At 55.8% G+C, this 96,348-nt stretch carries 98 protein-coding genes and 4 tRNA genes (1 of these 102 cut by a window edge); 33 read left to right on the top strand and 69 right to left on the bottom strand.

Annotated features, from left to right (window positions below):
- Nucleotides 1-521 precede the first annotated feature (521 nt).
- From ACR0DH_RS18500 to ACR0DH_RS18485, 4 genes are all read left to right on the top strand, one after another.
- Nucleotides 522-1,271 carry a 5-oxoprolinase subunit B family protein gene (locus ACR0DH_RS18500; protein ID WP_480551369.1) on the top strand — a complete coding sequence of 250 codons (750 nt, stop codon included), beginning with the start codon at nucleotides 522-524 and terminating at the stop codon, nucleotides 1,269-1,271.
- Entirely contained in the window at nucleotides 1,268-2,266 is a 999-nt protein-coding gene (locus tag ACR0DH_RS18495; RefSeq protein ID WP_480551367.1) for a 5-oxoprolinase subunit C family protein, read from the top strand. Before ACR0DH_RS18500 ends, ACR0DH_RS18495 begins: the two co-directional genes overlap by 4 nt.
- A 12-nt stretch (nucleotides 2,267-2,278) precedes the next feature.
- A complete protein-coding gene (locus ACR0DH_RS18490; protein WP_480551365.1) occupies nucleotides 2,279-3,040 on the top strand; it encodes a LamB/YcsF family protein in 762 nt (253 codons plus the stop codon).
- 157 nt (nucleotides 3,041-3,197) lie between these two features.
- Nucleotides 3,198-4,445, top strand: a complete 1,248-nt coding sequence (locus tag ACR0DH_RS18485; protein WP_480551363.1) for a hypothetical protein — start codon at nucleotides 3,198-3,200, stop codon at nucleotides 4,443-4,445.
- A 69-nt stretch (nucleotides 4,446-4,514) separates the two neighbouring features.
- On the opposite strand, the gene ACR0DH_RS18480 is transcribed toward ACR0DH_RS18485, so the two are convergent.
- The gene (locus ACR0DH_RS18480) at nucleotides 4,515-5,906 is read right to left on the bottom strand and encodes a D-alanyl-D-alanine carboxypeptidase family protein (protein WP_480551361.1); all 1,392 of its coding nucleotides are present in this window, start codon (nucleotides 5,904-5,906) and stop codon (nucleotides 4,515-4,517) included.
- Between the two features lie 281 nt (nucleotides 5,907-6,187).
- Nucleotides 6,188-6,889, bottom strand: a complete 702-nt coding sequence (locus tag ACR0DH_RS18475) for an HAD family hydrolase (RefSeq protein ID WP_480545137.1) — start codon at nucleotides 6,887-6,889, stop codon at nucleotides 6,188-6,190.
- 93 nt (nucleotides 6,890-6,982) lie between these two features.
- On the opposite strand from ACR0DH_RS18475, the gene clpS reads away from it, so the two are divergent.
- The 4 genes from clpS to hemF are packed head-to-tail and all read left to right on the top strand — an operon-like array spanning nucleotide 6,983 to nucleotide 10,052.
- Nucleotides 6,983-7,324: an ATP-dependent Clp protease adapter ClpS gene (gene clpS, locus ACR0DH_RS18470; protein WP_170536540.1), complete on the top strand. Its 342-nt coding sequence runs from the start codon at nucleotides 6,983-6,985 to the stop codon at nucleotides 7,322-7,324.
- 30 nt (nucleotides 7,325-7,354) lie between these two features.
- A complete protein-coding gene (locus tag ACR0DH_RS18465) occupies nucleotides 7,355-8,320 on the top strand; it encodes a class I SAM-dependent methyltransferase (protein ID WP_480551359.1) in 966 nt (321 codons plus the stop codon).
- Between the two features lie 37 nt (nucleotides 8,321-8,357).
- Nucleotides 8,358-9,161: an SDR family NAD(P)-dependent oxidoreductase gene (locus ACR0DH_RS18460; RefSeq protein WP_480551358.1), complete on the top strand. Its 804-nt coding sequence runs from the start codon at nucleotides 8,358-8,360 to the stop codon at nucleotides 9,159-9,161.
- Between the two features lie 6 nt (nucleotides 9,162-9,167).
- Nucleotides 9,168-10,052 (top strand): oxygen-dependent coproporphyrinogen oxidase, encoded by an 885-nt coding sequence (gene hemF, locus ACR0DH_RS18455; protein WP_480852766.1) that lies wholly within the window; start codon nucleotides 9,168-9,170, stop codon nucleotides 10,050-10,052.
- Between the two features lie 3 nt (nucleotides 10,053-10,055).
- Here the strand turns inward: hemF and ACR0DH_RS18450 are convergent, their stop codons facing one another.
- The 4 genes from ACR0DH_RS18450 to modA all read right to left on the bottom strand — a co-directional run bounded on the left by ACR0DH_RS18450 (nucleotide 10,056) and on the right by modA (nucleotide 13,142).
- Complete coding sequence (locus ACR0DH_RS18450) at nucleotides 10,056-10,463, bottom strand: hypothetical protein (RefSeq protein ID WP_480551354.1); 408 nt, start codon at nucleotides 10,461-10,463, stop codon at nucleotides 10,056-10,058.
- A 113-nt stretch (nucleotides 10,464-10,576) separates the two neighbouring features.
- Complete coding sequence (modC, locus tag ACR0DH_RS18445) at nucleotides 10,577-11,668, bottom strand: molybdenum ABC transporter ATP-binding protein (RefSeq protein ID WP_480551352.1); 1,092 nt, start codon at nucleotides 11,666-11,668, stop codon at nucleotides 10,577-10,579.
- Complete coding sequence (gene modB / locus ACR0DH_RS18440) at nucleotides 11,665-12,357, bottom strand: molybdate ABC transporter permease subunit (protein ID WP_480545131.1); 693 nt, start codon at nucleotides 12,355-12,357, stop codon at nucleotides 11,665-11,667. The genes modC and modB overlap by 4 nt, the downstream gene beginning before the upstream one ends.
- A gap of 5 nt (nucleotides 12,358-12,362) precedes the next feature.
- Entirely contained in the window at nucleotides 12,363-13,142 is a 780-nt protein-coding gene (gene modA / locus ACR0DH_RS18435) for a molybdate ABC transporter substrate-binding protein (RefSeq protein WP_480551350.1), read from the bottom strand.
- 257 nt (nucleotides 13,143-13,399) lie between these two features.
- Between modA and ACR0DH_RS18430 the strand changes: the two genes are divergently transcribed.
- Nucleotides 13,400-13,475, top strand: a tRNA-Val gene (locus tag ACR0DH_RS18430).
- Nucleotides 13,476-13,533: 58 nt separating this feature from the next.
- Here ACR0DH_RS18430 and ACR0DH_RS18425 read toward each other — a convergent pair.
- The 3 genes from ACR0DH_RS18425 to gstA are packed head-to-tail and all read right to left on the bottom strand — an operon-like array spanning nucleotide 13,534 to nucleotide 14,748.
- Nucleotides 13,534-13,755: a tautomerase family protein gene (locus ACR0DH_RS18425; RefSeq protein WP_480499478.1), complete on the bottom strand. Its 222-nt coding sequence runs from the start codon at nucleotides 13,753-13,755 to the stop codon at nucleotides 13,534-13,536.
- A 4-nt stretch (nucleotides 13,756-13,759) separates the two neighbouring features.
- Entirely contained in the window at nucleotides 13,760-14,140 is a 381-nt protein-coding gene (locus tag ACR0DH_RS18420) for a nuclear transport factor 2 family protein (RefSeq protein ID WP_480551349.1), read from the bottom strand.
- Complete coding sequence (gene gstA / locus ACR0DH_RS18415) at nucleotides 14,140-14,748, bottom strand: glutathione transferase GstA (RefSeq protein ID WP_480551347.1); 609 nt, start codon at nucleotides 14,746-14,748, stop codon at nucleotides 14,140-14,142. Before gstA ends, ACR0DH_RS18420 begins: the two co-directional genes overlap by 1 nt.
- Nucleotides 14,749-14,858: 110 nt before the next feature.
- On the opposite strand from gstA, the gene ACR0DH_RS18410 reads away from it, so the two are divergent.
- Complete coding sequence (locus ACR0DH_RS18410; protein WP_480551345.1) at nucleotides 14,859-15,737, top strand: LysR family transcriptional regulator; 879 nt, start codon at nucleotides 14,859-14,861, stop codon at nucleotides 15,735-15,737.
- A gap of 40 nt (nucleotides 15,738-15,777) precedes the next feature.
- Here the strand turns inward: ACR0DH_RS18410 and ACR0DH_RS18405 are convergent, their stop codons facing one another.
- Genes ACR0DH_RS18405 through ACR0DH_RS18385 form a run of 5 tightly spaced genes read right to left on the bottom strand, consistent with a single transcriptional unit; the run spans nucleotide 15,778 to nucleotide 22,538 of the window.
- Nucleotides 15,778-17,475 carry an ABC transporter ATP-binding protein gene (locus tag ACR0DH_RS18405; RefSeq protein ID WP_480551343.1) on the bottom strand — a complete coding sequence of 566 codons (1,698 nt, stop codon included), beginning with the start codon at nucleotides 17,473-17,475 and terminating at the stop codon, nucleotides 15,778-15,780.
- A complete protein-coding gene (locus ACR0DH_RS18400) occupies nucleotides 17,472-18,386 on the bottom strand; it encodes an ABC transporter permease (protein WP_353010699.1) in 915 nt (304 codons plus the stop codon). The genes ACR0DH_RS18405 and ACR0DH_RS18400 overlap by 4 nt, the downstream gene beginning before the upstream one ends.
- A complete protein-coding gene (locus ACR0DH_RS18395; protein WP_480551341.1) occupies nucleotides 18,383-19,351 on the bottom strand; it encodes an ABC transporter permease in 969 nt (322 codons plus the stop codon). The genes ACR0DH_RS18400 and ACR0DH_RS18395 overlap by 4 nt, the downstream gene beginning before the upstream one ends.
- Complete coding sequence (locus ACR0DH_RS18390; RefSeq protein WP_480551339.1) at nucleotides 19,352-20,905, bottom strand: ABC transporter substrate-binding protein; 1,554 nt, start codon at nucleotides 20,903-20,905, stop codon at nucleotides 19,352-19,354.
- Between the two features lie 58 nt (nucleotides 20,906-20,963).
- Entirely contained in the window at nucleotides 20,964-22,538 is a 1,575-nt protein-coding gene (locus ACR0DH_RS18385; RefSeq protein ID WP_353010693.1) for an ABC transporter substrate-binding protein, read from the bottom strand.
- 570 nt (nucleotides 22,539-23,108) lie between these two features.
- Between ACR0DH_RS18385 and ACR0DH_RS18380 the strand changes: the two genes are divergently transcribed.
- Both ACR0DH_RS18380 and ACR0DH_RS18375 read left to right on the top strand, forming a co-directional pair.
- Nucleotides 23,109-23,786: an MBL fold metallo-hydrolase gene (locus ACR0DH_RS18380; protein ID WP_480551337.1), complete on the top strand. Its 678-nt coding sequence runs from the start codon at nucleotides 23,109-23,111 to the stop codon at nucleotides 23,784-23,786.
- Nucleotides 23,783-24,727: an MBL fold metallo-hydrolase gene (locus ACR0DH_RS18375; protein WP_480545111.1), complete on the top strand. Its 945-nt coding sequence runs from the start codon at nucleotides 23,783-23,785 to the stop codon at nucleotides 24,725-24,727. Before ACR0DH_RS18380 ends, ACR0DH_RS18375 begins: the two co-directional genes overlap by 4 nt.
- A gap of 1 nt (nucleotide 24,728) precedes the next feature.
- Here ACR0DH_RS18375 and ACR0DH_RS18370 read toward each other — a convergent pair whose 3' ends face one another.
- From ACR0DH_RS18370 to ACR0DH_RS18305, 14 genes are all read right to left on the bottom strand, one after another.
- On the bottom strand, nucleotides 24,729-25,787 hold the full coding sequence (locus tag ACR0DH_RS18370; RefSeq protein ID WP_480545110.1) for a YeeE/YedE family protein: 1,059 nt from the start codon (nucleotides 25,785-25,787) through the stop codon (nucleotides 24,729-24,731).
- Between the two features lie 52 nt (nucleotides 25,788-25,839).
- Nucleotides 25,840-27,063, bottom strand: a complete 1,224-nt coding sequence (gene hemA, locus ACR0DH_RS18365; RefSeq protein WP_480551335.1) for a 5-aminolevulinate synthase — start codon at nucleotides 27,061-27,063, stop codon at nucleotides 25,840-25,842.
- A 1-nt stretch (nucleotide 27,064) separates the two neighbouring features.
- Nucleotides 27,065-27,499 carry a DUF302 domain-containing protein gene (locus ACR0DH_RS18360; RefSeq protein WP_353010683.1) on the bottom strand — a complete coding sequence of 145 codons (435 nt, stop codon included), beginning with the start codon at nucleotides 27,497-27,499 and terminating at the stop codon, nucleotides 27,065-27,067.
- A gap of 80 nt (nucleotides 27,500-27,579) precedes the next feature.
- Nucleotides 27,580-28,842, bottom strand: a complete 1,263-nt coding sequence (locus ACR0DH_RS18355; protein WP_480551333.1) for an FCSD flavin-binding domain-containing protein — start codon at nucleotides 28,840-28,842, stop codon at nucleotides 27,580-27,582.
- A gap of 24 nt (nucleotides 28,843-28,866) precedes the next feature.
- Nucleotides 28,867-29,574 (bottom strand): c-type cytochrome, encoded by a 708-nt coding sequence (locus ACR0DH_RS18350; protein WP_480545106.1) that lies wholly within the window; start codon nucleotides 29,572-29,574, stop codon nucleotides 28,867-28,869.
- A 2-nt stretch (nucleotides 29,575-29,576) separates the two neighbouring features.
- Complete coding sequence (locus ACR0DH_RS18345; RefSeq protein ID WP_480551331.1) at nucleotides 29,577-30,902, bottom strand: c-type cytochrome; 1,326 nt, start codon at nucleotides 30,900-30,902, stop codon at nucleotides 29,577-29,579.
- Nucleotides 30,886-32,148 carry a sulfite dehydrogenase gene (soxC, locus tag ACR0DH_RS18340; protein ID WP_480551329.1) on the bottom strand — a complete coding sequence of 421 codons (1,263 nt, stop codon included), beginning with the start codon at nucleotides 32,146-32,148 and terminating at the stop codon, nucleotides 30,886-30,888. Before soxC ends, ACR0DH_RS18345 begins: the two co-directional genes overlap by 17 nt.
- A 24-nt stretch (nucleotides 32,149-32,172) precedes the next feature.
- Nucleotides 32,173-33,870: a thiosulfohydrolase SoxB gene (gene soxB / locus ACR0DH_RS18335; protein WP_480551327.1), complete on the bottom strand. Its 1,698-nt coding sequence runs from the start codon at nucleotides 33,868-33,870 to the stop codon at nucleotides 32,173-32,175.
- Nucleotides 33,871-33,957: 87 nt separating this feature from the next.
- Nucleotides 33,958-34,803 (bottom strand): sulfur oxidation c-type cytochrome SoxA, encoded by an 846-nt coding sequence (gene soxA / locus ACR0DH_RS18330; protein ID WP_480551325.1) that lies wholly within the window; start codon nucleotides 34,801-34,803, stop codon nucleotides 33,958-33,960.
- Between the two features lie 69 nt (nucleotides 34,804-34,872).
- Entirely contained in the window at nucleotides 34,873-35,202 is a 330-nt protein-coding gene (gene soxZ / locus ACR0DH_RS18325) for a thiosulfate oxidation carrier complex protein SoxZ (RefSeq protein ID WP_353010669.1), read from the bottom strand.
- 34 nt (nucleotides 35,203-35,236) lie between these two features.
- Complete coding sequence (gene soxY / locus ACR0DH_RS18320) at nucleotides 35,237-35,653, bottom strand: thiosulfate oxidation carrier protein SoxY (protein ID WP_480545101.1); 417 nt, start codon at nucleotides 35,651-35,653, stop codon at nucleotides 35,237-35,239.
- Nucleotides 35,654-35,699: 46 nt separating this feature from the next.
- A complete protein-coding gene (soxX, locus tag ACR0DH_RS18315) occupies nucleotides 35,700-36,176 on the bottom strand; it encodes a sulfur oxidation c-type cytochrome SoxX (RefSeq protein WP_480551323.1) in 477 nt (158 codons plus the stop codon).
- Nucleotides 36,177-36,307: 131 nt separating this feature from the next.
- Nucleotides 36,308-36,886, bottom strand: coding sequence for a thioredoxin family protein (locus tag ACR0DH_RS18310; protein ID WP_480551321.1), 579 nt, complete (start codon nucleotides 36,884-36,886; stop codon nucleotides 36,308-36,310).
- Between the two features lie 14 nt (nucleotides 36,887-36,900).
- Nucleotides 36,901-37,641 (bottom strand): cytochrome c biogenesis CcdA family protein, encoded by a 741-nt coding sequence (locus ACR0DH_RS18305; RefSeq protein ID WP_480551319.1) that lies wholly within the window; start codon nucleotides 37,639-37,641, stop codon nucleotides 36,901-36,903.
- A gap of 80 nt (nucleotides 37,642-37,721) precedes the next feature.
- Here ACR0DH_RS18305 and ACR0DH_RS18300 point away from each other — a divergent pair, with 80 nt between their 5' ends.
- The 10 genes from ACR0DH_RS18300 to ACR0DH_RS18255 all read left to right on the top strand — a co-directional run bounded on the left by ACR0DH_RS18300 (nucleotide 37,722) and on the right by ACR0DH_RS18255 (nucleotide 46,417).
- Nucleotides 37,722-38,096, top strand: coding sequence for a hypothetical protein (locus ACR0DH_RS18300; protein WP_480551317.1), 375 nt, complete (start codon nucleotides 37,722-37,724; stop codon nucleotides 38,094-38,096).
- A 100-nt stretch (nucleotides 38,097-38,196) separates the two neighbouring features.
- On the top strand, nucleotides 38,197-38,505 hold the full coding sequence (locus tag ACR0DH_RS18295; RefSeq protein WP_170536475.1) for a metalloregulator ArsR/SmtB family transcription factor: 309 nt from the start codon (nucleotides 38,197-38,199) through the stop codon (nucleotides 38,503-38,505).
- Between the two features lie 41 nt (nucleotides 38,506-38,546).
- Entirely contained in the window at nucleotides 38,547-39,608 is a 1,062-nt protein-coding gene (locus tag ACR0DH_RS18290) for a YeeE/YedE family protein (RefSeq protein WP_480551315.1), read from the top strand.
- Between the two features lie 266 nt (nucleotides 39,609-39,874).
- A complete protein-coding gene (locus ACR0DH_RS18285; RefSeq protein WP_480852758.1) occupies nucleotides 39,875-41,071 on the top strand; it encodes a tyrosine-type recombinase/integrase in 1,197 nt (398 codons plus the stop codon).
- Nucleotides 41,068-41,769: a hypothetical protein gene (locus ACR0DH_RS18280; protein ID WP_480852756.1), complete on the top strand. Its 702-nt coding sequence runs from the start codon at nucleotides 41,068-41,070 to the stop codon at nucleotides 41,767-41,769. The genes ACR0DH_RS18285 and ACR0DH_RS18280 overlap by 4 nt, the downstream gene beginning before the upstream one ends.
- Before the next feature lie 98 nt (nucleotides 41,770-41,867).
- On the top strand, nucleotides 41,868-42,053 hold the full coding sequence (locus ACR0DH_RS18275) for a helix-turn-helix transcriptional regulator (protein ID WP_480852753.1): 186 nt from the start codon (nucleotides 41,868-41,870) through the stop codon (nucleotides 42,051-42,053).
- 197 nt (nucleotides 42,054-42,250) lie between these two features.
- Nucleotides 42,251-42,520, top strand: coding sequence for a hypothetical protein (locus ACR0DH_RS18270; protein ID WP_480852751.1), 270 nt, complete (start codon nucleotides 42,251-42,253; stop codon nucleotides 42,518-42,520).
- 127 nt (nucleotides 42,521-42,647) lie between these two features.
- Complete coding sequence (locus ACR0DH_RS18265) at nucleotides 42,648-44,015, top strand: RNA-dependent RNA polymerase family protein (RefSeq protein ID WP_480852749.1); 1,368 nt, start codon at nucleotides 42,648-42,650, stop codon at nucleotides 44,013-44,015.
- A 567-nt stretch (nucleotides 44,016-44,582) separates the two neighbouring features.
- On the top strand, nucleotides 44,583-44,855 hold the full coding sequence (locus ACR0DH_RS18260; protein ID WP_480852747.1) for a hypothetical protein: 273 nt from the start codon (nucleotides 44,583-44,585) through the stop codon (nucleotides 44,853-44,855).
- A gap of 308 nt (nucleotides 44,856-45,163) precedes the next feature.
- Entirely contained in the window at nucleotides 45,164-46,417 is a 1,254-nt protein-coding gene (locus tag ACR0DH_RS18255; protein ID WP_480852745.1) for a DNA adenine methylase, read from the top strand.
- Here ACR0DH_RS18255 and ACR0DH_RS18250 read toward each other — a convergent pair.
- The 18 genes from ACR0DH_RS18250 to ACR0DH_RS18165 form a co-directional block, all read right to left on the bottom strand.
- Nucleotides 46,410-47,522: a hypothetical protein gene (locus ACR0DH_RS18250; RefSeq protein ID WP_480852742.1), complete on the bottom strand. Its 1,113-nt coding sequence runs from the start codon at nucleotides 47,520-47,522 to the stop codon at nucleotides 46,410-46,412. The genes ACR0DH_RS18255 and ACR0DH_RS18250 overlap by 8 nt on opposite strands.
- Before the next feature lie 8 nt (nucleotides 47,523-47,530).
- Nucleotides 47,531-48,592 (bottom strand): hypothetical protein, encoded by a 1,062-nt coding sequence (locus ACR0DH_RS18245; RefSeq protein ID WP_480852740.1) that lies wholly within the window; start codon nucleotides 48,590-48,592, stop codon nucleotides 47,531-47,533.
- A 278-nt stretch (nucleotides 48,593-48,870) separates the two neighbouring features.
- A complete protein-coding gene (locus ACR0DH_RS18240; RefSeq protein WP_480852738.1) occupies nucleotides 48,871-50,415 on the bottom strand; it encodes a DGQHR domain-containing protein in 1,545 nt (514 codons plus the stop codon).
- A 253-nt stretch (nucleotides 50,416-50,668) separates the two neighbouring features.
- A tRNA-Phe gene (locus ACR0DH_RS18235) sits at nucleotides 50,669-50,743 on the bottom strand.
- A gap of 79 nt (nucleotides 50,744-50,822) precedes the next feature.
- Entirely contained in the window at nucleotides 50,823-51,005 is a 183-nt protein-coding gene (locus ACR0DH_RS18230) for a DNA gyrase inhibitor YacG (RefSeq protein WP_480551313.1), read from the bottom strand.
- Nucleotides 51,002-52,024: a ribonuclease E/G gene (locus ACR0DH_RS18225; RefSeq protein ID WP_480551312.1), complete on the bottom strand. Its 1,023-nt coding sequence runs from the start codon at nucleotides 52,022-52,024 to the stop codon at nucleotides 51,002-51,004. The genes ACR0DH_RS18230 and ACR0DH_RS18225 overlap by 4 nt, the downstream gene beginning before the upstream one ends.
- The gene (locus ACR0DH_RS18220; RefSeq protein WP_480551310.1) at nucleotides 52,021-52,599 is read right to left on the bottom strand and encodes a Maf family protein; all 579 of its coding nucleotides are present in this window, start codon (nucleotides 52,597-52,599) and stop codon (nucleotides 52,021-52,023) included. Before ACR0DH_RS18220 ends, ACR0DH_RS18225 begins: the two co-directional genes overlap by 4 nt.
- Before the next feature lie 11 nt (nucleotides 52,600-52,610).
- Nucleotides 52,611-52,829, bottom strand: a complete 219-nt coding sequence (infA, locus tag ACR0DH_RS18215; protein WP_005978431.1) for a translation initiation factor IF-1 — start codon at nucleotides 52,827-52,829, stop codon at nucleotides 52,611-52,613.
- Between the two features lie 90 nt (nucleotides 52,830-52,919).
- On the bottom strand, nucleotides 52,920-53,795 hold the full coding sequence (locus ACR0DH_RS18210) for a carbon-nitrogen hydrolase family protein (RefSeq protein WP_480551308.1): 876 nt from the start codon (nucleotides 53,793-53,795) through the stop codon (nucleotides 52,920-52,922).
- Nucleotides 53,796-53,935: 140 nt separating this feature from the next.
- Nucleotides 53,936-54,529: a GNAT family N-acetyltransferase gene (locus ACR0DH_RS18205; RefSeq protein WP_480551306.1), complete on the bottom strand. Its 594-nt coding sequence runs from the start codon at nucleotides 54,527-54,529 to the stop codon at nucleotides 53,936-53,938.
- Nucleotides 54,522-54,920 carry a ketosteroid isomerase-related protein gene (locus ACR0DH_RS18200; RefSeq protein ID WP_170452409.1) on the bottom strand — a complete coding sequence of 133 codons (399 nt, stop codon included), beginning with the start codon at nucleotides 54,918-54,920 and terminating at the stop codon, nucleotides 54,522-54,524. Before ACR0DH_RS18200 ends, ACR0DH_RS18205 begins: the two co-directional genes overlap by 8 nt.
- Before the next feature lie 3 nt (nucleotides 54,921-54,923).
- Nucleotides 54,924-55,376: an arsenate-mycothiol transferase ArsC gene (locus tag ACR0DH_RS18195; RefSeq protein WP_480545089.1), complete on the bottom strand. Its 453-nt coding sequence runs from the start codon at nucleotides 55,374-55,376 to the stop codon at nucleotides 54,924-54,926.
- A 3-nt stretch (nucleotides 55,377-55,379) separates the two neighbouring features.
- Nucleotides 55,380-55,859 (bottom strand): UPF0262 family protein, encoded by a 480-nt coding sequence (locus ACR0DH_RS18190; RefSeq protein ID WP_480545088.1) that lies wholly within the window; start codon nucleotides 55,857-55,859, stop codon nucleotides 55,380-55,382.
- A gap of 99 nt (nucleotides 55,860-55,958) precedes the next feature.
- Entirely contained in the window at nucleotides 55,959-57,260 is a 1,302-nt protein-coding gene (hisD, locus tag ACR0DH_RS18185; RefSeq protein ID WP_480545087.1) for a histidinol dehydrogenase, read from the bottom strand.
- A gap of 53 nt (nucleotides 57,261-57,313) precedes the next feature.
- A complete protein-coding gene (locus ACR0DH_RS18180) occupies nucleotides 57,314-57,808 on the bottom strand; it encodes a GNAT family N-acetyltransferase (protein ID WP_480545086.1) in 495 nt (164 codons plus the stop codon).
- A gap of 22 nt (nucleotides 57,809-57,830) precedes the next feature.
- Nucleotides 57,831-58,307: a DUF2948 family protein gene (locus ACR0DH_RS18175; protein ID WP_480545085.1), complete on the bottom strand. Its 477-nt coding sequence runs from the start codon at nucleotides 58,305-58,307 to the stop codon at nucleotides 57,831-57,833.
- The gene (gene murA, locus ACR0DH_RS18170) at nucleotides 58,304-59,572 is read right to left on the bottom strand and encodes a UDP-N-acetylglucosamine 1-carboxyvinyltransferase (protein ID WP_480551304.1); all 1,269 of its coding nucleotides are present in this window, start codon (nucleotides 59,570-59,572) and stop codon (nucleotides 58,304-58,306) included. The genes ACR0DH_RS18175 and murA overlap by 4 nt, the downstream gene beginning before the upstream one ends.
- A gap of 6 nt (nucleotides 59,573-59,578) precedes the next feature.
- On the bottom strand, nucleotides 59,579-59,734 hold the full coding sequence (locus ACR0DH_RS18165) for a hypothetical protein (protein ID WP_353010619.1): 156 nt from the start codon (nucleotides 59,732-59,734) through the stop codon (nucleotides 59,579-59,581).
- Between the two features lie 83 nt (nucleotides 59,735-59,817).
- Between ACR0DH_RS18165 and ACR0DH_RS18160 the strand changes: the two genes are divergently transcribed.
- Nucleotides 59,818-59,892 (top strand) — tRNA-Thr (locus ACR0DH_RS18160).
- A gap of 196 nt (nucleotides 59,893-60,088) precedes the next feature.
- Here ACR0DH_RS18160 and ACR0DH_RS18155 read toward each other — a convergent pair.
- The 5 genes from ACR0DH_RS18155 to ACR0DH_RS18135 all read right to left on the bottom strand — a co-directional run bounded on the left by ACR0DH_RS18155 (nucleotide 60,089) and on the right by ACR0DH_RS18135 (nucleotide 65,557).
- Nucleotides 60,089-60,982 carry a hypothetical protein gene (locus ACR0DH_RS18155; protein ID WP_480545082.1) on the bottom strand — a complete coding sequence of 298 codons (894 nt, stop codon included), beginning with the start codon at nucleotides 60,980-60,982 and terminating at the stop codon, nucleotides 60,089-60,091.
- Between the two features lie 4 nt (nucleotides 60,983-60,986).
- Nucleotides 60,987-61,712 (bottom strand): class I SAM-dependent methyltransferase, encoded by a 726-nt coding sequence (locus tag ACR0DH_RS18150; protein ID WP_480545081.1) that lies wholly within the window; start codon nucleotides 61,710-61,712, stop codon nucleotides 60,987-60,989.
- 7 nt (nucleotides 61,713-61,719) lie between these two features.
- Nucleotides 61,720-63,255: a hypothetical protein gene (locus ACR0DH_RS18145; RefSeq protein ID WP_480551302.1), complete on the bottom strand. Its 1,536-nt coding sequence runs from the start codon at nucleotides 63,253-63,255 to the stop codon at nucleotides 61,720-61,722.
- The gene (locus tag ACR0DH_RS18140) at nucleotides 63,239-64,216 is read right to left on the bottom strand and encodes a glycosyltransferase family 2 protein (RefSeq protein WP_480551377.1); all 978 of its coding nucleotides are present in this window, start codon (nucleotides 64,214-64,216) and stop codon (nucleotides 63,239-63,241) included. Before ACR0DH_RS18140 ends, ACR0DH_RS18145 begins: the two co-directional genes overlap by 17 nt.
- 390 nt (nucleotides 64,217-64,606) lie before the next feature.
- Nucleotides 64,607-65,557 (bottom strand): GlxA family transcriptional regulator, encoded by a 951-nt coding sequence (locus ACR0DH_RS18135; protein WP_480551300.1) that lies wholly within the window; start codon nucleotides 65,555-65,557, stop codon nucleotides 64,607-64,609.
- A gap of 153 nt (nucleotides 65,558-65,710) precedes the next feature.
- Here ACR0DH_RS18135 and ACR0DH_RS18130 point away from each other — a divergent pair, with 153 nt between their 5' ends.
- The 4 genes from ACR0DH_RS18130 to ACR0DH_RS18115 are packed head-to-tail and all read left to right on the top strand — an operon-like array spanning nucleotide 65,711 to nucleotide 70,183.
- Nucleotides 65,711-66,421, top strand: coding sequence for a GntR family transcriptional regulator (locus ACR0DH_RS18130; protein ID WP_480551298.1), 711 nt, complete (start codon nucleotides 65,711-65,713; stop codon nucleotides 66,419-66,421).
- A gap of 7 nt (nucleotides 66,422-66,428) precedes the next feature.
- On the top strand, nucleotides 66,429-67,346 hold the full coding sequence (locus tag ACR0DH_RS18125) for a dihydrodipicolinate synthase family protein (protein ID WP_480551296.1): 918 nt from the start codon (nucleotides 66,429-66,431) through the stop codon (nucleotides 67,344-67,346).
- Nucleotides 67,347-67,349: 3 nt separating this feature from the next.
- Nucleotides 67,350-68,846, top strand: a complete 1,497-nt coding sequence (locus ACR0DH_RS18120) for an aldehyde dehydrogenase (RefSeq protein ID WP_480551294.1) — start codon at nucleotides 67,350-67,352, stop codon at nucleotides 68,844-68,846.
- A complete protein-coding gene (locus ACR0DH_RS18115) occupies nucleotides 68,843-70,183 on the top strand; it encodes an NAD(P)/FAD-dependent oxidoreductase (RefSeq protein WP_480551292.1) in 1,341 nt (446 codons plus the stop codon). The genes ACR0DH_RS18120 and ACR0DH_RS18115 overlap by 4 nt, the downstream gene beginning before the upstream one ends.
- Nucleotides 70,184-70,187: 4 nt before the next feature.
- Here ACR0DH_RS18115 and ACR0DH_RS18110 read toward each other — a convergent pair whose 3' ends face one another.
- The 4 genes from ACR0DH_RS18110 to ACR0DH_RS18095 form a co-directional block, all read right to left on the bottom strand.
- On the bottom strand, nucleotides 70,188-70,922 hold the full coding sequence (locus ACR0DH_RS18110) for an SDR family NAD(P)-dependent oxidoreductase (protein ID WP_480551290.1): 735 nt from the start codon (nucleotides 70,920-70,922) through the stop codon (nucleotides 70,188-70,190).
- Nucleotides 70,919-71,650 carry an SDR family NAD(P)-dependent oxidoreductase gene (locus tag ACR0DH_RS18105; protein WP_480551288.1) on the bottom strand — a complete coding sequence of 244 codons (732 nt, stop codon included), beginning with the start codon at nucleotides 71,648-71,650 and terminating at the stop codon, nucleotides 70,919-70,921. Before ACR0DH_RS18105 ends, ACR0DH_RS18110 begins: the two co-directional genes overlap by 4 nt.
- Nucleotides 71,651-71,791: 141 nt before the next feature.
- Nucleotides 71,792-73,333: a trimethylamine methyltransferase family protein gene (locus tag ACR0DH_RS18100; RefSeq protein ID WP_480551375.1), complete on the bottom strand. Its 1,542-nt coding sequence runs from the start codon at nucleotides 73,331-73,333 to the stop codon at nucleotides 71,792-71,794.
- Nucleotides 73,334-73,482: 149 nt separating this feature from the next.
- A complete protein-coding gene (locus ACR0DH_RS18095; protein ID WP_480551286.1) occupies nucleotides 73,483-75,309 on the bottom strand; it encodes a BCCT family transporter in 1,827 nt (608 codons plus the stop codon).
- A gap of 465 nt (nucleotides 75,310-75,774) precedes the next feature.
- Here ACR0DH_RS18095 and ACR0DH_RS18090 point away from each other — a divergent pair, with 465 nt between their 5' ends.
- The 6 genes from ACR0DH_RS18090 to ACR0DH_RS18065 all read left to right on the top strand — a co-directional run bounded on the left by ACR0DH_RS18090 (nucleotide 75,775) and on the right by ACR0DH_RS18065 (nucleotide 80,946).
- On the top strand, nucleotides 75,775-76,680 hold the full coding sequence (locus ACR0DH_RS18090) for a LysR substrate-binding domain-containing protein (protein ID WP_480551284.1): 906 nt from the start codon (nucleotides 75,775-75,777) through the stop codon (nucleotides 76,678-76,680).
- Between the two features lie 96 nt (nucleotides 76,681-76,776).
- Nucleotides 76,777-77,931: an aromatic ring-hydroxylating oxygenase subunit alpha gene (locus tag ACR0DH_RS18085; RefSeq protein ID WP_480551282.1), complete on the top strand. Its 1,155-nt coding sequence runs from the start codon at nucleotides 76,777-76,779 to the stop codon at nucleotides 77,929-77,931.
- Between the two features lie 14 nt (nucleotides 77,932-77,945).
- A complete protein-coding gene (locus tag ACR0DH_RS18080; protein ID WP_480551280.1) occupies nucleotides 77,946-78,200 on the top strand; it encodes a hypothetical protein in 255 nt (84 codons plus the stop codon).
- Nucleotides 78,201-78,335: 135 nt separating this feature from the next.
- Entirely contained in the window at nucleotides 78,336-79,805 is a 1,470-nt protein-coding gene (locus ACR0DH_RS18075) for a flavin-containing monooxygenase (protein WP_480551278.1), read from the top strand.
- A 4-nt stretch (nucleotides 79,806-79,809) separates the two neighbouring features.
- Entirely contained in the window at nucleotides 79,810-80,784 is a 975-nt protein-coding gene (locus ACR0DH_RS18070) for an alpha/beta fold hydrolase (protein ID WP_480551276.1), read from the top strand.
- An 85-nt stretch (nucleotides 80,785-80,869) separates the two neighbouring features.
- A tRNA-Met gene (locus ACR0DH_RS18065) sits at nucleotides 80,870-80,946 on the top strand.
- Here the strand turns inward: ACR0DH_RS18065 and ACR0DH_RS18060 are convergent.
- The 14 genes from ACR0DH_RS18060 to ACR0DH_RS17995 form a co-directional block, all read right to left on the bottom strand.
- A complete protein-coding gene (locus ACR0DH_RS18060; protein ID WP_480551373.1) occupies nucleotides 80,903-82,516 on the bottom strand; it encodes a recombinase family protein in 1,614 nt (537 codons plus the stop codon). The genes ACR0DH_RS18065 and ACR0DH_RS18060 overlap by 44 nt on opposite strands.
- 274 nt (nucleotides 82,517-82,790) lie before the next feature.
- Nucleotides 82,791-83,225 carry a hypothetical protein gene (locus ACR0DH_RS18055; RefSeq protein ID WP_480551274.1) on the bottom strand — a complete coding sequence of 145 codons (435 nt, stop codon included), beginning with the start codon at nucleotides 83,223-83,225 and terminating at the stop codon, nucleotides 82,791-82,793.
- Nucleotides 83,218-83,706 (bottom strand): hypothetical protein, encoded by a 489-nt coding sequence (locus ACR0DH_RS18050; RefSeq protein ID WP_480551273.1) that lies wholly within the window; start codon nucleotides 83,704-83,706, stop codon nucleotides 83,218-83,220. The genes ACR0DH_RS18055 and ACR0DH_RS18050 overlap by 8 nt, the downstream gene beginning before the upstream one ends.
- Nucleotides 83,703-85,370 (bottom strand): hypothetical protein, encoded by a 1,668-nt coding sequence (locus tag ACR0DH_RS18045; RefSeq protein ID WP_480551271.1) that lies wholly within the window; start codon nucleotides 85,368-85,370, stop codon nucleotides 83,703-83,705. The genes ACR0DH_RS18050 and ACR0DH_RS18045 overlap by 4 nt, the downstream gene beginning before the upstream one ends.
- A gap of 157 nt (nucleotides 85,371-85,527) precedes the next feature.
- Nucleotides 85,528-86,751, bottom strand: coding sequence for a MobA/MobL family protein (locus ACR0DH_RS18040; protein WP_480551269.1), 1,224 nt, complete (start codon nucleotides 86,749-86,751; stop codon nucleotides 85,528-85,530).
- Nucleotides 86,748-87,149, bottom strand: coding sequence for a hypothetical protein (locus ACR0DH_RS18035; protein WP_480551267.1), 402 nt, complete (start codon nucleotides 87,147-87,149; stop codon nucleotides 86,748-86,750). The genes ACR0DH_RS18040 and ACR0DH_RS18035 overlap by 4 nt, the downstream gene beginning before the upstream one ends.
- 147 nt (nucleotides 87,150-87,296) lie before the next feature.
- On the bottom strand, nucleotides 87,297-89,078 hold the full coding sequence (locus tag ACR0DH_RS18030) for a thiamine pyrophosphate-binding protein (RefSeq protein WP_480551265.1): 1,782 nt from the start codon (nucleotides 89,076-89,078) through the stop codon (nucleotides 87,297-87,299).
- Nucleotides 89,078-90,487, bottom strand: coding sequence for an aldehyde dehydrogenase family protein (locus ACR0DH_RS18025; protein ID WP_480551263.1), 1,410 nt, complete (start codon nucleotides 90,485-90,487; stop codon nucleotides 89,078-89,080). Before ACR0DH_RS18025 ends, ACR0DH_RS18030 begins: the two co-directional genes overlap by 1 nt.
- Nucleotides 90,468-91,382, bottom strand: a complete 915-nt coding sequence (locus ACR0DH_RS18020; protein ID WP_170717160.1) for a sugar phosphate isomerase/epimerase family protein — start codon at nucleotides 91,380-91,382, stop codon at nucleotides 90,468-90,470. The genes ACR0DH_RS18025 and ACR0DH_RS18020 overlap by 20 nt, the downstream gene beginning before the upstream one ends.
- Before the next feature lie 142 nt (nucleotides 91,383-91,524).
- The gene (locus ACR0DH_RS18015; protein WP_480551261.1) at nucleotides 91,525-92,715 is read right to left on the bottom strand and encodes a Gfo/Idh/MocA family protein; all 1,191 of its coding nucleotides are present in this window, start codon (nucleotides 92,713-92,715) and stop codon (nucleotides 91,525-91,527) included.
- Nucleotides 92,708-93,382 carry a hypothetical protein gene (locus ACR0DH_RS18010; protein ID WP_480551259.1) on the bottom strand — a complete coding sequence of 225 codons (675 nt, stop codon included), beginning with the start codon at nucleotides 93,380-93,382 and terminating at the stop codon, nucleotides 92,708-92,710. The genes ACR0DH_RS18015 and ACR0DH_RS18010 overlap by 8 nt, the downstream gene beginning before the upstream one ends.
- Nucleotides 93,372-94,562 carry a Gfo/Idh/MocA family protein gene (locus ACR0DH_RS18005; RefSeq protein WP_480551257.1) on the bottom strand — a complete coding sequence of 397 codons (1,191 nt, stop codon included), beginning with the start codon at nucleotides 94,560-94,562 and terminating at the stop codon, nucleotides 93,372-93,374. The genes ACR0DH_RS18010 and ACR0DH_RS18005 overlap by 11 nt, the downstream gene beginning before the upstream one ends.
- Nucleotides 94,549-95,385 (bottom strand): citryl-CoA lyase, encoded by an 837-nt coding sequence (locus ACR0DH_RS18000; protein ID WP_480551255.1) that lies wholly within the window; start codon nucleotides 95,383-95,385, stop codon nucleotides 94,549-94,551. The genes ACR0DH_RS18005 and ACR0DH_RS18000 overlap by 14 nt, the downstream gene beginning before the upstream one ends.
- A protein-coding gene (locus tag ACR0DH_RS17995) for a bifunctional sugar phosphate isomerase/epimerase/4-hydroxyphenylpyruvate dioxygenase family protein (RefSeq protein ID WP_480551253.1) crosses the window boundary here: on the bottom strand, nucleotides 95,382-96,348 show its 3' portion. 926 nt of this gene lie beyond the right edge of the window; only the last 967 of its 1,893 coding nucleotides appear in the window; its start codon lies beyond the right edge, outside the window; the stop codon is at nucleotides 95,382-95,384. The genes ACR0DH_RS18000 and ACR0DH_RS17995 overlap by 4 nt, the downstream gene beginning before the upstream one ends.

Here is a 96,348-nt window from a genome sequence, read left to right as displayed (position 1 = left end):
CGGTCTCTCCCGAGCGTCTCAACCGTCTCTCCGGCCCGTCTCCGCCATCTCTAGCATCCCAGCAACAACCTCAGCGCCGCCGGTGAAGGGGGTTCTAAGGTCTAGCGATCAGGGCCGCAAGCAGAAAATTACATCTTGGCGCATTTTTTTGCATATTCAGAAATAAATGATAAATAGCAGATAGTTAACATCAATCTACATACAGGAATACAGGCATAATCCAGGGGTATGTCGCCTCGAACCCTGAACAGTCCTTTTGTTTGCCAATGGCCTAGCACAACATATTGGGGCTCAGCGGCATCCGGGCCCAAGGCGGTGCGGCTAGAAACACCGAGTCGAAACTCTATGAACCACCGATTCATCACAAGCCCCACACAAAAAAGATCGATCTCGCTCGATGGGTACACGAAAAATACTCCGCAAAACCCCATACGACGGTCCGCATATGAACAGACCTTGCGCATTATCGCCTGATACGGTCTGCTCCTGCCTAAACAGGTGCAATTCAAGACGTGGTGCATATGACCCTCACCCTTTCTTATCCGATGGTGCGCAATGTCGGCTTTGATGGTGTACTGGTCACCTTTGCCGAAACCATGTCAGATCCCGCGAACCGTGCAGCCCTGTCGTTCCGGGCCGAGGTTGAGCGGCTGGACCTCGATGGGGTGTTGGAGACATCGGCCACGCTTGGGTCCGCTTATCTTCGGTTTGATCCGACCAGGGTGACCCACGCGGATATGGCAGGCGCCCTCAAGGAGCTGCTGAAGGCAAGAGACTGGTACACTACGCCCCTCCCCTCAGGGCGAAAGCTATGGCGGGTGCCAACCGTCTATGGCACGGATCTTGCCCCACAACTCGAGGATGCGGCACGGGCGGCCGGTCTGAGCCCTGCAGAAGCGGTGCGACGACTAAGTCATTCTAAGGTACGTGTTTTGACAATCGGGTTCGCGCCGGGCCAGCCCTATCTCGGGCCACTTGGGCCCGAGTTCAACATCCCAAGACTGCAAGACTTGACACCCATGGTCCCCGAAGGCGCCCTGGTGCTGGCCATATCTCAGTTCGTTCTGTTTTCCGGCCCCACGCCAACCGGATGGCGGCATATCGGTCAGACGGCTTTCCGATGTTTTCGACCTGATATGACAGAGACGTTCACTCTAACACCCGGAGATGAGTTGCTGTTCGAACCCATATCGCGTGATGATCTGGAGTGCATCCGCGCCAACAATGACGATGGGCTTGGGGGAGCGACCTTCCAAGAGATCACTTCATGAGCCTGATCGTCCGGCGCATCGGCCCCGCCTGCACCATTCAGGATCAAGGGCGCGTAGGGTATCTTGATCAGGGGCTTTCGCGATCCGGGGTGGCTGACATATTGGCGCTGCATGAAGGGGCGGCGTTACTGGGTCAAAGCCCAGATTTTGCGGCCTTGGAAATGGCGGGCATGGGTGGCGAATTTGAAGCCACCCAACCCGTGCAGATTGCGCTAACTGGTGCGCCAATGCAGGCCAGTATCGACGGGGCTGCGATTGTCTGGAATGCATCGCACCATCTGGAACCGGGGCAGCGTTTGACAGTTGGCGCAGCATTGCAGGGCAGCTATGGCTACCTGCATCTGGGTGGTGGGATCGACACTGAAATGTTTCTCGGTTCGCGTTCAATCCATCTGACCGCCAAGATCGGTCGCGCGGTCGAGGCAGGCGATACCCTGCCTGTTGGGCCAGATGCGGGCGAGACCGGAGTCAAGTTGCCCCCTGCAGATCGGTTTGATGGCGGTACACTACGCGTTCTTGCCAGCTTTCAGACCCCTCTCTTTGATCCGGAAACCCTGACCCGGTTCACTCGAACCGAATTCAAACGGGGACCCCGTGCCAACCGCATGGGAATGCAATTGGAATGCGCCGGCGAAGGGTTCGCTGCCAGGGATCAGCTGAACATCCTGTCCGAGGTCATAACCCCCGGCGATATACAGATGACAGGGACCGGCAACCCGTTCATCCTGCTGCCCGAATGCCAGACGACGGGCGGTTACCCTCGGATCGCTACTGTTCTTCCCTGCGACATGCCAAGAGCAGCACAAACTCCAGCGGGCGGGAAGATCCGGTTCGAGCTTGTGACACTGGATCAGGCGATAGAGCTGGATGCGGCCTTTCGGTCCGATTTGGCCCGATTGCCGGGGCGTATCGAACCGCTTATCCGCGACCCGCATGATATTTCGGACCTGCTGTCCTACCAATTGATCGGCGGAGTGATCTCTGCCAACGACTAAGGAGATGTGTTGATGCCCCGCGTGGATCTGAATGCCGATATGGGTGAAAGCTTTGGCCCATGGAACATGGGTGATGATGAAAGCCTGCTAAAGGTCATCACCTCGGCCAATATCGCCTGCGGGTTTCATGCAGGCGACTGGGATGTGATGGCCAGTACGATGACATTGGCCGCCGAAAACGGTGTGGGTATCGGCGCGCATCCGGGCTTTCCCGATCTTCAGGGCTTTGGCCGCCGCAATATGAAGTTGCCTCATGACAGCCTTCGCAATCTAGTGCGCTACCAGTTGGGTGCGGCGATGGGTTTGGCAGCTGCGATTGGCACTAAGATACGGCACCTGAAACTACACGGTGCACTTGCCAATATGTGCTCGGTCGATATCGACATGGCGCGGGCCTGCTATCAGGGGGCGCTGGACGTGGAGCCTGACATCATCATCATGGTGCTGGCGGTCACGAAACAGGAAGAGGCGGTGCGCGAACTTGGCTGCAAATGGGTGGGCGAGATCTTCGCCGACCGTGCCTATAACGACGATGGCACTCTGGTCGATCGCAGCCTGCCCGGCGCGGTGATTCATGACCCCGAGATCGCCGGGTCGCGCATCCTGAACATGGTCCGCGAAGGGGCGATTATCACCGAATCTGGAAAACACCTTGAGACCTCAATCGATACGATCTGTCTGCACGGCGACGGGCCAACGGCAGTGCAGATCGCCCGTTCAGTCCGCGAAAATCTGATCGCGGGCGGGGTCGAGGTGACAAAATTCACTCGATAGACATCTGGGCGTAATCCGGAAGACCTAAAGTCTGGATGTTGCCCGAACGGGGTTCAGCGCCTAGCATGCATCCAAGTGCATGTTCTGAATAATGTTATTCCAGCCAATTTGGCCCGGCCATTGCGCTTGCAGCCGGATACCCCGCAAGGAGGCGCGCATGTCTTTTGATCTGATGTCTTACGAACCGCGAGGCGACAAGAAGAACTCGGACTTCTTTCATGAATATCTGCCAATGATCTACGAGCGGCGAACCAGCTCGGGCATCGCAGATCAGGTCGGCCCGATGCGGGCGATTGTCATTCAGGTCGAAACCACCGCCTTGTTCGATACGATGCTCGAACTTTATGTCATGACCCCCTATCGCCATTCAGCCAGCTATCTGGGCCGGACACATAAGTTCTCGGTCCTGCATTCGCATGCCGACTATCCGGCGCTGATCCTGATGGCCCCGCTGAGCGAAAGTTTTGTAGACTTCATTCCCCGGATCAACCGCATGTACCCGCTGGCCCGCAATACCCCACAAACCCGCTATGTCGGAGAGGTTTTCGCGGCAAGCGATCTTAGCACGCTGACCAAAACGCTCGAAGATCAAAACATCCGCTTTGAGTACTCCGGCGACACCGAAAACCCGTTCTATACTCTGGATGGGTTCCGCTTCACCACACCTTCGGATTTCACCTGCAATCGCGTTGGATACTCCACGCTGGATTTCAACGACCCCGACAGCCTTGGCCTTGGGGATCGAGTACTGCTCAGCGATGCTGAAAAGGCAAAGCTTGAGGAAGCAGCCGAATTCGGCAATGACAGTAGTATCGCGCCATTGATGCTGGGCATTGACCACCTTGCCACACGGGTTCTGGCAGGTGAACGCGAAGATGCGATCCTCGAATTTCTGACGATGGTGCCCTACTATTTCTGGGGCGCGTACAACATCTTTGACATGAATTCCTCGACCAATGTGAACCGCAACGCCAATGTGGACGATGACAAGAAATCCCCAGCCAAAGTGTTCACCGCAAACAACACGCCGTCTTTCGTGAATTCTTTTGCGAAGCTGCCTATGCCGACCGAAGACTTTGTGCGCAATTTCGGCCGCCGCCTGCATCATATGGCCGTCGAGATTCAGGATGGCGACCATGGCGCGGGTGAGAAGAATGTCGATTTCGTCGTCAATACACTGAAGGACAAAGGTGTGCCGTTCCTGGCGCACGTGGTCGGGGAATGCAAAGACGATCCAAACCTGAAACAGATATTCTCGAAGCATTCGCAATACACGCTGCTGATCACCGAATATATCGAACGCTGCCACCACTATGATGGGTTCTTCACCAAGGATAACGTGGCAGCCCTGACCGCAGCGGCGGGGCAGGATGAACAATACGAGCATGGTCACGTATTCGACTAAGAGCCTGAGATGAAAAAAGGGCTGCGACACATCGCAGCCCAGATCCATCAGGAGAGAGAATGTCGGGTCTTATGACGGCCCGATCATGAAACAGGTGACATTGCGCGCCTGAAGGCGACGGCAGGCCAGATCGGCCTGTTCCCGGGTCATGCCCTGAAACGTCGCCTCGAACCCTTTCGAGCTTTGGCTGACCTTGCGCAGCGTACCTTCCAGCGTGGTCATTTCCGACAACGCCGTTTTCAGCAGGATCTTCTCGGCCTCATAACGCGTGGTGTAGCGGCCCACATTCACGCCCCATATATGCCCGCCAGATGTGGACAGACGGGTCACAACCTCTTGTTCGGGTTCCGGCTGCTCAGCGGGCTCAGCTTGTGCCACGGTCAAGTTCTCAGGCCGCAAGGCTGGGCGCGTGTCCGAGCTTTCGACCGGAGGGGCTGTTGGCGCTATATCGGCCTCAGCGATTGCTGCGGCAATACCGTCCTGGATACGATCCCGGTTCTGGTTCGCGGTTTCAACAACGGCGCTGGCGACCTGTGTGGCAACGGGACGAATAACTGGGCGCAGGCTTGCTTTGGGCGCACCGCTGACAGCCGCCACCTGGGTCGAGCCGCCAAGACCCGTGTTACCCGCATAAGCAGGTCGTCCGGGTTTGCGAATGGGCGCACGCGACGGGGCGCGACGGAAGCCCATATCCAACAGCTCGGCAACCTTCGCGTTCCGAGACGCGCCCGACTTGCCACCAAATACGGTTGCGATGATGCGCTCATCCTTACGCTTGGCCGAAGCAACGAGGTTGAAGCCTGCAGCGCGGGTGTATCCCGTCTTGATCCCGTCCGCACCCCGATACGCGGCAAGCAGGCGGCGGTTCGTGTTCGGAACAGTCTTGATCCCGGCATTGGTCGATTGGCGCGAAAACAGGTTATAGTACTGCGGATAATCATACAGCAGGTGACGCCCCAGCGTGGTCATATCGCGCGCGGTAGACAAATGCCCCGCCTCGGTCAGACCATGAGCGTTCTTGAAGGTCGTGCGGCTCATCCCCATTGCCTTTGCGGTGCGGGTCATGCGACGCGCAAACGCGGCCTCGGATCCGCTCAGCGCGATACCAATGGCAGTGGCTGCGTCATTGGCCGATTTCACAGCCGCCGCACGGATCAGATACCGAAACGCGATCGTCTGGCCCGAGCGCAACCCAAGCTTCGACGGCGGCTCGGCTGCCGCTGCCTTGGTGATACGAACCGGCGTGTCCAGCGTGATCTCGCCATTCCGGACCGCTTCAAACGCTATATACAGCGTCATCATTTTGGTCAGTGACGCCGGATGCAGCCGAGTATCGGCGTTGCGCGAATGAAGGACCTCTCCGGTCCGGGCATCAATCACCATGGCCGCATACGGCGCGGCGAAAGATTTAAACGGCGCAAAAGAAAGCACCATCATCAATACAATGAGAAATAAGCCCATTCGGGCCGGAACTGTCCGCCGAACCTGCACGATCTTTGCCTCTGTCTGCCTCGCGCCGCCGGGTTTTCCCGGTCAGCTAGATTTTATTCTGCTTAGCGGCAAGGCTAACACAGAGGCCTTTTGAAATAAACCGAAAGCTGTGGTTTTTGCGGTTTCGTTGCGGTGTAAAAAGAGCGCTATATCTAGCTGTGCGATGCGTCCTGAACACTAGATCAGGGGCATCTCAGGGAACGCCGCAATCCACTCGCGGATTTTTCTTTGACTGAGGCGTAACAGCAACATCAAGAGATCGCGCTAAGCAAATCACTCAGACCGCCTAAATCACGCAGTTCTCGGAATCTCTTGGCGTCGACGGGGGCATCCGCATGCTCGACCTCCCAAACCAGACCATGCGGCACGTAAACGCCCCAGCAACCAGCCTGTATCGGAGCCACCACATCGGACCGCATCGAGTTCCCGATCATCATCGCCGCAGCCGGGCCATCACCATGGGCCTCAAAGATCGCACGGTAGGTGTCCGAGGTCTTTTCCGACACGATCTCAACCGCATCGAACAGTTCACCCAGACCTGACTGGGCCAGTTTGCGCTCCTGGTCGATCAGATCGCCCTTGGTGATCAATACCACGCGATGGGCTTTTGCAGCTTCTTCGATCGCCTGCTGCGCATGCGGCAAAAGCTCGATGGGATAAGCCAGCATCTCCTGCCCGGCTTCTATCAGTTGGCGGATTACCAAGGCAGGAACGCGATCTTCGGTCACTTCAATAGCGGTTTCGATCATCGACAGAACAAAGCCTTTGATACCATAGCCATAGTGCCGGATATTGCGCTTTTCCGCCTCCAGAAGACGCTCCATTAGATGGTCATGTTCGGCATGATCGGACAAAAGCGATGTAAAATGCGCCTGCGTTAGCTGAAAGAACCGTTCGTTATGCCACAAGGTGTCGTCAGCATCGAAGCCTATGGTGGTGAGTTTTTGCGTCATCCCGAATACGCCTGCTGCCTCTTTCCTCTGACGGGAACGACGTTATATAAGCGCAGAAGTAAACCCAATCCCTGAATCGGACAGTTGCGCGCGATGCTGGAAAACCAATGGATGATGTCTGACAAGTCGGACGACGACGGTGATGCGTCCGTTCTGGTCCAGACGCGCCCAAAAACCAAGCGCCCGCCTTTGTACAAGGTGCTGCTGCTGAACGACGATTACACGCCGATGGAATTCGTCGTTCACGTGCTGGAGCGGTTCTTTGGCATGACCCATGCGCAAGCGTTCGAGATCATGTTGACCGTGCACAAGAAAGGCGTGGCTGTCGTGGGTGTGTTCAGCCATGAGATCGCCGAAACCAAGGTGGGCCAGGTCATGGATTTTGCCCGCAGGCACCAGCACCCTTTGCAATGCACTATGGAACGAGAAGAGTAAGCCCCGCGCTGCTGTTCAACATATTCGGCCATGTCACCTCGCCTAAACCTTGCCCTGCAAAGCGGTTTGACGCTGTCACAGCCGCTGACCGTATTTGGCCCGACGCCAGATGATGATTTGTCGGATTTGTCTCGTGAAACGCAAATCGTCCAACCATTCAAACCGTTCCACGATTGTTTTGCGGCGCTTGGGTTCACCGCCGTGCCCGAGGCCATCGGGCCCTGTGAGGATGCAATTGTCCACCTGCCTCGCGCCAAGGCGCTGGCCCGTGCCTTGATCCATCGCGCCTGCAGTCAAGCCACTGGCGTTATTGTTGTCGATGGCGCAAAGACCTACGGTATTGACGGTGTGCTGAAGGAAATACGCAAGCGCGTCGCCGTTGAAGGCCCCCTTTCTAAAGCGCATGGCAAGATATTCTGGTTTCAGTCTGATCCCGCAGCGTTTGCGGATTGGGCCGCGCCGGACACTCAGAGTGTCGATGGATATCAAACCGCGCCCGGCGTGTTCTCGGCAGATGGTATTGACCCCGCCTCGACACTGTTGATGCAGAGCCTGCCTGCCAAACTGGGGCCGCGCGTCGCGGACCTTGGCGCCGGATGGGGGTATCTTTCCGCCGAACTTCTGAAACGCGACGAGATCAAGACACTGGATCTTGTCGAAGCAGATCACGCGGCGCTCAACTGCGCACGGTCAAATGTGAAAGACGGCCGGGCCATGTTTCACTGGGCCGATGCAATCACATGGGCGGCCGCCGATCCCAGGGATACAATCATCATGAACCCGCCGTTTCATACCTCGCGCAGAGCCGACCCAACCCTTGGTCAGGGCTTTATCGCCTCTGCCGCCCGCAACCTGACCCGCAATGGCGATCTTTGGATGGTCGCCAACCGCCACCTGCCTTATGAGGCTGCGTTGTCCGAGCATTTCATCAAGGTTGATGAAGTCGCCGGTGATAATCGGTTCAAGGTGTTTCATGCCTCTCGCCCTCGACGTTGAGGCCCGTTAACCTGCCCACCTAATCAGGAGGATTCGGATGTCCTTTTCCATAGCTGGCAAGACAGCAATCGTGACAGGCGGGGCCAATGGGATCGGGTTGGCGATCGGTCGCCATTTTGCAGATGCCGGGGCCAATGTTGTCTTTGCAGACATGGACGAAAAGCGCCTGGTCGAGGAACTGGGCGAACAAGCCGACGACAGCAATATTCGATATTTCGCGGGCGATCTGCGCGAAAAGCTGACCATTGCCAACCTGTTGTCAGCCACTTTGGACGCGTTCGATCAGGTCGATATTCTGATCAACGGCGCAAGGCAGGTCATCCCATCTGATCCGCTGGACCCTGATGATGATTCCGTTCGCACGTTGCTGAATCAGAACCTGATGCCTGCACTGCGGCTGAGCCAGCTGGTGGCGAAGCGTATGATCAAGCAATCAGACAATGATGATGACGAAAATCCGGCAGGCTCGATCATCAACCTGTCGTCCATCGCCGCCCGACGAACCCATCCCGACTTGATGGCCTATTCGGTTTCCACGGCGGCGTTGGACCAGATGACACGATCACTGGCCGTGGCGCTGGCCCCCAATCGGATTCGCGTGAATTCAATCGCGTTAGGATCGGTGATGAGCGCCTCATTGCAATCAACGCTTAAAGAAAACCGGGATTTTCGCGACGATATCGAAAAACACACACCACTGGCCCGCATCGCTGCCCCAACCGAATTGACCGAGACCGCCCAGTTCCTGGCATCCGACGCTTCGGGCTTTATCACAGGCCAAATCCTGACAATTGATGGCGGGCGGACCCTACTGGACCCGGTCGCGGCCCCGGCTCATTAACACGCCATGTTCGAAACAGAAAAATCCACCGCATCCGCATGGTTCCGTCAATTGCGTGACGACATTGTCGCCGCGTTCGAAACCCTGGAAAACAGTCACAACATCGGACCGCTCTCAGATGCCACGCCAGGCCAGTTCGAGGTCAAGGAAACCGAGCGACAGTCCGAAGATGGCTCGGACGCGGGTGGTGGGCTGATGTCCGTGATGCGCGGCGGGCGTGTATTTGAGAAGGTAGGCGTAAACGTCTCAACTGTTTACGGCACTTTGGGCGATAGGGCGCAGCAAGCGATGGCTGCCCGCAAAGGCATCCCTAGCATGAAGGACGATCCGCGTTTTTGGGCCTCGGGCGTCAGTCTGGTTGCGCATATGCAGAACCCGCATGTTCCGGCGGTCCATATGAACACACGCATGTTCTGGACCCCTCATGCCTGGTGGTTTGGTGGTGGGTCTGACCTGAACCCGTGCATCGAATACGATGATGACACCGCTCATTTCCACGCGACACAAAAGGCGCATCTGGACCCACATGGTGCAGACTACTACCCACGCCTGAAAGACTGGGCGGATGAATATTTCTATATCCCCCACCGCAAACGCGCCCGGGGCGTCGGGGGTATCTTCATGGATGATCACTGCACCGGGGATTGGAACACCGATTTCGCACTGACACAGGATATTGGCCGCGCATTTCTACCCGCCTTTGTCCCGCTTGTTGAAAAGCGTCGGGTTCAGGCCTTTGGGGATAATGAAAAGAACACCCAGCTGGTGCATCGCGGCCTCTACGCCGAATACAATCTGGTCTACGATCGCGGCACGAAATTTGGCCTTGAAACAGGCCACGATCCGGATGCGGTGTTGATGAGTTTACCGCCGTTGGCGAAATGGGTTTGACCTTCAAAAGCCAAAGTCGATGAAGTTATCGTAGCAGTAGTTCTGCGCCGAAGAGGCCGACATATTCTCGCCCACGCGCTTAACCGTAATCGAGTATCCTGGGTTCGTATCCGCACCGGGCGGTGGCGTCAGTGAAAACTGAACTGTTCGTACGCCGGGCTCATAAGCCTTGGAGATGTATATTCTCTGGTTATTTGGCACGCCAAGTGTTCGCACCGCATAATCCCCGATCCCGCACCAATAGTTGACCGGGGCTGAGGAGCCGATTGCTTTGACCTCATATGTTCCGTCTTTCAGAGGTGTAATCTCCGTCCGAAACTGCGGGGTGACATTCAGTCCAAATCCAACGGCCCCTGCCAAACTTGGGGCCAAAAGGGTCGCGCCAAGCGCACATATTCTGAACAATGACATAGCAGACGCTCCAAACCAGAACCCGTGTCTGTTTCTAAAAATAGATAATCGAAGCTCCGAGTAAAGCCGACCAACAGCAACGTGACCCTTCGTGTGATGTCGCTTGGGCTGCGTCACAAGATGCGTCCCCCGACATCTTGCGGCGCCAAGGCCACGGTTTTGATCACCGCGTAACACGTCGCTCCAGTCTGCAATCCCAATGCGTTGACCGAGCGTCGTGTCACCCGCGCCAGAACAACTCCGGCAGGTGTTTTAACCGAGACAATCGCGCCCGGGCCATCGCCTGACCGGATCGTTTCAACCTGTCCACTGAGCACATTCAAAGCCGACAGCCCCTGTGGTGGCTGGCTTGACAGAATGACCTCCTGCGCCGGGATACGGATGCGCAAGCTCTCACCCACCTGATGTGCGACGCGGGGCAGAAACAGGCGCTCCCCGCCGGCATCCAGCTCGGTCAACCCATCCGAGTGATGTTCTTTGACCCGCACCTGCAAGACCGCACCTATTGCGCGCACGCCAGCAGGTGCAACTGACGGATCAGACAGGACATCGGAGGCCGGACCCTGGCCAGCAACTTTACCATCCTGCAAAGCCACAACGGATGTCGCAAGCCGCGCCACTTCGGCGGCCGAATGGGTGACATACAAGATTGGAACCGAAACCTCATCCCTAAGCCGCTCGAAATAGGGCAGTATCTCGGCTTTTCGGGCCTCATCCAGTGCCGCCAAGGGTTCATCTGCAAGGATCAGACGGGGGCTGGCCAGCAAAGCGCGCCCGATCGCCACACGCTGCTTTTCCCCACCCGATAACAGGGCCGGTCGGCGGCTCAGCAAATGGCCGATGCCCAGCATCTCGATGATCCGATCAGGGTTTTCTTGCTGCGCACCACGCGGCGCAAACCAGCGACCGTAGGACAGATTCTGGCGAACGGTCAGGTGTGGGAAAAGCCTCCCCTCCTGAAAGATGTAACCCAGGCGACGCTTATGGGGCGGCAGCCAGTGCTGTGCTTCGGTATCAAACAGAACCCAGTCATCCACGACCACCCGACCCACTTCGGGCCGCAACAGGCCTGCCACTGCGTTCACAACCGTAGTTTTGCCTGATCCCGAACGGCCAAACAGCACAGTTACCCCCTGCGGCGCGTCAAAGGTCAGATCAAGATCGATCCCCGGCAGATGGTGTTGCAGGCGCACGGACAGGCTCATGACCCGGCCACCCGAGCGGCAGCGCGCCGCCCCACATATTCAGATAGAAGCAAAGCCCCCATGGCGATGATGATCGAGATCACAACCAATCGGGTGGCAGCAGCTTCGCCCCCTGGCACTTGTAGGAAAGCATAAACGGCCGATGGCAACGTCTGGGTTTGTCCGGGAATATTTGACACGAACGTAATCGTCGCCCCGAACTCTCCCATCGCTTTGGCAAAGGCCAGGATCGATCCGGCGATGATCCCCGGCAGGATCATCGGCAGGGTCACAGTCGCAAACACCATCAGCCGCGATGCCCCAAGGGTCGAACCCGCCTGTTCCAGCTTTGGATCCACGGCCTCAATCGACAATCGTATGGCGCGTACCATCAGGGGAAACGCCATGATCCCAGCAGCCAGCGCGGCGCCGGTCCAACGAAAGGCAACGACAATCCCAAACTCGGCCAGAAACCGTCCTATGGGCCCCTGAATGCCAAATGTCAGCAGCAGCAAGTACCCCGTAACAACAGGCGGCAAAATAAGTGGCAGATGGACCAAACCGTTCAACACCTGACGTCCCGGAAAGCGCCATCGTGCCAACGCATAAGCCACAAATATCCCGAATGGCAAAGTAGCCAGAGTGGCCGACAATGACACGCGCAGCGACAGCCGAAGCGCTTCCAGTTCAGCCGGACCCAACCATTCCATCCCGATCACCTGTCCGGCAGGGAAAACCCCTGCCTCAGGAAAACAGTCATAGCGTCATTGGTTTGAAGAAACTCCAGAAATGAAGAAGCTTCAGGCCTTGGAACCCGCATCAAGGCTGCAGGGTAGACTATGGGTGGATGCATCTCGGCTGGTATTCTACTAACAACACTCACCCGTGGGTCCGCCATCGCGTCCGAACGATAAACAACGCCCAAAGGTGCCGCCCCGGTTGCCACAAGCGCAAGCGCAGCGCGCACATTATCCGTCTGCGCCACCTGCCCTTGAACCGCGCCCCAAAGCCCTAGATTTTCCAGCGCTGACTTGCCATAGATCCCGGCAGGCACCGCGTCGACCAGCGCCATGGCCAGGTAACCGCCTGCCAGCTCAGTCACGATGTCATAGTCTGAACCAATGTGTTCGACTGGTGCCCGATCTGAAGCACCAATCAGAACCAACCCGTTACTTAGCAAATCCACACGCGAAGCCGGATCAATCAGCGCTTGATCCTGCAGCAAATCCATCCAATTGGAATTTGCCGAAATGAAAATATCCGCAGGTGCACCCGCCTGAATCTGGCGGGCCAGTACGGATGAAGCTGCATAGGAGACCGTAATGCTCACACCAGTTTGTGCGTTGTAGCCAGTCGCAAGCTCATCCAGCGCCGTTTTCAGGCTGGCAGCGGCAAACACCAAAACACCATCGGCCCCGGCCCGGATCGGAGCCAGAATGAGCGTAGCCAGTACCAAAACCGCCACAACCGCACGGCGGGTCATTAAGAAAGCCATCCAAACTCCGGGCCGGGAAACGACCGTCTGGTTCTGGAATATCGGAGGCAATGGGTCACCCGCAAGCATGTTTCCCACGATCAAGTGGTGTTTGTGATATCTGCCATACCTCGCTTGAGAATGCGGGCGCCTGTCTGCGCTCCGGCCTCTGACCCGTTGACAGTACAGACGGTTTCACAGATCAGAGTAAAACAATCCGATAAAATCCACTGAACCCTCTTGCACCCGCCCACAGGCTTGGCTAAATGCAGCGCTACGGGTGATTAGCTCAGTTGGTAGAGCGCTTCGTTTACACCGAAGATGTCGGGAGTTCGAGTCTCTCATCACCCACCATCGCAACACTTTAGTGCTAAGTGCGCCTCTTTGAATGAGGGCGTTTCGTCCGAGAGTCTCAGTCGCCCTCCGCGCGGATATCACTGACCCTCCGACCCGCGATTCCCCAATTTTCCAGTGGCACCTCGTCAATCACAACGAATGTCGTTGCGGGGTTTTTGTTGAGCACTTTGTGCAACAGGTCGGTCACACCAGAAATCAACTGCGCCTTTTCTTCGGGTGACGGACCTGTACCTTCAGGTCCGCCCTCTTGTGTTACCTTGATGTTTACGTAAGGCATCGTCCTAGTCCTTTCTCTCAACAAATGAGAAGACCTTGGTCAGCACGCGCCAACCGTCCTTTGAATTGATCACTGTCAGTAAATCCTGATAGCTGCGCCCCATCATGGTCATGCGCGCCTCGACGATGCCGATCCGGTCGCCTTTGAGAGTGATCCGTTCGATAACTTCCCTACGCGGATCGCCACGCGAGGCGGGCGGCGTGCGGACGTCGATCCGGTCCATATAGGCCTCTAACCCCATCACTTCGTAGGTGCCGAGGGTGCCGTTCACGTAGACCAGATCCTGATGGAACACCGTGCGCAGCGTATCGCTGTTCGAATAATAGAGCCCGTCAAAGTAACGCTCCATCACGTTCTGGATTTCATGGTAATTGTGAAGCTGCATCACGCTAGTCCTTCTGCGGCAAAGGCCGCTTTGACCGACGCACGACCGGCAATTCGATCTACATAAGCAGCGACATTGGGCCAGGCCAACAGGTCAATGGCCTTGAAGTTGGCCCAATACATCAAAACGAACGTATAGGCATCCGCAACCGAGAATGTCCCGGCGACCAGATAAGACCGCCCGTCAGACAAGACTTTCTCCAGATAGTCGAGTTTCGAGCGAACCTTCGCCTTTGCCGCCTCCTTTGTCGCATCTGTTGAGCTATCGGAAAAGAGCGGCCCCCAGGCCTTATGCAACTCGGCCGCAGCGTAGTTCAGGAATTGTTGCAACCGCGCACGTTCGACGCTTCCAAGCGGCGGAGAATAGGCTTGATCGGGATGGGTGTCAGCAATGTGCTGAAGAATTGCAACGCCTTCGCTCAAATATACGCCATCCTCAACTTCAAGCGTCGGCACATAGCCGTTCTCATTGATTTCCTTATAATTTCTTCCGCTTTCCGTTTGCCCCTTGGCGGTGTCAACAGCCTCGATCTCAAATGTCTCACCAACCTCATTCAGCATGATATGGCTGGCCAAAGAACAGGCTCCGGCTTTGTAGTACAGTTTCATCTCAACCTCCTTTTCATGAGTGCAGGCCAGAGATAGCAATCAAGTAAAGCGATTGATAATATCGTGTTTTCATCATAATGATCTCATATTCAGATGATTTGTGATGCGATATGACCTTAGACCAACTCATCGCTTTGGACGCAATTGTTGCCACTGGAACCTTTCGGGCGGCCTCTGAGCGTTTGAACAAAGCGCAATCTGCCGTCAGCCATCAAATCCGAAAGCTGGAGGCTGAACTGAAGTTTGATCTGTTCACACGCGAGACCTACCGGCCTAGTCTGACACCCGAGGGTCAGGTTTACTTTCGCGAAGCGACGCGTGTGCTGGAACAAGTGCACAGGCTGCAAGCCGTCGCGGCTGGGTTGCGCAGTGAACAAGAGCCCTCGATATCGATTGCGGTAACGGCCACAACCTCGCTGGACCCGGTCCTGAGCCTGCTGGGCACTATCCGAGAGAGACATCCGGGGACCAACATCCATGTGGCGTCGGAAATGATGGGCGGACCTTTGGCGCGTCTGATGGATGGCAGCGCAGATATGATCATCGCGGGTCTTGAGGGCGTTCCAATTGACGATGTCGAAACGCTCCCCTTCGGAACCATCACGATACGACCCGTCGCAAGCCCAGACTTCCCGGCCGCACAACGCCGCGGCATCCGATCGAGGCGGGAGATGCAGGCTTATACGCAAGTTATCGTTTCAGGCACCGGCGGGCAGGATTTCGATCAAAGTCGCGATGTTCTATCAGGTGGACATCGTTGGACGGTCTCTGATTTCGAAGCGAAGAAAACCATTCTCAAAGCCGGGCTGGGCTGGGGTGGCCTGCCCGAACACATGATGAAGGATGAGCTGAGGACCGGAGCCCTGATTCCGCTGCGCGTTGATGGTTACCCCACACGCCACACCGAGATTTTCGCGATCCGGCGCAGGGACAATCCGATGGGAAAAGTCATGTCCGACATCTGGGCAGAGCTTGAGACGGCCCATTGATAGATGGACCTTCCTTAAGAACACCAAAACCGCGTTTTGGTTAACCTGCGGCTTCCAATTGCTTCAACCGGGGCATTAAATCCAATAGCTCTTTGGTGTAGGGATGCTTGGGCGCCGAAAACAGCGCGTCTGTGTTCTGCACCTCGACCAGTTTCCCCTGACGCATCACGCCCACCCGATCACACATCTGGCGCACAACCGGCAGGTCGTGACTGATGAACAGCATGGTCAGCCCCAGATGATCCTGAAGGTCTTTGAGGATGTTCAGGATTTGCGCCTGGATCGACACATCCAGAGCGCTGGTCGGTTCATCGCAAATCAGGAATCGGGGCTGCGTGGCCAGTGCACGGGCAATACAGATGCGTTGACGCTGCCCGCCTGAGAATTCGTGCGGGTATTTGCGCCAGGCGTCTTTGGCCAACCCGACCCAGTCCAGAAGTTCCCTGACACGCGGTTCAACCTGGGATTTGGGAAGGATGCGATGGTGCAGGATCGGTTCTGCAACAAGGTCGCCAACCTTCATCCTCGGGTTCAGGCTTGAGAACGGGTCCTGAAAGATCATCTGGATTTGCCGGCGATAGGCTTGCAAGGCCTCGCCCCCCATTGCCGTTACGTCCTCACCGTCAAAGATCACACGACCACTATCAACCGGATAGAGCGTGCCGATCATCCGCGCGACGGTGGACTTGCCTGATCCACTTTCACCAACAAGGCCGAAAACTTCACCGTCGCGAATGTCGAAGCTGACCTGATCGACGGCGGTAAAGTACTTGCGTTGCGATGGCAGTAGACCGCCCTTTTGAAGGAAGGTCTTGGTGATGTTCTCTACCTCTAGCAGCTTGCCGGATTTTGACAAATCGGTCTTGTCCCAGTGGGCTGCCAGATCATCGATTTTGAAGGTTCTTTCCCGTTCGCCATAGCTGACCACCGGGAACCGTTCGACCTTGGTATGCGGGCGGGGCACGGCGGCGATCAGGGATTTGGTATAGTCATGCGTGGGTGCGCCGAGGATCTGATCGGTGGTGCCACTTTCGACCACATGGCCGGAATACATCACCGTCACTGTGTCTGTGGTATCGGCAATGACACCCATGTCATGCGTCACAAGAATCACGCCGACCTGACGTTCCTTGGCCAGTTCCTTGATCAGATCCAGTACCTGCGCTTGGACGGATACGTCCAAGGCTGTGGTGGGTTCATCCGCGATCAACACGCTGGGTTCCGTGCACAGCGCCAAGGCGATCACCACGCGCTGACGCATCCCGCCGGAAAATTGATGCGGGTACTGGTTGAACCGGTCCGCGGGGTCCGGGATGGACACGCGATCCAGCAAAGCAATCGCACGTTTCTTGGCCTCAGATGCGGACAAGCCAAGATGAAGCTGGATCGTCTCGACCAATTGCTCACCCACTGTGAACAGCGGGTTCAGCGAGGTCAGCGGATCCTGAAAGATCATCCCGATCTCTTTGCCCCGGATCCCGCGTTTGTCCTCGGCGTCCAGTTCGTCGATACGCCGACCGTTCAGCCAGACCTCACCCTCGGACACATGGGCCGGTGGGTCCAACAGACCGATCACGGCGTTTCCGGTCATCGATTTGCCCGCTCCACTTTCGCCCACGACCCCCCGGATTTCACCAGGATGCAGGTCGTAGGTCACATGCTCCACCGGTTTGAAAATGCCGTGGCGGGTTGGGATTTCCACCGTCAGATTACGGATCGAGAGAACGGGTTCGGTCATTTCAGCCTCGGGTTCAAAGCATCGCGCAGCCAGTCGCCCAGCAGGTTTACACTCAGGGCCAGCGCCAGAAGGGTGCATGCTGGGAAGAACAGAATCCACCACTCACCCGAGAACAGGAACCCCTGCCCGATGCGGATCAGCGTGCCCAGTGACGGCTGTGTGGGCGGTGCACCGACACCCAGAAAGCTAAGCGTCGCCTCGGCAATGATCGCCAGTGCAAGTGAAATCGTTGCAATAACCAGCACGGGTGACAGCACATTCGGCAGGATATGGCGCAACATGATCGTCAACGGATTTTGCCCAATGATCCGCGCAGCCGCCACGTAGTCTTTGTTCTTCTCGACCAGCGTAGCACCGCGAACGACCCTTGCGAACTGCACCCAATCAGACAGGCCAATCGCCAGGATCAACACCCAGATCGCCATCTGATCACGATACTCAACAGGCGTAACTCCCTTTGCGATACCGAAGATCAGCATGGCCAGAAGGATCGAAGGGAAGGTCAGTTGCACATCTGCTGTACGCATGATGATGGTTTCGGTCCAACCGCCGAAATACCCCGACAGCAGACCAAGAATGATCCCCAGAACCATGGCAAACAAAACAGCTGCGACACCGACAAACAAGGAAATGCGCATCCCGTAGAGGATGGTCGAAAACACATCCCGACCCTGATCGTCGGTGCCCATCACAAAGCTTTCGCCGGTAAAGGCATTTGGCTCCATTGGTGGGGTGAAGCCGTTCATCAGGTTCAGGCTGGATGGATCGAACGGGTTCGTCGGCGCAATCAGCGGTGCGAAGATCGTTACAAGGATCAACAACGAGGCAACAGCAGCCGAGACCATGGCCACCGGAGATCGACGAAAAGCGTAGAACTGATCGCTGTCCAGAATACGTTGCAGGCGGCTCATGCGCTGACCCTCAGGCGTGGGTCGATGAACGCATAAAGGATGTCGACCGCAAGGTTAATCGTGACGAAGATGACCGAAATCATCATCAGATAGGCTGCCATAACGGGGATATCCACAAACTGGATTGCGTTGATAAACAGCAGGCCAAGGCCCGGCCACTGGAACACCGTCTCAGTGATGATGGCAAAGGCGATAATGGCCCCTAATTGCAGGCCGATGATGGTTATCACGGGCACCATGGTGTTTTTTAGGGCGTGGCGAAAGTTGATGGTCTGATCACTCAGGCCGCGCGCACGAGCGAAGCGGATATAGTCCTGCCGCAGTACCTCCAGCATTTCAGACCGGACCAACCGCATGATCAAAGTCATCTGATACAGGCCCAGAGTGATCGCTGGAAGGATCAGGGCCTTTAGCCCACTACTGGTCAAAAGACCGGTGTTCCACCAACCAAGATCCACAACCTCACCGCGCCCAAAGCTGGGCAGCCAGCCCAGTTCAACCGAGAAGACATAGATCAGTAGAATGCCGATCAGGAAAGTGGGCAGCGAAACCCCGATCAGCGAAGCGGACATGATGAAGTTTGCTGCGAACCCATCTCGTCGGATCGCAGTGAAGACGCCCAATGCGATGCCCAGGGCAATCGCAAGCATAGCTGAGACCAGAGCCAGTTCCAGTGTCGCCGGCGCGCGTTCGGCCAGAATCTCTGCGACGGGCCGACCCTGACGGAAACTAACGCCGAAATTGCCCTGCACCGCCTCGCGCAGGAACTTCACATATTGCACCGGGAAGGGTTGATCGAGGCCCAACTGGCTGCGCAACCGTTCCACGTCTTCCATGGTCCGCTCCTGCCCCAGCATGTTGTCGATCGGGTCGCCGACAAAACGGAACATGGAAAAGGCAACGAGGCCCACGACGAAAAGAACCAGCGCCGACTGGGCTACGCGCCTGATAATGTATGACAGCATTTAGTTGACCGTGACCCAACGCAGAAGGAAGAAATTGTCGGGCCGTTGCGTCAACTCGATATTGCTACGAGCACCCCAGACCAGAGGCTGGACATAGAGGGGGACATAAGCGACCTCGTCCTGAAGGATGGCTGTGACCTCATCCAACATGGCTTGGCGCGTTGGCTCGTCAATCTCGGACTGGATCATCGGCAGCAACTCATCCACACGCGCGTTGGAATATCCGCCGAAGTTCCACGATCCTAGCTTCTTTTCCTCATTGGGGGTTGAGGCCAGAAAACGCACGGGGTGTTCAGCATCAAACGTGCCCGGCGACCAGCCCAGCAGATACATGTCAAAGTTGTCGGCCCGTAGTTCTGGCCAGTAGTTCTGAACAGGCATCGCATCCAGTGTCACACTCAACCCTGCCTGCGTCAGCATGCCTGTGATCGCCTGACATACAGACTCGTCATTGAGGTAGCGATTGTTGGAGCATTTGAAGCTGACTTCCGCTCCCTCGACCCCAGCTTCGGCCAGCAGCGCCTTTGCGCCTTCGAGATCATAGCCATAAGGGTCCGCGTTCGCTGCCGAATACCCGCGCATTGCCGGGCTGACCAGCTGACTTGCGACTTCGGCATTGCCGCGCATGATGGTTTGGAGGATGGCCGGGACGTTGACCGCCTTTGCAACCGCCTCGCGGACACGCGGATCGAGGAACAGATCAGAGCCGCCCTGCCCGGTCTCGCTCGCGCCCTGTTTCTGGTCGAAGCCCAGCATGATAACGCGCGCTTCGATGCCTTGGATAACCTTTACTTCCGGGTTGTCCTGCAAGCGCGCAACATCCTGAATCGGCACCGGATTAATGAAATCAACATCGCCCGACAACAACGCCGCCAACGCGGTCGCAGGGTTTTGGATCGGCACCAATTCAGCCCGGGTCAGGTTGTGCTCTGCATCGCCCCACCAGCCATCATACGGCTCCAACACAGTACGCAGGCCGGGCTCACGCGCAGTGATTTGAAAGGCGCCCGTCCCGTTTGCGTTCAGTGTCGCATAATTACCGGCCTCTTTGTCGGGCAGGGCCGTGTCATTCGCTTCGGCCCAGCCGCTATCCACGATCATCCAGTTGGCGATGCTATCGGGGAAGATCGGGTTTGGCGCATTGGTCATCACGTCGACGGTGTAGTCATCGACTTTCACAACCTCGGCGACGGGGGCGAACCAGCTGCGCGTGTCTGAACTTTCGTCGGACGCGCGCTGATACGAAAAGATCACGTCATCAGCGTTGAATTCGGACCCATCATGAAACGTCACACCTTCGCGCAGCTTGAACCGCCAGCCTGCGCCACCCTCAATCGGCTCCCAACTGGTTGCAAGCGCCGGTTCGATGGTCATGTCCTTGCCGCGCCGCACCAGCCCTTCATAGACGTTGTTCAGAAATCCGAGAACCGGGGCGGAGTTGACCGCATGCGGGTCCATGGTTTGCGGATCGGTGGTCACGGCAAAGGTAAACTCTTCAGCCGCAACCGGCATGGCAAGCGCGCCCAGCAGCGCGGCAGTGGTCAGACGTTTCATGATAGCTCCCACTTCAAAAGTGGCCGGGTCCTGCAGAACAGAACCCGGCAACAAGGCTTTAGTTCAGGCCAAAATGTTTGACCATGGGTTGATCTTCCGGATCAACCTCGATGCCGAGATTTTCGGCCATACCCCAGTTGAGTACCTGATGGTGGATCGGGATATACAGCTGTTCGTCCTGCACCACCCGCCAAATATCGGCGATATCCTGATTGCGTGCATCCAGGTCGGTGTTCGAGGCCAGTGACTTGATCTTGGCGTCCAGATCATCACTGTCGAAACCAGTGCCATTCCAGGTGCCGATATCGCTTTCACGACCGTGGACCAGGAAGTTGAAGATGTATTCCGAATCGTAGGTCGGAACACCCCATCCCAGCATGTAGAAATCGGTCTTGCCGTCGGTGATCAGCGGGAAATGCTGCGCCTTGGGCTTGGCGTCCAAGTTCACTGTAATGCCAATCTGACCCAACATCCCAACTGCGGCCTGACAAATGCCTTCGTCGTTGATGTAGCGGTCGTTGGGGCAATCGAGGCGGATCGAGAAGCCGTCGGGATACCCCGCTTCGGCGAGCAGAGCCTTTGCGCCTTCAACATCCGTGCTGCTTTCGGCATCCATCTCTGCGGTCCAACCGTTCACGAAGGGCGGAGCGATCATGCCCGCAGGCTGCGACTGCCCGCGCATGACCACCTGCTTGATGGCATCCCGGTTGATCGCCTTTGACATCGCCTGTCGCACACGCACATCGGCCAAGGGGTTCTTGCCGTCCACATTGTCGGCTTCGATATCGTCCGCGCCTTGGTTCATCCCGAAGAAGATAACCCGGTTCTGCGGCGCCTGTTTGACAACCAGACCGTCTGCAGAATTGACCCGATCAAGGTCCTGTACTGGCATATCCTGAAGGAAGTTCACCTCACCCGACAGCATCGCTGCGACTCGGGTCGCGTCGTTCTGGATTGGTGTGTAGATGATTTCGCTGATCGCCATCGGGAACTGATCGCGGCCCCAATAGTCTTCGTTGCGCTCCATCACGGTTTTCACGTCTGGTTCACGGCTCACCAACTTGTAAGGCCCCGTGCCATTCACATTGGTGGTGGCAAAGGTGATCTCACCCCCTTCGAAATCCTGAACCGCAACCGCATTGTTTGCCTCGGTCCAACCTTTGTCCATGATGAACAGGTCAGTGAGGTTTGCGGGCAGGATCGGGTTCGGGCCATCGGTCACGATCTCAACCGTGTGATCGTCCACGGCACGCACTTCGACGATCGAGTTGATCAACTCTTTCATGTCCGAGTTCGGCTGCTTCGCCCGGTTGATGCTGAACACCACATCCTCGGCAGTAAAATCAGCGCCATCGTGGAACTTCACACCCTGACGCAGATTGAATACCCAGACGTTCGGATCATCTGTGCTTGGCGCCCAATCCGTGGCCAGCGCGGCTTCGAACGCACCCGTAGTATCGCGAATGATCAGCGGTTCATACATCTGATGGCGGACGGTATGCGTAGGCCCCTCGTTTTGCGAATGAGGGTCAAGCGTCAAAGCATCTCCCGAGCGCGCCCAGCGCAATGTCTCAGCTTGGGCCAGTGTTGTTGAGGCCATCAACATCGCCAGCGCGAACATTGGTTTCTTCATTATTTTCTCCCTTATCTGCAGCGGGTTAGCTGCATTGAATTCGCGATACTAAGTCGCAAATTTCTGTTAACGCTAAAATCGAGGATAGCATACCAACTGCGTCGGCATGTCAATCGGTCAACGGCACAGAAAATCGGAGAATGAAGAATTTAGAACGTCGCCAAGCAGAGTTACAAACAAAACCAATGTCGACATCCAAACGCTGGGCAACTCCTGAGACTGCTCTCAAAGACACAAGTATCACCTTGGTCGCGCTAAAACACAGTCGATCTAAAGTCTTTCGATATTTACAAATTAATATATTCATTTTAATGATTGTATATGAGAGAAATCCAACTTTCCCGGCGTATTTTTTTACGTAATGCTACCTGCCTTGCAGCACTCGGAGCTCAATCCAAGGTGGTACTGGCGGAATTGCAAATCGGCTCATCTGGCAGGTTGCAAACGTTATCTGATGGATATCTGACCATACCGCCAGAAATGGTCTTTGGATCGATGCCACAGGATGAGCTGACGCCGTTTCTGAAGCAAAAACAGATAGACGCGACAAGGTACGAACCAGAGTGTAACGTGACGCTCTACCTAGATGGCACGAACACCGTACTCTTCGATGTCGGTGCAGGACCAGATTTTATGCCAACATCCGGCAAGCTGCTGGATGCTCTTTCCGCCGTGAATCTCACCCCCGAAGACGTTACCCATGTGGTCTTCACCCATGCGCATCCTGACCATATCTGGGGCGTTCTGGACGACTTTGACGACATGCTGTTCGCCAACGCCACGCATTACTTCGGTCGCACCGAATGGGACTATTGGTGGAACCCCGCAACGGTTGAAACGATTGGCGAAGATCGCGCCGCGTTTGCAGTCGGCGCGAAGCGGCGCATGGAAGCGATCGAGGATCAGGTCATGTTCTTCGATGACGGGCAAGAAATCCTGCCGGGTATCGCCGCGCGCGCCAGCCTTGGGCACACACCCGGACATATGGCGTTTGAAATTCGCGAAGGCAGTGACTCGGCAATGGTTGTGGGCGACGCGCTTGGCAATCCGCATGTCGCCTTTGAACGCCCGGACTGGTACAGCGGCGCGGATCAGGACCCTCAGACCGCTGCCGCCACACGCAGCCTTCTGCTGGATCAGCTTGCTGCAGAACAGATGAAAGTTATTGGGTTTCATCTGCCAGATGGTGGGATTGGCCGGGTCGAAAAGACAGGCTCGGCATATCGATTCATAGGAGAGCCGTCATGATACGATCACTTTTGACTATCTTCGCCATAGCCGCACCCGCCTGGGCCAGCGAAGACATCGCTGATAAATATCCGCAAAGCGCACTCTACTCCAAGCCAGTCGAATACATCCCCGGCGTCTATTCTGCCATTGGCGCAACCGCGCCACCGACCTACGAAAACGCAGGCCACAACAACAACCTCAGCTTCATCGTCACCACAGAAGGCGTGGTTGTTGTAAACGGCGGAGCCGCCTATGTGTTGGCGCAAGCGCTACATCAGGAAATTCAGGCGATCACGGATCAGCCGGTCAAGCTTGTCTTCAACGAGAATGGTCAGGGGCACGCGATGCTCGGCAACGCCTACTGGTCGGAACTTGGCATTCCAATCGTGGCGCATTCGGATGCGGCCGCGGAATTTGAGGAATATGGCCCCCAGATTCTGGAGGGCATGCAGCGATACAATCGCGACAAGGCAGAAGGAACCTTTTTGGCTGGTCCGACCGAGACATTCGATGACGAATATGTGGTTGAGATGGGCGATTTTCGGATTGAGGCCAAATACCTCGGACCTGCCCACAGCCCCGGCGATATCTCAATCTGGTTGCCAAATCAAAGCCTTGTCATCGCCGGAGATATGGCATTTCACGAACGTATGCTGCCGATCTTTCAGGAGACCTATACAGCGGATTGGCTGGAAACCTGGGACAACGCGTTCGAGCCTTTGGGCGCTACGTATGTGATACCCGGTCACGGCCATCCGACAAACATGGATCAGGTGCGTCGCTACACGCGCGACTATCTGATATACCTGCGTGGCAAAGTGCGGGAGCATATGGATGCAGGCGGCGATCTGGCCGAAGCCTACTATGTCGATCAATCCCCTTATGCCCATCTGGACACGTTCGAAGAACTGGCGACCAAAAATGCCGGGCGCGTTTTTGAACAGATGGAGTTTGAATAGTTCAGGATCGCTGCAGAGCGGGCAGTCGCGTTGCGAAGCGATGTGTCACAATCGCGCCGACCCACATAAAGAACACCGCAAGCCAAGCAGTCAGGGACAGGGCGGACCCTCCGGACAGCCCTGCCCCCACGGCGCAACCGCCTGCCAGCATGGCTCCAAATCCCATAAGGGCAGCGCCAAAAAGGTACCGTTCCATCGGGGTGTCGTTGCCGAACCGTTCGATCTTCCATTCTCCGGCATAAATAGCTGAAGCCGCAGCCCCGATGGCAACACCCGGAACAAGGCCGATACCAAAGGACAATGCAACGTTTCGTTTGGCGACCAAAGCCATCAAAGTATCTGTGGCCGGGCCGGTAAAGGTAATCGAAGACACGGGTACGACCTCGAAAGAGGTCTGCGCAATTGCGAAGGTCATCAACCAGCCGAGCGCGACTGCCATCCCGACGCCTGCGGCAGACACGATCCGTATAGGCGCGACACGCCGGTAGACCGCGAATGCTGTTGCCAGAGCCAAACCCAGCGTTGCGATCGCTGTGTAAGCCTTTGGCGACAATCCAAGCAACTCTGACAGATCGCGCGATGCGCCACCTGAAATCGTCCAGATGCCAAAAAACGTTTCACGAACGGGACTAAGAACACCTGTATACGCCGCCTGAGCCACCAATGTCAGGACCAGCCCGGACACCAGCGCGCGCAGATTTCCGCAGGATGCCAAAACCAACAAGCGCGATGCACAACCGCGTGCCAGTATCATACCCGCACCAAACATCGCGCCACCGAGGATGGCGCCGCTCAGGCTACCGGTCGAGGCGATTGCACGTGTCTCAGACAGGTCCAACTGGTCAAATACGACGAGCCCCTGCACCATAGTCAGAGCCGCAGTGAAGGCGATCAGCCAAACCGCCAAACGCGGACCAAACGCGCCCTCGGCGACTTCGACAGTCGAGGCGCGCAGACAGAAATGAGACTTTTGGGCCGTCGCACCAAACAGGATGCCAACAAGCACACCTGCGCATGCCAAAGCGCCTTGGTCACCCAGGAAATCAATGAGCTTTTCCATCAGCGGAAACTCTCACACCGTTGCGGTTGCGTCTTTGTCTTCGGTCAAGTTGTCATTGCGCGGCCATCGGCCTGCGCGCCAATTGGCATTGCGTCCACAACTCAGCCAATGCAGAAACCAGACGATCCACGTCCTCACTAGAATGCACGGGCGACGGCGTTATCCGTAGACGTTCCGTTCCTTTCGGGACGGTCGGGTAGTTGATGGGTTGGATGTAGATCCCGTAGTCGCGCATCAGAACATCCGAGATGAAGCGGCACTTGACCGGATCGCCGACCATGACCGGGATGATGTGACTTGGGTTCGGCGTATGCGGAATGCCCAGATCGTCCAGCCTGTCCCGAACCTCGCGCACGCACTGCTGGTGCAGATGTCGTTCCGCATTGCTTTGCTTTAGGTGCCGGACTGAAGCCGCGGCCCCTGCGGCTACGGCCGGAGGTAGTGCTGTGGTAAAGATAAACCCGCTGGCAAAAGACCGGACAAAATCGACAAGTTCGTGCGATGCCGCGATGTATCCGCCGACGACACCGAAGGCTTTGCCCAATGTCCCCTCGATGACGGTGAGCCGATCCATCAGGCCTTCGCGTTCGGCAATTCCCCCTCCGCGCGGCCCGTAAAGCCCAACAGCATGAACCTCATCCAAATAGGTCATCGCGCCATAACGATCCGCCAAATCACAAATCTCGGCAATCGGCGCGATGTCACCGTCCATAGAATAGACGCTTTCAAACGCAATCAGCTTGGGCGCATTGGCGGGCAGATCAGCAAGATGCCGTTCAAGGTCCGCAACATCGTTATGTTTCCAAATCCGCTTCTGACAACGGCTGTGGCGGATGCCTTCGATCATCGAGGCGTGGTTTAGCTCATCCGACAAAACCGTGATGCCGGGGATGCGCGATGCCAAAGTGCCCAGCGCGGCCCAGTTCGACACATATCCGGATGTAAACAGCAAAGCCGCATCTTTATCGTGCAGATCCGCAAGTTCTTGTTCGAGCAAAACGTGCTGGTGAGTTGTCCCAGAGATGTTTCTTGTGCCCCCCGCGCCAGCACCGCTTTGGTCGATTGCGGCGTGCATGGCGGCAAGTACCTTTGGATGCTGCCCCATACCGAGATAGTCATTTGAGCACCACACCGTGACGTTTTTGGGTCCATTCCCGGTGTAGCTGCGCGCCTTTGGAAACGCGCCGCACTGACGTTCGAGGTCTGCAAAAATCCGGTAGTTTCCGTCTTCTTGCAGTTGGTCCAATTGATCACGAAAGTACTGCTGATAGTTCATCTCAATCCCCGACGGCCTCTTTCACGATCTCGGACAACAGGGTCTGGACCTTTTGCATCGGTCCCTCGGGATAGCTTCGGTATCCCACCGTCACGCCATTGTCGTCTTCGGCCACGAAAATCCCATAGGGACAAAAGCCGATGTTCATCGGATCAGCTTCCATCACCTCGCGCGAGAGTTTTGCTGAGCAGAAAATGAAGATATCAGCAGCCGCGAATATCTGTTTGTCGCTTCCAACATCCGCACCTGTCCGATTCAGCATCTCGCCGACATGGCTTACATAATCGATGACCAGCCCCTGCCCGACTATCGCGGATTCAACGGCGAATGTGGCATCGTCGAAACTGCCGTCAAAAGGGGTGGTGATGACCTCTTGGGCCAGAGCCTGACCTGTGAGAACGGTGGAAAATACGGCCGCAGCAATAATGTGTTTCATGGTCTTTGCACTCCTCCTGAACCGCATTTTCGCAGATTGTCTGTCGGGGGCTTTGACACCGGTCAAATCCCCCGCAGCCCTTAGCTGAACATGTCCGAGGTGATACCCGCATACCAACCCAGCGATTCCTCGTAGGTTGCTTTCCTCAGATCGGCATCTTCACCGGTTTGGCTGATAAAGCCGTCCACCTTGGCAATCTTCTCTGGCGTCGCCTCATAGGTCGCGCCAACCTTCACACCATCATTGGTGTCGATCAGCGACCAGCATGTGTTCGAGAACTTGGCCGGGAACACTTTGGACCCGGTCAATGCACCGCGCACGGCATTCGCACAGACCTTCGCCTGACTGTTGGCCGAAAAACCGGATTTCGGCATGTCGCCCTGCTGGCTCGCATCGCCAAGAACATAGATATCCGGATCCGCCTTCGATGACATGTCAGCCGCATTCACCGGCGCCCAATTGCCATCGGTCACACCGGCCATTTCCGCAATACGTCCGGCCTTCATCGCCGGGATGACGTTGCAGACATCAACCTTGGTTTCTTCACCGTCGATCGTCACGGTCATTGCGTCCGGGTTCACGGAAACATTGCCACCGCCAAAGTCCTCTCCGATCCAATCGACCATACCTTCGTAGTGGTTTGCCCAGCCTTCCTGAAACAAAGCCATTTTCGAGAATTTCGGCTTGGGGTCGGCGACGATGATTTTTGCAGTTGGATTATTCTCTTTTAGAACATGGGCCACCATGGAAATACGCTCATAAGGCCCTGGTGGGCACCGGTATGGGTTTGGCGGCGCAACCATTGCATACGTCCCGCCTTCAGGCATTGCCATAACCTGTGCTTTCAAAAGCTCGGTCTGCGATCCGGCCTTGTAGGCGTGCGGCATCTTATTCTGCGCTGAAACATCCCAGCCTTCGACCGCACCATCGACAAAGTCGATACCCGGGCTCAGGATCAGCTTGTCGTAGGGAACGGACCCGCCCCCAGCCAAGGACACCGTCTTGGCATCACGATCAACACCAACGGCCCAATCATGGACCACGTTGATCCCGTAGTTCGCCGCCAGAGCACCATAGCTGTGCGCGATATCCGAAAGCTCTTGAAACCCTGCTAGATACAGATTTGAGAAAAAGCAGGTGTAGTAGGTCCGCGATGGCTCGATCAGAGTTACATCAATCTCACCTTTGCTGTCTTTGGCGATGTAGCGCGCGGCGGTTGCGCCACCCGCGCCACCACCAACAACAACGACACGGGGTTTGCCTTGCGCCAGCACCATCGGCGCCGATAGCCCAGCTGCCACAACACCTGCGGCCCCCAAGAATGTTCGTCTGTTGAATGTCATCGCGTTTCCTCCCGTATTGCGCTGTTATTCTGGATTATTGAAATAGGCCGCCAATGCCGCGATCTCGTCATTGCTCAGCCGTCCGGCAATCATCTGCATGACCGGATGAGGGCGCTGTTTGTCTTTGTAAGCATGCATCGCGACCACGAAATCTTCGTCTGGCCAGTAGACGATTGACGGGATGCCAGCGTCGCCCCCTTCGATCTGATGGCAGGTTGTACATTCGCTGCTGAGATAGGCGCCATATTCCGGGTCGCCCTGAATAGCCAGTATCGCCGGATCAACAGAATGATCCGTGCCCCTGGCCGTTGGATCCGCTTCGGGGATGTCCTGCGGATTATCAGAGAATCCGCGCAAAAAGGCGATGATGTTGGCGCGGTCCTCGGGGTCTTTCAGGCCCCGAAAACTCATCCGTGTTCCAGATGCAAATGCACGTGGATTTTCAATATAGGCCGATAGTGTATCAGCGTGCCATTCCAGGCCCGAATTTCCAGCACGCTCAAGACTCTTGGAGTAATTGAACCCGTCAAGGCCTGCCGCTTTGCGTCCAAAAACGCCATTCAGATGCGGGCCGATTTTGTTTTTGGCACCCTCACCGACCTGATGACATCCTTTGCATTTGGCAAACACCACTTTTCCGGCTTCGGCGTCGCCCAGGTCTTCGGTTGCGCTGACCGACGAGGTGGTCGCTATAGCGACCGCCGCATGGGTCAGTATAGCCGACCAGCGCATGATCAGTTTCCGAACGACTTGAGATAGACGATCACAGCCTCGATATCGTCAGGTTTTCTAAGCCCCGCAAAAGACATCCGCGTGCCTTTCATGTACTCTTTGGGTTTCGTCAGGAAGGCCGCCATTTCCTGGTCGGTCCAGACAAGCCCCTCCTCAGCAGCAGCGTTCAAGGCCTTGGAGTATTTGAACCCTTCGACTGAGGCTGCATTGGCACCGATGATCCCGTTCAATACGGGCCCTGTACTGTTTTTTGCACTTTCGCCGACCTGATGACAGGCTTTGCATTTCTTGAAGACTTTCTCGCCAGCGGCAAACACTTCTGTCGTTCCGTCCGTATCGCTGGATTCCTGAATGGTTGGCGTTGCAGCAGCTTCGTCCTCAGGCTTTGACGCCGCAGTCGGAATGAACGAAGGACCTTCTGCCGTAAACTTTGGCAATTCGTCCGCGCTGGCGTCGTTCATGACCGAGTTTGAACCACCTTCGGGCGGCGTCTCCACCAAAAAGACAGAGCGCATCGTGACGGCGGCTTCTGACTTGCAATTCTCCATGCATGGCTCTTGCCGCCACTCGGCGTACTCAGTTTCAGGACGTACATCGACGACAAAGCCGTTCATGTTATACATTTCAAAGTCGGCGAAGTTGTCGTGGTTGAGCTCGAAGTCGTCATCCACAAGATCGTTCGAATACAAGATGTAGGCGACGATCGCATAGGTTTCATCCGCGGTCAGCGTACCTGCTTCGCCAAAGGGCATAGAGCGGGAAATATAGTCCCAAGCAGTCGACAGATGCGGCCAATAAGAGCCAACAGTTTTTACTGGATCTTCGTCAGCGAGCGTATCGAAGCCACCGGCCAGAACAGGCCAATTGTCGGCACCTTCGGCAAATTCCCCATGGCACGAGGCGCAGCGGTCGACAAATACCTCTTCTCCAGTCCAGACATCGCCTGATCCAACGGGCAAGCCACGCCCGTCGGGCAAGACGTCAACGTCCCAGGCGGCGATCTCTTGTTCCAGCGCGGGGCGTCCAAGCCCATAGGTGCCCTCGCCGCGAGGCGCGGGCGCGGTCAGGTTCATCCCATTTGCGACCCGCTCGGCTGCTGCGACCTGAATCTCTTCGACCTTGGCCGCCAGTTCGGCTGCCCGGCTGGCTTCCGTTTGCGCGTTTTCCTGGGCTGCGGCTGCATGCGCCTCAACCTGACCGATCCGGGTTTCCAGGGTTTCTATCTGCGACTGGCCATAGTTCCGGTTCGCGACAACAACCGCGACCGCAAGCACCAACGCCGTGCCGCCGAATACGGGCAGGAAAACCTGACTAAGAGACTTCGACATTCTCGGCGATCCCTTCTGCGCTCACGTACCAAGTCTGGATACAGTTGTTGTGGTAGACAGAGTTTTCTCCGCGCTTTTCGCGCAGTTGGTCTTTGGTTGGCTGCACATAACCGGTCTCATCTATCGCCCGGGCCTGCAAAAGCATTGGTGCTCCGTCCCAGTTCGTGTCGAGATAGAAGCGCGTCAAAGCCTTGCTGTCGCCCTGCTTGCCAAGACGCGCCGTCTCCCAGGTGATCCCACCATCCTTGGACACATCGACCCGCGTAATTTGCCCGTGGCCTGACCAGGCAAGTCCGGAAATGACCAAGGGTCCCGGTCCGTGTTTGATCGGCATTTGCGGACTGGGTGAGGTGATGACGGACTTGGCGTCCATCACCCAGGTCCACTTCTGGGCTGTACCGTCCTCGTAAACATCGGTGTATTTCGAGGTTTCTTCGCGGCTTTCGACCGCCATATCGACAACCTCGATCCGGCGCAGCCATTTGACCCACATGTTGCCTTCCCAACCCGGCACGACCAGACGCACGGGGTATCCATGTTCCATGCGCAGTGCTTCACCATTTGCCTTGAAAGCCACCAACACGTCATCCAGCGCTTTTTCCATCGGTATGGAGCGGCCATTGGATGACGCGTCTGCGCCCTCAACATAGACCCATTTGTCGGGTGAGATATCGGCGCCCGCTTCCTGCAACAGCGTACGCAGCGGAACACCCGTGTATTCCATGTTGTGAATCATGCCGTGGGTAAATTGAACGCCGTTGAGTTGAGCACCAGCCCACTCCATACCGGTATTCGCCGCACACTCGCAGAAATACACATGGTTTTCGCGCGGGAACCGCTCAATGTCGTCGTAGGTAAAGACCAGCGGGCGATCGACCAGCCCGTTGATCATCAGGCGATAGTCCTCTTTGCGCAGCTCAATCGCACCCGAATGGTGACGCTCAAAGGCGCAGCCCTGCGGCGTGATCGTGCCGTCAAGCGCATGGATCGGCGTGAAGTTGATCGACGAAATCGGAGAGGCGGTCAGCCATTCCACGTTGCGCCGAACGACATGGGATTCGAAGCTGATCGGCATGCCATAAGGGGACTCATCGACACCGGCGCCTGTGTAAGACGCCCAATCCTGAAGCTCGGTTATCAGAGGATCGGGTGTGTCTGCCGCAGCCGCACCTGCGACTGACCCAGCCGCAACCGCAGCACTGCCTTTCAGGAAGGCCCGGCGGGACGGTTTGAACGCGTCATCCATATCTCTTAGGTCTCCATCTGTTTCTTAAGCGCCGACAACATCGACACTGGTATTCTCTTGCACCGTGACGGTGCCAAGGTTGCGAATGTGGTTTTCGACGACATCCCAGATCGGCGGACCCTCGGTGCCTTCGTTGACACTGGCCCAACCGGCTACGACGTAGGTTTTCGATGGATCAATCGCTTCACCTGTCTTGAGCAGGGTCATTTCACTGATCCGCTGCCCTTGTGGTTTAGTCACATCAATGCGGTAGCCCAGCCCACCGACACGGACCATATCGCCGCCCTGCTGGTAGTAAGGGTCGGGGTTAAACAGGTTGTCACCAACATCCTCAAGGATCACATGGATGAATTCGCCTGTCATTTCAGTGCGATATGCGTTCGGGTAGGACATCGAGGTGACGTTCCAGATGTCTTCGCGCGTAATCTCCTGCCCCGGTAGGATCGACGGCCCCCAACGCACGCCGGGCGACATTGCGATATCAGCCTCGCGCTGCTTGATCAGGGCATCGCAGATCAGGTCATCCCAAGTGCCGTTAAAGTTGCCGCGGCGATAGAGCAACGAGTCCGTTTGGCCGATCACTTCGCGCAGCGTGTCCTCATAGGGTGCGCGCTGTTCATCGATCAGGGCAGAGATCGCAGGATCAGGAGCGATGACGTCAGAGAAGATCGGGATCAGCTTGTGCTTCAGCCCCATCATCTGCCCGTCCCTCACGTCGAGATCGACGCGGCTGACGAATTTTCCGTTCGAGCCAGACGCGATGATATGCGTTTTTCCCACGAGAACAGGTTCCGGCAGTGCATCATGAGTGTGGCCGCTGAGGATCACGTCGATCCCCTGCACCCGGCCCGCCATCTTCTTGTCGACGTCAAAGCCGTTATGGCTGAGGACAACGACAACATCGGCACCGGCGGCACGCACCTCATCGACCATGGCCTGCATGTTCTCATCCCTGATACCGAACGAGTATTCGGGGAACATCCAGCCCGGGTTCGCAATGGGCATGTAGGGAAAGGCCTGGCCGATCACGGCGACCTTTGCGCCGCCTCGGTCAAAGAACTTGTAGGGCTGGAACAGCTCAGCAGGTTCATCCCATTCGGCGTCAAAGATGTTCTGACCCAAGGCCGCAAAGGGCAAACCTTCGACAATTTCATTCACGCGGTCGCTGCCCAGCGTGAACTCCCAATGGAACGTCATCGCATCGGGTTTCAGCGCGTTCATGACATTGACCATGTCCTGACCCGCCGTCTGATAGCAGGTGTAAGACCCGTGCCAGGTGTCGCCTCCATCCAATAGAAGCGCATCGGGACGGTCAGCACGAATGGCGTTGATGACAGTTGAGACGCGGTCCAATCCACCGACCCGACCGTAGGCCTTCGCTAGCGCAGAGAAATCGTTGTAGGTCAGCGCATAGGCTGACGGGCTTCCATCTTCGATCCCGTAGGCCTTGCGGAAAGCCGCCCCGGTGACATGTGGCATCTGCCCTCGCGCATCGCCAATACCAAGGTTGATCTCGGGCTCACGGAAGTAGATCGGTTTGAGTTGCGCGTGAATGTCGGTGACATGGATCAGGCTGATGTTGCCAAAAGTCTCGAACTCCAACAGTCGATCCTGTGTCAGGCTTTGCTGTGCGGCAAGTCTGGCCCAATTGCCGAAACCGGACGCCCCATAGAGCGCCGAGGCCGCCATTGAAGCCTGCAAGAAGTCACGTCGCGAAATCATCAATCAGCTTTCCTGTGTCACATATAAATATGTGAATGTTATTTCTGCTAAAAACCCGCGCAAAGCATTGCTTGCGCGGGGCCGTTGTTACTGGCGCACAGCCGGGGTTTCGACTGAAAGCCCGTTGCCTCGGGATGCTACATACAGCTCCAAGGCGCGGAATTCGTCTGACCCTTCGGCAAAGGTTTCTGCCCGCGTGTCGCGAATGCAGCCGCGGAACCGATTATGGCGCGAAATCAGTTTGGCCTGTTTCAGGCGATAGGTCGGGAACCCGTTGATCATACCCTGGCTCAGGTGGTCGGCACGGATCATGTTGCCCCAGTTGTCTTCGTGACAATTGGCGCAGCTAAGCTCTAGCTGGCCGTAGCGGGTGTAGTACATGTCTTTGCCCTGCTCCCAATACGGGGCGGCATCGCCATCGATCGCCACATTCATTGGCATTCCGCGCGACTGCAAACCGATCAGAGCGACCATCCCCTGCATGTCTCCTCCGGACCATTTCCAAGCATCCGCTTCCATACGATCCGTGCGGCATTTGTTGATCAGGTCTTCCATGACAACCAGCTTGCCGCTTTCAGCATCAACCTTGGGCATAGACGCGTGAAGCCCTTCAAAGCTCTCTACCCCATCGTGGCAGGACGCACAGCTTTCACCAGCGGCGCCATCAACCGTCTCGAACAGGTCGATAGCCTGATCGACAAAGATCATCGCCGGATTGTCAAAGTCATCAACTTGTAGCGCTTGCGTCTCATCTGTGCGGAAGTGCCAACCCGAATAGATCGTATCCAGATTTTCCAGATGTGCTGGCGCCTCGGTCACCGAGGTCATATCCAGCTCATCATTGATCACAAGACTGTCTTCATCCGGTCCGGCCATTGCTGCCACTGGGAAAGCCAGAATTGCCGCGATCGCCGTCAATGCCTTGGTATTCATTACGTTCCTCCCTTGGTGGATCAGCGCCAGCTTCTTGGACCAGCGCTGATCTGCCTTAGTGTCGAGCCGTCAGGCGATCTCGATTGATTTTTTCTCGTCGTAAACAGAACCGTCATCATCGTACCAGGTGAAGACGAACTCACCGGCTTCGGGCACGACGGCTTCAAACTGGAAATACGGGTTGGTCGAAATCGCCGGCTCCATCGTCACATCAACCACCATTTCGCCATTAAACTCGCAGGTGAAACGGTTGATGATCGAACGCGGGATGACATTGCCTTCTTTGTCCTTGCGTTGGCCGCTTTCCATCTTGTGGCTGATCAGGGTTTTGATCGTGATGGTTTCACCAGCCGCGGCTGTCTTTGGAACCTTGACGCGGGGTTTTACACCGGATGCCATTGGGTACTCTCCTGTTCTTCAGGGCGCGTGGCGATCAGCCGCCGCAGCCGCCAATTGTCACTTTTACGGTCGCGGATGCCTTGGCGAAGCTGCCATCGGCCATCTTGGCCACGGCGATGACATCCTGTGTTCCGGCCAGACGGATGCGAGTTGATGCGGCTTGTTCAGCAGCCAACGGGCCGAAATTGAAGGTTGCAACACCCGGTTCGGGGTTCCCGGCCGCGACAATCAGAATAGACGTTGCGCCCGGTGCGCTGACTTCGATTGGCACGGTGTTTCCGTTTTCGGCGATTTCCGGTGCAGTCAAAGTGACACCGCCATCAACCATATCCGCACCACCCGTAAACGCGGCAATCGCATCTTCAGCGGCCGCATTTGCGCGGAGCGGAATCATTGTCAGGAACGCGGCGCCCAGGCCAAGGGCCAGAGTCTCGCGGCGAGAGAGTTCCATTTTCAATCTCCTTTGAATCTTCGGAAAGTCACGCAAGAAAGCGCGGTTATTGTTCTTTCAGGGTCGCGAGAAACGCGACCACATCTTCAATTTCCTGTGCCGTTAGGATCGACGTCAAAGGCGCTGTCGGCGCTTTGCCTGTATAAGCATCACCAGGACGGATATAGCCGTCATCCTTGTAGAATGCGGGCATGACTGTTCCATCGAACGTCATCTTTGCATTTGCGATCAGCCCGCGCAGCTCGGCCTCGGACCAGCGGTCACCCGCCCCATCCAGCATTGGCCCAACTTCGCCATGAAATGGTATGTCCGCCAAAGCCGTGACAGCGTGACAGGCCACACAGTTGCCTTTTGACTTGTCCCCAACGATGAGCGCGCCGTTTGCGACATCGCCCGCGACCCCGGTCAGAGAGGCCTCTACCGCACCATAGTCATCATAGGTTACGTCTTTCGGGCCTGTATCCGCTGCAAATGCGGCAACACCCGACATCGTGCAGACCAATGTTAAGAGTCTCAGCCTCATGATCCCTCCCGTTTGCTACCGCGCCCATGGCGCTTTGCGATCCAAAGCTTTTGTGTACCGTAGTCGACGGGCATTGCTCTTCGCAACATTAAATTCATCTTATTGAATTTTTTTATTTGTAACCGCAATGCTTAATCCTGCGAAACATTGTTACGCTCCTGAATGCGGCGCGCATGATACCGTTGAAAATCTTCACCATTCTCAAGGTCGTAGCGTTTCTCATCAACCCAGGTGAAAAGATCCAAGGTTGTTGATTTTGAGAACGCCCCCGGCATTACAGCAACCGCAGCCTGAACAGCTGTGGCGTCTTCGGGCACCTCTTCCGGTAGGAACACAAGCGTTGGGGTGAATAGAATCCCCCATTTGCGCATCAGTGCCCTTTGCTCATCTTCTTGCCCGTCAAAGTCGGTTGCCGTGGTGCTTCCATGCAAATCCATCTGTACGACAAAGAAGTTTTCTTCGATGTACGCCGCCAAGTCGGGCTGTGGAAACACCTCTTCGTGCATCTTCTTGCAATAGATACAGCCTTGCTGTTCTATGAACAAAACCAAACGCTTACCTTCGCCCGCAGCCTCTTCAAGATCTTCTCGGAGGTCCTTGAACGTGTCACGCATCCACGGCGTTTTGTGCAGTCCATCATCCCCCAGTTCAGCGGCAGAAACCGCGGCACCCATTAAAAGTACGACCAGAATTGAAAAGGCTCGTTTCATGTTATCCTCCGCTATTAGCCGATGGTTGCAAGCCACGGCATGTGGTCCAGCATCCATTGCGCGATGTGATTGATGGAGTTGGTGGCGATCAGCACGCCGAACAGGATCAGCAGGCAACCCATCGCCTTTTCGATCAAAGGCAAGTGTTTCCTGAACTGTGCCATCCATTGCATGAAAGGGCGCACCAGAAAAGCCGCCAGAACAAACGGGGCTGTCATTCCCACCCCATAGGCGAACAACAACAGCGCGCCCCGCCACGCAGTCTCGGTTCCTGCAGCAGTGAACAGGATCGCGGCAAGCACGGGCCCCACGCAGGGCGTCCAGCCAAACGCGAAGGCCAGGCCAAGCACATAGGCCCCGATCAGGCTAACATTCGAGGTTTCGCCAACATCCGCTCGATATTGGCGATAGAGAAACCCGATGCGCACGAGCCCCAGAAAATGCAGGCCCATCGCGATGATGATTGCCGCAGCAATCCAGCGCAGGATATCAAAATACTCTCGAACCAGTTGTCCGAAAATCGACGCGGTAGCGCCAAGCGCCATGAAGATCGTGATGATGCCTGCCGCGAATGCGACTGCCGAAAGCGTCGCCCGGCGACGTGTATTGACGGGAATCTCAGCGCCTGCCGAGATCCGCTCCATCCCGACCCCCGCCAGATAACTGAGGTAAAACGGGACAATTGGCAGAATGCACGGGGAAAGAAAGGACAACAGACCGGCGACCACAGCTCCTGCAAATGTGATGTCGAACATGCTCAAAACAGTCCTGTCAGGCTATCATTCACACATTCAAAATAGTAAAGATATATCGTCGCGGTCAATCGGAGCTTGAGATGCGCACCCTGTTTCTGCTGCCTTTAGCAATGACTTTGCTTGTTTTTCCTGTGTGTTCGCAGGCCGAGATGACGCTTTTGATGGCCGAAGAAGATGGGTGCATGTGGTGTGCCCGCTGGGATGATGAAATCTCTGATATCTATCCCAAGACACCCGAAGGAAAAGCAGCACCGCTGCAACGGCTTGATATTCACCAAGCGACCCCGGACGATGTCACTTTGGAAAAACCTCTCTACTACACGCCGACTTTTGTTCTACTGGACAGCGGTCAGGAGGTGGGCCGGATTGAAGGCTACCCGGGCGAAGACTTTTTCTGGGGGTTCCTGGGCGTATTGCTACGTGACGCCGGGGTAGTTATTGAGACGTCTGGCTAAAATAAGACAAATCACATAAACTGTTTTGAATGCGTGAAGCCGAGAAAGCGAGGCGACCTTGTTGGACAAACCTTCGAAACTGCCAGTGTTCACAAAGGACATGTGCGCAGACGATCTGGACAGAATGATGGAGAATGCGCAGACGGCATCAAACTTCCTAAAGGCGATCAGCCACGAAGGACGTCTGATGATCTTGTGCTACCTGTCCTCGGGCGAGAAATCCGTGACGCAGATGGAAGAGATGCTTTCGGCCCGGCAAGCGGCCGTGTCACAGCAACTATCGCGCTTGCGGTTCGAAGGTCTGGTCAAAACGCGACGCGAAGGCAAAACGATCTACTACAGCCTGGCTGATGATCGTTCGACGCAAATCCTGGAAGTCGTCTACGATCTATTCTGTAGGGAGAAGTAGAGGCCATCCGGAACACCGCCAGCTTTGGGAGGAGACTGGCCATGCTCGAAACAATAGGAGACGCAAATACCGTTGCCCTGATCGGCTTGATTGGCGGCGTCGTCTTGGGCCTTGCTGCGCGTATCGGTCGGTTTTGCACATTGGGTGCGATCGAAGACTATCTGTATGCAGATGATGACCGACGGATGCGCATGTGGGCCATCGCCATCGGTGTTGCGATCCTAGGCAGCCACGTGGCCATAGGGCTTCAGTGGCTTGATCCTGTTGAGACACGATACCTTGCACAGACATGGAACCCGGTCGGTTCAATCGTGGGTGGCCTGATGTTCGGCTATGGAATGGCCATCAGCGGGAATTGCGGTTATGGCGCATTGGCGCGGCTTGGAGGCGGCGATCTTCGATCATTCGTCATCGTTCTGATCATGGGCCTTTCAGCCTATATCGCAATGTCAGGCCCCCTGGCCTATCTGCGGGTTTGGGTTTTTCCGGTGGAGATGAATCTCAGCGCGCCCCAAAGCCTCAGCTATCTGGCAGAACGACTAACTTCGATTCCCGCGTGGGTCTTCGGATCGGTTGTTGGCACGATCATGATCGTGTTTGCACTGGCAAATGATCGCTTCCGTCGAACCCCTATGCAAGTGTTTTGGGGCGCCGCGGTCGGGTTGGCGATTGTCTCTGGATGGCTTGGGACAAACTGGGTCGCGACATACGGATTCGATGCTGAGAGAGCCCAAACCCACACCTTCGCCGCACCTTTGGGTGATACGATACTCTACCTCATGACCGCGTCCGGGAACACAATGTCCTTTGCCGTCGGATCGGTTTCCGGTGTTCTGATCGGCGCGTTTCTGGGGTCCTCGTCTAAAGGTCATTTCCGCTGGGAGGCATGCGAGGACCCGCGTGAGTTAAAGCGACAAATTCTGGGTGCAGCGATTATGGGCCCCGGCGCAATCATCGCGGTGGGATGCAGCGTCGGACAAGGCATATCGGCCTTCTCGTTATTGGCCTACAGTGCGCCAGTAACCTTTGCCGCAATCTTTGCAGGTGCCACGCTGGGCCTGAAACAGCTTGTTTCGGGGCTGTCCTTCATAGCCGAACGATAAGTTGGAAGCCTTCGTCGGCGCACGCTGCTTCACGCGGAATTGCAAGACATCAAACCCGGTCGTACAGAGGGTATCAGAAAGCAGAATGCAACTACATTTGTATGCAAATATGGTGCCCGGGGGCGGCCTTTAACCAGATACCCATGAATTATCGTGCACACCTAAGAAACAGAAAGTTAACGAAAAAATACTGCCGGCATGGTGTCACCTTTGCCCACCGTGTGCCATGCTATGTCAAGTGATATGGTGGATAGAATGGTGGATTGATGGGAGCGATAAATCGCCTGACAGCAGCCCAACTTAAAGGGCTGCCGCCCGGCAAGCACTGTGATGGTGGCGGCCTGTATTTTATCCAACGCGAAGACGGTGGTGCACAGTGGGTGTACCGCTATTCAATTTATCAACGCAGGAAAGAAATGGGCCTCGGCTCACTGCAAGATGTAAGTCTAAAACAGGCAAGAGAAGCTGCCCAGCGCTGGCGCTCCGTTAGAAACAGCGGCAAAGACCCCATCAAAGAGCGTGAACGCGAGAAGCGCATGGCTTCAAAAGCGGATCATTCTTTGGAGACAATTGCGCTCGCAGCATTTGAAGCGAAAAAGGCGGAACTCAAAGGCGACGGTGAAGCCGGACGGTGGTTCTCACCACTCAGACTGCACATTCTGCCTAAGCTAGGGAAAACGCCCGTTGAGGAGATCGACCAACAAGACGTGAAGAACGTCCTGTCCAAAATCTGGCACGAGAAAGCACCAACTGCGACGAAAGCAATCAACCGTCTCGGAATTGTTATGAAGCACGCCTTGGCGATGGGTTTGGATGTGGACCCGGCGGTGACGGACAAAGCAAAAATCCTACTTGGTAAACAGAGGCACACAGAGCAACATATCAAGTCGGTTGCTTGGCAGGATGTGCCGGACTTCTATAGCAGCTTGGATGATGGGTCAGTCACCCACCTAGCCCTTCGGTTTTTGATTTTAACTGCGGTGCGTTCCGGGCCGATCAGAATTGCTCGTTGGGAACAGATTGCGAATGGTATTTGGACTATTCCGGCAGACGTTATGAAGGGTCGCCTGGGGCAAACTGAAGAACTCAACGTACCCCTATCCTCGGAGGCTCTGGCTATTCTTGAGCAGATCCGCCCATTTGAACGCGACGGATGGATTTTCCCGGGCGAGCGCAAGGGCACTATCTCAGATGGAACCATGTCAAAGCTGATGAGGACCAGGGGCATGTCTGAGCGGCCACATGGCTTCCGATCGAGTTTCGACACTTGGTGCGCGGAAACACAAGACATTTCATTTCAGGTGACGAAGGCTGCCCTCGGACACAAATTCGACGGCAAGGTCGGTCGCGCCTATCGCCGCACCGATTTCTTGGAAAAGAGGCGAGTTCTGATGGAAACGTGGGCTGATCATGTGACTGGTGGCTCCGGGCAGGTACTGGAATTGGCGGCAAAACAATCATGAGAACACTGCCAATTCTTAACAAGGAAACCCGCAAACTGACCGAAAACGCTGGCTTAGTAATTTTTGCTCATATGCTTTTTCCAAACCAACCTGTTGATAGGGGAATGTACATCGACCTCCCAGAACTAGAGTGCTCGTTCGCCTTTCATGGCTTGAGTGAGGAAGATGAGTACGCCCCTTCTATCGCACTAAATGCTGTAATCAATTCCCGGCGATCCCGCGTTAAAGGCGGCAGCTTGGCCGGGGCAATCCTCCAAAAGAAAATCCAACTGTTCAGTGATTTCGGCGACGCCAGCACAAGGAAGGCTGTATGGTTGATCGGGAAAAAATCGATCAAGTCAAAAATAAAGCACGGCACTGAGGAAAGCACGCGCCGCAGTTTGAAAAGAGAATACTCGAATTATGCAGACGTAGCGCACCTTTGGGCTGCATGGAACTACATGCCACCCGAAAACCGGAACAGAATTCACGGGGCTGGAATGGCATGGGACAAACCCATTCTTTTTGAATTTCTAGGGCTGGCTAGTTGGTTCCAAAATCGAAAAGTAACAATAGAAGAAAGCCAAAGCGTTCCCGCGAAGCAAAGAAATTGGAAAGTGCCAGACGTATTTTCAGTTCCGCAGAGCACAATTTGTGTTCCACCACTGTCCACATCTGACCGATTGGAACTCAAAGCCTATAGCAGCGAGGCCTTCTGAAGGTTTTCAGGGGTGGGGGCAAAAAAATTGCCCCCACCACAACAAGAACGCCCATCGGTAACCATGCCTTCAGATGAATAAGTCTAAAGGAGCATGAGATGGACGAAAAATACATCACCTACCGAGAGGTTATGGACCTTCTCCGGTCGTCCCGTAGCACGATCAAACGTCGTATTGCTGATGGAACACTGCCCGCCCCCGTTTTCCTTGGAAAAACTCCTCGCTTTAAGAAAAGCGAAGTGAACGAGGCTCTTGCCCGCCTCGACGAAACCCGCGCTAAATAGAAAGCCCGCCCCGGCGAACCGGGAACGGGCTATCTCAATCTAACCAATTGCAGAATAGCGCTTTCCGGCTCTGGTGGCAAACCGAGAGACCCAAAATGCTTTGCAAAAAAAACCGACATTCCAACCTCGTTCGGTCTCGCCCGGATCAGTGCAACCAGTTGCACCAAAAAAAGAAAACCAATGACACGCCGTCGTGTATGTCGCGCCGCGAAACGCAAGACAACTATGCCTATGAAATCGTCCGTGTAGACCGTTTCCGCATCATCAGTTGCAAGGACAACATCCAGTGGATCATCCAGAAGCAGAATTCTGGAGCGCGATCTATGGCCCGCGTCACTTGGAAAGCCATTAGTTCCCACCGTGACCGCACTTCTCTGATCTACGTTTGGCGTAAGAAAACCAAACAGGATGCACCTAGCGAGGTCTTGGTGCTGCCGGAGCGCTATTCCCAATTCAAGCGGGTTTAACGGGGCGAACCAAAGCCCCCACCCATTCCCGTGCAACCAGTTGCAACTATCTACCCTGCTTACCGCGAGCGCCGCGCGTTCAATCGCGTTGCCCTCGCAGCAAATCTAAACAACCGAAGAACAAGCGATGCAGCACAACGACAACCAAAACCCTAACACCTCCGGCAACATCCCTTGGAAAGTGGAGAAGCAGGCCCTGTACCGGATTTATTCGCAGCAGGCCCAAAGGCTGATGGCTGGACTGAAAGCGGGTAAGCGTTGCCATGCCCTGCAACGTGAATTTTTACGGCACCCGAAGGTAAAGCAGGCGGCTATTCTCAAAGCGACCAAAGGAAAGATTGGTCGAGAACAAACCTATGCTTTGGCCCGGCAGGTTTACCCTTACGCCCAGCGGGAATATGTCGTGGCAACGTACCCGATAGCAAAAGCCAGCGGTGGCAAGCGAAATATCTGCATCATGCCGCCGGTGCTATCTGCAACGCACAAGATCATCAAAAGCGCCCTGGACGCCGAGTTTGTTCGGCACCCGTCACTATTTGGCGTCAAGCACCATGGCCGAGACCACGCAGCAGTTCACATCCAACAACTACAACGCGAAGGATATGCCAATCTTTGGCAAACCGACATTGAAGACTGCTTTGACAGCTTCAACTTGGACGCGCTGTACGAATTGCCACTCCCCAATCAGGTAATCGCCAATGCTCTAGATACGCGAGGCCACAACTTTTCGTTCCAAGCACATTCCTCGAAACATGAAGCCAAGAAAGGGGCTTCGCCGGAACCGCCAGATGCGGCAACGCCGGAGAACTACATGGTACGGGATCATACCCAAATTAGTTCCCCTACCGATGATACTGTTTGCAACACCAGAGGGCCTTCGGGACTTATGCAAGGCTCTCCGGCTTCCAGTGCCATTTTGGCGTGGCACCTGAACGCCTTTCTCAATGACTTACCTCATAGTGACGACGTTCGGGTGATCGTGTGCTTTGACAACCTTCTGGTTGCCAGCCGCACGGAGGAAGATAACCGGACGATTAGGGATACCTTGGCCGATAGCTTGGGTCGGTGCTCTTTCGGCCCTCTGACGTTGCACCCCCCAAATTCCGCAGGCCTGGACAACGAGACAGAGTTTCTTGGCTATAAACACCCTCGGGACGGCGCGACCATTGGCATTGGTGACAAGGCCCGAGAGCGCCTGATGCGTCATCTCAATGCCCTTGAGCAAAAGTTGGAGGACGGCGAGTTTGCCGACCCTGAGTTAGAGACTTTCGAGATGTGGTGCACGCTTCTCGACTTTGCGTCCGGCTATTCCAGCGCGACTGACATAGCGGCCGAAATGGCCGATTTCGTTGCCACATCGTCGTGGATACCCGCAGCGTCAAACAATCCCATGTTGATGCACATGCACTGGCGTCTGTTTAGCCAATGGAGCCCGCTCGAAGCAACCGTCTTCAAGACGGCAAGAAGTATAAGAAGACGGCAAAAAATGTATTGATCACAGGCAGTTACTGTTTCCCGAACCGACTAAGTTGGTATGGTTCCTCATGAAGAGAGATGACCTTTTGAAGACGATTGAAACCCTTGCCGAAGACCAACCCATGACCGCTATGCTGGAGCATTTCCTCCAGATTGGCGTTGGCTTCGGAAACGCTTGGTATAGCAGCCAAAAAGAGCATTGGATGCGCTGGTTGAAGGAATACTACACCCCAGGCGTCTATGGGCGTAAGCCAAACTCTGGCCGATCCTGCCAGTTCATCTACAACCAGCTTCAGTGCCCTCCAATGGTGTTTTGGCTGGGTGAGGCCCTTGAAGTGTCCAATCCTGCCCTCAAGGCGGCCTACGTTGCTGCTACGGGAGCCCAGCCACACCATGCTCGGCAGACAGCCGCTATCCGTCGGGAAATACCATGGTGGATGATAGAGGCCCAAATTCATCGGTTGTCAGAGGGAGGTGCAACCCGTTGCAACGGTCATACCGCTATGACCGCGCCCAGCGCGAGTATTGCAACGGGTTGCAGCCACCAATACGCCCAGATGCCCAAGAAATTTGGAAGGAACAGGACATGACACATTGGACTTTTGTCGCGGCCGTTGGTTACCTGATTGCGGGGGCGTTCTTTTGGAAGTTGATTTTTCACAGAGACGTTTCAACGCTAGAGAAATCGAATTGCCGGACAAACGAAGAGTTTCAGTTGCTGACCGAAGATCGACAATTACTGCAATCTGGTGAGAAATCCGGAGACCTTGCAATCCTCGTCTGCAAGGCAGTCTTCGTGGCAGCTTGGCCGGTCTTCATCGTCTTCGGCTTCATTAATGCACGAGTGTTCGACAACTGAGGTAGTTGAACGTGGCGCAATCTGTCATGCACAGCGGCGAACGTCCTTTGCAACCCGTTGCAACACTTAGCGGTCAATATCGCGCATCCAATTGGGCTTTCGTGAGTTTCTCACTTGTCTGAGTTGATAGAAAAGTACTGCTTACATAGGACGTCGGCTCGGTGTACTGTAAAGAACCTAAGTGTGGCTCTTGAACGTCGAAGCATGAAAACATGCACGGCAGTTTCTGTGTTCCGGTAGAGGCACAAAAGCTAAGCTTGGAAACTACAGATAGGACCCTGAATGTCCAATGAGGGAAGCGAGCAAAAATGAATGTGCTGCAGACAGCTGAAAAGATCGATCACGCACCAGTTCTTGTTCGGCAATACCCCCAAATAATTAAGTACATGGGCTCTAAGGCCAAAATTATTGAATTCGTGATTGGCGGCGTTCAGTCAGTCCATGGAGGTGGCGCAATCTGCGATCTGTTTTCTGGCGCAGCATCTTTGGCTGGAGCGCTTCCAAACTCATCGTTGTTCGTATCGAATGATATTCAGAAATATTCGGGTACAATAAGCCGTTGTTATCTTGGGCGAGTTTCAAGTGCCTTTTTGACAATGGATACCGATCTCATCATTGATCGTGCCAAGGTGTATTTTGAAGAGGTTTGGAAAGGCCTGCCTGATGGGTTGAAATATCTGCCCACCGGAAATCTGGATGATTTCAACAAGATAGAACGTCGCAACCAACAACTCCTGAACTCACTTTCTAAAAAACCGTACAACCTTTTCACTCGGTACTACTCGGGAACTTGGTGGTCTGCCGAGCAGTGTGTTTGGATCGATGCACTTCGCCGCACAGCTGACGAAATGAAGGCAGAAGGCGAGCTAAATGAAAATGATTTTGCGCTATTCCTTAGTGCGCTTATGCACGCGATGGCCTATTGCAGCCAAGGTACTGGGCATTTTGCGCAATACCGAGACGCCAAAACTCAGTCATCTATGAAAGACATTGCGCTTTACAGAGCGAAAAAACTGGACGTTCTGTTCTTGAGAAAGTTGGTTTCATTGCGCGAATGGAACTACGGAAACGTCGATGAGGGAACCAAGTTTCGGATAACCTCAGAAAACTTCTTGTCATGCTTGGACAAATTCGAAGGTGGTACCATCTACGCTGATCCGCCTTATGCATTTGTGCACTACAGCAGGTTCTACCATGCCCTGGAAACGTTGGTACTTTATGACTACCCAGAATTGCAGATCAAAGGCGGGAAGACAGTTAAGGGACGATATCGCGAGAACCGTCATCAATCGCCATTCAGTATTCGGTCCCAAGTTCCGGGGGCATTCAAAGATCTTTTTGATGGAGTGAACGCAACCGCATCGAATTTGGTATTAAGTTACAGTGATACCGGCCTTTTCCAACTTTCCGAATTATGCGAACTGGCAAGGAGCACTTTGGGTGCCAAGTACCGAGTGGACACGAAATTCCTTGAACATCGCCACATGACAATGGGCAGACTAAATGATCGCCACCGAAATGTGCAGGAAGCTCTAATTATTGCTCAACGCACAACTAAGTAAGATCACCTAAGCGACCATTGAGACGATCTATTTTACTGTAGTAGACTGGAATACCGAAATCATTCCGAAGCTTTCGAAGGTACGCCGAAGCATCTTCGGTAGGTTCTGCCTCCGCAACCACCACAAGCTTCGTGCTACGATTTTCAGACGGCCAGTATGCGTATTCAAGTAGTTGAGGTAAGGCCTGACGAATACATAATCGCACTGATGCGTCTGTCTTTATTTCGAAGAAAACCACTTCGCTGCGGTCTTTTAGCACCAAATCGACAGAATTTCCCCCTGTGCCAGAAGGGACTTCGGTACCAACACTTTGGGCGCCATGCTTGGCAGAAAGGTACTCATATAGTTTGTTTTGAAGTAGATTATGGTCCAAATTGGCTTCTTTTGCTCTCGCAGGACTGCGCCGCTTGGACTTCCCTTCCTTAGATGGTTTGTGACCTGGTGAAAAAACAAACTGTCGAACGGTTTCGCGATCCGGGTCAGCTACATCTAAGCCCTCTGCTTCACCGCCCAACCATGCTCGAAAGCTATTTTCGTCTTTTGCGAGAACAGTGTGAAAACCGTTCCCGATCGCCTCGTCGGCAAGCGAACCTCTTCCGTTCCAGCCAGCCTTTTTTAGCTTCAGCCGAAAAAGATCTGCTGCCAATTCACCAAGGACAGCATTCTGAAAAAGCGGTCGCGTGTCGTATTCTAGAACGTCGGCCTGTTTATCTGCCAAACCCAGATTTACTGTTTCGCCGCGGATGTTCGTGAAAACCTTTTCATTAGACAAGTCGCTTCTGTAAATTGCCCCCTGCCCATGGCCGATCGAACCTGCCTTGAACGCGGAAATTAGCTGGTGGTGGCTAAATATAATGGCCAAAAACACTAAGTATCTTAGAGTATCTTCCGTATGTTCTTTTGCCTTATTCCAAATCTCAGGCAGATTTCCGTCAGCAGAAGCACAAAGTATATTTCTCGTTTGAGCAGCATCGATATTGATCCCTTCAATCACGTTTCTCGTGCTATCCAGAACATCTGAAACGTTTAGGTCTCTCAGCAAAAAAAATGATTTGTGCGCCCCCTCCTTTGTCAAAGACACTTTCAAAAGAGATAGATTAGTCATCTTGAGCTTCACATGTTTAATACGGCGATGCGTTCGAACTTTCCAAGTTCGCAAACAGAAAGGCCGAAAATCCGAGTTAGATTGTAGAAATTTTTTTCCGCAGGAGGGCTATTTTCGAATTCCAAAAAGTCATTGAGATTGTCGTCAACATCTGCCCAGATGTCTGATATTGGACTTGGTGCGTTTGCTCCATTCCACAATCCCTTTTGCTGGCCCAGCTGGTTCCTCCAGAAGTCTAGTTGAACCTCGTCGACACCCGCTTTCCGAAAAAGATTTCGCGTCGCTCCGGTTGCCAAGCGTAGTAGCAAAACGGAACGTGAGATAACTGAGAAATGCCACTCTGGCCCGGGCTTTGGTTTCCTTCGCGCATGTTGAAACAGCAGTGGTTCTTCCACCAGCCTCCTGCGTATCAAAAAGTCCTGGTACCTTTCTGAAATATCTCTTCCTAGAGATTGGTAATTGAGCACTTTGTTAACAATGGCAAGATGATTAGGGCCACCTAAATCGGCTGCACTGTGTCTACTTACGACCAACTGCTCTAAAAGAGAGCGCAGCAAGTACTGATCCAACATGCCAAACCCACTCGAACCTGAGTGTTCTAGAATTGACCAAAGTGAACGAACAAACGCCGTAGACTTATCAGCTTCACAATTGTCTAAACTACCTATTCCATAGGGTCGATAGCTCGCAGTGTTTCTTGCGGTCCGGTCATCTTTGATCTTTCCAAGGTCCATGCCCCATTGCTTGAGCCACCTTTGGGCAGAAGGCCTGATTATGGAAGCCGGTCCAAAAGGAGATACCCAATCTGTAAGGGTAACCCCATAAGGAGCTATCAAGTCTCCAATGAGGTCCGCTGCTGAGCTAGTACCGGCCCAAGCTTCGAGGCAATCCCAAACAAATTCGTGGGTTCCTACATTTCCCTGAAATGGTTCAACGGAATTTGTACTGTTGATCAAGTAGTGACGGTTTTTAAAAACGCCAACTCCCTGAGTTCCAAGTAGGGACATGGCAGCCCTAAGCTCTGCATAATACGCTAAGTGAAGTGACGCACCTTCATCACCGTTCAGCATTGCATTTATCGATCGGCCTAGGAACGACCATCCGTCAGAGCAATGCAACACAGTGCTCGTAGCGATGTACTGTGAAAGATGTCTGCCGTTCTGAGGGGCTCCACTACCATTATTTCTGGCTATTTCACCCGCGACATCGCGAGCATAAGCATTCTTCAGAGCTAGCCATCGTGACGAGGAGAAGAAGCTCTTTGCCGAAGCCAAAGTGTCTTCAACATTTGCTTGCCTTGCGCGAAATAGCACTGCGGAATTCTGCGGAGAAAGCGGCATTATATTGACTATTCTGAAATAATTTTCAGGGTGTCAGCTGATGCTGCTGCAATTTCCAGATCGACGCATTTCGCCATGTGTTCATGCAGCTGAATTCTTAGTTCCTTGTATCCACCGCTTCCTTTGAAAGCCAACTTGGTTCGGCGCTCTTCTTTGCTCAAAGTCGGAGTGCTACTGGCGCGCCAGTCAAAAGTAGCTATGCACTGTACAAACGCTGTGACATGAGCCGAAATGTGGCTCTGCTCAAAATCCGTCAAAGCGCTACTCACAGCGGCTTCGTCACCGGCTCCTGCGTTTTCAGAGACACGCCATTTGCGAAGGTTCCACTTGATTGCCGAGACAAAAAAGATGTCGTTTAGAAGATACAGAAATCCGCGAACACCTTGATCAGAACTGATTAGTGAATGCTTTCCATAAAACGGAAGATCACTGGCGTCTCCCACGATGTCAGCCAGGACGTCTTGAAGAGGGTCGTTTTCGTTTCTAAGGTCTGCAGCCCATTCAGCGTTTGAATTTTTCACAGCTTGTTCGAAACTCCGCCAAGAGTAAATCAAAAATGCCGCCTGCTGAGCCCGGCTCCAACCTAGCACATCTTCACTTTCGGGGAGTTGTGAACCAAAAAGCCCGCCTGTATTTGATCCTCTTGCTTTCCATGGTCGGACAAAGGTGGCCATCAAAGACTTGATCCAAGCCGATTGGGAAACTCCTGAAACACCTCTTTCTCCAAGCATGTTGATACGGTCATGCCAAGGGCTCTGAGGATGCGACCAAAGGCTTTCCGTCAGTTCTTGAGAGCGGGTTTCGCGATACACAGCGTGGCCCTCGGCCTTATCCAGCCAATCCTCGGTGCGGAGCAATGGATAAAGGTCGAACGCTAGGCTTGGGTTTATCTTCTTCGGCTTAATGTTGATTGTATAGAATAAGTAAGCCTGCCAGCTAATATCCAACCCCACGAATGCAACCACTGGCAACTCAAAATTAGTCTCGTCATCGTCATCAAAAGCGAAGAGCCGGTGTTGTCCATCAATTACTTCGAATGGCGGCAAACCTTTGGGTCTCCAATCGCCTTCGTTCTCCGAATAAGGCAACACAACTTTGTTAAAGCCGCCTTCTTCACGGACAGAGACAACATCTTCGTCATCAACCGCCAGCCCAAATCTTTCTTCGCCCTTGGGAATGATGTTGATCACAACTGACGTTGGTAGCCAGCCTGGCTTTCTCAAATCGTCGTAGTCAGGTGAGGAGCGTTTCGCTTGACTGATCGTGGACCATGGATACCCATACTCGACGAAACGGGAAATTTCTTCTGATCTTTCTTCGTCGTGCTGGCGCTGAATGCCAAGGTCTTCATTTCGATCAACTTCAAGGTTGGCAGATCGACGGTGAATACCGCAAAGGCTACGCAACTCTTTCGCAGGGATGGAAAAAATGAAAAAGTGCGGATCTGGCTTTCTTCGTCTGGTTTCTTCGGAAAATTGGATTTCATCCCAAGCGTTGAGCCACTGTCGAACCTTTATGGCCGAAAGCTCACGACGTCGGTTTGAAGCTTGCATTGTAGATGTCCTACCCCTTTGCAACAATGGACCCAACTATTCGGTGCCATGCAGTTGAGGCAACGTAACCCACAGAAAACTCGCCAACAACTCTAAATTGAGTACAACCCATTTAGGATACCTTCTCCCCAAGATTTGCAGAAAAGCGATACAAGCAAGGGTACACCGAACACGGAATGGTGGATTAGCTGGCGGATTGACGGCAAGTGTATCAACTTAACCATTTGATAGTAATGTAAAAATTGAGAAATAATGGTGCCCGGGGGCGGAATCGAACCACCGACACGAGGATTTTCAATCCACTGCTCTACCCCTGAGCTACCCGGGCACGGGAACGGCGCTTGCCGTTGGGTGGAGGCGTTCTATGACTTGCGCCAGGGACTGTCCAGAGGCTTTTTTACATTTTTTCAGTGCGGTCGCTGCCTGATCTCGCCTTGGTCCGTATCGTCCGCCTCAACGTCCTCTTCCCGCTGTGATGGCACCGCATAAGATCCGTTCAGCCATTTGGCTAAATCGATATCTGCACAGCGTTTGGAACAGAATGGGCGGAACCTTACGACCGTTTCTTCCCCGCAGATTGGACAGCTCATTTCAGCACCTCTTTCAAGGGGATACGCGCTCTTTTCCGCTGCAACTCGAAATGGCCCAAAGGAGTCCAGCCAGCCAGTGTTGTTTCCACCGAGTCATGGCGGAAAGCAGTGCGCAGGGCTTGTTCAAAACCCCGACGGTCTTTCTTGGGCATTGGGGCAAGGTCCAGCGTGATCTGCCCACCCAGACCCCGTACCCGCAACGCGCGGGCCAACTGTTTGGCGCATGCAAAGTTCGCCTTCGTGCCAGCTGCCAGCGAAGTGTCGGCGCCCGTATTGACGTCTATCGCGACCAAAGCCCGCGTCGGCTCGATGAACAGATACCCTCCGCCCGCCAGCGGTTCCTGAATGCCGCGCGCGATGTCAAGCGCATCCAGAACGCCGTGGGTCTCAAACCCTCCAGGCTCAGTGAAAACGTCCGCCGGGTCGGTCCAATCACGCCAGGCCAGCACATGGGGGCTGTCGCCTTCGCTCAGAGTTTCGGGTTCAGTGCTCGGATCATCCAAAATCTGCTCGGCCTGCGCCAGCATCGCACTGATGTCTTCGGCAATCTCTTCGGCATCCGCACCGGCACAGCAGGAGCGTAGGATCAGGCCATAGGGGCTGTCGCCCATCATGTCATGGGCGATTTCCAGTAGCCGGTCCCGCGCGTCTTCATCCCGGATACTGCGCGAAATGTTCAGACCCGGCGCATCCGGCGTAACAATTGCATATCGGCTTTTGAATAAGACCCGATCAGTAACCGGAAGCGCCTTGCCTTCTTCGGCATATCCGGTGACCTGAACCAGCAGCAAAGCGCCCGGAGCCAGCCCTTTTGCCTGTCGTAGAAAAGCAGGTCCATCGGGGGTTGTCAGGAACATACCACCCTGCCCTTTGACAGGGCGATCTGCCTTGGCGCGGTAGATCGTTCCGGGTGGCGGGGCATCCCCTGCGATCAGAAAGTCATCCAGCTTACCATCCACCATCAGGGCTGCAGCTTCGCGGCCTTCGATATGATCCAGAACAATCGTGCGACCCTTCATGGCGTTCCTCGATGTAATGGGTAACCGATCGCTTGCAGCAGCCCCGATGTTTCGGCCAAAGGCAGACCAACGATGCCGGTGAATGAACCGGAAATCCAGGGGATGAAAGCACCTGCCGGACCTTGGATGGCATAGGCTCCGGCCTTGCCTTTCCAGTCCCCTGTTTCAAGGTAGGCGTTCACTTCAATATCCGACAGGCGCTTGAGCCGAACCTGCGAGACCACCTCGCGTTGCAGAACGCGATCCCCGCGCCTTACAGCAACCGACGTGATCACACGGTGGCGTCGACCGGACAAGGCATGTAAAAACGCTGCCGCCTCGCCGGCGTCCTCTGGCTTGCCTAGAATGCGACGACCCAGCGCGACAGTTGTATCAGCGCACAGCACGACATCATCATCACCCGCCGCGACCGCGTTGACCTTTTCCTGGGCGATGCGGTGGCAATAGGGAACAGGTAGTTCCCCCTTAAGCGGCGTTTCATCGATATCCGGAGGTCTGACCGCATCGGGCTGCACGCCAAGCTGCGCCAGCAGGTCCAGCCGCCTAGGGCTGCCCGATCCAAGGATAAACGCCATTGGTTAGAGCGTTACTTGAAGCGATAATTGATCCGACCCTTGGTCAGATCATAGGGGGTCATCTCGACCTGAACCTTGTCGCCAGCCAGAACACGGATGCGGTTCTTGCGCATCTTTCCTGCCGTATGTGCGATGATCTCATGGCCGTTTTCCAGCTCGACCCGAAACGTCGCATTAGGCAGGAGTTCCTTCACGACACCGGGAAATTCGAGCGTATCTTCCTTGGCCATGTTGTCTCCATCGTTAGGTTGCACTCGCAGAATCTGCGAGGATGTGCGCCTAGATGAGCCTATTTCGGCCTTATTTCAAGGCCAGAATCATTAAAGCGTTGAGATTGTGACCGTTTCGACTCGGGGGTTTTGCTCGTCCCAATGCGCGCGATTTAGGACATGCCCATCGTCGCGGACGTTGGCAACAGCGGTTAGATCAATGTCGGCATAGGTCCAGCCGGGCCGATTCAGAATGCCCTCGGCCAGTACGCCGGTCTGCGGAAACCCTTTGTCGGGCGGGCCGAAGATGCCGCCTGTGCCGGTGTTCATATCCACTGCTTCGGACCAGTCATTGTTACCAACCAACGAGGCCATCACCGTCACGCATTGGTTTTCCAATGCACGCGACATCGCCCCGATGCGAACCCGCCAATAGCCTGAAAGTGCCTCGGTGCAGGACGGGACCAGTATGATATCCGCTTCATTCAGGGCGCGGCCCAGCAAAGGAAACTCACTGTCATAGCAGATCAGAATGCCGATCTTGCCCAACGAGGTATCGAACAGTTTGAGCGGTCCACCGGGGGCGATGTCCCACTCTTCGCGCTCGAACCGGGTCATGATCTGCTTGTCCTGATGATCATGCCGACCGTTTGGCGTATAAAGCACCGCGCGGTTCACGGGGCGGCCTGCGTTACTCGCAACCGGGGCTGACGCGCCCAGTATATGAGTATTGTACGCCTGAGAGAGACGCTGATGCAGGGCCTGCACCTCTTGCATCCGGTCCGAGACCGCGCGAATTGATCGTTCGAGGTCACCGGCGACGTCCGCGCCATCCAACGTAGACAGCTCCATCGCGCCGTATTCCGGGAACACCAGCAACTCAGCACCCTGCTCAGCGGCATCCGAAACCCAACGATCCAGCTTATCCTCGTATTGCGCCCAGCTATCGAGCCATTCAAGGTTATATGCAGCAGTGGCGACTTTCATTACGAACCTCTCGCGCAAAGACACGACAAAGAACCTGAGACAGACCCATTATGGGCTTTGTTACTCATATCCTAAAGGAAACCAGATACCGGACGGTAGCGTATCATCATCCAAGGACATAAACGTGATCCAAAATCGTCTCAAAGACTTCTGATCCAAAACTGCAACGGCTTGAGCGTTTCGCCCTCTTCCCCCATATCCTTCCACGAAAACTGCGCGATTACACCCTGCAAAGGCTCATATCCTCGCGCGCGCCAGAACCCATCTAGCGGTCGGTAGTTTTCGGGTCTGAGCGGATGATCCGCTGGGCGTTGCACACCACAAAAAGCGCATTTGGCGAAGCCCAGCTCCCGGGCATGAGCTTCACGCAAATCAAAGAACTTATGCCCGACGCCCTGCCCGCGATAGTCAGACAACAGGACAGATTCCGCACAATAGAAGATCTGCGACAAGTCCAGACCCGTGCCATCGAAGGCCGCTGCGAAATCATCGGCGTGATCCATCAGCGGTGCGCCAGTCGAAGCACCAACCAGACGATCCTCATCAAACGCGCCAACAACAATGGCTTTGTCACTGTCGCGGTAGGATTGCAGATACGTCCGCTCGTACTCCAGATCGCCGTCGTACAAATACGGCCAGGCCCGAAACACCTCGATCCGCAGGCGCGCCACGTCGTCCAGAGCAGCCTCAAGCGCCGCTCCGGTCAGGGCGCGGACCGCGGTGACCTCAGCCATTCGAGACCTGCTTGGTCCAATCCGCAAGGTTGTAGAAAGTGGTGACGCGAGTGATTTTGCCGTCTTTCAGATCGAAGAACGACCCGGCCGGCAAGCGATAGGTCTGACCATGGGCATCCGGCAACCCTTCGTCGGTTTCCAGGTAGGTGCCGTTGACGATGAACTCGGCTGCCGCACGGGTGCCGCCTTCGGCCTCGAACACTACGATGTCGGTCAGGTTCTCGCTATAGCAGCGGTTCATATGGGCGCAGAAAGCCGCGAATTTCTCTTTGCCGACGCGAATCTGGCCTTCGTTCACGTGATGGGCCACATCATCGGACAAACAGGCCAGCATGCCGTCTAGATCCCCGGCGTTGAAGGCATCGAAATAGGTTTGAACGGTCTGTTTCATGGGTCACTCCGTTGGTTCGCCCCAGCGGTCTTTCAGATGCTTGATGATCTGATCGCGGGTCTGTCGGTAGTGGTGTAGCTTTGTTTCGCGCGTCTCACCCATCCCGGTAGGGTCCATTATTGGCCAATAATCGACATCCAGGTGAAAAACCCGCGTCAGATCCAGCGCTTTGCGTTGGCTTGCAGGTGATAGCGCGACGATCAGATCAAACGAGCTTAGGTCGTCGCCCCACTCCTGCATCTCGTCAAAAGACCGCGAGCGATGGCGCGACAGTTCAACACCAATCTCGTGGCAGACTGAGATACAGAAACCGTCGATCTCCAGATCGTTATAGACACCGGCGGATTGCACGTATGTGCCGGTGCCGTAAAACTTCTTCATGATGCCTTCGGCCATCGGGGACCGAACCGAGTTGTGGTCGCAACAAAACAGGACCGACTGCGGCAGAGGCTTCACGCGTTACCCCCCGAAATGCAGCACGCAGATCAGCGTGAACAGGCGGCGGGCAGTGTCTGTGTCCACATCGGCCTTGCCCTCAAGTCGTTCCTGCAAAACACGGCTGCCTTCGTTATGGATGCCCCGGCGCGCCATGTCGATGGTTTCGATCTGGCTTGGTGGCAAGGTTTTCACCGCGTTGAAATAGCTTTCGCAGATCTGGAAGTAGTCTTTGACCACCTGTCGAAAGGGTCCAAGCGATAGGTGGAACTCGGCCGCTTTCTCGCTGCCTTCGGTGGCGATGTCGAAAACCAGACGTTTGTCACGGATCGATAAGTGCAGATGGTATGGTCCGTCTGGAACAGCACGATCGTCACGTGCGGGCAGGGCAAAGCTGTTGTCTTCCAGCAGATCAAAGATGGCAACCTTACGCTCCTGCTCGATCTCTGGGGTCGGCGGGGGCAGGTTACGGTCATCCAGTTCGATATGCGAAATACGGGTCATCTTTACGGTCACATTCCTTGTCGTCCGCCCAGACCTATAACAAGCGATATCGTTCGGCAATGTATCCACGCTGCGCTTTCGATACGCCTTTGCGTCACCTCATCCATTCAACCGATTCAAACGCGCGCTGACAGACAGCCCATGCGCCTCAAGGCTTTCAGACTGTGCCAGTTGCTCAGCCGCCGGGCCGATGGCACGCAGGGCTGCGGGTGTCATCTGGCTGAGCGTCGTTCGCTTGAGAAAGTCCATGACGCTCAGACCCGATGAAAACCGTGCCGAGCGTGCCGTGGGCAAAACGTGGTTCGGCCCACCGACATAGTCGCCAATGGCTTCGGGCGTGTATTGCCCCAGGAAAATCGCTCCGGCGTGGATGGTCTTTTCGCTCAGCGCCACCGGGTCTGCCACGCAAAGCTCAAGGTGTTCGGGTGCGATGCGGTTTGACAAGGTCGCAGCCTCACTCAAATCGCGCACGGTAATGACAGCCCCAAAATCCCGCCAACTGGCCCCCGCAATCTCACGCCGCTGCAAGGTTTCCAGACGTTTTTCAACCTCCTGCGCAACGGCTCGACCAAGGGCGGCATCATCTGTGATCAGGATCGACTGGGCGCTTTCGTCGTGTTCCGCTTGGCTGAGCAGGTCCAAGGCGATCCAATCCGGATCATTGTCTTTGTCAGCGATCACCAGAATCTCGGACGGCCCGGCGATCATATCGATGCCCACCTTGCCAAAGACGCGCCGTTTGGCCGCCGCAACAAATGCGTTTCCAGGCCCCGTGATCTTGTCCACAGCAGCAATAGTCTGCGTCCCATAGGCCAGCGCGGCGATGGCCTGGGCACCACCGATCCGGTAGATTTCATCCACACCGGACAATTGCGCAGCCAGCAGAACAAGTGGATTGACCTGACCGTCCGGTGTCGGCACCGCGATCGCCAACCGCCCAACACCCGCCACCTTGGCCGGAATCGCGTTCATCAGCACGGATGACGGGTAGGATGCCAGCCCACCCGGCACATAGAGGCCCGCCGCAGAGACCGCGGACCAACGCCAACCCAGCGTCGCACCGCTTTCATCCGTCCAACTTTGATCAGACGGCATCTGCCGCTCGTGATAGGCCCGGATACGAGCCGCAGCCAATTCCAGCGCGGCTCGATCTTCGGCAGAGACCTGTTCTACAGCGTCCGCGATCTTAGCCGCGCTGAACGCCAGCGTATCTGGTGTCAGGTCCAACCGGTCGAACTTGGCGGTCAGTTCAATGATCGCTGCATCACCGCGCGCTCGTACATCTTCGATGATTTCGGCCACAACCGCGTCCACGTCCGGGCTGTCTTCGCGCTTGGCAGACAGCAGAGTTTGAAAGGCGGCTTCAAACTCGGGCGATGTGGTCTCAAGGAAAACGGGCATGATCTGGCACTCCGAAACGTTCCAAGCGGACATATCGCTGGGGCCAGCAGGTCTCAACCCTTCTTGGCAAGGTGCAACGATTTGCGCATGGGGAATTGGGTCATCCCGTGCCACTCTTCCGGGTCGCCGGTCTGCGCCCAACCATCGCGCAGATAAAACGCGCGCGCGGTATGCGTCGCCTCCAAGGAAGCCTGCACGCATCCCTGATCTGCAAGCTCCTGCTCTAACCGTGCCAGCAAAGCACGCCCAATGCCGTGTCGGATGTACCATGGATCAACATAGAGCAGCGAAATTTTGCTCCCTCGCCGAACACCGCCAACAGCGGCAATCTGACCGCTCAACTCAGCCACCCAAAGCTCGGAACCGGATTGTACCCAGCCCCGAATGCTCTGCGGGTCTTTGTTGGCCGTCCAGAGCGATATAAGGCGCGGATCGTTTCCATGATCCGCCGCACACAGATGGGTAATGGACCGGATCAACAACCGGCTCATCTGAAACACGTCGAACACGGTGGCACGGCGCAGAACCGGCTTTTGGGCGGTATTCACGAACGCCTGCGATATGCCGCGCTTATTCTGGATGATGCGGAGCCTGCCCTGAGGGCGCCAGATAAGGGCGTGTCACATCCTTCAGCGTTGCATCGATCGCTTCGACCTTCAGCCGGATTGCACCATCCCCCGCCAAGGTCAGCAAGATCAGTCCGGACCCATCTTCACCGGGCTCAAAATCGACGGACAGCAGCGACAGAATCATATCTTTGTCGCTGCGATCTATGCCCTGGCTGGAGACTGACAAGACTGAATCAAAAACCAGCACAGACTGCACACGCTCAAACGGGCGGTCGCGACGGGCAGCCGCGTCCTTATCCTCCCACCGGAACCGGTTCAAAAGCAACCCAAAACGCCGTTGCGAGGGCTGCCATGTCATCTCGGTCACCGGGAACACAGCGTCTTGCGACAGGGTCGAGATGACCTGCAGATCATCTGCATCCTCGGCCCCCAGGTTCAATGGGGCCTCGCGCCCGTCTTCGAAACTTGCGTCTGTCATTCGCCCTTGATCCGTTCGATTTTGGCACCCACACCTTCCAGCTTGCGCACCACATGTTCATAGCCACGATCCAAATGGTACACCCGGCTTACCGTGGTCTCACCCTCGGCGGCAAGCCCTGCCAGGATCAGCGAAACAGAAGCGCGCAGGTCTGTCGCCATGACGGGCGCGCCCTTCAAACGCTCAACACCTGTCACAGTCGCTGTTCCGCCATGCACCTCGATCTGCGCTCCCATGCGGACCAGTTCGGGCGCATGCATAAAGCGGTTCTCGAATATACGCTCCTCCAAGACCGAGGTGCCCTCGGCCGTGCACATCAGCGCCATCATCTGGGCTTGAAGGTCGGTTGGGAAGCCCGGGAAGGGTTCGGTGACCACATCTACGGCTGTCACACGCCCGTTCTTACGCGCCACTTTCAGGCCCTTTTGGGTTTCTTCAACGCTTACACCCGCCGCGTCCAGTTTGGCCGCGAACGATTCGACCAGCGACATGCGCCCGCCCAGCAATTCAACCTCGCCACCGCAGATGGACGGGGCCAGCATATATGTGCCCAGCTCGATCCGGTCGGTCACTACCTGATGGGTCGCCCCGTGCAGCCGATCCACGCCTTGAATTTCGATGGTCGAGGTGCCCTCACCCGCGATCTGCGCGCCCATTTTGCGCAGGCAATCGACCAGATCGACAATCTCAGGCTCACGCGCGGCGTTTTTCAGAACGGTGGTGCCTTTGGCAAGTGTTGCTGCCATGACGATGTTCTCGGTCGCTCCGACCGAGGCAAAGCGCATCTCATGCACCGCGCCTTTCAAACCGCCCGGAGCCTTGGCATGCAGATACCCGTCTTTCAGTTCGATCTCGGCGCCCAGAGCCTCGAGCCCTTCGACATGCAGGTCCATCGGACGCGCGCCAATCGCACAGCCACCCGGCAGCGACACGACCGCCTGCCCAAATCGCGCCAGCAACGGCCCCAGCACCAGATTTGAGGCCCGCATCTTGCGCACGATGTCATAGTCCGCCGTCTGGCTGGTCAGATCATGGCTCGACATCGCGATCACCTGTCCGTCCTGCAGCGCGGACACCTCGGCCCCAAGCGATTGCAGCAGCGCTGTCATGGTCTTGATATCGCTGAGGCGTGGCGCGTTGGTCAAAGTCAGCGGTTCTTCGCTGAGAAGCGTCGCAGGCATCAGCGTCAGGCACGCATTCTTGGCCCCCGCAATCGGAATTTGTCCGTTCAGCGGGCCGTTGCCCGTCACCAGAATCGAATCCATCTGCTCTTATCCCTCGTCTTTGTCGGCTTTGTTTCCGGAAGCGGCCCGCGCCTTAGCCTGCGCCTTACGCCGCGCCATGTTCGCCTTTAACGCAGCCTTCAGGCGTTCTTCGCGCGCATTCCCGGATTTGCCGTGATTTTTTTGTGCATTTTTCTCTGCCATGGTCTTTCTCTACAGGAGGCGAAAAAAACCGTCCAGATACCCTTGCGCCGCGTTTCGTTTGCGTCTAATCACCCGCCCACGATGCTGCTGTAGCTCAGAGGTAGAGCACTCCCTTGGTAAGGGAGAGGTCGAGAGTTCAATTCTCTCCAGCAGCACCATCAGAATCCACGATAGTTCAGAAGACTCGAAATCGGTGCATTTGACCGGTTTTGCCCTCGTTTGCTTGATAACTTACATGCGATAGTTCTCTACTCCACGTGTCTTGGTACCTGCCAAATAGCCCAATCTCACCTCTTCATGCCTTCGATAGGCAAAACGGAGGATAATTCGACACGGGTTATCCGCATACCCGCGCTAACGCCTAAAAAAGGCAACCCCTATCGCAAAGCACACAACGTCCCCAGCGACGGTAATCAGCCGGAAAACAGCCGCAGCGATCAGGGCTGAACCGGGTGTCGTAGCGCCACTTAAAATTGCGATGAACGCGGCTTCGCGAGGGCCTAAACCGCCTGGCGCACCAGGCGTCGCGTACCCAATCAGCCAAGAGACAACAGCGGCAAGCGCCGCGACACCTATTGGGACATCGTCGATTGCGCTCAGGACCCAGGCGGCGACGGAGCTCATACCCAGAAGAAATGCGATCGCAAGAAACGAAATCAAGAGCAAAGCAGAGAGTGTGAGGCTCTGCTTGACGGCAAAAAAAACCAGTACCAGGGATAGCAGAACAGCGATTGAAATCGTAAGCATAGGCCAGACAGGGCCAATGGCTTCGAACGGTAGAATGTCAAAAGGCACGAACCAAACACCAGTTACCAAGATCACCAAAGCGGCAACGGGTAAGCAAATCAGTTCCACCAAGGTTGCCATGGCCAACTGCTTGTCGCTCAGCGTCCCGCCGCGCAGCAAAACAGCGCGTCCCAAAAGGTGGACAACATTGCCGGGTACGTATCGCGCGATTTGAGAGAGAGTGAATGACCGATACGTCCGGCGGCGCGGCTCGGGTCCGAATAGTTGCACGATGCGGTGCCACATCTCGGCCAGCACAAACAGCAACGCTGAATATAGAGCAACCATCACTGCGCAGCGTATTAAGAACCCCTCGGGTGGATCGAAGCTGATCAGCGCGTCCCAATTGCGTGCAATCTCGCGTCCGATGAAAATGACGGACAGCGCCAGAACCAGCAGGCCAAGCCCGCGCACCAGTCTTCGACGTAGCACCTTATCCTTGAGCAGATGCGCCACCGGCATCGGCCTATCCCGCCGGTTCGGCGCGCAGGATCGAGGTCTGATCTGGATAAGGCAAGGTCGGAACCAGCCCGCGCAACCTGGTTTCGGACAACCCGCAATCTTTGATCGATTGGCGGTAGCGCGCGCGATGAGAATTGTCGAACACGATGATCCCATCCGGTGCCAGCTTGGGGATTGCATGTTTCAAGCAGGCTGGACGCGCGCGACCATCCACGACGATCAGATCAAAAAGCCCATCTTCGTCATCTATTGCAATGGCATAGGCTGTAAAATTTGCCCGAGAACCATTGGCTTTTTCTGAAAGATACAGAGCGTCAGCGGGCGCATCACTACTTGCCTCAACCAGTTTGACCTCGGTGGTGCACAAGCCCTCGATCATAGGCAGTTTGGCAGTGACGGCCTTGTACCAAGGCGCGTCATGTTCAACGCTGATCACGGATGCCGCGCGACGGGCCAGCCAAACTGTACTGGCGCCCGATCCATATTCTAAAACGCGAACCGGACGGGAAGCCAGGAATGCGTCCACCTGCTCGATAGCGTCGTAGGTCCACCATGGCACGTCGAGGTTGACCATCGCATCAATATCGTAGATTGCGAACAGGCTGGACATCCAATGCCAGCCGCGCCCTTTGTCACGCCGCCGCTCCAGAAATCCTGCAAGCCCGGTTACCTGGGCCAGCGCCGCCAAGATGCGCAACAGGCTAACATAGATAGACTTTAGCAAACGCATCCTGATCTTAACCCTCCAAATCGGTCGGTGCCCGGCAGATCACGGGCATCTGGTCGGACGGCAGCCCTACGCCTTCGGCCAAACCAATACAGTAGCCGTTGCTCCATGGCGCGAAGAAACTGCCTTCGATCTCGCGGAACATAGCGGTGTACTGAAACGTGGCCATCGCAGTGACTGTCGTTCCAATCAGCGCCGCGGCAAAAACCAGTCGTTTGAAGATGCCTGGCTGATGACCGTTCGAAACACCCGCCAAAACGCGGGATATCCCCAGAAAGCTCAGGAACGCGATGAGCGGCCACAGATCAAAACGGTATCTCAGCGTGATCGTCCCATAAGATAGTGTGACCAGAACGCCAACCAACAAACCGGCGGCCAGCACCAGATGGTCTACACGCCTGACCTGCGTCAAACCGATGGCTGCGAATCCGAACCAAATCAACCAAAGCCACAAAAGCCCGTAACGTGGCCCTTCGACCCTGATATACCCTAGACGATCTTCGGTCGCCCGTTGGAATAGGTTGTACATCGCCATCGAAGGGCGATGCGTCAGTTCCAGAGCAGGCAGGTCAAACGCATACAATCCTGCATTCGGTGGAATACGCCCAACATTAAATCGGCCATGTTCGGTAAATGCCTGCGCACGTGGGGAGTCCTGAGGCTCTATCCCCCAGAAAACCGTACCATATTGGGTTTCGCTTACCTCGAACGATCCATGGACTTCGGCAGCGCCGCCAAATCTGAGGGTGTTCAAACCCAGATAGAGCAGCCCCCCGACCCCCAGAATTGCTCCGGCAACCAACGCGGGCAGCAGCATTCGCACACCGTGTTTAATCACGCGCCAGCCGCACAGGGCGGTCAGAGCCACATACAGCCCAATCGCCAGGTTCGGGCGGGCATGCACCGTGATAGCTGCACACAAAGCCAATACCGAAAACGCCAGCAGAGGATGCAGCTTGTCCTGACTAAAGCGCACCCAAACCGCCACAAAGGCACCCGCCGCGCCATATGCCAGCGCGATAGGTTCGTGATAGAGTGATTGATTGACGACAAGCAGGGTCGCAGGCCCGCAAACCCACAAAGCCGCTGCAAAAAAGACTGCCCAACCCTGCGCATTCCTTTGTACCGGTGTCGCGGTTTGAGCAATCAGATCTTTCAGCGCCACCTGATAACCTAGGGTTCCAAATGCTGTCCAAAACCAGATCGAAAACCCGGCCATCGGGATCGACTCGAACGGCCAGGCCCAACCGAACACGAAGCGCAGAAGCATCGGCCCTGCCCCGTGATAAAGATAACCTTGAGCGTCAGGTGTATAGTGGCCTTCGAACCGCAAGAGCCGGGGCGGTAAATCAAAATGCCCGTTCAAGATGGCGTGATAGTAACCGTCATAGATTGCGCCCCCAAAAAACGGATCAGGGTACCGGCCCGGCGCAAGCCAGCACAAAACCGCAAGGTAGGCTGATCCGATAAGGGCAACAGCCGCAAACGGTCTGCTCGCCCAAAATGCCACAAATCCCGATTGCGAAGCGTTATGCACGATCTGCATGCTCCGCCCTTTGTTCCAACTCGCGAACCCGGCGCAAGGTCGCCTCAAGCAAGCGCCGGTTGGTAGCAATCGTTTCCGACAGGATTGCGATGATGATCGTAAAATAACCCATCACCACAAACGCACCACCCAGGACAAGCGACTGAACTTTACCGTCGCCATCCCCCATCAGATAGAAAAAGACGAACCGCGCGATCGGAATGATCCCGATCAGCAGCAGCACCAGCCCGATTGTGGCAAAGGCCTTGAGCGGGCGGTACATGACATAGCTGCGCAAGATGGTCCCCATCTGGCGCGAAATGAAGGACCGCATGGATTTGAACAGACGCGAAGGTCGTTCGACCTGATTGACCTCGACCGGGACCGTCACAACGCTCAGGCCAGTTTGTCCGGCATGGATAAGTGTTTCGGTTGTGTAGCTGAACTTTGTCATGACGTTGATATGCAACGCCGCATCACGCGAATAAGCGCGAAACCCTGAAACGGCATCGTTGACCTCAAGCCCCGCAAAGCCCGAAACAACGCGGCTGCCAACCCGTTGCAATATTCGCTTAACGGGCGAGAACGATTGGTTTTGGCCAGGCTTCCGATCTCCGACGACCACGTCAGCCTTCCCGGCCAGAATAGGTGCAATCAGATCGGGGATCGATGCGCCGGAATATTGGTTGTCACCATCCGTGTTGACGATGATATCCGCCCCCTGAGCCAAGGCATTGTCGATCCCTATCTGAAACGAACGAGCAAGCCCTTTGTTGCCGCGGTTGCGAACAACATGCTCAACACCAAGTTCTTTTGAGATCTCACTGGTGCGATCCGTTGATCCGTCATCAATGACCTGAAGCTCGACCACCCCCACGCCAGAGATATCGCGCGGGATGTCGCGAATGACGGCAGGTAAGGTTTCTTCTTCATTCAGACACGGAATCTGAACCACCAGTTTGGGAAGCGCCTTTAGCGTCATTTTGTTCACTCTACCTGCCCGACACGACATTCTGCGATCGCCTGGCGAGTGTTGTCTATTTTCTCTGAGTTGTCACCATCGGCCCAAGAAGCCGAAACCCAACTGCGACCTGATTGCACTGCCGATGACGCCAGGGCCTTAGCCAAGCCCACGAAACACAGGTTACGTTAACAAAGAGGACGACATATTAATCATTGTGTCACAATCGCGCCCAAAACTGTCATGATATTGTAATAGTTCTGCCAGTTTCGCTGTGTAGTTCAACCTTATCCGATCGATCAGTTTACTAGTCAGATTTTAACGAGGGGGTTCATGGTCGGCCAAGGGGGTGGGCATAGTGAGTCCCCATTTTGCGACCATTATGCTCACCCTACCACATAGCCGGGAAGATCAATCCAATTTGTTTCTCTGAGAATGCGGTGTCACACCAAAGCTTGACCTGTACACGCGCGAGAAATGGCCCGGATTTTCAAATCCGCAGGCGAACGCGACCTCGGTAATCGAGGCTTCGGTCTGCAATAGCAGCTTTTGTGCACGCTCCAGCCGCATCTCCATCAGGTATTTCTTGGGTGAGGTGTTCAGGTATTTTCCGAACAAACGTTCAAGCTGGCGCGTTGAGATTCCCAGCCTCTCCGCAATCTCAGACGGCGACACCGGCGTTTCGATACTGTCGCGCATGATCTCTATCGACCTGGCCAGGTGGGCGTTGCGCATACCGTTGCGCGACTGCAGCGAAACGCGTTGCTTTGCGGTTGCATTGCGCACCGCATTGTAGACCATCTGATCCGCCACCGCGACGGCCAGCTCAGCCCCGTGGTCGCGTTCGATTAGATGCAACATCAAATCAGCGGTCGCGGTGCCTCCTGAGGCGGTGATATGCTTCTCATCCGCGACAAAAACACTGCGCACCAGATTGACCTCTGGAAAGGCTTCCATAAAGGCATCGTGGTATTCCCAGTGAATCGCAGCCTGCATCCCGTCCAGAAACCCTGCTTTGGCCAGCACCCAAGCGCCCGAGCACAAGGCACCGATGGATGTGCCCTGTGCGCGCTCACGCCTAAGCGTTGCCAGCAAAGGCCGTGTAACGTGATTGCGCATGTGAATGCCGGACAGAACAAACAGCTGGTCTGTTTTTGGTATGTCATCCAAACCGCCATGAACCAATGTAACCAGCCCATTTGAACAAACCGCGCGCTCACCTTCTTCGGAAATCATAGACCAATCATAAAGCTGCTCTTCACTTACCCAATTGGCAATGCGCAGCGGTTCGACCGCGCATGAAAACGCAAGGTGAGAAAACTCCTCAACCAAAATGAAGGTGATATGCCGCGTCTGACGCATTGGGGCTTCCACTCGAAGGGCCGATTCCGTTCGGAACTACTAACAGTGTTTCATGCTGCATTATTTTTTACTGTATACAAGTTGTATTTTTTTCGCATACATATCTGGAGCGCCGAACCCGCGATTCGAATACTGCGAAACCTCGGAGGTCAGATGAAAGACGATCCCAAATCTCGGAAAGCCGATTTGATCGAGCATTTGAAAGTGTCGATCCTCACATTGCGCTTTCAGCCGGGTACGGACTTGGATGAGGCGCTGCTGTCGGATGAGTTTGGCCTGTCCAGAACCCCTTTGCGCGAAGTGTTCAGGCAATTGGGGGGCGAAGGCTATCTGGACCTGCGCACCAATCGCAGCGCGCGAGTGTCCGAGATGTCCCATACCACCTTGCGCGATTTCTTTCTGGCGGCCCCAATGATCTATGGCGCGGTGCTGCGTCTGGCAGCACGAAACGCGACGCTTACGCAAATCGAAGACCTGAAAACGGCTCAGTTGGCATTTAAATCAGCCCTCAGCTCTGGTTCAGCAGCGGATCGCGCGCTCGCCAACAATCGGTTTCATGAACTGACGGGAGAGATGTCGGGCAATGTTTACCTGCTGCCGTCCTTCAACAGATTGCTGATTGATCACGCACGGATCGGGATGACTTTCTATCGGCCTCAAACCGCAAAAATGACCGAAAATCTGTCAGAAGCCAGCACCCAGCATGACGCCATCATCGCCGCCATCGAGGCGAACGATGAGGCGGCGGCTGCACAACTGGCCGAAAAACACTGGAACCTGTCGCGCGATCAGATCGAACTGTTTGTGATGCCCGACGCCTTGGATGTGCCTTTGGGCCTGTCCCCTCTTTCGAAACCTGCATGAGGACGGAATGAACCCGATTTTCAAGTTTGAGGGGATTTATACCCCGGTGGTCACGCCCTATCACGACGATGGCAGCGTGAATTGGGACGCCCTGGCGCAGGTGATCGAATACCTTATCGAACATGGCGTTCACGGCCTGATCTCGGGTGGGTCGACCGGTGAGAACTATGCCCAGACAGTCGAAGAACGGTTAGAATTGGCACGGTTCGCACATGAACAGCTGAAGGACCGTTTGCCCTTGGTCGTCGGCACTGGCGCGATGCTGACAGCGGATTCGATCGCCTTGGCCTCGGGTGCCCGCGAAATCGGCGCTGATGCCATCCTTCTGGCCAGCCCGCCCTATTCAGTTCCGACCGACCGTGAAAACGCGCTGAACGCGTTGGCCATTGACAAGGCGGCTGACCTGCCCGTGATGCTGTACAACTATCCCCATCGCACGGGCACGATGATGGGCGAAGAGTTTCTGGACCGCATTGGGCGCAGTCGAAATTTTTGTGGCATCAAGGAAAGCTCGGGCGATATCAACCGGGTGCATCTGCTGGCGCGGGATTACCCGCATATTCAACTGGGGTGCGGCATGGATGATCAGGCGCTGGAATTCTTCGCCTGGGGCGCGCCATTCTGGGTCTGCGGCGGATCAAACTTCCTGCCGGTCGAACATGTTGCGCTGTATCAGGCCTGTGTGATCGAAGGTAACTTTACCAAGGGCCGCCGGATCATGTCGGCCATGATGCCACTGATGCGGGTGTTGGAACAGGGCGGCAAGTTCATCCAGACCATCAAGCATGGTGTGACCATGAACGGGATCGACGCAGGCACAATGCGGGCGCCTCTGAAAGGTCTGAACAAGGATGACAAGCGCGCGTTGGAACAGGTGACGCGCGTACTGAAAAAGAAAATCGCAGATATTGTAGCGGAGGGTTAAGGCATGGAACTGCTGACATTGGACGAATACAAATCCATCGCTGCAGGTCTGACCCTGCCCACCGGAGCCTTCATCGACGGTGCATTCCGCCCGGCAATCTCGGGCGACACTTTTGAGACAGTGAACCCTGCCACCAGTGGCAAGCTGACGGATATCGCAGCCTGCGGTGCGGCGGATGTGGATTTTGCCGTCGAAAAAGCGCGCGAGGCGTTTGACGATGGGCGCTGGTCCAAACTGCACCCCTCCGACCGCAAGGATGTGTTGATCCGGCTCTGCAAACTAATGACACGCAATGCGCGGGAACTGGCGGTGATGGAAAGCATCGATAGCGGCAAGACCATCTACGATTGCGAAACCGTGGACCTTCCCGAGTCAATCCATTGCCTGAAATGGCATGCCGAAGCGATTGACAAGATCTACGATCAGGTCTCGCCCGCCAGTGATGACCACATTGCCATGGTGGTGCGTGAACCGATTGGGGTTGTGGGGCTGGTACTGCCTTGGAACTTCCCTTTGCTTATGCTGGCGTGGAAGATCGGACCTGCTTTGGCAGCAGGCTGTTCGGTAGTAGTGAAACCAGCAACTGAAACTACGCTGACGGCCCTGCGCCTGGCCGAACTGGCGATGGAAGCGGGCCTTCCGCGGGGCGTTCTGAACATCGTTCCGGGCGGTGGCCCAGAGGTTGGAGAACCCATCGGGCGGCATATGGATATCGATATGGTGTCCTTCACAGGCTCGACCGTGACCGGCAAACGCTTCTTGACCTATTCCGCCGAAAGCAACGCCAAAGAGGTGGTGCTTGAGATGGGAGGCAAGAACCCCGCGATCGTAATGGAGGATGCCGAAAACCTCGACCGCGTGGCGGCGCATGTGGTCAACGGCGCATTCTGGAACATGGGCGAGAACTGCTCGGCCTCATCCCGTCTGATCGTGCATAAGGATGTGAAGGCAGAACTGCTGGAACGTATCGCGCATCACGCCAAGCAGTGGAATATCGGCGACCCGTTGGACCCGGAAACACGCATGGGCGCGCTGGTGAGCAAAGGGCACTACACCAAGGTTTGCGGGTATTTGGATCAAGCCGAGAATGTGGTTATCGGTGGCAAAGCTGCAGATGGCTTTGTCGAGGCTACAGTGGTCGAGGTTCCCGGAAACGATGCTACCCTGGCGCGCGAGGAGATATTTGGCCCCATCTTGTCGGTGATCGAGGTATCCGGCTTCGACGAAGCCGTCAAAATCGCCAATGACACGGATTATGGCCTCTGCGCTTCAATCTTCTCGGCCAACGCCAAACGCGCCATTCGCGGCGCGCGGGCAATCCGTGCGGGTACGGTTACGGTGAACAGCTTCGGCGAGGGTGATATCACAACGCCCTTTGGTGGCTACAAGCAATCAGGCTTTGGTGGGCGCGACAACTCGGTTCATGCCCACGATCAGTACACCCAGCTTAAGACCATCTGGATTGATCTGGCTGATGATGCGGACGAGGCCGTGGATTGACGCGGTTCGAGGCCAAACGGCTTCCTCGGCAAACAGGTCCGGCCGGGTGGAACGCTATTCTGCCCCGTCGGACGGCTCTGCCAACGCTCAGCGAGGACCTGAGCGCCGATGTCACCATCGTCGGTGGTGGCTTCGCGGGCCTCAGCGCGGCGCGGCGTCTGCATCAGATCGACCCGTCGCTCAGGGTTGTCTTGCTTGAGGCCGGGCATATTGCCGAAGGGTCCTCTGGTCGCAATTCAGGGTTCATGATCGATCTGCCGCATGATCTGGCCTCGGATAATTATGCAGGCGATGCGTTGGAATCGGATCGCGCTGCCATCGCGCTGAACCGTAAAGCCATCGCCTTTGCGACCCATGTTGCCACCGAATGCGATCTGCCGCAGGAAGCCTTTGATCCATGCGGCAAGTTCAATGCAGCCGCAACACCCGGCGGTGACGCCCACAACCTGGAGTTCGCCGAGCATCTGAAGAAGCTGGGCGAGCCACATACGCTGTATGATCGCCAGCAGATCAGCGAGATCACCGGCAGCCCTCATTACACCTCAGCGCTTTATGCACCTGGAACGGTGATGACCCAACCGGCAACCTATGTGCGTGCTTTGGCTAAGACGTTGTCGGAGCTGGTGCGGATATTCGAGCGCTCTCCGGTCATTGCGTTCGAGAGGCAAGGCAACGGGTGGCTTGTTCGGACGCCCAAGGCAAAGGTCACCACCGGCAGCATTATTCTGGCCAATAATGGCCATCTCGAAAGCTTCGGATTCTATGCCCGGCGCCTGATGCATATCTGTCTCTACGCGTCACTGACGGAACCGATGACGCCCGAACAGATCAAAACGCTCGGCGGACAATCACGCTGGTCTGTTACACCTGCGAACCCAATGGGTACATCGGTCAGGCGCGTTTCAGGCAGCTATGGCGACCGTATTTTGGTCCGCACATCCTCTAGCTTTCATCCTGATCTTGAGACATCTGAGGCGCGGCTAAGCAAGGCTGGCCGCGTGCATGATCGTAAGTTCCGCGAACGGTTCCCACACCTACCCGATCTGCAGATGGAGCATCGTTGGGCCGGGATGTTGTGCCTCAGCCGGAACGGATCCGCTGCGTTTGGGGAGCTCGAAAGTGGTGTCTATTCGGCCTGCTGTCAGAACGGACTGGGTATCGCACGTGGAACGTTACAGGGCATGGGCGTCGCGGAACATATCCTGCTGGGCAAATCCGAAATCGCCGATCATTTCACCGCACAGCCCTCGCCCCCACGCCTACCGCCGGAACCTTTCGCGTCAATTGGCGCAAATAGTTACCTGAGGTGGAAAGAGTGGCGCTCGGGCAAAGAATAACCCGTCAAGGCAAGCTCAGCTTTGCCATCCTACCCCCATCCACCGTATAAACCTGCCCAGTGATAAAAGACGCATCGTCTGACGCCAGAAACGCAACCAAGGCCGCAACCTCTTCGGGCTGGCCTGTGCGACCGACCGGATGAATACCGCCTATGTTGCTACGAAACGCATTCGGGTCAGGCATCGAGTCAATATAGTCCAGATTCAGATCGGTATCGATCCAACCCGGCGCTATCGCGTTGCATCGGATACCATCCTTCCCATGATCGACAGCAACCGCGCGGGTCAGGCCGTGCAACCCTGCCTTTGACGCGCAATAGGCGGCATGACCGGGGTTGCTGCCCAGCCCCTCAATCGATCCGGTATTCACAATGGAACCTTGCGTACTGCGCAGGTGCGGCATCGCGGCTTTGATCATCATGAAAGGTGCCGTCAGGTTGACAGACAGCGTGCGCTGCCAGTCTTGCAAGCTCATCGCTTCAACCGACGCCTCCTGCATCATACCTGTATTGTTGACCAGAACATCCAGACGTCCGGCCTTGGCGATGACCGCGTCAATCACGCGCTGCGGCGTGGCGGGATCGGTGAAATCTGCGGTGATCCCTTCGAAATCATCATCCGCCCCGCGTTGTGCCGTAAAAACGCGCGCGCCTTCTTGTTGCAGCCGTATCGCGATAGCACGGCCAATGCCGCTGCGACCGCCTGTAACCAGCGCAGTTTTACCTTCAAATCGCGTCATGAAACAGGTTTGCCTCCGTTCACTTCGACCAACGTGCCGCACACATATCGCGACGCGTCTGACACAAGGAACAGTACGACATCGGCAATGTCTTCGGGCTCGGCGATCCGACCCAATGGTACGGTTTGCCCCAGTTCCGCCACCGCAGTGTCCGGATCAAACCCCCGTTTTTCGAAACCAGAGCGCAGCATGGGCGTATTCACTTCGTTTGGACAAACAGCATTGATGCGAATGCCCTGGTGCGCGTGATCCATCCCCATACATTGGGTCAAGGACGCAATGGCCGCCTTGGTCATGCAATAGACTGCATGGTTGGGTCCCGGACGCAAACCCCAGCATGAGGCCGTGTTGACGATAGCTCCGCCCCCGGCATTGGCCAAGATCGGGATCGCGGCGCGGCAGATGCGAAACGGGGCCTCGACATTTACACCCAGCGACAAAGACCAGTCATTGTCTGACGTCTCCGTTACGGATCCGCGCGTTATGACACCGGCATTGTTTATGACGATGTCCAAACCGCCCAAAGCCGAAGCCGCCGTACTTGGCAAACCGTCCGCATAGTCAGGATCCAAAAGATCCCCTGACAAATGCGCTTCAGCACGGATCCCATCCACATTGCGATCCGCCACCGCAACGCGTGCGCCCGCGTCGCGCAAACGCTGCACCAAGGCCATGCCAATTCCACCCGCAGCACCCGTTACAAGCGCCGATTTTCCATTCAGTTCCATATTCTCATCCAATGCATCAGGCAGAGTTCAACCTTTGGCTGTTCCGGTCTTTTCCAGAGTCTGCAATCCTTCTATTCACCGCTAAGAGCTGATTGAAAAAGAGCCCGCCTATATGCAGGCGGGCCAGGTCGGGGAGTTTGCTTAGTAGCTTTGATTCAGTTCATCCGCTGCCGGTATCTCTCGCTCGCGCCGTGCGATATAGTCCAACAACTCTTCATTCTTGGCGATATCCAGCGTCGGTTCTTGATACTCGGCCAACAACTTGCGCGCGTGGTTCAGGGCACGTTCGGTGATCTCAACTTCACCTTCAGCCACCCATTGTTCGATCGAGTTGTTGTCGAACATCTCGGGCATGAAGAACGCCGTCTGGAAATTGTCCTGCGTATGCGGATGGCCCAAATAGTGCCCGCCGGGTCCGACGTCTGGAACCGCGGCAAGCGCTTCGTCAAAATCACCCCATTTTGGCCCCTCGGCCATGCGATAGGCCATCGCGCATTGCTCGGCGTCGACAATGAATTTGGCAACGGAACAGTGCATTCCGGCCTCGTTCCACCCGGCGCTGTGCCAGATATAGTTCGCGCCCGCATGAATGACCGCGCTCAGCGTTGTGGCCGACTCATACCCCGCCTGCGCATCAAAGGTTTTGGCCCCGCCCAAAGTGTTCGAAGTACGCCAAGGCACGTCGTAGTATCGCGCCATCTGACCGATCATGAAGTTCATCAGGCTGATTTCCGGCGTGCCAGCCATCGGGGCGCCGGACTTCATAGAGACGGTCGACAGATAATGGCCATAGATCGCCGGAGCCCCTTTGCGGATCACTTGCGTGTAAGCCAACGCACTCAGCGCCTCGGCATTCAGCTGTGCGACCGTGGCGGGAACGGAGGCAGGCGTGTTGGCCCCGCCCAAAACGAACGGAGAGCATAAAACCGGCTGATTGCGACGACAGAAGGCACGCATCGCCCCCAGCATTGTCTCATCCCAGACCAACGGCGAGTTGCCGTTGCAATTCCCGGTGGTGACCGGGTGTTGCTCAAGAAAATCTTCGCCAAACAGGATCGCGCACATGTCCATCACATCCTCGGCGTTCTTGGGCGAGGTGGTCATGCCCATGAACGTCTTGTCCGAGTGTTTCATCGACGAATAGGTGATACGCAGATGCCGTTGGCTGATCGGGTGATCATACGGTTCGACGATGTGATGCGCCGAGGAATGCAACGCGGGCATCATGTGGCTGAGTTTGTGAAACACTGCCAAATCGTCCAGCGTTGGATTCCTTCGCACATCGTCCAGATCGCGCAGGAACGGTGCACCGGTCATAGGCACAAAGATCGAGTGCCTTCCCCCCAGCCGCACGTTCTTATTCGGATCACGCGCGTGATATGTGAAATTCGACGGGATGGTTGCGAGCAACTCGCGCACGAGGCCACGATCTAGATAGACCAACTCACCTTCGACTTTGGCCCCTGCCCGCTTCCAGTCTTCCAGGGCAATCGGATCGCGGAACTGCACGCCTACGTTTTCAAGGATGTCCATCGATGCACTATCGATGCGCTCAACTTGGCTTCCGTCCATCACTTCGCACAGCGGGATGCCGCGGGTCAGTCCTGGCAGCATCTCGAAATTTGGAGCGGTACGTATGGCGCGGCGGGCCGAGCGCCCACCGGCACGTGTCGTAGTACGCATGTTCACGGGGCAATCCTCCTTCTTCCTGCTTACTTTGGCGGGGTCGACCGGGGATTACCTCTCTGATTGCGATATGTGATTGCAGGAAGCGACACGAAAAACGCCGCCCAAGGGGGCGGCGTTCTGGTTTTGTATATCAAGCTTGAAGCTTATTCAGCGGCCTGTGCACTTGCGGCTTCGTGTTTGTCGCGTTGACCGTCGCGGAACAGTGCCTTGGCCAGCGAGATACACATCAGCCCCATCACCATCGTGAACGGAAGCGCGCCGATGATCATAGCATTGCGCAAAGCGTCCATCGGATTGTTGTCACCTGCGGCCAGGATCAGCGCACCGATTACGGCCGTCAGGATAACACCCCAGATGATACGATGCTTGATCCCGGTTTCCTGGCTGCCACCCGACATGATGGTGTTCATCACCAGAATGCCCGAGTCCGCCGAGGTTACCAGGAAGGTCATGATCAGGATCACGCACATGACATTCAGCATGGACAGCAGCCCACCATCGATCATGTAGGACAGCGTCACAAACAGCTTGTTTGTGTTCGATGCACCAATGATCGCACCTTCGGCAGCGCCTGCCAGTTCCAGATCAATCGCAGTGCCACCCAGAACGGTCATCCATGCAAAGCACACCAGCGCCGGTGCGAAGACACAGCCCAAGATGAACTCACGCACCGAACGACCCTTGGAGATACGCGCCAGGAACAGGCCCACGAAGGGCGAGAACGCGATCCACCAGGCCCAGTAGAACGTGGTCCAACCGGCCTGCCATCCGAACTGGCGGCCCTGTTCACCAGCTGCGTAGACTGCAGCCAGCGTCTCGGCATCCAGCTCGGCGGCTGCACCTGTCAGGCCATCCTTGAAGCCATCAAAGCTGCCCCAGGCATTGGTCGCGCCTGCCATCAGATCACCAGCCATCGGCTGTGCCGCTTCCGGCAGACCAGCGGCGAAGGCATCCGCAGACATTGGACCATAGGCGCTAAAGCTCAGTGACAGGAAGTGAAGGATGTAGTCCACCATCGCTGTACCATAGGTGGTCATCGCGAAGACGAACGACCCAAACACTACGAATGTTCCCAACAGGATGATCGACAGAACCAGGTTGAGGTTCGACAGGTACTTAACCCCGCGCCCAACACCTGAAACCGCCGAGATGATCGACAGGCTCATGATGACCAGCAGACCCGAGATCAGACCCACTTTGCTTGGCGTCGGGACTTCGCCACCCAGGTCCATCACCCATTGCATACCAGTGATCGCGTATACACCATCGATGAATTGGCTGACGCCATATCCAATCGTCACCGAGACGCCGAGGATTGTCGCCACAACACCCAGAACGTCGACCACATGACCCAGGAACCCGTTCATCAGGCGACCGAACAAGGGTGTCAGCGCCGACCGGATGGTCAGTGGCATGTTGCGGGTATAGGCGTAGTAAGCCAGCGACAGACCTGTCACCACGTAAATGGCCCAGGCATGGAAACCATAATGCAGGTAGGTAAAGCGATAAGCCGACTGCAGCGCTTCAGGGCTGTTACCCTCGACCGCGCCCGAGACAACAACTGGGTTCGATCCCCACAGGCCCAGCGGTTCAGCCGTGGCAAAAACCATCAGCCCGACACCCAAACCGGCCCCAAACATCATCGAGAACCAGGAGAAATTTGAGAACTCGGGCTTCTCACCCGGCGTACCCATGACCCGCTTACCGGTTGAAGGGATAATGGCGACGATCGCCAGGAAGAAGAAGAACAGACCAACAATAATCACATAAAAACTATTGAAGCTTTCCAGCAAGCGACCGTTCCAGCTGCCCAAAGTGCTGTTGGCATTCGCAGGCCAAACCAGCGCCCACAGCACAAGGGCCACCATGATGCCCTTACTGATCAGCGCAATAGGTACGCTGTAATTTTCATAGAAACCGGCATCTGCCGTTTCTATCTCAAGATCCGTGAATGGTTCAGGTACCGACATATCTCTCCTCCGTGTTGTCGATGCGAGGGGGGCGGAGAGCTGCCGCAGATGCGATGCCCTCTCATTATTCTTGATGTTATCGTTTGCTTACTGCTTCCAAAGCCGTGTGTTCAGACGCGCATACAATTCTTGTTTTCCTTGAATTTGCCCACCAGGCCCGACTGCCCATTGATTCGCAATTGCGACAATTCAGACCCGCATGTTTCAGGTCCTTGGTGGAGCGGCCCACAGTTTCGGCGAGCGTGTTTCGTGTTCTCTGCCGAATGTGATCCAAGTTCTTCTGTTTGCGTAAAGCGCCCCTTGCTAAATTGTCGCACCAAAACCGACCTTTTTACAGGTTTAGACGACCCATGGATCGCGGTTCCGGCAATTTGCCGTATTCTCGATGCATCAATTGCTTTCTTTCAATGGCAAAAATTTTCATAGTCACGCGAACAAGACTAATCCGTAATCAGCCAGGTCCTGATGTCCCGACGCCACTATAAACTGCCGCCTCTTACCACCCTTGCTGCTTTCGAAGCCGCGGCGCGCCACCTCAGCTTTAAAAACGCCGCCGAAGAGCTTTCGGTGACGCCCGGCGCAGTCAGCCATCAAATCAAAGCACTCGAAGGGTATCTGGAGGCACCGCTGTTCCAGCGCAAACACCGCAGCGTTGATCTGACCGATGACGGCAAAGCATTGTACGAGGCGCTGTCGACCTCATTCGCCCGTATCTCAAAGACCCTGTCTACCATACGGGATCGCTCGCTTGGCGGAAAAGTGACCGTGGGCTCAACCACTGCCGTTGCAGCCCTTTGGCTGTCCCCATCGGTGATCAGGTTCTGGCGAGACGCGCCCGAGATCAGCGTTGATCAAATCTCGCAGGACCGGCCTTTTCGGGATCGCCCTGACCTGGATTTCTTTATCCGCTACGGGCGCGACAGTGACGCAAACTTGGACCACACCGCGCTTTATCGTGACAACCTGATCCCGGTCGGCAGCCCGGAATTGGCCGAGCGCCTGAACCGAACAGGGTTAAAGGATATTGCAGCCCAACGCCTGATACATCTTGATTCCGAAGACAACAGCTGGACCACATGGCCAGATTGGTTCCGCGAACTGGGTTATGAGGAACGACTGACATCCGAGGCGCGGGTCAACAGCTATTCGGTCGCTTTGCAACTGGCCCGTAAAGGGGCAGGTCTGGTTCTGGGGTGGCAGCGGTTGATTCAGCCTATGTTGCAGTCGGGCAAACTTGTTCCCATCGGCTCACATTATCTGACGGCACCCAACCAGTTTTACCTTGTCGGTCGGCCAGATGATGAGCTGTCCGACAACGCCCGAGCGCTCAAAGATTGGATCATTCAAGAGGTGCGCGAAGGGACGGTTTAATTCAACTCAACCTGTGATGAGGTTTTCTGATATTGATGAAAACCCATTCTGTCCGCCAATAGGTTTTGCAATGCAATCCAGCCGCAGGAGAGCCTGATGAACAAACATAGCCCGCTTTCGTCGGTTCTGGCCGATGTGAACACCGCCAACGGCCTGCCAAACGAACATTATGTCGACCCCGGCGTTTTCGCCGAGGAGCGGCAATCGGTTCTTTATGCAAACTGGTCCGGCATCGGATTTGGCAAAGACGTCCCAGAATCCGGCGATGCAAAACCGGTGGATTTTCTGGGCATGCCCCTGTTGATCGTCCGTGACCGTGATGGCGAGATTGGCGTGTTTCAAAACACCTGCCGCCACCGCGGGATGATCCTTGTGGATGCACCCAAGAAAATCGGCGGCGCTATTCGCTGCCCCTATCACAGCTGGTGTTACAGCCTGAAGGGAGAGTTGCGCGCGACACCCCATGTTGGCGGCCCTGGTCAGAACAAACATGAAGATGTCAAAAACGAAGACCTTGGGCTGGTGCGTATCCGTTCGCATGTCTGGCGCGATGTGATCTTTGTGAATGTCGACGGCAATGCTCCGACCTTTGAGGATGCGCATGGAGAATTGCTGGAACGCTGGAGAGAATTCGAAACTCCCCTGTTTCATGGCGGCGATGAATCCTCGTTGAAACTTGAGGTCAAAACCAACTGGAAGCTGGCGGTTGAAAACTATTGCGAAAGCTATCACCTGCCGTGGGTCCATCCGGGGCTCAACAGCTATTCCCGGCTGGAAGATCACTACAACATCGAAAAGCGCGGGCATTATTCGGGTCAGGGCACGTTGGTCTATCGGCAGTTGACCGATCAGGATGGCGCAACAATGCCTGATTTTCCGGGCCTCAGCGACAAATGGGATGAAGGCGCGGAATACATCGCTCTATACCCGAACGTCTTGCTGGGCGTTCAGCGCGATCACAGCTTTGCAATCATCCTGGAACCTGTCGATCAGGGCAATACGGTTGAGCATATCGAGCTCTACTATGCCAAAAGCGAGGCTGATACACCCGAACATGACGGGCTGCGCGCCTCGAATGCACAACTATGGAAAACCGTTTTCGAAGAAGATGTTTTTGTCGTCGAAGGCATGCAAAAAGGCCGACATGGTATGCTGTTTGACGGCGGCCGGTTCTCGCCCGCGATGGATGGCCCAACGCATAACTTCCACCATTGGGTCGCGACACAGATAGAGAATGGACGCTCCGAATAGTCTCGAAATCGCACATGGAGCTGAAAGAAATGGACAGGGCAGCGCTGGATGACTTGTTGCTGGACGCGCATGCGCGCAATGATCCGGCTGCCCTTGTCGCATATTATACGATGGCCGCCGATGAGCGCGAAGGCGCAGGCGACATCGATGCGGCCTGTTTTTTCCTGACCCACGCCTTTGTCTTTGCGCTGGAGCACGGCGCACCTGAGACTGATATCCTCAATCTGCGTCTGGTGCGCCATGGTCGGGCCGATCGCCTAGAACTGTGATCTCCGCAACGCCGGACGTCGCACTTTAAGTTTCGCCCGGCGTTTTGGCCCAAACAAACGACAGCTTGCTTCTTACCCCAGCATCCTTATCTATGCTGGGGTGATCACCATATGGTTGTGCTAAGGGGCGAGGGCTTGGATCAAAAGACGGATATGTTGATCATAGGCGCTGGCATCGCCGGGATGACCATGGCGCTTGAGGCGCGCAAACTGGGCATCCGCGATATCACCATTCTGGAAAAGGCCGATGAAATCGGTGGGACATGGCGGGAAAACACATATCCCGGGGTTGCCTGCGATGTACCATCGCATCTTTATAGCATGGCATCTCATCCCAACCCGGACTGGAGTCAGGTTTACGCAGGCGGGGCCGAAATACAGGCTTATCTTCGAGACATTGCGCAAAAAGAAAACCTGTATCACCTCTGCCAGTTCAACCAGCGCCTGAAATCCGCCAGGTGGTGCGGTGATCATTGGTACGTTGAAACAGATGACGGACAACGCTGGACTGCTCAGTTCCTGGTTTCGGCCATCGGAGCGCTGCATGCACCCAAAATCCCCAAAATTCCGAGTACAGAAAGTTTTGCCGGACCCAGCTTTCATTCCGCCGAATGGGATCACGATGTTGATTTGACCGGCGCAAACATAGCTGTTGTTGGCACCGGTGCTTCGGCCATACAGTTTGTCCCGGAAATCGCAAAGATCGCGAAGCGGGTAACTGTCTTCCAACGCAGCGCCCCTTACGTTCTGCCGCGTATGGATGGACCGGTCGCGCCATGGGTCAGACGGCTGTATCGGCAGGTTCCGCTGCTCGCGCGGATGAGACGAAGCCTGATCTTTGCCTATTTTGAATTCCGCCACCGCGTGTTCCGGCGCGAGAAGCATATGGTGAAATACGCCATGCACCTGTGGCACAAAGCGTTGCATTCCGCAGTATCGAACCCGGCAGAGCGGGAGAAGCTGACCCCGAACTACCAGATCGGATGCAAACGTATCCTCAGCTCGAATGAGTGGTATCCAGCCCTGATGCGCGACAATGTCGATATCATCCCTTCGGGCGTCGCGTCGATCGAGGGTGATACGATCACAGCCAGCAACGGGACAAAGGTACAGGCCGATGTCCTGATCTGGGGAACCGGTTTTCACGTGACCGATATTGCTGAACGTCTGGACATTACGGGCGCAGACGGTCTGACACTGCGCGACGCTTGGTCAGACGGGATGCAAGCCCATCTGGGCACCGCAGTTGCAGGGTTCCCGAACTTTTTCATCCTTTTGGGACCGCATACAACGCTGGCCCACAACTCGGTCATTTTGATGATCGAGGCGCAGGTGCGTCATATCGGCGAAGTGCTTACGTCAATGTCGGATCAAGGCATTCGCACGATCAACCCGCATGCAGAAAAGCAGGCCGCATTTACACAGGAAATGCAAGACCGGCACGCGGATGCTGTTTGGCAAGACGGCGGTTGCACATCATGGTATCAGGATGCCAAAGGCCACAATACGGCCCTGTGGCCCGGAACCGCTGCTGAGTTCCAGCGACGCATGGCCGCCGCGGGCATCGAACACTACGTACCCTTGTCCGACGCAAAAGGAGACTGATGAGATGACAATTGTTCTGAGCGTGCTGGCACTTCTCGTGGTCTTTCTTTTGGGCATGCACCTCTGGACAAGGCATCTGACCAAGGTTGGCCTTCAGACCGTTCCTCAATTGGGCCAGATAATCCCGGTCTCAGGCGGCAGCATTCATTACGTTGAAAAAGGCGACCCCAACGCACAAACGATTGTGATGATCCACGGGCTGGCCGGGCAATTGCAGCATTTCACCTATGGTCTGATGGATGAGCTTGCGGATGAGTATCACGTGATCGCCTTGGATCGATCAGGCTGTGGATATTCTACCCGCGACACGGCTGAGATGGGCCGTTTGCCCGAACAGGCCCGCATGATCACCGAATTCCTCGATGCAAAGGGCGTCACTGATGCCGTGTTAGTCGGGCATTCACTGGGCGGAGCGGTCTCACTTGCCATCGCACTGGACTACCCGGACCGCGTGTCCAGCCTAGCCCTGCTTGCGCCCTTGACCCATCAAATGCCAAAGCCGCCAGAGGTGTTTAAATCCCTTGAAATCCGCACGGCCTGGATACGCCGCCTGATCGGAAACACCCTGGCTGTTCCCATTGCGTCCAAAACGGCACCCCATGTCTTGCAGGTGGCCTTTGACCCCGAAACAGCACCGGATGATTTCCTGGAACGCGCAGGTGGCGCGCTTGGCTTGCGCCCAACAGCCTTTATCACCGCATCCCAGGATCTTGTTGGGGTAGATGACAGCATCGCGGCCCAAAGCGCACGCTATCCTGAACTGAAAACGCCCGGAGGTGTTTTATACGGGGCACAGGATGCTATCCTTTCCGCTAAAATGCACGGGCCGCAGATGCAGCAATTCGGACTGACATATGAAGAGGTCGATGGTCTGGGCCATATGACCCCCATCACCGTGCCGGAAACATGTGCAGATTTCATACGCAGGGTAATCCAGAACGCTGCGAAGGCAGACAATACATCAACTGATGTCGGTTGAGGTTAGATCAGAAAAATTCCCTGTCGAACCGACCATTTCCCCCTTGACCCTCTCCAACGGCTCGCTTACATCGCCTTTCACTCATGGCGGAGTAGCTCAGTTGGTTAGAGCAGCGGAATCATAATCCGCGTGTCGGGGGTTCAAGTCCCTCCTCCGCTACCACTAAACCCCCCACTTTTTTGGAACGGTTTGAAACCAGGGCGCTAAGGCGGCCTTTCACTTCGACCGGCACGCTGCCTTCCTCGGTCGGAGACACAACGATCTCCGAAATCAAGCCGCGCACCGCATCACGTGCTTTTGGATTCGGATTGCCGTCATGCGACTGCATGGAAGAGATCATTTCATCCAGTGCCGTGACATAACTGGTTGCTGTCGCAGGATTGAATTCGAGCGCCTTCTCCTTCTCGTCAAAGCTGGCCAATACGTCCGCGGCAACTGAGGCGCGTTCTTTGGCCTCGGTCAACTTTGCCTCGCCTTCGACTCCTTCAAGAATTTCCATCTCAAAAAGCTCGATACGGCGCGATAGCAGCTTGTTAGCTTCTGCTACAGCGCGTTCGAGCTTCTTCCTGTCCGGTTTGTCCGCTGCGTTGAGTTTGCGACGTTCTTCATTGTAGGTGCGGATGAACTCATCGATGTAGGTTGGCTCAGACAACTCCTTTCGCAGTTCGGTCAGCAGAGCGCTCTCGATCTTGTCGAGGCGAACCTTCCCGTTATTGTTGCAGGAGCCACTCTCTTTGGCCGTTGAGCAATGGATGCGGATGGTATTGCCGTTTCTGTCATGAATCGACATGCCGCCACCGCAGCACCCGCATTTGATCAGCCCCGAGAACGGGCGCACAGGGTTTCGGGTCGATTTTCCCGATCGCTTGGCCGCAGACTGCGTGGCCAAACGCCGCTGAACTGCGTCCCAAAGTTCCTCTTCGACAATACGAAGGTGCGGAACTCCCACAAATTTCCAGTCTTTGACCGGCTTTTCACGGCTGGCCCTTTTGCCTGTTATCGGGTTTCGTACCATTTTGACGCGATCCCAAACGAGTATGCCAGCATAAAGGGAATTTCTGAGAATACCGTAGCCGCGCTTGCCGTTTCCATTCAGCGTTGACGCGTTCCACTTCGTCCCACGAGGCGGTAACTCACCGCGAGCGTTGAGCTCATGAGCAATATCTCGCGGGGAGGCTCCTTCTGCGTAGGCCTTATAGATTTGGCAAATAACTTCTGCTTCGTGTGCCTTGACCTGGAGCTCCCCGGGTTTTCCCGCAATAGGTGAGTAACCATAAGCCTTACCGCCGGCACTCAAACCTTTGGCTATGTTGCCTGACATTCCGCGATGCACTTTTTCACGCAGATCTTTGAGGAAAACCGTACCGACGAAGCCGCGAAGGCCAATCTGGAGTTCCGACTGTACCCCCTCGCTGGCTGAAATGATTTCGACGCCGGCGTAGCTAAGCAGTTTATGCACCTTATGAAGATCACCTGCGTCCCGGCTGATCCGATCAACACACTCCACGACCAGTGCATCAATTTCACCCGCACTCGCCGCTTCGAGAAGATTAGCAAAACCAACTCGCCCAATCAGAGTCTCAGAGGTTTTGGCCCTGTCTTCGAATGTCCGGACCTCCCTATAGCCTTCACTTGTCAGGTAGCGTCGGCAGAGCTCCACCTGATCTTCAATGGAGCGCTCCGACTGGAGCGTGGTCGAATAGCGGGCGTAGATCGCAGCGCGGCGTTGCATTCTCTCGAGTTCCTCGCGTCTTGTTGTGCTGCCGCCCGGGCCAATTCCCGGACGAGCTCAAGCAAACCAACATCTGGCGTCGGGTTTTGCTTTGCTGCTGGGGACTTGGTGATCTCTTCACAAATCGAAAAATCGGTTTGGATCGGTTTTTGAACTGTCATGGTGCTCGCTTTATGTTTCAACGAGCGTGAGATCGGTCTCCTTTAGAAAATTTAGAAACGCAGTTTAATCCGAACGGTTCGGAGAGCGAGAAACGCTCTCCGATAGCGGCAGGCTAAGTCTGCGCTTCTGCGATCACTCGACGAGATATGCGGTCGGCACGACGCAGGTTCTGGATGAGTTGAAGACGCCTGCGAAGCGTTACCAAAGGTTCAACCGTCAGGTTCAATTCGGCTGCTTGATTTGTCAGCCGCCAATTTATCCAGGCACCGCCCGGGCAATTCTCATCCGTGATCACCTCGCTCACCCATCCGGATTCTATCTCAGCCAAGACAGGCTGGAGCAGAGATTCGAGATCGTCGAGATCGCGATCACCGAACATTTCGCCCGCACCGAGGCGCGAGCCAAAACGATAGGCTATGCGCGCGCCGCTGGGCTCCAGACTGTCGATCAGCATGTCGAGTGCCTTTGACGCTGAGGGCACCATGTTGAGCGCTTCGAGGATCGCGGCCTCGATCGGCAATAGCTGCTGTGCGATGCTATCATACATAGCGCACCTCCCGCGTATCCGGCCGTCCCTTGCGACGCGTTTCCACCGTGACGGCGCGTATCTTTCGACCCGAGCCTCTGCTGCCGAACCTACGGGAGCGCCGGATATCGCGTTCTGCATGTATTCGTGCGCGAACGCGATGAAGTCGATCCAGCGCTGCGTCGGCGAGTTCACCCAATACGGGCGTTCCATCGGAGTTTCTGTCGAAGCCGCTGTTGTCGACAGATACGGAAACACGTCGAGCCGCATTGAAGCGTGTTGGCGCCCTCAAAGAAGCCTGTTCCCGCTCCTCTTCCGAACGCACATCGACGCAATAAGCCTGCTTACGTGGACAGGGGTTCGTTGTGCCGTAAGCCAGAACCGCAAAGCGCTCACCGGCCATTTCCTCGACATCAATAACCAGCGACGGCCGAACTTTGGGATCATCCTCTCCCATCGTTTCATGGGGGAAGCGAAACGCGACGACATCGCCAACTTTCAAACGGGATTTCCAGTTCTCGGAGGGCAGCGCGATTTCAGTTTAAGTGTCATGAGACATCCTTCATCGAAGTTGAAAAGAGCCGCGTCTTCCACCGTGTTTGGGCTGGTTCCCACTTTCGGCTGCGCGACATCCGGACTGCGCAGTCGAAGGTGGGCGACCTGCTTTTTCCGCTGTTTCGGTTCTCGTCCGTGCGCTGTTGTCCGGTCTGTTGCAGCTTTCCGATCTGTCGCCAGCGTGTTCGAAGTGTTTCCTATGGGTCGGTTGACGGGTGTTTCCGACTGCTGTGCCTCTGTTGGAGGTCCACAGAGTTCTCTGTGTCCAGAATGGTTCCCCTGTAGTGGACATGGACCTGTCCGGTCCGGAGCAACGGGCAGCTCTGGGAGTGTTCCTACCTTCTTGCGCGCGTAATACTGGGACCTACCAAGACCATAGTTCAGCCAGGGCTTGTTTCTCGATGCGTTGTTTTCCGGCAGGTACTGATCTCGCGAGGTACTCCCCTGAACAGCACGTCGTGCTCGTTCCCGTTCAGCTTTTCTGCGGTGGCGCTCTTCCGCTGGCATCACCTGACGCATGCTCAACTGACGCGCCATATCCGCTGATACGTCGAGACGCTCCGCAACAGTCGAGCCGCTGTAACAATATCTCTCGCTCTCGCGTGCATTGTCGCAAGCTTGCAGCTTTGACTTAGCAAGAGCCTGCTTAATGATTGCGTTTGTTTCATTCCTGCATAGCCTGGGGGTTGCCGTATCTGCCGCTCGTTGAATGTGACCTTCGATGCGTTTGGTGTCTGACTGATGGGTCTGGCAGGTAGCATAGAAGTGCAGCCAGGTGTTTCGGTATCCCACAGGGATCACCCCACCGTGGTAAATCCGGTAAGCCTCGAGATCTTTCAGGATCTGTTCAAATCGCTCAGCTTGGGTCAATCCCCGCGGCATTGTCTGACTACCCGGCTCCCGATCCTGACGCTGTTTGCGGCGCTCCGTAAGCTCGGAACGGGTGGGCCGCCCGACGGCGGCAAAAATCTGATCAGCAAGGACATCAAAATCCTGGCGTTGGCAATTCCCACCAGACACCCGAACGACCCGGCCCGATTTCTCGTTTCGAGTGCCAGGAATGCGAAAGACGCGAGCTGGGTCGTTGCAAGTACGATCCGAACCAAAGGGAGCAAGCAGATCCATCAATGCCCGGATTGCCGCCTGCCAGCGGGATAGTGCAGCAGGTGGCATCGAATGGATCAACCAGATTGCCGCCAGTCCTCGTCCCGTCCGCAAATAGAATGATGGCTCAGAGACACTACGCATCAGAAGATGGTCTGCGACGGCTGCCTGAACGTTCTCTTCACCCTCAGCGCGCCAGCCGGGATCGTTGTGAAAGTCCAAATCGACATAGAGCGTATTCAGACTTGCCAGGCTGGAGTTCCTGCGTCGACCATTGAACCGGTTCAACGAGATGAACGATGTGCGATCCAGCAGCGCATGAAGGCACGCTACAATCCCATCCGGAGAGCGGGTGAATTGTTGGCTGGCCTCCCCGGAATTCTTGATCAGAACGGCAGGCTTACCAACCGCACCGACGGGATGGAGAAGCTGAACATACTCCTTTGGCGAAACGGTGTGGGTGTCATCTGAATGCGGGGCAAAGTCGCGCGGATCGGTGTGCTTCATCCGCGGGAATTGGCTCTACGGTTGTAGGCACAGAAAAATCCAAGCAAAGAAAGGCAAGGCCCGGGTGACGTCCCATGCTCGTCAACCGATCAACGGCTCGAGTCCAAACAATATCGATCGCATCCAGTATTGTGCCCTGCAAAAACGGGATTCGGTGTCATCTTGTACGCTGACGCGGCTTGCGTGTTCTTACACGCCGTATGTTGGAAAACCGATCATTCTGCTGGAGCTGAGGTAGGTGATACGCCTCAAGGTCGACATCAGAGGAGAATTCCTCATCGAGGATGTCTAATGGCACGACGTTTATGCCTTCTGTCGCCCATCGAACCGCTTTCTGGTATGCTGTCTCAGTTCTTAGACATTCTATTTGCGACGAAGCTTCCAGCGCAGCTTTCACTTCGCGATCGGATCTCGCCTTCAGCATTCGACGTTTCTCATCGCTGGCCGTTTTCTTGCGGGCAGCCTCTCTCTCCTGCGCGATACGCTCCGCTTCGAGGTCGTCTCTCTGACGCTCCAGGGCGCGCAGCTGCAACCAGGAGTGCCAGAGTGTTGAATTGTGTTCTTGGACAGCCTGGCGCCGTACTCCGGCAACGGTGTCGTCGCTTCCGCTTTCTTGCAATCTGCGGCGCGACCTGGCGGATCTGCGTGGCCCGACATGATCTTGTCTTGCTAGGCCTTGCGGTGCATCGCCTGTCTTGGCCATCTCGGCATACGAACGAAGATCAACCCGCGCTGGAGAGCCAATCTTGCGCAGGGCCGCGTTGGTCCGCTTTTCCCATTCTCCGCGGATACGCTTGATTTCTCCGGGGCCTGAGGTTCTGTCGTCAAGAACACGCGTTTTCTCTCCAAAACCACCCGTGATCCTATCAACCTTCCGCGTCGTCATCAGGATGTGAGCGTGGAAATTCAGGTTGGTCTTCGATGGATCGAAGAGCCTCTGCTCGTAGTCTTCCCGCGTCAGTTCGAGTTTGCCCGCATTGTGCCGTTTCTCTTCCTCAGGACACAGGAAACGCGGCGCGTGAACGTCGGCTTGAACGGCAACGCCGTGTTCATCGCGAAGCCAGAGGCAGAAGCCGCGGACAAGCCCGACCTGCTCGAGAAGCGGTAGCTCGCGTGGCAGGGAGGGGCGCAGTTCGCGGATGACTCTTGCATTCCTTCGGCGTTCAGAACGCTCGGCTGCGTTCCAGAACTCCTCGGCACTTCCTGTCCAGTTGATCAATTCATGCGACAGGAGGCCACCCTTTCTGCCCGGCGAAAACCGTCGTCCAACCCGCGCATCCCGGAAGGTGGTGCGTGCGGTGTATGTGGCGGATTTGACGGCGGAGCGGCCGTCAGCACGAGAATGTAGGATGACTTCGAGTCTGCTGGCGGGGTGTATCATGTAAAGGACATCGGGCCCCAACCCGATCTCCGCACAAAAAAGCCCGCGGCAGGCGCGCAGGCAAACCCCAAGTTTGCGTAACTGTGCGCATTGCCCAGCAGGCATGCGGACGGCCGCTCACGAGGCGGCCTGGCGAAGCCACATTTTCCCGCCCGGGTAGCGAAGCCGGGATCCAAGCCGCATTTCTTGTCCGACCACTGAAAAGGGAGGGCGAATTGGCGGACCTGGATCAACAAATCGAACAGGCGCGCGCGAGACTCAGGGACCTTCAAGCCCGGGCGAGCAAACAACGACGACGCGATGAAACGCGCAAAAAGATTATCTATGGCGCTGCTGTTTTGAAGCTTCTCGAGGAAATTGAGAGAGACAAAGCTGATCGGTTGCTCAAGCTTCTGCACGAACGTATCTCACGCGACTCAGATCGAGAGCTGTTAGGGCTGTAAACCCAGTTAGATCCTCTTGAGGCACTGCCCGCTCTCAGAAGGGTTGGCTGACTTGGGCCTATTGAAAGAAAAAACTGGCGCGGCTTACCGCGCTCAGTATCGTCAGGTCGCGACGTGCGAAACATCCCTGTCTGGCGAATAGATGTCGAGAATATTCCAATGCCCGGTTGTTGGTGTCGGGTTGTTGATCATTGGCACATCGAGCACGGTTGGTTTGCCACTGGCGATTGCCGCTTCCAGTGCGGGCAACAACTCGTCAGCAGCGCTGAGTCTGTGCCCTTCCGCGCCATAGGCTCGCGCTATGTCGGCATAGCCCGGTCCGTTTGCGGGTGCGGCGGCTGATCCGGGGAACATGGTTCCATAGGTCAAACCGTAATGCGCTTTTTGAAGGCCGGCGATCGTTCCGAAGGCGTTGTTGTTCATGACCAGCCAGATAATGCCCAGATCAAGCTCGACGGCCGTTGCGAGCATCGATGGGTTTTGACCGAAGCCACCATCACCGACCAGACTGATTACAACGCGATCAGGTGCCGCCAGTTTCGCGCCGATCGCGCCCGGAGGGCCGAAACCCATCGTCGCGAACCCGCCCGGGGTCAGGATAGAACCCGGTGTCAGAATATCGAACTGTTGTCCTACCCCGTTCTTGTTCCATCCGACGTCCGTGGTGATGATGGCATCCTCGGGCAGTGCCTTGCGGGTATCTGCCAGAATACGCTCGGGCATCATTGGAAAGGCCGATGAGGTCGCCATTTCCGCGTTGCGCGCTTTGAAGTCCGTCCGGAAACCAGCGATCTTCTGCTCCAGCACGGGGCGCTTGAAGCCGTCCGGATACATCTCGCGGGCAACCCGGTTGAGGACGCGCAAAGCGGCCTTGGCGTCAGCAACGACGCCGATCTCGGTGGGATAGTTCCGACCGATTTCCTGTGGTTCGATGTCGATATGAATGACCTTTGAGCCGGGAATGTTGAACGTATAGCCGGGATACCAGCTGGAACAATCGGCCTCTTTGAACCGGGTGCCCACGGCAAAGATGTAATCGGCATTCAGGCAGGACTGGTTCACCAGTTCGGTGCCCCAAAACCCGGTCATGCCCAGCACAAGCGGATGGTCGTCCCGCAATGCGCCCTTGCCCATCAGGGAATGCGCGACGGGCAGACCCATATGTTCGACAAACTCGCGCAGCTCCTCGCTGGCCTGCGCCAGAAGGATACCGCCGCCGACATAGGCGACCGGGTTTTCGGCTTTAGCCAACGCTTCGACAATCTCTCGCGCTGTCTCGTCGTCAATCGATGGTTTCTTGAGCGCGCGCGTGTTGTCGCGGATACGGTCGAAACTGTCTGAGGAAATCACCTCTGAAAAGATATCCATGGGGACATTGACTAGTACCGGCCCGGGCTGGCCGCTTTCAGCGAGATGAAACGCCTTTTCCAGAATCTCGGCCATCAGGTCCGCCCGATCTACGCGCCATGCACGTTTGACAAAGGGCCGATAAATCTCCCACTGGGCAGCGTCTGCGTGCAGGTTCACTTCCTGATGTGGATGTTTGCCGTAGTAGTGCGAAGGAATATCGCCCGCGATCACGACCATAGGGATACAGTCCAAGGCCGCGTTGGCGACCCCGGTGGCGCAATTGGTCAGTCCCGGGGAGAGGTGGGACAGCACCACCGAGGCCTTGCCCGTCACGCGGGCATAAGCATCCGCCGCGTGGCTGGCGATTTGTTCATGTCGTACTGTAACGAAATCGATGGGACTTTCCGCCAGCGCAGCCAGAACCGCGATGTTCGTGTGCCCGCACAGGCCGAACACATGTTTGACCTCACGACGCTCAAGGAAATCAACGATGTGTTCGGCGACGGTTTTACCGTCCAGTTTGCTTGCGTCCATCACGCGACCTCCTGTCCGTAGAACTCACCGAACAAGTCCGGCTCCGAGGGGCGATCCTCGGGGATGGGACGGCTGACCCAAGTGTAGTTCATCATGTGTTTCATCGTGACGTTTTCGTTGGTGATGTTGCCGCCCCAGATGCCGCAACCCAGACTGCTGGTCATAGGCATACCATTGGTCCAAGCACCCGCATTGGCCTTGGATTGAGGCTGCCGAACCATCATCCGGCTGACCGGAGCCAGACGCGCCAACCGGTCGATATGATCGTCATTGTGGCTGTAGATGCCGCAGGAATGGCCCTTGCCCCCGGTGTTGTAGATCTGGCTGACCGTTTCCAGCGCGTCATCAAACGTGTTGAAGTGATAAAGCGCCATCAGCGTGGTCAGTTTTTCCTTGGAAAACTTGTGCTCTGGCCCGATTTGCCCCTGATTTTCGACCATCAGGAATTTGCGATCTTCGGGGATGCTAAAACCGGCGACTTTGGCCGTTTGCTGCGGCGGACAGGCGATGGTCGGAAACGTACGGTTTCCCTTTTCATCCCACATGGCCGCTTCGAGCATGGCCTTCTCTTCGTCCGAACAAAGGTAGCCTCCCTCGGCTTGAAGCGCCTTGACCATATCGTCGTAAACTGAGCGCTGGATGATGATGTTGCCGTCGGCCGAGCAGCCCGACCCAAAGTCAGAGGTCTTTGAAATACGGGTATTCTGCGCGGCGATATCCAGATCGGCAGTCTCATCAATTACAATGGATGAATTGCCTGCGCCGACACCATAGGCTGGACGCCCTGAACTGTACGCCGCTTTGACCATGGGTTTGCCGCCCGTCGCCAAAGTCAAGTCACAGATCTCCATCAGATGTTGCGTCAATGGGATCGAGGGTTTGCGAATGGATTGAAACAAGTCCTCGGGGGCACCGGCAGCACGACAAGCTGCACGCATAACCTCGACCATTTCGAAGGTCGTATGAGCGGTTCGCGGGTGCGGGCTGAAGATGACGGCATTCCGGGCGTTGGCGGCGGAAACGCCGGTCACCGGTGGTGTCATCGCTGGGTTAGTCATTGGGATCAGGGATGCGATGACGCCAGCAGGTTTGGCATATTTCACCAGACCTTTTTCCTCATCAACCTCGACGATGCCGGTCGAGGGTGTGCGCAAGACATCTCGCAGCACCATGTGAATCTTGAAGCGCTTCGCAGGGCGCCCTTCGCGATCTCCGATACCGCTTTCGTCCACGCCCTGCTGGGCCAGACGGGTAAAGGTTTTCTCGTTCCCCGCATACCACGCAATGGCCTGAGACAGGCGGTCCAACCTGTCCTGGTCCCAATCCTCGATCTCGACCATGGCAGCGCGGGCGCGTGCCAGCATATCGGCCGCGAGTTGTCGGTCGTTTTCAGTGAGCTCTTTGCCCATGATGATCCTCTTGGTGTTTTAGAATTGCAGCATCGGGCACACGACGCTGTGACCGCGCCTCGCCGAATGTTCGCTTGGCGTGGCTGAGACAGCGACGCGCGTGTTCTTCATATCCCAACTCTGCAACGCGGCTTTGGTTGGGCAGTTCGATGGAATAGTCGACGGGCGGCATCCGTTCGATGATGCCGGTGAAGTCAATCCAGCCTTCGCCGGGATAGAGCCGCGCATCGCGGGCCAGTTGGATCATGCCCTCTCGCGTATCGGCGATCCCGGGTAGGCAATCGGAGATATGCAGGAAGTGAAACAACTCCGAGGGGACGTGCAGAAGCTCTCCCAAATCCACGCGGCTGAGATGCAGATAAAGCGTATCGACCAGAATACCGCCATTCGGTTGATCAGAGGCGCGGACAATATCCAGGGCCTCATCCAGCGTGCGCAAGCGAGAGAAGCTTGGGAATTCCAAGTCCACTGTTAGCCCGTAGGGCGCCGCCAGTTCGCAGGTTTCAGAATAGACGTCGATCAGGAAGTCACGATCATCGCGGGTAGTGGTCCACGCGCTCATGATCATGCGTTTAGCGCCTAATTCCCCACCGATCTCAAGAGAAGGCTCAAAACTGCGGGGATCGACATCTTCCGTGATGCGCGCAAGTTCGACATCGAGGACTTTCAAGCCAGTGGTAGAGAGAGCAGTTTTGGTGGCATGCACCTGTGCCTTGTCGATTGGAGATTGAGTGAATTCACCGGGCACATGCATCGGAATGAATCGGGGGCTGACGGCATCGTAACCGGCGCGGGCGGCGATATAGACCAGCTCGGGCGGTGTGCAGCCAATCAGCGTCAGATGCGCCAAGGAATAGAGAGAGGGACTTGCGCCAGCCTCTTCGGGTTTCACCATGAACGACAGCTCCACGTGCCTGCGAATCTCAGTTTCATCACACGTTACAAAAAATATCTGATATTTTTTAAAATATCAACTTTTAATACTGAGTAGGAAATGAAAACGCCCGGGCGTGTTTTACATTCGTGTTGGCAGTGCCTTAGAGAGTGACCCAGTCCCCTCCAGACTGGTGAGAGCGCACAGAGGCATCAATGAATCGGACACCGTCTGCGCCTTGTTCGACACTGGGATAGGTCAGCCAATCGGCCGGAACAGTAACGCCATCCCGACGCGCGGCTACGGCCATGGCAAATTCCGTATAGAGGTTGGCCCAGGCTTCGATAATCCCTTCAGGGAAGCCGCGCGCGGTACGGATCAGACGTTCTGCGCCGGGGCCGATGCCATGCCCGTGACCTCGGCTGATGATACGATCCGGCTCACCAAATCGATTGAACTTCAACTGTTCCGAATTCTCCAAGTCCCATTCCAGACCTCCTTCGCTCCCGAATATGCGCAACCGCAAACCGCCTCTATTTCCCGGAGCAAGACGCGTTGCCATGAGAGTGCCCGGAACCTCATTTTGGTAACGAGTGAACATGAACACCGTGTCTTCCATAGGCTTTGGAGCGCCGCAGACATGAAACTCGGCCCGTAGGTCGGTCAAGGGCAGGCCTGAGACAAAACTGGCCAGATGCGCGGCATGGGTGCCGATATCGCCGACACAGCTGGTCGGACCAGAAATCTTTGGGTCCAGCCGCCACTTTACATGAGGCGCATCGGCCACATCTTCGGGCGTCATCCAGTCTTGCATGAACTCGACGTGGATTTGGTTGGTTTTACCGATGCCGCCTTCAGCCACGATTTGTTTGGCCTGACGGATTACTGGAAAACACGACATCGCATAGCCGACAGCAAAGATGTGTCCCGTGCGCGCGGTAATCTCCTCAAGCCCCTCGGCCTCGGCGACTTCGTTGGTCAGGGGCTTGTCGCACAGCACGTCAATGCCCACCTCCAGAAACGCTTTGGCCGCTTCAAAATGAACGTGGTTCGGGGTAGTGATCATGACAGCATCTACGCCATCCGGGCGTGCCGCCTCGGCCTGTGCCATCTCCTCGAACGACGCGTAGCACCGGTCGGCCGGCAGGAACCACTCGGCCCCGCGCGCCTTGCTGCGCTCGGCATCTGAACTGAGCGCGCCTGCGGCGACATCCCATCGGTCGCTCATCCGCGCTGCCATCGCTTGCGTGACAGAGATCCGTCCACCGCCAACAACGCCCAGCCGCAAACGGCGAGACAACCGGGGGAATGGGCCGTCAAAGTTCAGGTCTTCGGGTAAAAGTCTCTCAGCCATTCTGAACCTCCATTTCCGGGACCCGTACGCCTTCCGGCAGCATTTCCACCGCCATGAAGATGCTGGGGGTAATCGTCTCGTATTGATGCCAGGGATAGTTGCCTTCGTCGTCATACATCGGCTTGTGGGTCGTGCCGGGGGCCATGAATTCTTCGAGGTAAAGGGTTTCAACATCCCGTTCGCGGCATTGCTGCATTTTGCCAAAGCCTACGATTTGCGTATGCACTTCGCGAAACCCCGGTACCGGGCAGAACGGATGATCCTTGTGCAATCCGACATTCAGCGGAACCGAACCCGAGTGGTACATGGTCAGTCCAACGTTACCCACAAAGACCTTGGGTGACATGTAATGGCTGACACCACGCAGACGCTCCTCTTGACGGACGTCGAAAGCAGATGGCCATGTATCTTTCACCCATGCGAACAGCTCGTTGTCATCGGCATAGGCGTCGAAACCATAGACAATGACTGCGCGTTCCACGCCATTTAGCACGCTGTCTTGCACGATCACAGACGAAAGCGGCGCAACGGTCTGATCCTCGACCGAGAGGCCCCTCCCCCCGAGGTTCAGAACAATGGCGCGACCCTCGACAGATATTCTGTCTTCATCAATAATGTGCTGGACGCGAAAAAATGGCTGGGCAAAGTCAAGAGTCTCAATAGGCATGGACCAGCTCCTTCTTCTCATCATTCAGGAAATCGACCGGCAGAGGTGTCGGCGCTTCGCACCGGCTTTCTATTGTCTGATAGGCGCCGAATTTCGGCGCTCGTTCAATCGCGTCCATGACCTCGAAAACGTGGTAGGCAAGCGCTCCACTTGCACGGGGTTGGCGTCCTTCTTGCGCCGCCAGAGCCAGATCCAAAAGGCCGAGTCCGCGGCTGTCTTCATTAAATCCATGTTTGTTCTCGACCACTTGCCAGTCTTCGCGACCGGCTGGGCGAGGCTGATGAGACCAGCGCGAGGTGTCCCGCGTTTTCAGCCAGACATCCCCCTGAAAGATATTGGCCCCATGAACCGGGTCTGGGTCTGGGATGCAGATGGTTCCGTCTTCGCCATAGATCTCGAACCGGGGCGTTTCGCTGTCCCAGACGTCGAAGCTCATGGTCATTGACCCGATGGCGCCGGACGAAAACTGCAACAGACTCAGGGAATGTGTATCGACCTCGACATCCATCCATTCACCGTTGCGAGGGCCGTTTTCAATCATCCTATTGCCGAACGTGCGCCGAGCCATTCCGGCGACCCGGTCTACGGGACCAAGACAGAAAATCATGGCGGTCAGGTAGTATGGCCCAAGGTCCAGCAAGGGCCCACCACCCGCCTTGTAGTAGAAATCCGGGTTGGGATGGTGGCGTTCTGTCCCGTGGGTACCGACATGGGCAAAAACCCCTGTCGGTTTGCCAATGGCACCCTCGTCGATCAAGCGCCGAACGGTCTGCCAGCGACCGCCCAGAAATGTGTCGGGCGCGCAACCGACCAGCAACCCCTTTTCAGAGGCCATGTGCAGGATCGCCTTGCCATCCACTCGATTCATAACCAACGGCTTCTCGGAATAGACGTGCTTGCCCGCCTCCAACGCGCGCAAACTGATTTCCGCATGCGCCGCCGGAATTGTCAGATTCAGAACGCAGTCAATCGTCGGATCGTCAAACACTTCATCTGGAGTGCAGGCCTTGGCGACACCGTATTGATCCGCTTTGGCGCGGCTTTCCGAAGGATCAAGGCTTGCACAAGCCACGACCTCGACGCACAAAAATTTGGATAGTGTTTTTAGATAGATATCGCTGATACGACCACAGCCGATAAGGCCGACCCGGAAGGATTTCGATGTCTCACGTGTCATCATTCCTGTCTTCGTAGAGGGGTAAATAATTCGGGGGCATTGGCCCTTTGTTGCGACCGCCCTGGTTCATCTGCTCCCAAGCGTGTGCAAGTATTCCAACCGAGCGGGACAGGCAGAACAGCCCCCGCGACAAGGGCGCAGGAAAGCCAAGCTCGCAGAAGATCACCGCTGTCGCGCCGTCGATATTCATGGCAATTGGCCGACCGCCGCGTTGACGACCGAGTTCGGCCTGAACCTCTTCTCCGATATCGGCAAACCGGCCAGAAACTGTGCCTTCTGCCGCCGCATCTCGAACAAGTTGCATCAATCGTGGTGCGCGTGGATCGACGGGCTTGTGAAACCTGTGACCAAAGCCCGATACGATCTTGCCGTAGGTCTCGCGCCAACTGTCCAAGCCATCCCGAACAACGTCATTCAGCGAAGCTCCTGCATCCATGCGGACTGCGATATCATAGTACAGCTCTGCACACTGCTCGCCTGCCCCGCCGTGCACGTCGCCCAGCATGTTCACCGCAGTCGCCATCGCATTGTTGAGACCTACCCCGCAGGTGGCGGCCATACGCGCCGCCGCGATCGAGGGAGCCTGCGGACCATGATCCACGCCTGCGACCAAAGCTGCCTCGAACAGGCGCGCTTGAGCGTCGCTGGGCAGATCGCCCCGCACCATCAGCCAGATCATCTGCGGGAGTGAAACGTTCCCGATCAGGTCCTCTATGGCGTTGCCACGAAAAGCGATCTGACCAGGCTTCATGTCGATGATGGAGGTACGCCACCATTGGCGAACGGCGCGCTCATCCATCGTCATGTTTTCATCCAGAACGGTCATTGAGCCTGCACCTCTTTGAGTGTCTGGGTTTTGCTTTGCGCGGCGAGGCGAATGGGCGCGTTACGCGCGCCATAACCGGCATAGCCCATACGGCGTTCAACAATTTCAAAAAAGAAGCCGTTAAAGATCGGGCGGCTGTAGATCTGAAAATACTCGGCACCCGCCGCCCGGTCGTAGAGAATGTTGCCTCGGCGCAGATAGGCAACCAAATCGTCATCCAGCCCGAATGTCGCTTGCAGATCGGCGTAGTAGTTTTCAGGGATGGACAGGCTGGGAAAGCCGGACTTGAGCAACTGGGCTGAGGTTTCAAAAATATCATCCGACTGGAAGGCAATGTGCTGAACACCGGCCCCAAAGCCATCTTCAAGGAATGACGCCGCCAGAGTTCGGCGCCCAACGGCCCCGTTCAGGTTCAGGCGCACTTCGCCCTCGGGGCTTTCAATGGCTTGGCTTTGCACGACGCCGGACGGGTCGGCGACGTTCACGATTGGCGACTTCGCCATCTCAAAAGTCGAAATGTAGTAGAGCAGCCAGCTTTGCATCTCATCATGACGCATCGTCTGGGCCAGATGGTCGATACGGCGCAGACCGGCAGGCTGGGTCGCCTTGGTTTTCGCAACCGGCTCGAACTCGATATCCCAGACCCGATGCAGGTCGGATTTCTCATCGATGAAATGCACGACATTTCCACCGACACCCCGAATGGCCGGGATATCCAGCTCTCCGGTCCCCACCGGCTGTGAGAAATTCGGCGCGCCCAACGCGGTCGCCCGCTGAACCGTCTGATCCGCATCTTTGACACGCAACCCCATGTCACAAACGCAGGGGCCGTGACCCAGGAACGCCGAATGGGCAAAACCTTCCTTTTCGGTATTCACAACGATGTTTATCGCGCCCTGCCGCCACAGCTCGACGGACTTGCTCACATGCTTTCGCTCCATTCGAAAACACATTGCTGACAGC

It is taken from the genome of Ruegeria sp. I1 (assembly GCF_056532675.1).
This window is presented reverse-complemented; position numbering and strand designations above follow the sequence as displayed.

Excerpts from the sequence above, each read along its gene's own strand:
- modB (WP_480545131.1), bottom strand. The coding sequence starts at position 12,357 with ATGGAATGGTTGGGTCCGGCTGAACTGGAAGCGCTTCGGCTGTCGCTG.
- ACR0DH_RS18150 (WP_480545081.1), bottom strand. The coding sequence starts at position 61,712 with ATGCGTTTGCTAAAGTCTATCTATGTTAGCCTGTTGCGCATCTTGGCG.
- ACR0DH_RS18155 (WP_480545082.1), bottom strand. The coding sequence starts at position 60,982 with ATGCCGGTGGCGCATCTGCTCAAGGATAAGGTGCTACGTCGAAGACTG.
- modC (WP_480551352.1), bottom strand. The coding sequence starts at position 11,668 with ATGAGCCTGTCCGTGCGCCTGCAACACCATCTGCCGGGGATCGATCTT.
- ACR0DH_RS18360 (WP_353010683.1), bottom strand. The coding sequence starts at position 27,499 with ATGAAACACATTATTGCTGCGGCCGTATTTTCCACCGTTCTCACAGGT.
- ACR0DH_RS18370 (WP_480545110.1), bottom strand. The coding sequence starts at position 25,787 with ATGGAAAAGCTCATTGATTTCCTGGGTGACCAAGGCGCTTTGGCATGC.
- murA (WP_480551304.1), bottom strand. The coding sequence starts at position 59,572 with ATGGATTCGATTCTGGTGACGGGCAACGGCCCGCTGAACGGACAAATT.
- hisD (WP_480545087.1), bottom strand. The coding sequence starts at position 57,260 with ATGCCCGTTTTCCTTGAGACCACATCGCCCGAGTTTGAAGCCGCCTTT.
- ACR0DH_RS18250 (WP_480852742.1), bottom strand. The coding sequence starts at position 47,522 with ATGACTAATCTATCTCTTTTGAAAGTGTCTTTGACAAAGGAGGGGGCG.
- ACR0DH_RS18165 (WP_353010619.1), bottom strand. The coding sequence starts at position 59,734 with ATGGCAGAGAAAAATGCACAAAAAAATCACGGCAAATCCGGGAATGCG.
- gstA (WP_480551347.1), bottom strand. The coding sequence starts at position 14,748 with ATGAAACTGTACTACAAAGCCGGAGCCTGTTCTTTGGCCAGCCATATC.
- ACR0DH_RS18375 (WP_480545111.1), top strand. The coding sequence starts at position 23,783 with ATGATACGATCACTTTTGACTATCTTCGCCATAGCCGCACCCGCCTGG.
- ACR0DH_RS18055 (WP_480551274.1), bottom strand. The coding sequence starts at position 83,225 with ATGTATGATAGCATCGCACAGCAGCTATTGCCGATCGAGGCCGCGATC.
- ACR0DH_RS18475 (WP_480545137.1), bottom strand. The coding sequence starts at position 6,889 with ATGACGCAAAAACTCACCACCATAGGCTTCGATGCTGACGACACCTTG.
- soxZ (WP_353010669.1), bottom strand. The coding sequence starts at position 35,202 with ATGGCATCCGGTGTAAAACCCCGCGTCAAGGTTCCAAAGACAGCCGCG.
- ACR0DH_RS18275 (WP_480852753.1), top strand. The coding sequence starts at position 41,868 with ATGGACGAAAAATACATCACCTACCGAGAGGTTATGGACCTTCTCCGG.
- ACR0DH_RS18085 (WP_480551282.1), top strand. The coding sequence starts at position 76,777 with ATGAACAAACATAGCCCGCTTTCGTCGGTTCTGGCCGATGTGAACACC.
- ACR0DH_RS18025 (WP_480551263.1), bottom strand. The coding sequence starts at position 90,487 with ATGGGCAAAGAGCTCACTGAAAACGACCGACAACTCGCGGCCGATATG.
- ACR0DH_RS18290 (WP_480551315.1), top strand. The coding sequence starts at position 38,547 with ATGCTCGAAACAATAGGAGACGCAAATACCGTTGCCCTGATCGGCTTG.
- ACR0DH_RS18110 (WP_480551290.1), bottom strand. The coding sequence starts at position 70,922 with ATGACGCGATTTGAAGGTAAAACTGCGCTGGTTACAGGCGGTCGCAGC.
- ACR0DH_RS18240 (WP_480852738.1), bottom strand. The coding sequence starts at position 50,415 with ATGCAAGCTTCAAACCGACGTCGTGAGCTTTCGGCCATAAAGGTTCGA.
- ACR0DH_RS18485 (WP_480551363.1), top strand. The coding sequence starts at position 3,198 with ATGTCTTTTGATCTGATGTCTTACGAACCGCGAGGCGACAAGAAGAAC.
- soxA (WP_480551325.1), bottom strand. The coding sequence starts at position 34,803 with ATGAATACCAAGGCATTGACGGCGATCGCGGCAATTCTGGCTTTCCCA.
- hemA (WP_480551335.1), bottom strand. The coding sequence starts at position 27,063 with ATGAACTATCAGCAGTACTTTCGTGATCAATTGGACCAACTGCAAGAA.
- ACR0DH_RS18395 (WP_480551341.1), bottom strand. The coding sequence starts at position 19,351 with ATGCTGTCATACATTATCAGGCGCGTAGCCCAGTCGGCGCTGGTTCTT.
- ACR0DH_RS18000 (WP_480551255.1), bottom strand. The coding sequence starts at position 95,385 with ATGACCGTTCTGGATGAAAACATGACGATGGATGAGCGCGCCGTTCGC.
- ACR0DH_RS18260 (WP_480852747.1), top strand. The coding sequence starts at position 44,583 with ATGACACATTGGACTTTTGTCGCGGCCGTTGGTTACCTGATTGCGGGG.
- ACR0DH_RS18030 (WP_480551265.1), bottom strand. The coding sequence starts at position 89,078 with ATGGACGCAAGCAAACTGGACGGTAAAACCGTCGCCGAACACATCGTT.
- ACR0DH_RS18225 (WP_480551312.1), bottom strand. The coding sequence starts at position 52,024 with ATGAAGGGTCGCACGATTGTTCTGGATCATATCGAAGGCCGCGAAGCT.
- infA (WP_005978431.1), bottom strand. The coding sequence starts at position 52,829 with ATGGCCAAGGAAGATACGCTCGAATTTCCCGGTGTCGTGAAGGAACTC.
- ACR0DH_RS18200 (WP_170452409.1), bottom strand. The coding sequence starts at position 54,920 with ATGAAACAGACCGTTCAAACCTATTTCGATGCCTTCAACGCCGGGGAT.
- modA (WP_480551350.1), bottom strand. The coding sequence starts at position 13,142 with ATGGCTTTCTTAATGACCCGCCGTGCGGTTGTGGCGGTTTTGGTACTG.
- ACR0DH_RS18070 (WP_480551276.1), top strand. The coding sequence starts at position 79,810 with ATGACAATTGTTCTGAGCGTGCTGGCACTTCTCGTGGTCTTTCTTTTG.
- ACR0DH_RS18425 (WP_480499478.1), bottom strand. The coding sequence starts at position 13,755 with ATGCCTTACGTAAACATCAAGGTAACACAAGAGGGCGGACCTGAAGGT.
- ACR0DH_RS18020 (WP_170717160.1), bottom strand. The coding sequence starts at position 91,382 with ATGGTGAAACCCGAAGAGGCTGGCGCAAGTCCCTCTCTCTATTCCTTG.
- ACR0DH_RS18280 (WP_480852756.1), top strand. The coding sequence starts at position 41,068 with ATGAGAACACTGCCAATTCTTAACAAGGAAACCCGCAAACTGACCGAA.
- ACR0DH_RS18060 (WP_480551373.1), bottom strand. The coding sequence starts at position 82,516 with ATGCAACGCCGCGCTGCGATCTACGCCCGCTATTCGACCACGCTCCAG.
- clpS (WP_170536540.1), top strand. The coding sequence starts at position 6,983 with ATGCTGGAAAACCAATGGATGATGTCTGACAAGTCGGACGACGACGGT.
- ACR0DH_RS18350 (WP_480545106.1), bottom strand. The coding sequence starts at position 29,574 with ATGCGCTGGTCGGCTATACTGACCCATGCGGCGGTCGCTATAGCGACC.
- ACR0DH_RS18105 (WP_480551288.1), bottom strand. The coding sequence starts at position 71,650 with ATGGAACTGAATGGAAAATCGGCGCTTGTAACGGGTGCTGCGGGTGGA.
- ACR0DH_RS18100 (WP_480551375.1), bottom strand. The coding sequence starts at position 73,333 with ATGCGTACTACGACACGTGCCGGTGGGCGCTCGGCCCGCCGCGCCATA.
- ACR0DH_RS18295 (WP_170536475.1), top strand. The coding sequence starts at position 38,197 with ATGTGCGCAGACGATCTGGACAGAATGATGGAGAATGCGCAGACGGCA.
- ACR0DH_RS18265 (WP_480852749.1), top strand. The coding sequence starts at position 42,648 with ATGCAGCACAACGACAACCAAAACCCTAACACCTCCGGCAACATCCCT.
- hemF (WP_480852766.1), top strand. The coding sequence starts at position 9,168 with ATGTTCGAAACAGAAAAATCCACCGCATCCGCATGGTTCCGTCAATTG.
- ACR0DH_RS18410 (WP_480551345.1), top strand. The coding sequence starts at position 14,859 with ATGACCTTAGACCAACTCATCGCTTTGGACGCAATTGTTGCCACTGGA.
- ACR0DH_RS18345 (WP_480551331.1), bottom strand. The coding sequence starts at position 30,902 with ATGTCGAAGTCTCTTAGTCAGGTTTTCCTGCCCGTATTCGGCGGCACG.
- ACR0DH_RS18045 (WP_480551271.1), bottom strand. The coding sequence starts at position 85,370 with ATGAAGCACACCGATCCGCGCGACTTTGCCCCGCATTCAGATGACACC.
- ACR0DH_RS18355 (WP_480551333.1), bottom strand. The coding sequence starts at position 28,842 with ATGACATTCAACAGACGAACATTCTTGGGGGCCGCAGGTGTTGTGGCA.
- ACR0DH_RS18390 (WP_480551339.1), bottom strand. The coding sequence starts at position 20,905 with ATGAAACGTCTGACCACTGCCGCGCTGCTGGGCGCGCTTGCCATGCCG.
- ACR0DH_RS18255 (WP_480852745.1), top strand. The coding sequence starts at position 45,164 with ATGAATGTGCTGCAGACAGCTGAAAAGATCGATCACGCACCAGTTCTT.
- ACR0DH_RS18205 (WP_480551306.1), bottom strand. The coding sequence starts at position 54,529 with ATGGCTGAGGTCACCGCGGTCCGCGCCCTGACCGGAGCGGCGCTTGAG.
- ACR0DH_RS18385 (WP_353010693.1), bottom strand. The coding sequence starts at position 22,538 with ATGAAGAAACCAATGTTCGCGCTGGCGATGTTGATGGCCTCAACAACA.
- ACR0DH_RS18010 (WP_480551259.1), bottom strand. The coding sequence starts at position 93,382 with ATGCCTATTGAGACTCTTGACTTTGCCCAGCCATTTTTTCGCGTCCAG.
- ACR0DH_RS18480 (WP_480551361.1), bottom strand. The coding sequence starts at position 5,906 with ATGGGCTTATTTCTCATTGTATTGATGATGGTGCTTTCTTTTGCGCCG.
- ACR0DH_RS18495 (WP_480551367.1), top strand. The coding sequence starts at position 1,268 with ATGAGCCTGATCGTCCGGCGCATCGGCCCCGCCTGCACCATTCAGGAT.
- ACR0DH_RS18005 (WP_480551257.1), bottom strand. The coding sequence starts at position 94,562 with ATGATGACACGTGAGACATCGAAATCCTTCCGGGTCGGCCTTATCGGC.
- ACR0DH_RS18285 (WP_480852758.1), top strand. The coding sequence starts at position 39,875 with ATGGGAGCGATAAATCGCCTGACAGCAGCCCAACTTAAAGGGCTGCCG.
- ACR0DH_RS18015 (WP_480551261.1), bottom strand. The coding sequence starts at position 92,715 with ATGGCTGAGAGACTTTTACCCGAAGACCTGAACTTTGACGGCCCATTC.
- ACR0DH_RS18305 (WP_480551319.1), bottom strand. The coding sequence starts at position 37,641 with ATGTTCGACATCACATTTGCAGGAGCTGTGGTCGCCGGTCTGTTGTCC.
- ACR0DH_RS18190 (WP_480545088.1), bottom strand. The coding sequence starts at position 55,859 with ATGACCCGTATTTCGCATATCGAACTGGATGACCGTAACCTGCCCCCG.
- ACR0DH_RS18175 (WP_480545085.1), bottom strand. The coding sequence starts at position 58,307 with ATGACAGACGCAAGTTTCGAAGACGGGCGCGAGGCCCCATTGAACCTG.
- ACR0DH_RS18460 (WP_480551358.1), top strand. The coding sequence starts at position 8,358 with ATGTCCTTTTCCATAGCTGGCAAGACAGCAATCGTGACAGGCGGGGCC.
- ACR0DH_RS18245 (WP_480852740.1), bottom strand. The coding sequence starts at position 48,592 with ATGCTGAACGGTGATGAAGGTGCGTCACTTCACTTAGCGTATTATGCA.
- ACR0DH_RS18130 (WP_480551298.1), top strand. The coding sequence starts at position 65,711 with ATGAAAGACGATCCCAAATCTCGGAAAGCCGATTTGATCGAGCATTTG.
- ACR0DH_RS18090 (WP_480551284.1), top strand. The coding sequence starts at position 75,775 with ATGTCCCGACGCCACTATAAACTGCCGCCTCTTACCACCCTTGCTGCT.
- ACR0DH_RS18420 (WP_480551349.1), bottom strand. The coding sequence starts at position 14,140 with ATGCAGCTTCACAATTACCATGAAATCCAGAACGTGATGGAGCGTTAC.
- ACR0DH_RS18140 (WP_480551377.1), bottom strand. The coding sequence starts at position 64,216 with ATGACGCTAAAGGCGCTTCCCAAACTGGTGGTTCAGATTCCGTGTCTG.
- ACR0DH_RS18400 (WP_353010699.1), bottom strand. The coding sequence starts at position 18,386 with ATGAGCCGCCTGCAACGTATTCTGGACAGCGATCAGTTCTACGCTTTT.
- soxC (WP_480551329.1), bottom strand. The coding sequence starts at position 32,148 with ATGGATGACGCGTTCAAACCGTCCCGCCGGGCCTTCCTGAAAGGCAGT.
- ACR0DH_RS18220 (WP_480551310.1), bottom strand. The coding sequence starts at position 52,599 with ATGGCGTTTATCCTTGGATCGGGCAGCCCTAGGCGGCTGGACCTGCTG.
- ACR0DH_RS18125 (WP_480551296.1), top strand. The coding sequence starts at position 66,429 with ATGAACCCGATTTTCAAGTTTGAGGGGATTTATACCCCGGTGGTCACG.
- ACR0DH_RS18500 (WP_480551369.1), top strand. The coding sequence starts at position 522 with ATGACCCTCACCCTTTCTTATCCGATGGTGCGCAATGTCGGCTTTGAT.
- ACR0DH_RS18310 (WP_480551321.1), bottom strand. The coding sequence starts at position 36,886 with ATGAAACGAGCCTTTTCAATTCTGGTCGTACTTTTAATGGGTGCCGCG.
- soxX (WP_480551323.1), bottom strand. The coding sequence starts at position 36,176 with ATGAGGCTGAGACTCTTAACATTGGTCTGCACGATGTCGGGTGTTGCC.
- ACR0DH_RS18450 (WP_480551354.1), bottom strand. The coding sequence starts at position 10,463 with ATGTCATTGTTCAGAATATGTGCGCTTGGCGCGACCCTTTTGGCCCCA.
- soxB (WP_480551327.1), bottom strand. The coding sequence starts at position 33,870 with ATGATTTCGCGACGTGACTTCTTGCAGGCTTCAATGGCGGCCTCGGCG.
- soxY (WP_480545101.1), bottom strand. The coding sequence starts at position 35,653 with ATGGAACTCTCTCGCCGCGAGACTCTGGCCCTTGGCCTGGGCGCCGCG.
- ACR0DH_RS18080 (WP_480551280.1), top strand. The coding sequence starts at position 77,946 with ATGGAGCTGAAAGAAATGGACAGGGCAGCGCTGGATGACTTGTTGCTG.
- ACR0DH_RS18490 (WP_480551365.1), top strand. The coding sequence starts at position 2,279 with ATGCCCCGCGTGGATCTGAATGCCGATATGGGTGAAAGCTTTGGCCCA.
- ACR0DH_RS18230 (WP_480551313.1), bottom strand. The coding sequence starts at position 51,005 with ATGAGCTGTCCAATCTGCGGGGAAGAAACGGTCGTAAGGTTCCGCCCA.
- ACR0DH_RS18145 (WP_480551302.1), bottom strand. The coding sequence starts at position 63,255 with ATGCAGATCGTGCATAACGCTTCGCAATCGGGATTTGTGGCATTTTGG.
- ACR0DH_RS18270 (WP_480852751.1), top strand. The coding sequence starts at position 42,251 with ATGTCGCGCCGCGAAACGCAAGACAACTATGCCTATGAAATCGTCCGT.
- ACR0DH_RS18405 (WP_480551343.1), bottom strand. The coding sequence starts at position 17,475 with ATGACCGAACCCGTTCTCTCGATCCGTAATCTGACGGTGGAAATCCCA.
- ACR0DH_RS18135 (WP_480551300.1), bottom strand. The coding sequence starts at position 65,557 with ATGCGTCAGACGCGGCATATCACCTTCATTTTGGTTGAGGAGTTTTCT.
- ACR0DH_RS18465 (WP_480551359.1), top strand. The coding sequence starts at position 7,355 with ATGTCACCTCGCCTAAACCTTGCCCTGCAAAGCGGTTTGACGCTGTCA.
- ACR0DH_RS18120 (WP_480551294.1), top strand. The coding sequence starts at position 67,350 with ATGGAACTGCTGACATTGGACGAATACAAATCCATCGCTGCAGGTCTG.
- ACR0DH_RS18210 (WP_480551308.1), bottom strand. The coding sequence starts at position 53,795 with ATGAAAGTCGCCACTGCTGCATATAACCTTGAATGGCTCGATAGCTGG.
- ACR0DH_RS18095 (WP_480551286.1), bottom strand. The coding sequence starts at position 75,309 with ATGTCGGTACCTGAACCATTCACGGATCTTGAGATAGAAACGGCAGAT.
- ACR0DH_RS18300 (WP_480551317.1), top strand. The coding sequence starts at position 37,722 with ATGCGCACCCTGTTTCTGCTGCCTTTAGCAATGACTTTGCTTGTTTTT.
- ACR0DH_RS18040 (WP_480551269.1), bottom strand. The coding sequence starts at position 86,751 with ATGATACACCCCGCCAGCAGACTCGAAGTCATCCTACATTCTCGTGCT.